Origin of the sequence: Sphingomonas sp., from assembly GCF_036269755.1 — a bacterium.
Lineage (GTDB): Bacteria > Pseudomonadota > Alphaproteobacteria > Sphingomonadales > Sphingomonadaceae > Sphingomonas.
Window position 1 is genome coordinate 337,118 of sequence record NZ_DATBDV010000004.1, and the last position, 112,066, is coordinate 449,183.

At 65.7% G+C, this 112,066-nt stretch carries 113 protein-coding genes, 1 tRNA gene and 1 pseudogene (2 of these 115 cut by a window edge); 53 read left to right on the top strand and 62 right to left on the bottom strand.

Annotation, left to right across the window (positions count from 1 at the left end; all coding sequences use genetic code 11):
* The 5 genes from rutB to rutA form a co-directional block, all read left to right on the top strand.
* Positions 1–114 carry the 3' end of a pyrimidine utilization protein B gene (gene rutB / locus VH326_RS03985; protein WP_329630495.1) on the top strand. The gene continues 603 nt to the left of window position 1, outside the view, so 114 of the gene's 717 nt are visible here — the last part of the coding sequence; the start codon falls outside the window, past its left edge; the stop codon is at positions 112–114.
* Positions 111–587 (top strand): hypothetical protein, encoded by a 477-nt coding sequence (locus VH326_RS03990; protein WP_329630496.1) that lies wholly within the window; start codon positions 111–113, stop codon positions 585–587. The genes rutB and VH326_RS03990 overlap by 4 nt, the downstream gene beginning before the upstream one ends.
* Before the next feature lie 17 nt (positions 588–604).
* The gene (gene rutC, locus VH326_RS03995) at positions 605–988 is read left to right on the top strand and encodes a pyrimidine utilization protein C (RefSeq protein WP_329630497.1); all 384 of its coding nucleotides are present in this window, start codon (positions 605–607) and stop codon (positions 986–988) included.
* 91 nt (positions 989–1,079) lie between these two features.
* Positions 1,080–1,865 (top strand): pyrimidine utilization protein D, encoded by a 786-nt coding sequence (gene rutD, locus VH326_RS04000; RefSeq protein WP_329630498.1) that lies wholly within the window; start codon positions 1,080–1,082, stop codon positions 1,863–1,865.
* Between the two features lie 4 nt (positions 1,866–1,869).
* Positions 1,870–2,931 (top strand): pyrimidine utilization protein A, encoded by a 1,062-nt coding sequence (gene rutA / locus VH326_RS04005; protein WP_329630499.1) that lies wholly within the window; start codon positions 1,870–1,872, stop codon positions 2,929–2,931.
* 292 nt (positions 2,932–3,223) lie between these two features.
* Here rutA and VH326_RS04010 read toward each other — a convergent pair whose 3' ends face one another.
* Complete coding sequence (locus VH326_RS04010) at positions 3,224–4,294, bottom strand: PA0069 family radical SAM protein (protein ID WP_329630500.1); 1,071 nt, start codon at positions 4,292–4,294, stop codon at positions 3,224–3,226.
* A 52-nt stretch (positions 4,295–4,346) separates the two neighbouring features.
* Here VH326_RS04010 and VH326_RS04015 point away from each other — a divergent pair, with 52 nt between their 5' ends.
* Together VH326_RS04015 and VH326_RS04020 are read left to right on the top strand one after the other, a co-directional pair.
* Positions 4,347–4,697: a VOC family protein gene (locus VH326_RS04015; protein ID WP_329630501.1), complete on the top strand. Its 351-nt coding sequence runs from the start codon at positions 4,347–4,349 to the stop codon at positions 4,695–4,697.
* Positions 4,698–4,763: 66 nt separating this feature from the next.
* Positions 4,764–5,261 carry a YbjN domain-containing protein gene (locus VH326_RS04020; protein ID WP_329630502.1) on the top strand — a complete coding sequence of 166 codons (498 nt, stop codon included), beginning with the start codon at positions 4,764–4,766 and terminating at the stop codon, positions 5,259–5,261.
* A 1-nt stretch (position 5,262) separates the two neighbouring features.
* Here VH326_RS04020 and moaB read toward each other — a convergent pair whose 3' ends face one another.
* From moaB to VH326_RS04035, 3 genes are all read right to left on the bottom strand, one after another.
* Positions 5,263–5,790: a molybdenum cofactor biosynthesis protein B gene (gene moaB, locus VH326_RS04025; RefSeq protein ID WP_329630503.1), complete on the bottom strand. Its 528-nt coding sequence runs from the start codon at positions 5,788–5,790 to the stop codon at positions 5,263–5,265.
* 109 nt (positions 5,791–5,899) lie between these two features.
* Positions 5,900–7,645: a lytic transglycosylase domain-containing protein gene (locus tag VH326_RS04030; RefSeq protein ID WP_329630504.1), complete on the bottom strand. Its 1,746-nt coding sequence runs from the start codon at positions 7,643–7,645 to the stop codon at positions 5,900–5,902.
* Positions 7,642–8,367 carry a uracil-DNA glycosylase gene (locus tag VH326_RS04035; RefSeq protein ID WP_329630505.1) on the bottom strand — a complete coding sequence of 242 codons (726 nt, stop codon included), beginning with the start codon at positions 8,365–8,367 and terminating at the stop codon, positions 7,642–7,644. The genes VH326_RS04030 and VH326_RS04035 overlap by 4 nt, the downstream gene beginning before the upstream one ends.
* A 106-nt stretch (positions 8,368–8,473) precedes the next feature.
* Between VH326_RS04035 and VH326_RS04040 the strand changes: the two genes are divergently transcribed.
* The 5 genes from VH326_RS04040 to VH326_RS04060 all read left to right on the top strand — a co-directional run bounded on the left by VH326_RS04040 (position 8,474) and on the right by VH326_RS04060 (position 14,063).
* Complete coding sequence (locus VH326_RS04040; RefSeq protein ID WP_329630506.1) at positions 8,474–10,132, top strand: electron transfer flavoprotein-ubiquinone oxidoreductase; 1,659 nt, start codon at positions 8,474–8,476, stop codon at positions 10,130–10,132.
* Between the two features lie 114 nt (positions 10,133–10,246).
* On the top strand, positions 10,247–11,053 hold the full coding sequence (locus tag VH326_RS04045; RefSeq protein WP_329630507.1) for a 4-(cytidine 5'-diphospho)-2-C-methyl-D-erythritol kinase: 807 nt from the start codon (positions 10,247–10,249) through the stop codon (positions 11,051–11,053).
* Positions 11,054–11,113: 60 nt separating this feature from the next.
* On the top strand, positions 11,114–11,506 hold the full coding sequence (locus VH326_RS04050; RefSeq protein ID WP_329630508.1) for a hypothetical protein: 393 nt from the start codon (positions 11,114–11,116) through the stop codon (positions 11,504–11,506).
* On the top strand, positions 11,503–12,897 hold the full coding sequence (locus tag VH326_RS04055; RefSeq protein WP_329630509.1) for an NAD(P)H-hydrate dehydratase: 1,395 nt from the start codon (positions 11,503–11,505) through the stop codon (positions 12,895–12,897). The genes VH326_RS04050 and VH326_RS04055 overlap by 4 nt, the downstream gene beginning before the upstream one ends.
* Complete coding sequence (locus VH326_RS04060; protein ID WP_329630510.1) at positions 12,894–14,063, top strand: class I SAM-dependent RNA methyltransferase; 1,170 nt, start codon at positions 12,894–12,896, stop codon at positions 14,061–14,063. The genes VH326_RS04055 and VH326_RS04060 overlap by 4 nt, the downstream gene beginning before the upstream one ends.
* Here VH326_RS04060 and truA read toward each other — a convergent pair.
* Together truA and fmt are read right to left on the bottom strand one after the other, a co-directional pair.
* Positions 14,060–14,800, bottom strand: coding sequence for a tRNA pseudouridine(38-40) synthase TruA (gene truA, locus VH326_RS04065; RefSeq protein WP_329630511.1), 741 nt, complete (start codon positions 14,798–14,800; stop codon positions 14,060–14,062). The genes VH326_RS04060 and truA overlap by 4 nt on opposite strands.
* Entirely contained in the window at positions 14,797–15,732 is a 936-nt protein-coding gene (gene fmt, locus VH326_RS04070) for a methionyl-tRNA formyltransferase (RefSeq protein WP_329630512.1), read from the bottom strand. Before fmt ends, truA begins: the two co-directional genes overlap by 4 nt.
* A gap of 161 nt (positions 15,733–15,893) precedes the next feature.
* Here fmt and recR point away from each other — a divergent pair, with 161 nt between their 5' ends.
* From recR to VH326_RS04095, 5 genes are all read left to right on the top strand, one after another.
* On the top strand, positions 15,894–16,490 hold the full coding sequence (gene recR, locus VH326_RS04075) for a recombination mediator RecR (protein WP_329630513.1): 597 nt from the start codon (positions 15,894–15,896) through the stop codon (positions 16,488–16,490).
* Between the two features lie 49 nt (positions 16,491–16,539).
* Entirely contained in the window at positions 16,540–17,064 is a 525-nt protein-coding gene (gene def / locus VH326_RS04080; protein ID WP_329630514.1) for a peptide deformylase, read from the top strand.
* Positions 17,065–17,234: 170 nt separating this feature from the next.
* Complete coding sequence (locus tag VH326_RS04085; RefSeq protein WP_329630515.1) at positions 17,235–18,587, top strand: DNA recombination protein RmuC; 1,353 nt, start codon at positions 17,235–17,237, stop codon at positions 18,585–18,587.
* Positions 18,584–19,252: a tetratricopeptide repeat protein gene (locus VH326_RS04090; RefSeq protein ID WP_329630516.1), complete on the top strand. Its 669-nt coding sequence runs from the start codon at positions 18,584–18,586 to the stop codon at positions 19,250–19,252. The genes VH326_RS04085 and VH326_RS04090 overlap by 4 nt, the downstream gene beginning before the upstream one ends.
* Before the next feature lie 62 nt (positions 19,253–19,314).
* Entirely contained in the window at positions 19,315–20,151 is an 837-nt protein-coding gene (locus tag VH326_RS04095; RefSeq protein ID WP_329630517.1) for a tetratricopeptide repeat protein, read from the top strand.
* 1 nt (position 20,152) lies between these two features.
* Here VH326_RS04095 and VH326_RS04100 read toward each other — a convergent pair whose 3' ends face one another.
* From VH326_RS04100 to VH326_RS04135, 8 genes are all read right to left on the bottom strand, one after another.
* A complete protein-coding gene (locus VH326_RS04100; RefSeq protein ID WP_329630518.1) occupies positions 20,153–20,953 on the bottom strand; it encodes an RNA methyltransferase in 801 nt (266 codons plus the stop codon).
* 17 nt (positions 20,954–20,970) lie between these two features.
* The gene (locus tag VH326_RS04105; RefSeq protein ID WP_329630519.1) at positions 20,971–21,198 is read right to left on the bottom strand and encodes a hypothetical protein; all 228 of its coding nucleotides are present in this window, start codon (positions 21,196–21,198) and stop codon (positions 20,971–20,973) included.
* Positions 21,199–21,222: 24 nt separating this feature from the next.
* Positions 21,223–21,492 carry an HPr family phosphocarrier protein gene (locus VH326_RS04110; protein WP_329630520.1) on the bottom strand — a complete coding sequence of 90 codons (270 nt, stop codon included), beginning with the start codon at positions 21,490–21,492 and terminating at the stop codon, positions 21,223–21,225.
* A gap of 270 nt (positions 21,493–21,762) precedes the next feature.
* The gene (locus VH326_RS04115) at positions 21,763–22,170 is read right to left on the bottom strand and encodes a PTS sugar transporter subunit IIA (RefSeq protein WP_329630521.1); all 408 of its coding nucleotides are present in this window, start codon (positions 22,168–22,170) and stop codon (positions 21,763–21,765) included.
* 10 nt (positions 22,171–22,180) lie between these two features.
* Positions 22,181–23,101: an RNase adapter RapZ gene (rapZ, locus tag VH326_RS04120; RefSeq protein WP_329630522.1), complete on the bottom strand. Its 921-nt coding sequence runs from the start codon at positions 23,099–23,101 to the stop codon at positions 22,181–22,183.
* Complete coding sequence (locus tag VH326_RS04125; RefSeq protein ID WP_414714250.1) at positions 23,098–23,535, bottom strand: HPr kinase/phosphorylase; 438 nt, start codon at positions 23,533–23,535, stop codon at positions 23,098–23,100. Before VH326_RS04125 ends, rapZ begins: the two co-directional genes overlap by 4 nt.
* A 2-nt stretch (positions 23,536–23,537) precedes the next feature.
* Positions 23,538–25,136 carry a sensor histidine kinase gene (locus VH326_RS04130; protein ID WP_329630524.1) on the bottom strand — a complete coding sequence of 533 codons (1,599 nt, stop codon included), beginning with the start codon at positions 25,134–25,136 and terminating at the stop codon, positions 23,538–23,540.
* A complete protein-coding gene (locus tag VH326_RS04135) occupies positions 25,105–25,809 on the bottom strand; it encodes a response regulator transcription factor (protein WP_329630525.1) in 705 nt (234 codons plus the stop codon). Before VH326_RS04135 ends, VH326_RS04130 begins: the two co-directional genes overlap by 32 nt.
* 130 nt (positions 25,810–25,939) lie before the next feature.
* On the opposite strand from VH326_RS04135, the gene VH326_RS04140 reads away from it, so the two are divergent.
* Both VH326_RS04140 and VH326_RS04145 read left to right on the top strand, forming a co-directional pair.
* Positions 25,940–27,550 carry a phosphoenolpyruvate carboxykinase gene (locus tag VH326_RS04140; protein WP_329630526.1) on the top strand — a complete coding sequence of 537 codons (1,611 nt, stop codon included), beginning with the start codon at positions 25,940–25,942 and terminating at the stop codon, positions 27,548–27,550.
* Positions 27,551–27,774: 224 nt separating this feature from the next.
* Positions 27,775–28,092: a hypothetical protein gene (locus tag VH326_RS04145; RefSeq protein WP_329630527.1), complete on the top strand. Its 318-nt coding sequence runs from the start codon at positions 27,775–27,777 to the stop codon at positions 28,090–28,092.
* On the opposite strand, the gene VH326_RS04150 is transcribed toward VH326_RS04145, so the two are convergent.
* Entirely contained in the window at positions 28,089–28,541 is a 453-nt protein-coding gene (locus tag VH326_RS04150; RefSeq protein ID WP_329630528.1) for an NfeD family protein, read from the bottom strand. The genes VH326_RS04145 and VH326_RS04150 overlap by 4 nt on opposite strands.
* Positions 28,538–29,497, bottom strand: a complete 960-nt coding sequence (locus VH326_RS04155) for an SPFH domain-containing protein (protein ID WP_329630529.1) — start codon at positions 29,495–29,497, stop codon at positions 28,538–28,540. The genes VH326_RS04150 and VH326_RS04155 overlap by 4 nt, the downstream gene beginning before the upstream one ends.
* A gap of 139 nt (positions 29,498–29,636) precedes the next feature.
* On the opposite strand from VH326_RS04155, the gene guaB reads away from it, so the two are divergent.
* The 3 genes from guaB to VH326_RS04170 are packed head-to-tail and all read left to right on the top strand — an operon-like array spanning position 29,637 to position 32,832.
* Positions 29,637–31,094, top strand: a complete 1,458-nt coding sequence (gene guaB, locus VH326_RS04160; protein ID WP_329630530.1) for an IMP dehydrogenase — start codon at positions 29,637–29,639, stop codon at positions 31,092–31,094.
* 10 nt (positions 31,095–31,104) lie between these two features.
* Positions 31,105–32,289: an RsmB/NOP family class I SAM-dependent RNA methyltransferase gene (locus VH326_RS04165; RefSeq protein ID WP_329630531.1), complete on the top strand. Its 1,185-nt coding sequence runs from the start codon at positions 31,105–31,107 to the stop codon at positions 32,287–32,289.
* A gap of 33 nt (positions 32,290–32,322) precedes the next feature.
* Entirely contained in the window at positions 32,323–32,832 is a 510-nt protein-coding gene (locus VH326_RS04170; protein WP_329630532.1) for a tetratricopeptide repeat protein, read from the top strand.
* Here the strand turns inward: VH326_RS04170 and rsmA are convergent, their stop codons facing one another.
* The 4 genes from rsmA to VH326_RS04190 all read right to left on the bottom strand — a co-directional run bounded on the left by rsmA (position 32,833) and on the right by VH326_RS04190 (position 38,298).
* Complete coding sequence (gene rsmA, locus VH326_RS04175; protein ID WP_329630533.1) at positions 32,833–33,654, bottom strand: 16S rRNA (adenine(1518)-N(6)/adenine(1519)-N(6))-dimethyltransferase RsmA; 822 nt, start codon at positions 33,652–33,654, stop codon at positions 32,833–32,835.
* Positions 33,651–34,628 (bottom strand): 4-hydroxythreonine-4-phosphate dehydrogenase PdxA, encoded by a 978-nt coding sequence (pdxA, locus tag VH326_RS04180; RefSeq protein WP_414714251.1) that lies wholly within the window; start codon positions 34,626–34,628, stop codon positions 33,651–33,653. The genes rsmA and pdxA overlap by 4 nt, the downstream gene beginning before the upstream one ends.
* Before the next feature lie 41 nt (positions 34,629–34,669).
* Positions 34,670–36,004, bottom strand: a complete 1,335-nt coding sequence (locus tag VH326_RS04185; RefSeq protein ID WP_329630535.1) for a peptidylprolyl isomerase — start codon at positions 36,002–36,004, stop codon at positions 34,670–34,672.
* Between the two features lie 89 nt (positions 36,005–36,093).
* Positions 36,094–38,298: an LPS-assembly protein LptD gene (locus VH326_RS04190; RefSeq protein WP_329630790.1), complete on the bottom strand. Its 2,205-nt coding sequence runs from the start codon at positions 38,296–38,298 to the stop codon at positions 36,094–36,096.
* 203 nt (positions 38,299–38,501) lie between these two features.
* Between VH326_RS04190 and VH326_RS04195 the strand changes: the two genes are divergently transcribed.
* The gene (locus VH326_RS04195) at positions 38,502–39,956 is read left to right on the top strand and encodes a leucyl aminopeptidase (RefSeq protein ID WP_329630536.1); all 1,455 of its coding nucleotides are present in this window, start codon (positions 38,502–38,504) and stop codon (positions 39,954–39,956) included.
* An 86-nt stretch (positions 39,957–40,042) separates the two neighbouring features.
* Positions 40,043–40,480: a DNA polymerase III subunit chi gene (locus tag VH326_RS04200; protein ID WP_329630537.1), complete on the top strand. Its 438-nt coding sequence runs from the start codon at positions 40,043–40,045 to the stop codon at positions 40,478–40,480.
* On the opposite strand, the gene VH326_RS04205 is transcribed toward VH326_RS04200, so the two are convergent.
* Complete coding sequence (locus tag VH326_RS04205; protein WP_329630538.1) at positions 40,477–41,109, bottom strand: hypothetical protein; 633 nt, start codon at positions 41,107–41,109, stop codon at positions 40,477–40,479. The two genes, VH326_RS04200 and VH326_RS04205, sit on opposite strands and share 4 nt — an antisense overlap.
* A 139-nt stretch (positions 41,110–41,248) precedes the next feature.
* Between VH326_RS04205 and ndk the strand changes: the two genes are divergently transcribed.
* Positions 41,249–41,671, top strand: a complete 423-nt coding sequence (gene ndk, locus VH326_RS04210) for a nucleoside-diphosphate kinase (RefSeq protein WP_329630539.1) — start codon at positions 41,249–41,251, stop codon at positions 41,669–41,671.
* A gap of 87 nt (positions 41,672–41,758) precedes the next feature.
* Here the strand turns inward: ndk and VH326_RS04215 are convergent, their stop codons facing one another.
* The 4 genes from VH326_RS04215 to purM all read right to left on the bottom strand — a co-directional run bounded on the left by VH326_RS04215 (position 41,759) and on the right by purM (position 44,501).
* Positions 41,759–42,385 (bottom strand): hypothetical protein, encoded by a 627-nt coding sequence (locus VH326_RS04215; RefSeq protein WP_329630540.1) that lies wholly within the window; start codon positions 42,383–42,385, stop codon positions 41,759–41,761.
* Positions 42,382–42,759, bottom strand: coding sequence for an MmcQ/YjbR family DNA-binding protein (locus VH326_RS04220; RefSeq protein ID WP_329630541.1), 378 nt, complete (start codon positions 42,757–42,759; stop codon positions 42,382–42,384). The genes VH326_RS04215 and VH326_RS04220 overlap by 4 nt, the downstream gene beginning before the upstream one ends.
* Positions 42,756–43,310, bottom strand: a complete 555-nt coding sequence (purN, locus tag VH326_RS04225) for a phosphoribosylglycinamide formyltransferase (protein ID WP_329630542.1) — start codon at positions 43,308–43,310, stop codon at positions 42,756–42,758. The genes VH326_RS04220 and purN overlap by 4 nt, the downstream gene beginning before the upstream one ends.
* Before the next feature lie 84 nt (positions 43,311–43,394).
* Positions 43,395–44,501, bottom strand: a complete 1,107-nt coding sequence (purM, locus tag VH326_RS04230) for a phosphoribosylformylglycinamidine cyclo-ligase (protein ID WP_329630543.1) — start codon at positions 44,499–44,501, stop codon at positions 43,395–43,397.
* Between the two features lie 65 nt (positions 44,502–44,566).
* On the opposite strand from purM, the gene VH326_RS04235 reads away from it, so the two are divergent.
* The 4 genes from VH326_RS04235 to VH326_RS04250 are packed head-to-tail and all read left to right on the top strand — an operon-like array spanning position 44,567 to position 50,101.
* Positions 44,567–45,808, top strand: coding sequence for a heavy-metal-associated domain-containing protein (locus tag VH326_RS04235; RefSeq protein ID WP_329630544.1), 1,242 nt, complete (start codon positions 44,567–44,569; stop codon positions 45,806–45,808).
* On the top strand, positions 45,805–46,431 hold the full coding sequence (locus tag VH326_RS04240; RefSeq protein ID WP_329630545.1) for a chromosomal replication initiator DnaA: 627 nt from the start codon (positions 45,805–45,807) through the stop codon (positions 46,429–46,431). The genes VH326_RS04235 and VH326_RS04240 overlap by 4 nt, the downstream gene beginning before the upstream one ends.
* Positions 46,428–48,599, top strand: coding sequence for an RNA degradosome polyphosphate kinase (locus VH326_RS04245; protein ID WP_329630546.1), 2,172 nt, complete (start codon positions 46,428–46,430; stop codon positions 48,597–48,599). The genes VH326_RS04240 and VH326_RS04245 overlap by 4 nt, the downstream gene beginning before the upstream one ends.
* An 8-nt stretch (positions 48,600–48,607) precedes the next feature.
* Entirely contained in the window at positions 48,608–50,101 is a 1,494-nt protein-coding gene (locus tag VH326_RS04250) for a Ppx/GppA family phosphatase (RefSeq protein ID WP_329630547.1), read from the top strand.
* Between the two features lie 10 nt (positions 50,102–50,111).
* On the opposite strand, the gene VH326_RS04255 is transcribed toward VH326_RS04250, so the two are convergent.
* From VH326_RS04255 to rnd, 3 genes are all read right to left on the bottom strand, one after another.
* Positions 50,112–51,683, bottom strand: coding sequence for a LamG-like jellyroll fold domain-containing protein (locus VH326_RS04255; RefSeq protein ID WP_329630548.1), 1,572 nt, complete (start codon positions 51,681–51,683; stop codon positions 50,112–50,114).
* Between the two features lie 117 nt (positions 51,684–51,800).
* Complete coding sequence (locus VH326_RS16035; protein ID WP_414714244.1) at positions 51,801–52,085, bottom strand: I78 family peptidase inhibitor; 285 nt, start codon at positions 52,083–52,085, stop codon at positions 51,801–51,803.
* Positions 52,086–52,096: 11 nt separating this feature from the next.
* Positions 52,097–53,272: a ribonuclease D gene (gene rnd, locus VH326_RS04260; RefSeq protein WP_329630549.1), complete on the bottom strand. Its 1,176-nt coding sequence runs from the start codon at positions 53,270–53,272 to the stop codon at positions 52,097–52,099.
* Between the two features lie 104 nt (positions 53,273–53,376).
* Here rnd and aspS point away from each other — a divergent pair, with 104 nt between their 5' ends.
* From aspS to VH326_RS04275, 3 genes are read left to right on the top strand one after another with little or no spacing between them, the layout of a single operon-like run.
* Entirely contained in the window at positions 53,377–55,212 is a 1,836-nt protein-coding gene (gene aspS, locus VH326_RS04265; RefSeq protein WP_329630550.1) for an aspartate--tRNA ligase, read from the top strand.
* Positions 55,213–55,257: 45 nt separating this feature from the next.
* Positions 55,258–55,524, top strand: coding sequence for a DUF6356 family protein (locus VH326_RS04270; RefSeq protein WP_329630551.1), 267 nt, complete (start codon positions 55,258–55,260; stop codon positions 55,522–55,524).
* A gap of 1 nt (position 55,525) precedes the next feature.
* Positions 55,526–56,878 carry an FAD/NAD(P)-binding protein gene (locus VH326_RS04275; protein WP_329630552.1) on the top strand — a complete coding sequence of 451 codons (1,353 nt, stop codon included), beginning with the start codon at positions 55,526–55,528 and terminating at the stop codon, positions 56,876–56,878.
* Between the two features lie 128 nt (positions 56,879–57,006).
* Here VH326_RS04275 and VH326_RS04280 read toward each other — a convergent pair whose 3' ends face one another.
* Positions 57,007–57,636 carry a carbonic anhydrase gene (locus VH326_RS04280; RefSeq protein WP_329630553.1) on the bottom strand — a complete coding sequence of 210 codons (630 nt, stop codon included), beginning with the start codon at positions 57,634–57,636 and terminating at the stop codon, positions 57,007–57,009.
* A gap of 65 nt (positions 57,637–57,701) precedes the next feature.
* Between VH326_RS04280 and lipA the strand changes: the two genes are divergently transcribed.
* Together lipA and VH326_RS04290 are read left to right on the top strand one after the other, a co-directional pair.
* Positions 57,702–58,652, top strand: a complete 951-nt coding sequence (gene lipA, locus VH326_RS04285) for a lipoyl synthase (protein WP_329630554.1) — start codon at positions 57,702–57,704, stop codon at positions 58,650–58,652.
* Positions 58,653–58,707: 55 nt separating this feature from the next.
* Positions 58,708–59,190 carry a type II toxin-antitoxin system RatA family toxin gene (locus VH326_RS04290; protein ID WP_329630555.1) on the top strand — a complete coding sequence of 161 codons (483 nt, stop codon included), beginning with the start codon at positions 58,708–58,710 and terminating at the stop codon, positions 59,188–59,190.
* Here the strand turns inward: VH326_RS04290 and VH326_RS04295 are convergent.
* Genes VH326_RS04295 through VH326_RS04305 form a run of 3 tightly spaced genes read right to left on the bottom strand, consistent with a single transcriptional unit; the run spans position 59,127 to position 61,327 of the window.
* Positions 59,127–59,654 (bottom strand): CinA family protein, encoded by a 528-nt coding sequence (locus VH326_RS04295; protein WP_329630556.1) that lies wholly within the window; start codon positions 59,652–59,654, stop codon positions 59,127–59,129. The genes VH326_RS04290 and VH326_RS04295 overlap by 64 nt on opposite strands.
* Entirely contained in the window at positions 59,651–60,193 is a 543-nt protein-coding gene (locus VH326_RS04300) for a hypothetical protein (protein ID WP_329630557.1), read from the bottom strand. Before VH326_RS04300 ends, VH326_RS04295 begins: the two co-directional genes overlap by 4 nt.
* Before the next feature lie 9 nt (positions 60,194–60,202).
* Complete coding sequence (locus VH326_RS04305; protein ID WP_329630558.1) at positions 60,203–61,327, bottom strand: bifunctional 2-C-methyl-D-erythritol 4-phosphate cytidylyltransferase/2-C-methyl-D-erythritol 2,4-cyclodiphosphate synthase; 1,125 nt, start codon at positions 61,325–61,327, stop codon at positions 60,203–60,205.
* 77 nt (positions 61,328–61,404) lie between these two features.
* On the opposite strand from VH326_RS04305, the gene dusB reads away from it, so the two are divergent.
* The 7 genes from dusB (at position 61,405) to hflX (ending at position 70,502) form a co-directional block, all read left to right on the top strand.
* Entirely contained in the window at positions 61,405–62,403 is a 999-nt protein-coding gene (gene dusB / locus VH326_RS04310) for a tRNA dihydrouridine synthase DusB (protein ID WP_329630559.1), read from the top strand.
* Positions 62,372–63,454, top strand: a complete 1,083-nt coding sequence (locus tag VH326_RS04315) for a two-component system sensor histidine kinase NtrB (RefSeq protein ID WP_329630560.1) — start codon at positions 62,372–62,374, stop codon at positions 63,452–63,454. Before dusB ends, VH326_RS04315 begins: the two co-directional genes overlap by 32 nt.
* Entirely contained in the window at positions 63,451–64,887 is a 1,437-nt protein-coding gene (gene ntrC, locus VH326_RS04320; RefSeq protein WP_329630561.1) for a nitrogen regulation protein NR(I), read from the top strand. The genes VH326_RS04315 and ntrC overlap by 4 nt, the downstream gene beginning before the upstream one ends.
* A 63-nt stretch (positions 64,888–64,950) precedes the next feature.
* Positions 64,951–67,227 carry a sensor histidine kinase NtrY-like gene (locus VH326_RS04325; RefSeq protein WP_329630562.1) on the top strand — a complete coding sequence of 759 codons (2,277 nt, stop codon included), beginning with the start codon at positions 64,951–64,953 and terminating at the stop codon, positions 67,225–67,227.
* Entirely contained in the window at positions 67,224–68,594 is a 1,371-nt protein-coding gene (locus VH326_RS04330; protein WP_329630563.1) for a sigma-54 dependent transcriptional regulator, read from the top strand. The genes VH326_RS04325 and VH326_RS04330 overlap by 4 nt, the downstream gene beginning before the upstream one ends.
* Positions 68,595–68,631: 37 nt before the next feature.
* Entirely contained in the window at positions 68,632–69,213 is a 582-nt protein-coding gene (hfq, locus tag VH326_RS04335) for an RNA chaperone Hfq (protein WP_329630564.1), read from the top strand.
* A complete protein-coding gene (gene hflX / locus VH326_RS04340) occupies positions 69,210–70,502 on the top strand; it encodes a GTPase HflX (RefSeq protein WP_329630565.1) in 1,293 nt (430 codons plus the stop codon). The genes hfq and hflX overlap by 4 nt, the downstream gene beginning before the upstream one ends.
* 1 nt (position 70,503) lies before the next feature.
* On the opposite strand, the gene VH326_RS04345 is transcribed toward hflX, so the two are convergent.
* From VH326_RS04345 to VH326_RS04395, 11 genes are read right to left on the bottom strand one after another with little or no spacing between them, the layout of a single operon-like run.
* Entirely contained in the window at positions 70,504–71,052 is a 549-nt protein-coding gene (locus tag VH326_RS04345; RefSeq protein WP_329630566.1) for an NAD(P)H-dependent oxidoreductase, read from the bottom strand.
* 31 nt (positions 71,053–71,083) lie between these two features.
* Complete coding sequence (mazG, locus tag VH326_RS04350) at positions 71,084–71,887, bottom strand: nucleoside triphosphate pyrophosphohydrolase (RefSeq protein ID WP_329630567.1); 804 nt, start codon at positions 71,885–71,887, stop codon at positions 71,084–71,086.
* Positions 71,888–71,926: 39 nt separating this feature from the next.
* Positions 71,927–72,526 carry a retropepsin-like aspartic protease family protein gene (locus tag VH326_RS04355; RefSeq protein WP_329630568.1) on the bottom strand — a complete coding sequence of 200 codons (600 nt, stop codon included), beginning with the start codon at positions 72,524–72,526 and terminating at the stop codon, positions 71,927–71,929.
* On the bottom strand, positions 72,523–73,293 hold the full coding sequence (locus VH326_RS04360; protein WP_329630569.1) for an MBL fold metallo-hydrolase: 771 nt from the start codon (positions 73,291–73,293) through the stop codon (positions 72,523–72,525). The genes VH326_RS04355 and VH326_RS04360 overlap by 4 nt, the downstream gene beginning before the upstream one ends.
* Entirely contained in the window at positions 73,290–74,069 is a 780-nt protein-coding gene (locus tag VH326_RS04365; RefSeq protein WP_329630570.1) for a TatD family hydrolase, read from the bottom strand. Before VH326_RS04365 ends, VH326_RS04360 begins: the two co-directional genes overlap by 4 nt.
* Entirely contained in the window at positions 74,066–75,601 is a 1,536-nt protein-coding gene (gene metG / locus VH326_RS04370; RefSeq protein WP_329630571.1) for a methionine--tRNA ligase, read from the bottom strand. Before metG ends, VH326_RS04365 begins: the two co-directional genes overlap by 4 nt.
* 38 nt (positions 75,602–75,639) lie before the next feature.
* A complete protein-coding gene (locus tag VH326_RS04375; protein ID WP_329630572.1) occupies positions 75,640–76,602 on the bottom strand; it encodes a DNA polymerase III subunit delta' in 963 nt (320 codons plus the stop codon).
* Positions 76,599–77,228 carry a dTMP kinase gene (tmk, locus tag VH326_RS04380; RefSeq protein ID WP_329630573.1) on the bottom strand — a complete coding sequence of 210 codons (630 nt, stop codon included), beginning with the start codon at positions 77,226–77,228 and terminating at the stop codon, positions 76,599–76,601. Before tmk ends, VH326_RS04375 begins: the two co-directional genes overlap by 4 nt.
* Before the next feature lie 2 nt (positions 77,229–77,230).
* On the bottom strand, positions 77,231–78,385 hold the full coding sequence (locus VH326_RS04385) for a D-alanyl-D-alanine carboxypeptidase family protein (RefSeq protein ID WP_329630574.1): 1,155 nt from the start codon (positions 78,383–78,385) through the stop codon (positions 77,231–77,233).
* Between the two features lie 31 nt (positions 78,386–78,416).
* Positions 78,417–79,253: a septal ring lytic transglycosylase RlpA family protein gene (locus VH326_RS04390; protein WP_329630575.1), complete on the bottom strand. Its 837-nt coding sequence runs from the start codon at positions 79,251–79,253 to the stop codon at positions 78,417–78,419.
* Positions 79,237–80,292, bottom strand: a complete 1,056-nt coding sequence (locus VH326_RS04395; protein WP_414714245.1) for a lytic murein transglycosylase — start codon at positions 80,290–80,292, stop codon at positions 79,237–79,239. Before VH326_RS04395 ends, VH326_RS04390 begins: the two co-directional genes overlap by 17 nt.
* Positions 80,293–80,385: 93 nt before the next feature.
* Here VH326_RS04395 and VH326_RS04400 point away from each other — a divergent pair.
* Together VH326_RS04400 and VH326_RS04405 are read left to right on the top strand one after the other, a co-directional pair.
* Positions 80,386–80,475 (top strand) — tRNA-Ser (locus VH326_RS04400).
* Between the two features lie 201 nt (positions 80,476–80,676).
* Positions 80,677–83,421 carry a putative bifunctional diguanylate cyclase/phosphodiesterase gene (locus tag VH326_RS04405; RefSeq protein ID WP_329630576.1) on the top strand — a complete coding sequence of 915 codons (2,745 nt, stop codon included), beginning with the start codon at positions 80,677–80,679 and terminating at the stop codon, positions 83,419–83,421.
* 40 nt (positions 83,422–83,461) lie between these two features.
* Here the strand turns inward: VH326_RS04405 and VH326_RS04410 are convergent, their stop codons facing one another.
* The 12 genes from VH326_RS04410 to pyrH all read right to left on the bottom strand — a co-directional run bounded on the left by VH326_RS04410 (position 83,462) and on the right by pyrH (position 94,060).
* Positions 83,462–83,797 (bottom strand): PilZ domain-containing protein, encoded by a 336-nt coding sequence (locus tag VH326_RS04410; protein WP_329630577.1) that lies wholly within the window; start codon positions 83,795–83,797, stop codon positions 83,462–83,464.
* Between the two features lie 103 nt (positions 83,798–83,900).
* On the bottom strand, positions 83,901–84,131 hold the full coding sequence (rpmE, locus tag VH326_RS04415; RefSeq protein ID WP_329630578.1) for a 50S ribosomal protein L31: 231 nt from the start codon (positions 84,129–84,131) through the stop codon (positions 83,901–83,903).
* A 107-nt stretch (positions 84,132–84,238) separates the two neighbouring features.
* The gene (locus VH326_RS04420; protein WP_329630579.1) at positions 84,239–84,934 is read right to left on the bottom strand and encodes a hypothetical protein; all 696 of its coding nucleotides are present in this window, start codon (positions 84,932–84,934) and stop codon (positions 84,239–84,241) included.
* Complete coding sequence (fabZ, locus tag VH326_RS04425) at positions 84,934–85,413, bottom strand: 3-hydroxyacyl-ACP dehydratase FabZ (protein WP_329630580.1); 480 nt, start codon at positions 85,411–85,413, stop codon at positions 84,934–84,936. The genes VH326_RS04420 and fabZ overlap by 1 nt, the downstream gene beginning before the upstream one ends.
* Positions 85,410–86,048 carry an OmpH family outer membrane protein gene (locus VH326_RS04430; protein ID WP_329630581.1) on the bottom strand — a complete coding sequence of 213 codons (639 nt, stop codon included), beginning with the start codon at positions 86,046–86,048 and terminating at the stop codon, positions 85,410–85,412. The genes fabZ and VH326_RS04430 overlap by 4 nt, the downstream gene beginning before the upstream one ends.
* Positions 86,048–88,720, bottom strand: a complete 2,673-nt coding sequence (gene bamA, locus VH326_RS04435; protein WP_329630792.1) for an outer membrane protein assembly factor BamA — start codon at positions 88,718–88,720, stop codon at positions 86,048–86,050. The genes VH326_RS04430 and bamA overlap by 1 nt, the downstream gene beginning before the upstream one ends.
* Positions 88,721–88,850: 130 nt before the next feature.
* A complete protein-coding gene (gene rseP / locus VH326_RS04440; protein ID WP_329630582.1) occupies positions 88,851–89,984 on the bottom strand; it encodes an RIP metalloprotease RseP in 1,134 nt (377 codons plus the stop codon).
* Positions 89,981–91,138 (bottom strand): 1-deoxy-D-xylulose-5-phosphate reductoisomerase, encoded by a 1,158-nt coding sequence (locus tag VH326_RS04445; protein WP_329630583.1) that lies wholly within the window; start codon positions 91,136–91,138, stop codon positions 89,981–89,983. The genes rseP and VH326_RS04445 overlap by 4 nt, the downstream gene beginning before the upstream one ends.
* Entirely contained in the window at positions 91,135–91,944 is an 810-nt protein-coding gene (locus tag VH326_RS04450; protein ID WP_329630584.1) for a phosphatidate cytidylyltransferase, read from the bottom strand. The genes VH326_RS04445 and VH326_RS04450 overlap by 4 nt, the downstream gene beginning before the upstream one ends.
* Entirely contained in the window at positions 91,941–92,609 is a 669-nt protein-coding gene (gene uppS, locus VH326_RS04455) for a polyprenyl diphosphate synthase (protein WP_414714246.1), read from the bottom strand. The genes VH326_RS04450 and uppS overlap by 4 nt, the downstream gene beginning before the upstream one ends.
* A 149-nt stretch (positions 92,610–92,758) precedes the next feature.
* A complete protein-coding gene (gene frr, locus VH326_RS04460) occupies positions 92,759–93,316 on the bottom strand; it encodes a ribosome recycling factor (RefSeq protein ID WP_329630585.1) in 558 nt (185 codons plus the stop codon).
* 15 nt (positions 93,317–93,331) lie between these two features.
* Positions 93,332–94,060 (bottom strand): UMP kinase, encoded by a 729-nt coding sequence (gene pyrH, locus VH326_RS04465; protein WP_329630586.1) that lies wholly within the window; start codon positions 94,058–94,060, stop codon positions 93,332–93,334.
* 124 nt (positions 94,061–94,184) lie between these two features.
* On the opposite strand from pyrH, the gene VH326_RS04470 reads away from it, so the two are divergent.
* Positions 94,185–95,207 (top strand): hypothetical protein, encoded by a 1,023-nt coding sequence (locus VH326_RS04470; RefSeq protein WP_329630587.1) that lies wholly within the window; start codon positions 94,185–94,187, stop codon positions 95,205–95,207.
* An 83-nt stretch (positions 95,208–95,290) separates the two neighbouring features.
* On the top strand, positions 95,291–96,076 hold the full coding sequence (locus VH326_RS04475) for an FkbM family methyltransferase (RefSeq protein WP_329630588.1): 786 nt from the start codon (positions 95,291–95,293) through the stop codon (positions 96,074–96,076).
* Positions 96,077–96,144: 68 nt separating this feature from the next.
* Here the strand turns inward: VH326_RS04475 and tsf are convergent, their stop codons facing one another.
* The 3 genes and pseudogenes from tsf to VH326_RS04490 form a co-directional block, all read right to left on the bottom strand.
* Complete coding sequence (gene tsf / locus VH326_RS04480) at positions 96,145–97,077, bottom strand: translation elongation factor Ts (RefSeq protein WP_329630589.1); 933 nt, start codon at positions 97,075–97,077, stop codon at positions 96,145–96,147.
* Between the two features lie 299 nt (positions 97,078–97,376).
* Positions 97,377–98,189, bottom strand: a pseudogene (gene rpsB / locus VH326_RS04485) (30S ribosomal protein S2); the annotation flags it as partial.
* Between the two features lie 149 nt (positions 98,190–98,338).
* On the bottom strand, positions 98,339–98,470 hold the full coding sequence (locus VH326_RS04490; protein ID WP_329630590.1) for a hypothetical protein: 132 nt from the start codon (positions 98,468–98,470) through the stop codon (positions 98,339–98,341).
* 357 nt (positions 98,471–98,827) lie between these two features.
* Between VH326_RS04490 and VH326_RS04495 the strand changes: the two genes are divergently transcribed.
* A complete protein-coding gene (locus VH326_RS04495) occupies positions 98,828–99,049 on the top strand; it encodes a hypothetical protein (RefSeq protein WP_329630591.1) in 222 nt (73 codons plus the stop codon).
* On the opposite strand, the gene VH326_RS04500 is transcribed toward VH326_RS04495, so the two are convergent.
* Together VH326_RS04500 and VH326_RS04505 are read right to left on the bottom strand one after the other, a co-directional pair.
* On the bottom strand, positions 99,000–99,806 hold the full coding sequence (locus VH326_RS04500; RefSeq protein WP_329630592.1) for a phosphatidylcholine/phosphatidylserine synthase: 807 nt from the start codon (positions 99,804–99,806) through the stop codon (positions 99,000–99,002). The two genes, VH326_RS04495 and VH326_RS04500, sit on opposite strands and share 50 nt — an antisense overlap.
* A complete protein-coding gene (locus tag VH326_RS04505; protein ID WP_329630593.1) occupies positions 99,803–100,528 on the bottom strand; it encodes a phosphatidylserine decarboxylase in 726 nt (241 codons plus the stop codon). The genes VH326_RS04500 and VH326_RS04505 overlap by 4 nt, the downstream gene beginning before the upstream one ends.
* A gap of 296 nt (positions 100,529–100,824) precedes the next feature.
* Between VH326_RS04505 and VH326_RS04510 the strand changes: the two genes are divergently transcribed.
* From VH326_RS04510 to VH326_RS04530, 5 genes are all read left to right on the top strand, one after another.
* Complete coding sequence (locus tag VH326_RS04510) at positions 100,825–102,045, top strand: NADP-dependent isocitrate dehydrogenase (RefSeq protein ID WP_329630594.1); 1,221 nt, start codon at positions 100,825–100,827, stop codon at positions 102,043–102,045.
* Between the two features lie 608 nt (positions 102,046–102,653).
* Positions 102,654–103,589: a sulfate adenylyltransferase subunit CysD gene (gene cysD / locus VH326_RS04515; protein WP_329630793.1), complete on the top strand. Its 936-nt coding sequence runs from the start codon at positions 102,654–102,656 to the stop codon at positions 103,587–103,589.
* Between the two features lie 118 nt (positions 103,590–103,707).
* Entirely contained in the window at positions 103,708–105,624 is a 1,917-nt protein-coding gene (gene cysN, locus VH326_RS04520; protein WP_329630595.1) for a sulfate adenylyltransferase subunit CysN, read from the top strand.
* A complete protein-coding gene (locus VH326_RS04525) occupies positions 105,621–106,376 on the top strand; it encodes a 3'(2'),5'-bisphosphate nucleotidase CysQ (protein ID WP_329630596.1) in 756 nt (251 codons plus the stop codon). The genes cysN and VH326_RS04525 overlap by 4 nt, the downstream gene beginning before the upstream one ends.
* A 99-nt stretch (positions 106,377–106,475) precedes the next feature.
* Positions 106,476–107,000, top strand: coding sequence for a gamma carbonic anhydrase family protein (locus tag VH326_RS04530; protein ID WP_329630597.1), 525 nt, complete (start codon positions 106,476–106,478; stop codon positions 106,998–107,000).
* 86 nt (positions 107,001–107,086) lie between these two features.
* Here the strand turns inward: VH326_RS04530 and VH326_RS04535 are convergent, their stop codons facing one another.
* The gene (locus VH326_RS04535; RefSeq protein WP_329630598.1) at positions 107,087–109,675 is read right to left on the bottom strand and encodes a M1 family metallopeptidase; all 2,589 of its coding nucleotides are present in this window, start codon (positions 109,673–109,675) and stop codon (positions 107,087–107,089) included.
* A gap of 158 nt (positions 109,676–109,833) precedes the next feature.
* On the opposite strand from VH326_RS04535, the gene VH326_RS04540 reads away from it, so the two are divergent.
* Positions 109,834–110,793 (top strand): nitronate monooxygenase family protein, encoded by a 960-nt coding sequence (locus VH326_RS04540; RefSeq protein WP_329630599.1) that lies wholly within the window; start codon positions 109,834–109,836, stop codon positions 110,791–110,793.
* A gap of 23 nt (positions 110,794–110,816) precedes the next feature.
* Entirely contained in the window at positions 110,817–111,614 is a 798-nt protein-coding gene (gene bla, locus VH326_RS04545) for a class A beta-lactamase (RefSeq protein WP_329630600.1), read from the top strand.
* Between the two features lie 170 nt (positions 111,615–111,784).
* Here bla and VH326_RS04550 read toward each other — a convergent pair whose 3' ends face one another.
* Positions 111,785–112,066 carry the 3' portion of a DUF1465 family protein gene (locus VH326_RS04550; RefSeq protein WP_329630794.1) on the bottom strand. Its footprint extends 180 nt past the window's final position, so 282 of the gene's 462 nt are visible here — the last part of the coding sequence; its start codon lies off the right edge, out of view; its stop codon occupies positions 111,785–111,787.

A 112,066-nucleotide genomic window follows, 5' to 3' on the forward strand; every position in this document is an offset into this window, starting at 1 on the left:
CATCTCGGCCCGCCAGCGATGCAGGACGCGACGGTCTACAATGTCGAAAAATTCTTCGGCTGGGTCAGCACCGTCGCCGATTTTTGCGGCAGTTTCGGCCAGATCGCGCGATGAGCGCCTTGCTCGCTTTTGCTTTTGTTGCTTCAGTGTCAGGCGAGCCCGCGGCAACGCGCTTGGATGCCGCAAAGGCGTATGTCCAGGCGATTTACCGACGCATTCCCGGCAAGTTTAATTATCGCTTGGTGCGATACGTTCCCGAACTACGGCGCTTGATCGAACGCGACGATGCAGCAGCCAAGGGAGAAATTGGGGCGATCGACGCGGTGCCATTCTGCGACTGCCAAGACACCGCGACCAACTATCGCGTCCTTAGAACAAGCGTTGAGTCGACGCCCCGCGGCGGCGCCCGAGTTACGACATTCTTGCGCAACGACAAGGTGGGTCGATTTGTCGTCGATCTCGTTTCCACGCGCGGCCGATGGGCTGTCGCCGATATCCACACGCCAGATATGCCGAGCTTTCTAGCAATGATGCGGCGTGAGGTTTCGCGCGAGGAAAACTTGGCGCGTCCTAGACGCTCGCAGTGAGAAACGGAGAGAATCAGATGCCTTTCGAGCCCATCAACCCGCCGCAATTTCCGACCCCGATCGCGCCCTATTCGGCCGGCGCGAAGGCGGGGAACACCGTCTACGTGTCGGGCGTGCTCGCGCTGGGCGAGGGCGGGGCGGTGCTCCATGTCGGTGACGCCGCGGCGCAGACTCGGCACGTGCTCGAGGTGATCAAGACGACGCTCAAGGCGGCCGGCGCGAGCATGAGCGACGTCGCGATGAACCACATCTTCCTCAAGGACCTGGGCGATTATGCTGCGTTCAACCAGGTGTACGCCGAATATTTTCCGGGCGCGAAGCCAGCCCGCTATTGCATCAAATGCGATCTGGTGAAGCCCGATTGCCTGGTCGAGATCGCCTCGGTCGCGCACATTGGCTGACGCTTCAGGTCAATACGCCCCCCCGGCGAAGGCGGGGGCCCGGCATCGGACCATTCGTAACTGGGCCCCGGCCTTCGCCGGGGAGGCGTAAATGGGACACGCCGGGGGCCTTTACTATGAAGCGCATGGCCCGGCTGACGCGCCGGCGCTAATCCTTTCGGCCGGCTTGGGCGGTTCGGGCGGATATTGGGCGCCCAATCTCTCCGCGCTCGCCGAGCGGCATCGAGTGATCGTCTACGACCATCGCGGCACCGGGAAGAGCGACTCCGCCATCCCGGACCCGATCGCCATCGACGACATGGCGCGCGACGTGATCGCATTGATGGCCAGTATCGGCCTCGATCGCGCCGACTTGATCGGACATGCGCTCGGCGGGATCGTCGGCCTTGCGCTGGCGAGGATCGCGCCCGATCGACTCGACAAGCTGGTCGTGGTCAATGGCTGGGCGAAAACCGACCCAGTGACGCTGCGCTGCTTCGACGCGCGGCTGCATATTCTCAATGACGGCGGCCCGACAGCCTATCTCGCGGCGCAACCGATCTTTCTGTTCCCGGCAAGCTGGATCGCCGAAAACGGCCAACGGCTCGACGGTGAGGCCGCGAGCCACGTCGCCCACTTCCAGCCCGTGGACACGCTCCGCGCCCGCATTGCCGCGATCGCAGCGTTCGACGCGACGCCGTGGATCGCCGATCTTACGACGCCGACGCTAGCGCTCGGCGCACGCGACGACGTCCTTGCGCCGTACACCGCGTCCGAAGCGCTGGCCGCCGCCAACGAAAATTTCGAACTGTCGCTGATGGACTGGGGCGGCCACGCCTGCAACGTCACCGATCCCGATACATTCAACCGCATCGTCCTCGATTTTCTCAGGAGCTAAGCCCATGCAAGTCGGCGTTTTCGTGCCCATCAACAATAATGGCTGGCTGATTTCGGAGAACGCGCCGCAATACATGCCGTCGTTCGACATGAACAAACAGATCGCGCAGGCGGCGGAGAAGCACGGGCTCGATTTCCTGCTGTCGATGATCAAGCTGCGCGGGTTCGGCGGCAAGACCGAGTTTTGGGAATACGGCCTGGAGAGCTTCACGCTGATGGCGGGCCTCGCCGCGGTGACCGAGAAGATCAAGATCTACGCGACGTGCCCGACCTTGGTCATCCCGCCTGCCTTCGCCGCGCGGATGTGCAACACGATCGATTCGATCAGCCACGGGCGGTTCGGGCTCAACCTGATCACCGGCTGGCAGCGGCCCGAATATAGCCAGATGGGGTTGTGGCCCGGCGACGAGCATTTCCGCAACCGCTACCAAATGTTGGATGAATATGCCCGTATCCTACGGGAATTATGGGAAACTGGGCGGAGCGACTTCAAGGGCGAGTACTACCAGATGGATGATTGCCTCGTCCGCCCCAAGCCCGAAGGCGACATGAAAATCATCTGCGCCGGCTCGTCGGACGAGGGGTTGGCGTTCTCGGCCAAATGGGCGGACTATGCCTTCTGTCTGGGCAAGGGCGTCAACACGCCGACCGCGTTCGCCTCGAACAACACCCGCCTCGCGGAAGCGACCGCCAAGACCGGGCGCGACGTGTCGGTGTTCGTCCTAATCATGATCATCGCCGCCGACACCGACGAGGAAGCGATGGCGCGGTGGAAGCACATCAACGCCGGCGTCGACCACGACGCGATCGCCTGGCTCGCCAATCAGGGCGCCGCCGACAAGGTCAATGCCACCACCAACGTCCGCCAACTCGCCGCGCCCGAGGGGGCGGTCAATATCAACATGGGGACGCTGGTCGGGAGTTATGCCAGTATCGCGCGGATGCTCGACGAAATGGCCGAGGTGCCGAATACCGGTGGCGTGCTGCTAACCTTCGACGATTTCATCCAGGGGGTCGAAGATTTCGGGACGAAGATTCAGCCGTTGATGAAGAGTCGGCAGAAGTGACTTGGAAGTTTGACCAAGTGCCGAACACCGCGTGCATTGCGTGCCAGTCGGTGTTTGAAGGGCACCCCGTGCTCATGGTAACGCACTATGAAGACGACCATTCATGGGCATTTTAGATGGTCAGCCGACCGATATGCGCAAAACGCTGGTAGTCGCGATGTCAGAAGTCATAAATTTGCACTCAGATTTAAATGAAATTGCGAACCTTTCTCCCGGTTGGTCTGCCACGCGCGCCGCAGTCGGCGGTCCGTGGTCATTACAGCGGGACGATTGGGCCCAGGAAGAACGGTAACTAAAACAACTCCCCCTGCGCGCCCCTTGGCGGCCGAAACAAGTCGCTACGCACTGCCAATCGTTCCTTGTTCAACCCATGCTTCGTCACCGCGATCTGGAAGCGCGTCCGCAACAACTCCGCCCACGGTCCGCTCCCGCGCATTCGCGTAAAGAAATCGGGGTCGTTGTCGCGGCCGCCGCGGAGCGACTGGATGATCGCCATCACCTTGCCCGCGCGGTCGGGGAAGTGCTCGTCAAGCCAAGCGCGGAACAGCGGGGCGACTTCGTGGGGCAGGCGGACGGGGAGGAAGAACACGCCGCGCGCGCCGCTCTCTGCCGCGCGCTCGACGATATGCTCGATCTCGTGATCGGTAATCGCCGGAATGACGGGGGCGATCGAGACGTGGACGGGGATGCCGGCATCGGCCAAGCGCCGCACCGCGGTCAGCCGGCGTTCGGGGTGTGGCGCGCGCGGTTCCACGGTGCGCGCCACCTTGGCGTCAAGCGAGGTGATCGACAGTGCCACCGACGCGAGTCCCTTTCGCGCCATCGGCTCGAGCAGATCGATATCGCGCACCACGCGATCCGACTTGGTGGTGATCGTCAGCGGATGGTCGGTCTCGGCCAGCACCTTTATGCACTCGCGCGTGATCCGCCACTGCGCCTCGATCGGCTGGTACGGATCGGTGTTGGTGCCGAACGCGATCGGGCGGCAGACATAGCCGCGCTTCGACAATTCCTCGCGGAGCAATTGCGGCGCGGTCGGCTTGGCGAACAGCTTGCTTTCGAAATCGAGCCCCGGCGACAGATCGTGATACGCGTGGCTCGGTCGCGCGAAGCAATAGATGCAACCGTGCTCGCAACCCCGGTAGGGGTTGATCGAGCGGTCGAAACCGATGTCGGGCGACTGGTTGCGCGTGATGATCGTGCGCGGCGTCTCGACCGTCACGGTCGTCCGCAGCGGGGGAGGGGCGCCGTCGATCCAGTCCTGCGCGTCGAGCCAATCGCCATCGGCCTCGCGCTCGGCCAGACCGAAGCGCGTGCTCTCGCGATTATGCGTCGCGCCGCGAACGGGACGGGCCTTTGCCATTGCCACGGCGTATCGTGCGCGGTAGAACATAGCAAGAACATTGGAGGTGGATATGGCGAAGCTCAATTACGTCGAACTGCCGGTGCAAAGCACCGAAACGACCAAGGCGTTCTTTTCGGCCGCGTTCGGCTGGAGCTTCACCGATTTCGGCGGCGATTATGCGGCGACGATGACCGGCGAGACCGACCTCGGGCTCAACGGCGACCGCTCGCAATGGACGTCCGCACCACTGGCGGTGATCGAGGTCGACGATCTGGAGGCGGCGGAGGCCGCAGTGACCGCGGCGGGCGGCACGATCAGCCAGCCGATCTTCGCCTTCCCCGGCGGCCGGCGCTTTCATTTTCGCGACCCCAACGGCAACGAACTGGCTGCGATGCAGCAGGTGCCGTCGAGCGCCGAATGACGTTGAACATCCGCCTCCGCTGCGGAATAACGGCGCGGCACAATGCGTTGCTACAAAGGGGGGCATATGTTGGTTAGACTTATCTTGGCCGCAGCGGCGATCTTCGCCGCGGCGCCGGCGATGGCGGCGGATCGCATCGTCGATGTCAGCAGCATTGAGAATGTCGCCGCATTGATGCGCGAGGCGGGTTACAAGGCGGAGATCAAGGTCGGCAAGAACGGCGACAGCTATATCGAGAGCGGGATCGGCGGGAACGGATTTCAGGTCAATTTTTACGGCTGCAAGGACAAGGTCGGGTGCGACTCGTTGCAGTTCTACAGCTGGTACAAGAAAGAGCCGTTTTTCACCGTCGCGATGGCGAACGAGTGGAACGCCGGCAGGCGGTTTCTCAAAGTCGCGATCGATAGCGACGGCGATCTCTCGGAATTTCTCGATGTGTCCTGTCTCGGCAAGATGACGTTCGATAACTTCAAGGACTATATCGATTGGTACGGCTCGACGGACGCTTATCTGATCAAGTTCATCGCCGAAAAGCGCGACGCGGCTACGCCGGGAAAGAAGTGATCTAGCGCTCGGTAAGCCGTGGCATCAACTCGACGAAATTGCAGGGGCGAAAACGGCTGTCGAGCTGATCGCGGAGGATTCCGTCCCACGCATCCTTCACCGCCCCGGTCGATCCGGGCAACGCGAAGATGTACGTGCCGCCGGCGACGCACGCACACGCGCGCGATTGGATCGTCGAGGTGCCGATTGTCTGGTAGCTTTGCCAGCGGAACAGTTCGCCGAACCCGGGGATCATCTTCTCGGCGACCGCTTCGATCGCTTCGGGGGTAACGTCGCGGCCGGTCACGCCGGTGCCGCCGGTGGTCAGGATCGCGTCGATCTCGGCGTCGGCGATCCAGGTCGCGAGGCGTTCGATGATGGCATCGAGGTCGTCGCGCTCGATCGCGCGGTCGGCGAGCACGTGCCCGGCCGCCGTCAGCCGCTCGACCAGCGTATCGCCCGATTTGTCGTCAGCCGGTCCGCGTGTATCGGATACCGTCAGGACGGCTGTCCGGACGGGAATGAATTGCCGCGCTTCATCGATCGGCATATCTCGGTCCTCACCCTTCCGACACTTCGCGCCACCCTCCTCTCCCGTCGGGAGAGGGAAGGGGCCCCATCGCCATTAGGCGATGGGAAGGGTGAGGACAGACAAAAAACTACTTAGCGGCAGTCAGCCGAACCACGCTCGGCCCCGGCAGCCCGGGGAATTTCGGCCACAACCCTTCTGCCAGCGCGGCTCGGCTCGGCGACTCGCGGCGGCCTTCCTTGGCTTCGTACATCCAGTAATTGCGCATCACCGTCGTCACGTAGCCGCGGGTCTCCCAATAAGGGATCGATTCGATGTAGAGCAGAGGATCGCCGCCATCCTTCACGATCGCGTTCCACTCGGCGACCGGTACCGGGCCGGCATTGTACGCCGCCATCACCTTGATCAGCGACCCGCCGGTGAAGCTTTGCGTGCTCAGCCGCTCGAGCGTGCGTTGGCCGACTGCCATGTTGACCGACGGCAAAGCGAGCTGCGTGCGCTCGACGGTGATGCCGCGTTCGCGCGCATAATCGACCGCCGCCGCCGGCATGATCTGCATCAGGCCGTACGCCCCCGCCGGGCTGATCACGTCCTTGCGGAACCGCGATTCCTGGAGCGCGTGGGCGTAGACCAAAGCCCTGTCGACCTTCCATCCGCCATCGGGCGCCCATTTCGGCGCGGGGAATCGCGCGATCGTCGGCGGCGTGGTGCCTTGCGGGCAATTGTTGCCGAGCCACATCAAAGTCTCGGGCAGGTTGAGCGTGTCGGTCAGGCGAACGAGCGCGGCATATTCGCTCGCGGGCCCGATCTTGGCCTGCTGCTTGAGAACGTCGTCGGCGAGGTCGGTCTCGCCGATTTCGACCAGAGCCGCGGCGACTCGGATATTGGGGCGGTTCTGGAGCTTGTCCCAATCGGCGAGCATCAGTTCGTCGGTCGGGCGTTGCGTTTCCTTGATGCCGAGCTGCTGACGCGCGAGCATGCCATAGAAGGTCTCGTCGAGCTGCGCCGCATTCTTGAGACGCCCCTCGACCAGTTGCGGCTTGCCGCACTTCATGTCGGCGCGCGACGCCCAGTAAAGTCCCGCCGCGCGCAACTCGATGTCGCTCGCGCGCGCCGCGACCGCGGTGAAGGCGTCGCTCGCGGCAGTGCAATCGCCCTGGCGCCACGCAGCGAGCCCGCCGACCCATTCGCCCTGGACCGCCCAGTCACCGCTGCCGATCTGTGCCTTGGCGGCCATCATCCGCGCGTTGGCGTCGTCGCCCTGCAGGAAATAGATCCACGCGACTCGCTGCTGCCATTCGATCTGCGCTTCGGGGGTGAGGTTGGGGGTCGCTTCGAGCAAAGCCTGCGCCTCGGCGCCCCTGTCGTCCTTGATCAGCGGCTGCATCTTGAGCGCGAGGTCGGCAGCGACGAGGTCGAGCTTGGTCGCCTTGGCGCGCCCGCGTGTCGAGGCACCGTTGACCCAGATGAGCCGCTGCGCCTGCGGTAGCGCCGGCGCGACGACGCCACGCGACGCCAGGATGCGGGCGAGCGCCGGCGCTTCGGGCAGTTCGGGCGCGTTGGCCAGCACTTGGAGCAACGGATCGCTGTCGACCTTTGGCGAGCCCTTGGCGAGGTAGAGTTCGGCTGCGGCGATCGAGTGAAGCGGGCCGGGTTTCATCGCGGTCAGCTGAATCTGCGCGTCGGCCCAGCGCTGCTCATGGATCGCCTTGAATACCGCGGCGTAGCCCGCGCGCTGATCCGAATCGAGTTGCGACGGGATGCCGCGAGTCATCACGGCGGCGCCGCCGGGCGGGTCGCCAGCGGCGAACGCCGGGGCGGCAAGCACCGGTGCCAGCGCCAGCGCAGTGGCGGCCAGAAAACGCGCTAATCTCACTTCAATCCCCCGATCAGCAACTTGAGGTCCCTCCAGGCGTCGGCCTTCGCCGCAGGCCGCTCCAACAGGAAGCGCGGGTGAAAGCTCGCCACGACCTCACTTGTCCCGCTATCATGATTAACGGCGCGTAAACTTCCACGGGCATTGGCGACATCCAGCCCCGTGATCGCACGGCTCGCCGCATTGCCGAGCGCGAGCACGCGCTTCGGCGCCGCAAGCGACAGATGATGACGGATCAGCGCCTCGAGCGATTGCGCCGCCTCATCGGTCACGCGGCCGGCGGGCGGACGCTTGACCGCGAGCGCGGCGAGATAGATCGATTGCCGGTCGCGGCCGATCGCGGCGAGCATGCGATCGAACAATCGTCCGGCGCTCCCCGACAGCAACGCACCCGCCGCGTCGTCCTCGCGATCGGGCATGTCGACCACGATCATCAGGCCGGTCGCCGCATCGCCTTGGGTGCCCAGCGCCTTGCCCGGCCATCCGGCCTCGGGCGCCGCCGCGCCGATCCGCCACGCGGCGAATTCGGCGAGTGTCTCGGGTAGTCTCGTCGCTTCGGCCGCGGCTTCGCGCACGGCGGCCGGAAGCTTCTCGGCCGCCGGCATCCGCGCCAGCCAGTCGCGCGGCGCTTCGTCGATCTCGCAATCGACCCCCGCGTCGCGCCACCATTCGAGCGCGCTCGCGACGCTCAAGCGCCAATCGCTGTGCTGGTCCGCCCCCATGTCGCGCCCATAGACTCGATAGTTGACGGCGGGGTCAATTCACGGGCACCGCTTTGGGGGACGAGCCGTTGTCGTCGCGCGATGACTGGCGCCGAGGAGGAGTGGGATGAGCGAACGCGAGTCGATGCCGTACGACGTGGTGATCGTCGGCGCTGGCCCGGCGGGGCTGTCGGCGGCGATCCGCCTCAAGCAAATCGCGGCCGAAAAGGGCGGGGAGATATCGGTCTGCGTGCTGGAAAAGGGCTCGGAGGTCGGCGCGCATATCCTGTCGGGCGCGGTCATCGATCCGCGCAGCCTCGACGAACTGATCCCCGACTGGCGCGACAAGGGCTGCCCTATGGCTGAGGTGCCGGTCACCGACAACCAGCATTGGGTGCTGACTAAGAAGCGCCGCTTCTCGCTACCCGACTTTATCTCGCCGGGCTTCATGCATAACAAGGGGACCTACACCGGCAGCTTGGGCAATCTGTGCCGCTGGCTGGCGGGGCAGGCCGAGGAGCTGGGCGTCGAGATTTTCCCCGGGTTCGCGGCAGCGGAAATCCTCTATGCCGACGACGGTACGGTGAAGGGCGTCGCCACCGGCGATATGGGTGTCGCGCGCGACGGCAGCCACAAGCCCGACTACCAACCGGGGCTCGAGCTCCACGCCAAGTACACCTTCTTTTCGGAAGGGGCGCGGGGGCACCTGACGCGGCAATTGGTCGACCGCTTCGACCTCCGTGCGCATTGCGAGCCGCAAGTCTATGGCCTCGGAATCAAGGAATTGTGGGACATCAAGCCGGAGAATTATGCGCCCGGCCGAGTCATCCACTCGCAGGGCTGGCCGCTCAGCGAGACCGGTTCGAATGGCGGCGGGTTCCTCTATCACCAAGCCAACGGGCAGGTCGCGTTGGGCTTTGTCACCTGGCTCAACTATTCCAACCCCTACCTCTCGCCGTTCCAAGAGATGCAGCGCTGGAAGACGCACCCAGCGATCGCGGCGATCCTGGAGGGCGGGAAGCGCGTATCCTATGGCGCGCGCGCGATTAGCGACGGCGGGTATCAATCGATCCCAAAGCTGGTGGTGCCCGGGGCGGCGCTGGTTGGCGACAGCGCTGGGTTCCTCAACGTGCCGAGGATCAAGGGCACCCATACTGCGATGAAGACGGGAATGCTGGCAGCCGAAGCCGCCTACGACGCCGTCACCGCCGGCCGCGAGGGCGACGAACTGACGAGCTACGGCACCGCATTCGATTCGAGCTGGGTCAAGGAAGAGCTCCGCGTCGTTCGCAACGTGCTCCCGCTCGTCGAGAAATATGGCGAAGGACTGGGCACGATCCTCGCCGGAATCAACATGTGGCTCGAAAGCTGGCGCATCCGCATGCCCTTCACGATGAAGCACCATCCCGACCACACGACGCTGTGGCGCAAGGACCAGGTCAAGCCGATCGCCTATCCCAAACCCGACGGCGTGCTGACCTTCGACCGGCTGGCGTCGGTGTTCATTTCGAACACCAACCACGAGGAGGACCAGCCAGTCCATCTGACGCTCAAGGACCCCGACATCCCGGTCGAATACGACCTGCCCATGTATGACGAGCCAGCGCAGCGTTACTGCCCGGCGGGGGTGTACGAGATCGTCGGCGAGGAAGAGGGTAATCCCAAGTTCGTGATCAACGCGCAGAACTGCGTCCACTGCAAGACGTGCGATATCAAGGATCCGACGCAGAACATCGTCTGGGTGGTGCCCGAGGGTGGGGGTGGACCCAATTATCCGAATATGTGACGCGCCGGGCAAGATGCAGCGAAGCTACATCGAGCCTCAAGGCGCGTCCGGCCGGCAGCGCATAGGCGCTGGCCGACGACGCGGCTTTGCCGCGGCGGGTCTTTGGAAGACCAAATGATCGCCGAACTCGCCCCCGCCAAGATCAACCTCGCGCTCCACGTCCGCGCGCGGCGGCCGGACGGCTATCACGAGATCGAGACCTTGTTTGCGTTCTGCCGCGACGGCGATAGCGTGACCGTCGCCGAAGCCGGCCACGACAGCTTCACGATCACCGGCCCGTTCGCCGATGCGCTGGCGGGGGAGAGCGGCAACCTGGTCCTCGCCGCGCGTGACGCGTTCGCCGCAGCGTTCGGCGCCCTGCCGCCGCTCACAATCACGCTCGACAAGCGGCTCCCCGTTGCATCGGGGATCGCCGGCGGGTCGGCCGATGCCGCGGCCATCCTGCGCGCGCTTGGACGGCTGCGCGGCGTCGTGCCCGAGGATATGGCGGAGATCGCGCTCGCGCTCGGTTCGGACGTGCCGGCGTGCCTGCTAGGGCGCAGCGCCTATGGCAGAGGGCGCGGCGAGCAACTGGAGCCGGTCGATGGCCTGGCCGGCCGCCCGATCCTCCTGGTCAATCCCGGCGTTGCGGTATCCACCGCGTCCGCGTTTGCAGCATGGGACGGCATCGACCGCGGCCCGCTCGTCGCCGACGCGGCAAGCCGCAACGACCTCGAAGCGCCCGCCCGCGCGATCGCGCCGGCGATCGGCGATGTGCTCGACCTGCTGTCGGCGCAGGTCGGCGCGACGCTCACGCGCATGTCTGGCTCGGGCGCGACGTGCTTCGCGCTGTTCGAGAGCGAACAAGCGCGAGCCGATGCGCACGCGAGCATCGCGCTCGCGCATCCGGATTGGTGGTGCCTCGAATCGGCGCTCGCGTGAGATCGGCTGCGGCGCTATGCCCGCCGCATCGCAAGACACCGTAATCTCGGGAAGGCGCACATGCGGATATCCAGCACGATCCTGCTTGCCCTTCCGCTGGCGGCGTGCGGCACCCAGGCCGATCGCGGCAGCTACGCCAACGCGGTCGACAACGCCCAGGCGCAAGTCACGAGCGACGAGAAGATTGACTGCGCCCCCGCCGGCACCCCCGACTTCGCGCGGAATTGCACGGTCGACCGAACGCAATCGGCGGAAGGGCTGACGCTGACCGTCCGCAACCCCGACGGCGGATTCCACCGGCTTCAAGTCGTCAACGACGGTCGCGGCGTGATCGCCGCCGATGGCGCGGAGCCGGCCAAGGTCACGGTGATCGGCGACGGTCGCATCGAGGTCGCGATCGGCGGCGACCGCTATCGCCTGCCCGCGACGGTGAAGGCCAAGGCAGCGAAGTGATCCCGATCGACGGCCAACCAATCCTGACCGCGGCGAAAATGCGTGCCGCGGAGGACCGCGCGATTGCGGCGGGCACGAGTGTGCAGGCGCTGATGGAGCGAGCCGGGGCGGCGGTCGCGGAAGCTGTGCGCCGATTAGCGGCCGGCGCGCCGGTGCTGGTGCTGTGCGGCCCGGGCAATAACGGCGGCGACGGCTATGTCGCGGCGCGCGTGCTGAAGGCCAACGGCGTATCGGTGCGCGTTGTAGCCAGCGGCGAGACCAAGAGCGACGCCGCAATCGCGGCGCGGCGTGCTTGGGACGGTCCGGTCGAATCGATCGCGGATGGCAAAGACGCGCCCATCGTGGTGGATGCTCTGTTCGGCACCGGCCTGTCGCGACCGCTCGATCCTGCGTTGCAAACCGCCCTCGGGCGGCTGACCCGAAGCGCCAACTTGTCATTGGCCGTCGATCTTCCGAGCGGTGTGACGACGGACGAAGGCGCGACGCCGGGCAACCTCCCGACGTTCGATATCACGCTTGCGCTAGGCGCGCTCAAGCCTGCGCACTTGCTCCAACCTGCCGCCGCCCAATGTGGCACCGTGCGGGTGCTCGATATCGGTCTCGGCGATATCTCGAGCCTGTGCCATGTCATCGCACGTCCCGACCTCGGCGCACCGCCGACCGACGCGCACAAATATTCGCGTGGGTTGGTGGTGGTGATCGGCGGCGCGATGCTCGGCGCTAGCGCGCTCGCGGCTGAGGCGGCGCTGCGCAGCGGTGCGGGTTACGCGTTGCTGTTCGCTGATGAGACGCCGCCCGGATCGCCGCATGCACTGGTTCGCAAGCCTTGGTCGCGCGACGCGTTGAACGAGGCGCTGGAAGCCAAGAAGGCCACCGCCATTGTCGTCGGCCCCGGCCTCGGGCGCGATGACGATGCCATCGCTAAGCTCGACGCCGCAATCGCGACCGATGGGCCGTTGGTGATCGATGGCGACGCGCTGCACTTGCTTGATGGCCCGCGCATGAAAGCGCTGACGGAACGCAAAGGCGGCACTGTATTTACGCCGCATGCCGGCGAGTTCAGGGCGCTGTTCGGCGACTACCAAGGCAGCAAGATCGAAGCGGCGCGACGCGCTGCTGCCAGCTCAGGCGCGACGGTCGTGTTCAAGGGCCCCGACACGGTGATCGCAACACCCGCCGGAGACACCCTTGTCGCGCCCGCAGCGAACAGTTGGCTGTCCACTGCGGGCACTGGCGACGTCCTCGCGGGCGCCGTCGGCGCGATGCTGGCAGCGGGCAAGGCGCCCGAGGCGGCCGTCTGGCTCCACGCCGAGGCGGCGCGGTGGCTCGGCGGCGCGTTCATCGCCGACGACCTGGTGCGCGAGTTGTCGGCGGTGCGGGGATCGCTGTGAGCGGTACGATTGTGCGAGTCGCGGCGCGTGGTGATGGCGTTACCGCCGACGGGCGCCACGCGGCGTTCGCGGCGCCTGGCGATACGCTCAATCAGAACGGCTCGGTCACGCCGGGCTCGCACCACCAGGTGCCGCCATGCCGCCACTTCCCCGAATGCGGCGGGTGTCAGCTCCAGCATCTCGACGATTCGAGCTATGCGCAGTTCATCGTCGATCGCATCGCCCGCGCGCTGGCCGCGCACGACCTCGAGGCCGACATTCGGGGGCCGATCCTGTCGCCGCCCAAAACGCGGCGGCGCGCGACGCTGCATGCCGAGCCGGGCGTGCAGATCGGGTTCAGCGCCGAGGCGAGCCATGCCGTCATCGACATGCGCGAATGCCATATCCTCGCGCCCGAACTGTTCGTCCTGGTGGCGCCGCTACGCAAACTGCTCGCGCGGCTCGGGTTGAGGCGGCGCTGCGATGTCCAGATGACGTTGTGCGATCAAGGCGTCGATCTCCTCGTCGGCATGCGAGCGGACGGGCTGACGGCGGCGGAGGCGATCATCGCCTTCTGTCAGCAGCATGAAGTGGCTCGCTTCGCAATCGACGAAGGGCTCGGCCCCGAAACGCGTTGGGAGCCCGAGCCAGTCACGGTGACACTTGGCGGCGTGCCTGTGCCGTTCCCGCATGGCGCGTTTCTCCAGGCGACCGCGGACGGCGAGGCCGCGTTGGTTGCGGCGGTGCGCCAGAGTTTGGGCGACGCCCGCACCGTTGCCGACCTGTTCGCCGGACTCGGCACCTTCGCGCTGTCGCTCGATGCCAGGGTCTACGCCGCCGAAGCAGCACGCGACGCGATCCTGTCGCTGAAGGGCGCCGCAGGCGGTGCCGGGCGGCAGGTGTTCGCCGACCACCGCGACCTCTACCGTCGGCCGCTAACCCTCGAGGAGCTCGGTCGTTTCGACGCGATCGTGCTTGACCCGCCCCGCGCCGGCGCGCGCGACCAGACGCAGGCCCTGGCTGCAGCGCGAACGCCGGTCATCGCCTATGTCTCCTGCAATCCCAGCAGTTTCTCGCGCGATGCTCTGATGTTGTGCGATGGTGGCTATCGGCTCGACTGGATCCAGCCGGTTGGCCAGTTCCGCTGGTCGACTCATGTCGAGCTGGCGGCGCGATTCAGCCGCTAAGGATAATCCGCACGGACGAAATACAGCCCGTCGGGCGGGGCGTTGAACCCCAATGCGCTCCGGTCCACCGCCTCCAGCGCCGTGTTGAGATCGGCCTTCGACCATTTCCCCTCGCCAACGAGCGCCAGACATCCGACCATCGACCGCACCTGGTGGTGGAGGAACGACCGCGCCGAGGCGAACACCGACAGCCGGTCGCCGTCGCGCGTCACGTCGAGCCGGTCGAGCGTCTTGACCGGGCTGTCCGACTGGCAATGCGCCGAGCGAAAGGTGGTGAAATCGTGCCGCCCGACCAGAACCTGCGCCGCTTCCTGCATCGCGCCGGCGTCGAGATCGTGCGGCACGCGCCACACCAGCCCCTTTTCCCAGGTCAGCGGCGCGCGGCGCATGGCGATGCGGTACTGGTAATGCCGCGCGATGCACGAAAAGCGCGCGTGCCAATCGTCGGCCACCGCTTCGCACGCCAGCACTGCAACCGGATCGGGTCGCAGCCGAGCGTTGAGCGCCTCCATCAACCGGAACCGCGCGATCGGCCGCGCAATGTCCACATGCGCGCGCATGCCGATCGCATGCACCCCGGCGTCGGTGCGCCCGGCGGCATGTGCCACCACCTCCTCGCCGGTAATGTCCTTCGCCGCGCGCTCGACCGCGGCCTGCACGCTCGGCCCATGGTCCTGCCGCTGCCAGCCCATGAAGGGGCGGCCGTCATATTCGAGCCGCAGCGCGAACCGAGTCAAAGGCGTGCACCGATAGGAATGGGGAATCCGCGGAGCAATTCCTGAGCAGTCATGACGCCACGTCCCGCCCGCTGGACGGTGTCAGGTCTGATCGCCCCGACGCCGCAACCAACCGCTAGTTGATCGTCGAGGACTAAGCCGGGCTCGGCCAGAAAGTTGATGTTTTCCGGATCATCTGGTGCGCTTTGTACTCTGGCCGTGTGGACTCTAATCCGCTCTCCGCCGTATTCGAACCAAGCGCCAGGCGCGGGATTGAAGGCGCGAATCTGTCGGTCGACTTGGCGCGCGCCTCGGTCCCAACGGACCCTAGCCTCGGCCTTGTCGACTTTTGATGCGTAGGTGACGCCGTCGTCGGGTTGAGCGACTGGCGGATATGCAGAGGGGTTATTTAGAACCCTGACCATTAGCTTAGCGCCGATCTGTGACAACCGATGGGAAAGAATACCCGCAGTGTCATAAGGGCCAATCGGCGTGCGCTCCTCGAGCAATACCGGCCCGGTATCGAGCCCCGCTTCCATTCGCATGATGCAAATTCCGGTCTCGGCGTCGCCCGCCAGGATCGCGCGCTGGATCGGCGCCGCACCGCGCCAGCGCGGCAGCAGCGATCCGTGGACGTTGAGGCAGCCGTGGGGCGGCGCATCGAGAATCGGCTGCGGGAGGATCAGGCCATAAGCGGCAACCACGGCAATATCGGCGTCGAGCGCGGTAAATTCGGCCTGCGCCTCGGCAGTTCTGAGCGACACGGGCGTCCGCACCTCGATGTTCAGCGCCTCGGCGCGTTGCTGTACCGGGGAGGCCACCAACTCGCGCCCCCGTCGCCCGCCCGGCCGCGGTGGCTGGCTGTATGCCGCCACGATGTCGTGTCCTGCGGCGACCAGCGCATCGAGCGTCGGCACCGCAAACTCCGGCGTTCCCATGAAGACGATCCGCATCGGCGTGCTTTGGGGGCGGCCGCGATCCAACTCAACCCCGCCGTCACCCGGGACTCGGTTCAGGGTCCATCTCTCCACAAGCGCTGACGTCGTTGATCGCGGTGGATGCTGAAACAAGTTCAGCATGACGGCGACGGTTTTAGACCCTATCTGTTCCCGCCATGGCATCGCAGGAAATCGAGGCGCTGACTCAGGCGCTGGCGCGACTCCCCGGCTTGGGGCCGCGATCGGCGCGGCGCGCGGTGCTGCATCTGCTCAAGAAGCGGGAGGGCGCGTTGGCGCCGTTGCTCTCGGCGCTCGAGGCGGTCGACCGGCGCCTCGCGACGTGCTCGACCTGCGGCAATATCGACACCAGCGACCCGTGCAGCGTCTGCGCCGACCCGCGCCGCGATCAGCGTAGCCTTTGCGTGGTCGAGGAAGTCGCCGATTTGTGGGCGCTCGAACGCTCGCGGCTGTTCCCGGGGCGCTACCATGTGCTGGGTGGGCGGCTGTCGGCGCTCGATGGCGTGCGGCCCGAGGATCTCGGCATCGGGCGGCTCGTCCAGCGAGTCGAGGCGGGCGGAATCGACGAGGTCGTGCTGGCGATGAACGCCACGCTCGAAGGGCAGACCACCGCGCATTACATCGCGGAGCGGGTCGAGCGCTTCCCGGTGCGCCTTACCCAACTTGCCCACGGGCTACCGGTGGGCGGCGAGCTCGATTACCTCGACGAAGGCACGCTCGCCCAGGCGATGCGCGCGCGACGGCCGATTGCTTGACGTCACCGATCGGGTTGACGCGAGGCAGGGGCTTTTCTAGCTCGCCCGCATGACGATCCTGACCATCCTCGAAGTTCCCGATCCCGGCCTGCGAGCCGTCGCCAAGCCCGTCGCCGCGGTCGACTCGGACATCCGCGCCACGCTCGCCGACATGCTCGAGACGATGTACGACGCGCGCGGTATCGGGCTTGCGGCGACTCAGGTGGGGATCGAGCAACGACTCGTCGTGATCGACCTGCAGGAGCCCGAGGAAGAAGGCGGCGACCCCGTGCGGCGTCCCGTGACGTTCATAAACCCGGAATTACTGTCGGTTAGCGACGAAACCTCGAAATACAACGAAGGCTGCCTGTCGATCCCCGAGCAATATGCCGAGGTCGAACGCCCGGCGCGCTGCCGAGTCCAATGGCTCGACGGCGACGGCGTTCGCCACGAAGAGGAAATGGACGGCCTGATGGCAACGTGCATCCAGCACGAGATCGATCATCTCAACGGCGTGCTGTTCACCGACCACATCTCGAAACTCAAGCGAGACATCCTGATGAAGAAGCTCGCCAAGCTGCGGAAGGCGGGCTGACCGCGCGCACGAAAATTCTCCTGTCCTACATCGCCTGTTCGATCTATGTTCCCCGGGGGTATGACCCAATCGCCGTTCCGCCACTATCCTGACCGCAGTCGCCATCGCGGTTTCCTCCGCGCACGCGCGCGCGTGAGTGCGAACATTGGGAACATTGGCGGACAGGCCCGATGACGATGGTGATCCTCGCGGCGGTCATCGCGCTGCTCGTCGGGCTGGCGCTGGGTTGGCTGCTCGCGTCGCGCCATGGGGTCGCCGAGCTTGCCGCGGCCAAGGTCCATGCCGACCAGCATGATTTGACGCGAAGACTGCTCATCGAAGTCACCGCCGAGCGCGATACCGCGATGCGCGCGCTCGATTCGCACCAGGCTGCGTCTCGCGAGCGCGAGGCGGGGTTCGAGGCGCGGATGGCGGAAATGGTGGCGGCCAAGGACGTGCTGGCACGGCAATTCGCCGAGGTCGGACAGAAACTGCTCGACGATGCGCAAGCGAAATTCCTCCAGCGCGCCGACGAACGCTTCAAGGAATCGGAAGCAACCAGCGGCCAGAGCCTGAAGGCGCTGCTCCAGCCGGTCCACGACCGCCTGCAACGCTACGAAGAAGGCGTCGCTAAGGTTGAATCCGAGCGGCGTGACGCATTCGGCACGCTCCACGGCCAGATCGAGGCGATGCGCACCGGCCAGGAATCGGTTCGCGCCGAGGCGTCGAAGCTGGTGAATGCGTTGCGCAACGCTCCCAAGGCGCGTGGCCGCTGGGGCGAGCAGCAGTTGCGCAACGTGCTCGAAAGCTGTGGCTTGAGCGAACATGCCGATTTCCAGACCGAAGTCAGCGTCGCGGACGGTGAGGGGGGGCGGCTGCGGCCCGATGTCATCATCCATGTGCCGGGGGGCAATTCGCTGGTGATCGACGCCAAGGTGTCGCTCAACGATTATCAGGACGCGTTCGGCGCGGACGACGACGCGGAGCGAGTCGCGGGGCTCGATCGCCACGTCGCGTCGATGCGCGCGCACATCAACGCGCTAGGCAATAAGGCCTACTGGTCGCAATTCCCGACGGCGCCCGATTACGTGATCATGTTCGTTCCCGGCGAGCATTTCCTGTCGGCCGCGCTCGAACAGGACCACAAATTGTGGGATTTCGCGTTCGAGCGGCGCGTGTTGCTGGCCACACCGACCAACCTGATCGCGATCGCGCGCACCGTCGCGGCGGTATGGCGGCAGGAGAAGCTCGCGGGTGAGGCGCGGCGGATCGGCGAACTCGGCAAGGAACTCTATGACCGCCTCGCCAAGGCGGCTTCCGACCTCAAGAAGGTCGGCGGCGGGCTGACCAGCGCGGTCAACAATTACAATGCTTTCGTATCGAGCTTCGAAAGCCGGACGCTGGTCACCGCGCGCAAGCTCAAGGACCTCAATATCGAGCCGGGCGCGCGCGAGATTGAGGATGTCGCTCCGGTCGAAACGCTGGCACGGTATGGCGATACACCACTGCTTGAAGACTCGGCCAACAAGGGGGAAAGCCAATGACGTTGCTCGCCGTGCTGTTGGCGCTCGCCGCTCCGCAGGCACAATCGATCGACGACGTACAATCGCCAAAGATCGATGCGGCGTTTCAGTCGATTACCGCGGGCCGGCCGCAGGAAGCGCTCGATGCGCTGGCTCCGGTGATTGTCGCCTATGAGGCCGACCAGGCGAAGGAGAAGCGGCACCTGTATTGCGGCATGTCGGTGGCCGAGACGATCGCCTACATGGCCTTGCCCGATCCGGACAAGAAGGGCGCGGTCGCCCTGGCTCCCGGTTATTGCACCGCGCTATATCTCAAGGGCTTCGCGCTGATCGACCTCAATCGGATCGCCGATGCGCGCGCGGTCTACCTACGCGTCGTCTCGCTGGCGCCGTTCCACGCCCATTTCCTGAGCGAACTGGGGCAAAGCTATCGCTATGACAAGAACTGGCCGATGATGCTGGACAGCTGCAAGCGCGCGGAGGGCGTGGTCGGCTTTGCCAGCGACGAGAGCAGGAAGAAGGAAACCGCGCTCGCGTGGCACTGCCAAGGCTATGCGCTGACCGAATTGGGCAAGCTCGATGAGGCAGAGAAGCTGTACCGGCAATGCCTCGAGCTCGATCCCGACGATGCTCACGCGAAGAACGAGCTCCTCTACATCGCCGAGCGGCGCAAGAAGACGACCTGACGCTTGCGCCGATTACGGAGATAGCGGATCGTTGAGCCGATCGATTCGTCGGAGTTGAGGCGATGATGGTACGAGCCGGTGCGTTGGTTTTGGCGCTTGGACTGTCGGCAATGGCGGCTTCGCCCGCGTCGGCGCAAACCGTGCGGCAACTGCCGCCGGGCCAATCGAGCGACACGCCTACGCGCGATAAGGACGCGCAGCGCGATCGCCATGTCGACACGGACTCGCGCGCCGACGCCGCACGTCGTGATGTTCCTTCGATCGCCACCCGTGGCCTGCCGCGCGGCGGATCGAGCTTCGACGCCAAGTTCGAGAGCGGGATGGCCGCGATCCGCGCGAAGGACCCCGGCAAGGCAGTCGAACTGATGCGCCCGGTGCTGGCCGATTTCGAGCAGCGATATGCCGGCGAAAAGCGCCAGATCTATTGCGCCGTCACACCGGAGCAGTCGGCCGCCTACCGCGCCGACGCTACCAAAGCGAGCCGCGAGGCAGTGACGATCGAGCCCGATTGGTGCCGCGCGCAATACGTCACCGCATTCGCGCTGATCGACCTCGAACGTTATGCCGACGCCACGGCGGCATTGCAGCGACTGGTGGGGTTCGCGCCACAAAGCTCCCGCTATCTCAACGAGTTGGGATATGGGTTGATGAAGCAGAAGAAGCTCACCGAATCGCTCGACGCCTATCGCCGGTCGGAAGCGGCGGCCGACCTGACGCCTGGACGGGTCAAGGAAGAGCGGTGCATCGCGCTCAAGGGGATGGGGTACGATCTGGTCGAGCTCGGCGACCTCAATGCCGCCGAGGCGGCGTATCGCAAATGCCTGATTGTCGACCCGGCCGACAAGGATTCGCCCGGCGAAATCGAATATATCCAGAAGCAACGCAAACTTACGGTCTAGCTTAGCCGCGAAGCTGCGCCAGCACCTCGTACGCCATCACCGCCGTCGCGACCGCGGCGTTCAGGCTGTCGGCCTTGCCCAGCATCGGCAGCTTGACCAGCACGTCGCACTCCGCCTCGTACGCCTCGGGCAGGCCCTGCGCCTCGTTCCCGGTGAGCAGGAACGTCGGCGCGGCATAGCTGGCGCCGCGATAGTCGGTGTCGGTCTGGAGGCTGAGCCCGACGAGCTGCGCCGGCCCGCTCCGCAGCCACGGCACGAATTCCTCCCAGCGCACTCGCGCGATCGGCACGGTGAACAGCGCCCCCATGCTCGCGCGCACCGCCTCGACCGAAAAGGGATCGACGCAATCGTCGATCAGGATCAGCCCGCCCGCGCCCACGGCGTCGCCGGTGCGCAGGATCGTGCCGAGGTTGCCCGGGTCGCGCAATCGCTCGGCGACGAGCCAGATCGGCGACGCATCGCGGTCGAGCTCAGCGAGCGGCGTGGTGAATTCGGGAAACACGCCGACCACCGACTGCGCATTGTCCTTGCCCGACAGCTTGGACAGGATGTCGTGGCTGGTCTCGATCGCCTCGCCGCCGGCGCCTTCGACCGCATCGATCAGCGTAACCGCCAGCGGATGCCTCGCGCCCTCGGCGGTGAAAAACAGGTAATGCGGGATTCGGCCCGCCTCGCGCGCTTCGGTGAGGATGCGCAGGCCCTCGGCGAGGAACAGCCCTTCCGCGCGTCGATGCTTCTTGTCGCGCAAGCTGCGGACGCGCTTGACCAATGTATTCGAAAAAGCGGTGATCTCGCGAGGCATCGGCGGCGTTTATCGGCTCACGACACCGCGATCCACGCGATGTTGGTCCAGGGCTGGACGTAGAATTCGCCGTCCTCGGCACCGCGCACGGCAATGCCGAGTTCGTCGGCCGCGATGATTGCGCGCTCGTTCGGGATCTTTTGCCCAGCGGTGCAGATTCGCGCCATCAGCACGTTGTTGTTGGCCGCCAGCGCATCGCGCAGCACTTCGAGCATTTGCAGTGTCTCCAGATCGTGTCGCAGCATTCGTCCTACTCGCGCCGCCCGGGTTCATTCCTCGCCGAACTTCGCCTCGACCAATTCGCACAGCGCGCCGACCGCGCCTTCGGCGCCGTCGCCGTCGGCGCTGATGGTGATCGTGTCGCCCATCGCCGCGCCGAGCATCATCAGCCCCATGATCGATGTGCCGGTGACACCGGGACCGTCCTTGACCACCGTAATTTCAACCGGCTGAGTAGAGGCGAGCGTCACGAACTTGGCGGAGGCGCGGGCGTGCAGGCCACGCTTGTTGGCGATCTGGACGCTACGGCTGACCGGCATTTAGGGTTCAAACTCAACTAGGATGGGGTCGTGACGGAGCCGATTTTGGTGTTGGGCTAGGAGTGAGGAGGGAGCGATGTTGAGACATCGTGACCGACGAAACGACAACGCCTGGCGCCAAAATCGGCCTGCCGCGAAGCGGTCGCCTGGACAAGCCCACCGAGCTTCGTCGCTTGCTGGCGCGCAGCGTCGGCTGCGCGGCTGCGCTGCGCTCCTCGTCGGTGGACTTGTCCAGGCGATCACGATCCCCATCCTAGTTGAGTTTGAACCCTACGCAGCGGCCTCGCCCAATGCTTCGGAGGCGACCGCGATATACTTGCGACCGGCTTCGCGCGCCGCGATCACGGCGTCGACCACCTTCATCGTCTTGCGCGCCGAGGCGAGGCGGATCAGCATCGGAAGGTTGATCCCGGCAATCACTTCGACTCGCCCGCGTTCGAGCAGCGAAATGGCGAGGTTGGACGGCGTGCCGCCGAACAAATCGGTCAGCAGGATCACGCCCTTGCCCGCCTCGACTTCGGCGATCGCCGCGGCGATGTCCGCGCGGCGCGCTTCCATGTCGTCGTCGGGGCCGATCGCAATCGCCGCGATCTGCGTTTGCTGGCCGACGACATGCTCCATCGCGGTCACGAACTCGGACGCCAGACGCCCGTGCGTCACCAATACCAGGCCGATCATGCTGTGCTTATTATCCCAAACCACTCCGCGGCGCACCCTCCAGCGAGTCTTGCGGCGCCGCGCCAAGATCACGATGCGCGACCGTGGGCGAAAACCCTGCGTCGTGCAACCGCCGAGCGACGCGGTCGGCGACATGGACCGATCGATGTCTCCCGCCGGTACAGCCGAACGCGATCGTCACATAGGCTTTGCCCTCGGCGCGGTAACGTGGGAGCAGCAGGATCAGCAGGTCTTCGATCTGGCGGATGGCTGCTTCATAGGCCGGGTCGGCCGCGACGTACGCCGCCACATCCGGGTCGAGCCCCGTGCCCGGCCGCAGCGCTTCGTCCCAGTGCGGGTTGCGCAGGAATCGCATGTCGAACACCAGATCGGCGTTGCGCGGCACGCCGCGTGCGAACCCGAAGGACATGACGGCAAGCGTCGGCTCGCCAAGCCCTTCGCCACCGAACGTCTCGCGAACCTGCTGCGCCAGCTCGTTTGCGGAAAGGTCGGTGGTGTCGATCAACCGGTTCGCCCAGCGCCGAAGCGGCGCGAGCAGTTCGCGTTCGCGCGCGATGCCGTCGCTGGCGGGGCGGTCGAGCGCGAGCGGGTGGCGCCGCCGTGTCTCCGAATAGCGCCGCTCGAGCTCGGCGCCGCTGCAATCGAGGAACAATGTTCCGATATCATATCCGTGATCGTCGCGCAGGCGCTTGATCCGTTTGACGATGCGCTCCGGGTCGAAGTCACGAGTCCGCGCGTCGATCCCGAGCGCGAGCGGGCGTTGGCCGTCTTCGGCGCCTTCCGCCGGCGGCGAGCCGAGCAGCCGGTCGAGCAAGCGCAGCGGCAGATTGTCGACCGTTTCCCAGCCGAGATCCTCGAGCGTGCGAAGCACCGTCGACTTCCCCGCGCCCGACAGCCCGGTGACGAGCAGGATTTCCTTGGCTTCGGTCATGCCTGCTCCGTCAATCTTGCCAGCGCCAGTTCGACCTTGATCGGCGCCGACGCCGGCTGCGGGTCGATCGCGACCATCGGCACGTCGATTCCGGCGATCCGGCGAGTTTCCCCGCGTTCCGGCATGCGCTCGACATCCCCCGACAGTTCGACGAGCAACGCTACGCGACTTTCGGCGACATGGGGAAGCGTGACGATACCCAATCCGCGCACCTCGATCTTGCCGGCGATCGTATCGGGCGGCGAAGCGACCAACGCGCCGTTCACAGCGCGGAGGCGGGTGTAGTCGTCGCTGACCAGAATCGCGCCGCGATCGATCAGCCGCAACGCGAGGTCGGACTTTCCGGCACCCGCCTCGCCCGCGATCAGCACCGCACGATCGCCGATCGCGACGGTCGACACGTGAAGCGTCTCGAATGGTGGATCGCCGGCGATGGTCAGCCTCCCGTCCGGCGAGGCGCGAGCGGCAGGCGGACCACGAAACGCGCGCCGCTCAAGCGATCCTCCCGCGATTCCGCCACGATGGTTCCCTGATGCCCCTCGACGATGGTCCGCGCAATCGCGAGACCGAGCCCCGAATGCTTGCCGAATGCTTCGCTTTCGGGGCGCGCCGACTGGAACCGGGCGAACACCGATTCGCGTGCCTCGGCGGGTACGCCCGGGCCTTCGTCCTCGACTCGCACGACCAATTCGCCGTCCTCGATCGTGGCGCCGACCACGATCAAGCCGTTGTCAGGGGAAAACGACATCGCGTTGTCGAACAGATTTTCGAACACGCGCTCCAGGCGCGCGCCTTCGCCCATCACCAACCGGTCGTGCGCGCGGTCGTCGAAGCGGAATCGCACGCCGCGCTCGACCCCCCGCGCATCGCGTTGCGCGATCAGCCCCGCGACGATCGCCGCCACGTCGACCGCATCGAACTTGGCACGGCTGAGCTGGGCATCGAGCCGCGACGCTTCGGCGATGTCGGTGATCAGCCGGTCGAGCCGGTGGACGTCGTCGCGCAGAATCGCGAGCAAGCGCTCTTGCAGCGCCGGATCCTTGACCGAACCCAGGCTTTCGAGTGCCGACCGCATCGAAGCGAGCGGGTTCTTCATCTCGTGGGCGACATCGGCGGCGAACGCTTCGGTGGCGTCGATCCGCGCGCGCAACGCCTGGCTCATGTCGCTCAGCGCGCGCGCCAGGCTGCCGATCTCGTCGCGGCGCGAGGGGAGGCGGGGCACCACCACTTCGCGCGCACGCCCCAGCCGCACGCGCACCGCGGCGCGCGCCAGCCGTCGCAACGGGCGGACGATGGTTCGCGCGAGGAACAGCGAGAGGAAGATCGAGACGAGGCTGACGATCGCCAGCACGACGCTCAGCCGAAAGCGCTCGCTGCGCACCGTTTGGGTGATGTCGCGCGCGTTGACCGTCGTCATCACCACCTCGCCGTCGCCGAGCGCGGCGGCGGCGGTGATGACCGGCGTGCGATCCGGCGCGCGCCACACCGTCGCGGGTGCTGCCTGCGTCGTCCGCGCGGTGCGGACGTCGGGCCATTCGCTGCCCGCCTGACGCTCGCGATAGAGCGGCGCACGCGGCGCGCCGACCACGGTATCGATCATCGCGTCGAGAAAGCGCGCAATCTGTTGCTGCCAATCCTGCGTGGTCGGGTCGAGCAACAGCACGTTGCGGAGGCCCATCGCGCGGGTGTCGCCGGTCAGCTTGCCGTCGGCGGCGAACAGGCGAATGCGCGTGCCCGTATCGCGCGCCAGCCGCAGCGTCAGCGCATTGCGATGATCGGGCGCGGCCGCGCCGATCGCGACCGCGATCAGCCGCGCTTCGCGGCTGGCCTGCGCGCTACGGCTGTCGAGGATTCGGCTGCGATACGAATCGAGGTAGAAGAACCCCCCGGCGAGCAGTGCCAGCGCAAAGATGTTAAGCGCCAGGATACGCGTGGTGAGTGAAATGCGCCCGGACCAGCGCAGCGACAGATCGCGGCCGGCACCGTCATCGATGCGGTCGGCGTCATTCCTCGGAGAAGCGATAGCCGGCGCCATACAGCGTTTCGATAGCGTCGAAGTCGGTATCGACTTCGCGGAATTTGCGGCGGACTCGCTTGATGTGGCTGTCGATCGTCCGATCATCGACATAGATGTCGTCGTGGTAGGCGGCATCCATCAGTTGATTGCGCGTCTTCACGACCCCCGGCCGCTGCGCCAGCGCCTCCAGGATCAGGAATTCGGTGACCGTCAGCGTGACGTTGTCGCCGCCCCAGGTCACGCGATGCCGCGCCGGGTCCATCTGCAGCCGTCCGCGGTCGATCAACGTTTCCGCGATCGTTTCGTCGCCCGGCGCTGCCTGCGCGAGATCGGTGCGGCGCAGGATCGCGCGGATGCGGGCGATCAGCAGGCGCTGGCTGAACGGCTTGGCGATGTAATCGTCAGCACCCATCGCGAGCCCCAGCGCCTCGTCGAGCTCGTCGTCCTTGCTGGTCAGGAAGATCACCGGGACCTGGTTCTTCTCGCGCAGGCGGCGGAGCAGCTCGAGGCCGTCCATCCGCGGCATCTTGACGTCGAAGATCGCGAGGTCGGGCGGATTGTCGACCAACGCCTTCAGCGCGGTCTCGCCATCCGAATAGACTCGGGTCAGGAACCCCTCCGCCTGGAGCGCGATCGACACCGAGGTCAGGATGTTGCGATCGTCGTCGACGAGCGCGATCGTTGCGGTCATGGCTTACGGGGTTAGTGCAAAGCCGCCAAGCGCTCAATGGCCGGTTTGACGCGGCACGGCCCGGCGGATATGCGCGCCGCCAATGGCCGCATTGCCATGCGCGGCAATCCTTAGGCAGAGGACTGACATAGTGAGCGAGCGTATTCCGGACGCCGGCCTCGAATCGCAGGGTATCGAGACGAGGGCCGATCTCCACTGGAACCTGGTGACCGCGCGGCTGGTGGACGCGGCGGTGCGGCGCGGCGAGGGCAAGCTTAGCGCCGACGGGCCGCTGGTCGTCGAAACGGGCCCGCACACCGGCCGCTCGGCGCAGGACAAGTTCACCGTCCGCGACGCCGAGACCGAGGACACCGTGTGGTGGGGCAAGTCGAACAAGGCGATGAGCCCGGAGCATTTCGCGGCGCTCAAGCACGACTTCATGGCCGCGCTGCGCGATCGCGAAGACCTCTATATCCAGGACCTGTTTGGTGGGTCGCAGCCGGAGTACCGCGTTCGGGTCCGCGTCGTGGCCGAGATGGCGTGGCACAATCTGTTCATCCGCACGATGCTGGTTCGCCCAGCGGCGCACGAACTCAAGGGCTTCGTTCCCGAATATACGATCATCGACCTGCCGAGCTTCCGCGCCGATCCCGCAAAACATGGCACGCGCACCGAGACCGTGATCGCAGTCAATTTCACCGAGAAGCTGATCCTGATCGGCGGCACGCGCTACGCCGGCGAGATGAAGAAGTCGGTGTTCGGGCTGCTCAACTATTTGCTCCCGCCTACCGGCGTGATGCCGATGCACTGCTCCGCGAACATGGCGCATGACGGCACCAACACCGCGGTGTTCTTCGGGCTGTCGGGCACCGGCAAGACCACACTCAGCGCCGATGCCAGCCGCACGCTGATCGGCGACGACGAGCATGGCTGGTCCGACGACGCCGTGTTCAATTTCGAAGGCGGCTGCTACGCCAAGATGATCCGCCTGTCGGAAGAAGCCGAGCCCGAAATCTTCGCCACCACCAAGCGCTTCGGCACCGTGCTCGAAAATGTCGTGATGGACCCGGTGACTCGCGTGCTCGATCTCGACGATCACACGCTCGCGGAGAATAGCCGTGGCGCCTACCCGATCGACTTCATCCCCAATTCGAGCGCCGAGAATATGGGCCCGGCGCCCAGCAACGTCGTGATGCTGACCGCCGACGCGTACGGCGTGCTCCCGCCGATTGCCAAGCTCACCCCCGACCAGGCGATGTACCATTTCCTGTCCGGCTATACGGCGAAGGTCGCAGGGACCGAGATCGGCGTGACCGAGCCCGACGCGACCTTCTCGACCTGCTTCGGCGCACCGTTCATGCCGCGGCATCCCTCGGTCTACGGCAATCTGCTCAAGGAGCGGATCGCCAAGGGCGGGGTCGATTGCTGGCTCGTCAACACGGGCTGGACCGGCGGCAAATATGGCGTCGGCAATCGCATGCCGATTAAGGCGACTCGCGCGCTGCTCAACGCCGCGCTCGACGGCAGCCTCAACAGTGCCGAGTTCCGCACAGATCCGAACTTCGGCTTCCAAGTGCCCGTCGCGGTGCCCGGCGTCGACAGCGCGATCCTCGATCCACGCGAAACCTGGACGGACAAGGCCGAGTACGACACCGCGGCGGCCCGGCTGGTCGACCTGTTCGTCGAGAATTTCGCGCAATTCGCGGACCATGTGGACGAGGGGGTGCGACAATGCGCCCCCCGCGCCGCCGCCACCGCGTAATTCACCATTGTCCCTCTCCCCGGAGGGGGAGAGGGTTGCGCAGACTTGGTCTTTGCGCAGCAAAGACTTAGTCGGAGCTGGGTGAGGGGTGAGCCGAGCGCAGCTCGGCGCGAGGCTTCGCCTCGCTCGACCCCTCACCCGACCTCCGCTAGGCAGCACCCGATCGCGCTTCCTAGCGGCGCCGGTTCGGCTTATCGTCGAACGCGCGCAACGAAAGGGAACTCATGTCGATCCTCGATGGCATTCTCGGCCAGGTCAATTCGAACCTCGATATCAAGAACATGGCCGCAAAGGTTGGGATCACGCCCGAGCAAGCCGAAGCGGCCGTCGCCGCGCTCGTCAAGGCGCATCCGGAACCGGGCAGCACCGTCGATAGCGCGGCTGCATCGACCGGACTCGATTCGGGGATTCTCGACCAGATCGTCGGTCATCTCGGTGGCGAAGGCGCGCTTGGTCATCTGTCGGGACTGCTCGGCGGAGACGCGGGCGGGATCATGGGCAAGCTGAGCGGGCTCACCGGCGGGCTGTTCGGCGGTAACTAGATCAGCGGCTCGACCAGCAACACGTTGCCCGCGGCACCAACGATCCGCACCTGCGCGCCGGCGGGCATGTCGAAGCCCTTGGCGGTCCAGGCACCGTCCCCGACGCGAACCCGGCCTTCGCCGCCGACGATCGGCTCCGACACCTCGACGATCCGCCCGATCAGCTTGGCGGTGCGGTCGTTCAGCCCGTGCGAGCCGGCAGTCGACGGGCTGCGATGATACCAGCGCCGCCCGGTCGCGACCGCGACGCCGCTAAACGCGGCAAATAGCAGCGCCTGGACGATCACGTGGAGGTCCGGCCCCGCCAGCACGACCAACCCCGTCACCGCCGCGCCCGCCGCGACGAAGATCAGGAAGAAGCCGGGGGCGATCAGCTCCATGATCGCCAGCACCAAAGCCGCAACCAGCCACAGCGCGCCGACGCTGAAGTCGATGCCGAACAGATTCATTGTTGCCCCCTAGTCGAGGGCACCGATCCGGCGCCCGACGGCCGCGCCGCATCGCCCAGCGCTTCCTTGGCGAGCTCGCCGATCCCGCCCAGCGTGCCCATTAGCTGCGTCGCTTCGACCGGGAACAGGATAGTCTTGGCATTGGGCGAGGTGGCAAACATGCCGATCGCCTCGACATATTTCTGGGCGATGAAATAGTTGATCGCCTGGGTACTACCGCCTTCGATCGCGTCGGACACCATCTTGGTCGCTGCGGCCTCCGCCTGCGCGGAACGCTCGCGCGCCTCGGCGTCGCGGAACGCGGCTTCCTTGCGGCCCTCCGCCTCGAGGATCTGCGCCTGCTTCAAGCCTTCGGCGCGATTGATCTCGTTCTGACGCGCTGCTTCCGATTCGAGGATCGTCGCGCGCTTCTCGCGCTCTGCCTTCATCTGGCGAGTCATCGCGTTGACGATGTCGGCGGGGGGCCGGATGTCCTTCAATTCGACGCGCGTGATCTTGACGCCCCACGCCTCGGTGGCGTGGTCGACGACGGACAGCAATCGCGCGTTGATCTCGTCGCGCTTCGACAGCAGTTCGTCGAGGTCCATAGACCCCATCACGGTGCGCAGATTGGTCGTCGCCAGCTGCATGATCGCAACGTACAGGTCGCTGACCTCGTACGCGGCCTTGGCGGCGTCGAGCACCTGGAAGAACACGACGCCGTCGACGGCGACCATCGCATTGTCCTTGGTAATGATCTCCTGCCCCGGAATGTCGAGCACTTGCTCCATCATGTTCACGCGCCGGCCGATGCGGTCGAAGAACGGGACGATGATGGTCAGACCGGGTTGCGCAACATTGGTGAACTTGCCGAAGCGCTCGACCGTGTATTGGTAACCCTGACGCACGACCTTCACGCTGCTGAGCAGGTAGATCAGCACGATGAACGCGACGAGCGCGGCGATGACGAGACCCATGAAAACTCCCCCGAGATATATGGGCATATCCTAGCAGAACCCGCGCGGCGTTATAGCGAAATGCGACACGAAGCTGGCGCGGTGCACAGGTGTTGGTTACATGGCTCGCCAACCTGCGATTCGAGGGATTGGCGCTTTCATGGACATCCGGCTCGGCCTGACCTTCGACGACGTTCTGCTGGTGCCGGCGGAATCCGAAGTGCTGCCGAGCGAGGCGCAGACCCACACGCGGCTGACTCGCGACATCGCGCTGTCGATCCCGATCGTGTCGTCGGCGATGGACACCGTGACCGAAGCGGACATGGCGATCGTCATGGCCCAATTGGGCGGGATCGGCGTGCTCCACCGCAATTTGTCGGTCGACGAGCAAGTCGCGGCGGTGCGCGCGGTCAAGCGCTACGAAAGCGGCATGGTGGTGAATCCCATTACGATCGCCCCGACCGCGACGCTGGCTGAAGCGCAAGCGCTAATGACGCACCACAAGATCAGCGGCATTCCGGTGACCGAGAAGAATGGGAAGCTGGTCGGCATCCTGACCAACCGCGACGTTCGCTTCGCCGGTAACCCGAAGCAGCCGGTCAGCGAACTGATGACGAGCGAGAACCTCGCCACGGCGGCCGTCGGCGTCGGCCACGAGCAGGCGCGGTTGCTGCTCCATCAGCGGCGGATCGAGAAATTGCTGGTGGTCGACGAAGACTATCGCTGCGTCGGGCTGATCACCGTCAAGGATATCGAGAAAGCGGTCAATTATCCCGACGCGACAAAGGATTCGACTGGCCGGCTTCGGGTTGCGGCGGCGACGACCGTCGGCGACAAGGGCTATGATCGCACCGCGGCGCTGGTCGATGCCGAGGTCGACCTGATCGTGATCGACACTGCGCATGGCCATAACCGCGACGTTGCGCGCGCGGTCGAGCGGGTAAAGAAGCTCAGCAATTCGGCTCAGGTGATCGCCGGCAACATCGCCACCGCCGAAGCGGCCAAGGCGCTGATCGGTGCGGGCGCCGATGGTATCAAGGTCGGAATCGGTCCGGGGTCGATCTGCACCACCCGCGTGGTGGCCGGGGTCGGCGTGCCACAGCTGACCGCGGTGATCGACTGTGCCGAAGAAGCCGCCAAATCGGGCGTGCCGGTGATCGCCGACGGCGGCATCCGCACCTCGGGCGATATGGCGAAGGCGTTGGCGGCGGGCGCTTCGACCTGCATGATCGGGTCGCTGCTCGCGGGCACCGAGGAAGCGCCTGGCGAGACGTTCCTGTATCAGGGCCGGGCGTACAAATCGTATCGCGGCATGGGGTCGGTCGGCGCAATGGGCCGCGGCTCCGCCGACCGCTATTTCCAGGGCGACATCAAGGATCAGATGAAGCTGGTGCCAGAGGGGATCGAAGGCCAGGTCGCATTCAAGGGCCCGGCGCGCGACGTCATCCACCAGCTCGTCGGCGGCATTCGCGCGGCGATGGGTTATACCGGATCGCGCACGCTCGACGATCTGCGCCAGCGCGCGCGGTTCGTTCAGATCACCGGGGCGGGGCTCAATGAGAGCCATGTTCACGACGTGACGATCACGCGCGAAGCCCCGAACTACCCCAGCCGATGACGAGCCGACGGTGACTCCAGGCGCGCGCACGCAAGCCGCGATCGAAATTCTCGACCAGGTGATCGAAGCCGCGCGCGGCGGGGGCGCTGCGGCCGATACGCTGATCGCGCGCTATTTCGCGGCGCGGCGCTATGCAGGATCGAAGGACCGTCGGGCGGTGCGCGAACTGGTCTACGCCGCCATCCGCCGCGCCGGCGAAGTGCCCGAGAGGGGGCGCGCGGCGATGGTCGGGTTAGCGCGCGACGACAGCGCGGTCGCGGCGATGTTCGATGGATCGCCGCACGGGCCGGCGCCGATCGCTGCGGACGAGCCGGCAGCGAAGGCAGGGACTGCACCCGCCTGGATCGGCAAGCGCTTCAAGGCGTCGGGCATCGATGCTGCGGAGGCCGCTGCTTTGGTCGAACGCGCGCCACTCGATCTGCGGGTGAACCTGCTCAAGTGTGCCGACCCCGCTACGCTGTTTGGCGATCTCGGCGCGGAACGCCTTGCCGATCTCCCGCAAGCCCTTCGGCTGCCGTCCGGCACTTCGATCGAAGCAAGCGAAGCGTTTCGCGATGGGCTGGTCGAGGTGCAGGACGCCGGCAGCCAGGTGGTGACGCTCGCCGCGAAGGCCGCGCCCGGCGTGACGGTGATCGATCTCTGCGCGGGCGCGGGCGGCAAGTCGCTCGCGCTGGCGGCTATGATGGCGAACGCGGGCGTCGTGCTCGCAACCGACACCGACCGCGGCCGCCTGTCGCGGCTCCCGCCGCGCGCCGAACGCGCCGGTGCCTCGATTATCGAGACCCGGCTACTCAATCCCAATGCCGAGGCCGAGGCGCTGGCGGACTGGCGCGACCGCGCCGACGTCGTGCTGATCGACGCGCCCTGCTCGGGCACCGGCACCTGGCGCCGCAATCCGGAGGCGCGCTGGCGGCTGACCCCGACGCGGATCGAACGATTGGTCGACACGCAACGCCGTCTGCTCGGCATCGCGGCGCCGCTGGTGCGCCCCGGTGGCGCGCTCGTCTATATCGTCTGTTCGCTGCTCGACGAGGAAGGGGCGGGGCAGATCGACCGCTTCCTTGTCGATCATCCCGGCTGGGGCGTCGAGGAACCGATTGCGCAAGGGCGACCCCGCGGACAGGGCAAACGGCTCACCCCGCTCCACGACGCTACCGATGGCTTTTTTGTCGCACGCCTGATCCGCGCATGCTAGCCGGCTGACACTGTGCCTCGTGTGGAGACGATCATGCGTTTTTCGCCCGCCGCTCTTGCCGTCGTGTTTGCGGGGCTGAGCATTTCGACCTCGCTGCAGGGGCAGGGTGTCGGCGCGCCCGTCGATCCGCGGTCGATGGCTTTGCTCGCGCAGGGGCGTGCCGATGCGGCGGCGGGTAACTTGCAAGGCGCGACCGACTTGATCGAGACGGCGCTTGTGGTCGATCCGCGTAACCGCGCCGCATTTCTGGAGCTTGCCGCGGTCGCGGAACGCCAGGGTCTGCCGGGCAAGGCAATTCGCCTCTATCGCGAAGCCTTGCTGATCGAACCCAACGATCCCGCCGCGTTGCGCGGGCAGGGTGAAGCGCTGGTCGCCAAGGGCGCAATCGGCCCCGCGCGCGAGAACCTCGCCAAGATCAAGACATTGTGCGGCAAGAAGCCTTGCCCGGACGCGGTGTCGCTCAGCGCGTCGATTGCCAAGGGACCGCCGCCGAGCGCAACGCCGCCGGCCACGGTTCCCGAAACCGCCGACGCGTCGAAATAATCAGGATAGCGCGCGCGCTAGCGCGACAAACTCCGCCACCGACACCGTCTCGGCACGCTGCGCCGGGTCGATCCCAACCGCGGCGAGCGCGTCGAGCGCGCCCGCTACGCCCTTCAAGCTCTGCCGCAACATCTTGCGCCGCTGCCCGAACGCGGCGCCGGTGAGCCGTTCGAGCACCGCGAACGACACGCCAATGGGGGCGGCGATCGGCGCGATATGCACCACCGCCGACATCACCTTGGGCGGTGGGGTGAAGGCCGATCGGTGGACATTCATCGCGATCTTCGCACTCGACCGCCACTGCGCGAGCACCGACAGGCGGCCATAGGCGTCATCCCCCGGCGCGGCGACGATCCGTTCGGCGACCTCGCGCTGGAACATCAAGGTCAGGCTCTGCCACCACGGCAGCCAATCGGCCGACAGCCAGCGCACTAGCAAAGCGGTGCCGACATTGTATGGCAGGTTCGCAACGATATGCGGCCGGCCGGCGAACAGCGCGGGCGCGTTGATGGCTAAAGCGTCGTCCTCGATCACCCGGAGCTTCCCCGGGTAGGCGGCGCCGAGTTCGGTGAGCGGGGCAATGCAGCGGCGGTCGCGTTCGATTGCCGTCACGCTCGCGCCCGCGGCGAGCAACGCGCGCGTCAAGCCGCCGGGGCCAGGGCCGACCTCGAGCACCTCCGCACCATCGAGATCGCCCGGAATAGCTGCGATCCGCGCGAGCAGCTGTCCGTCGAACAGGAAATTCTGCCCCAGCGCCTTCGACGCCGACAGGCCGTGCCGCGCGATGACTTCCCGGAGCGGCGGAAGGTCCTGTCCGCTCACGCCGATTGGGCGGCGTCTGCGCGACGGCGCGCCGCTTCCGCAGCAAGACGGATCGCCGCGATCATCGCCCCCGGCTCGGCACGATCTTGTCCGGCTATCCCGAATGCGGTGCCGTGATCAGGCGAGGTGCGCACGATCGGCAGCCCGAGCGTGATGTTGACCCCTTCGTCGAAATGCAGCGTCTTGAGCGGCACCAGCGCCTGGTCGTGATAGCAACAGATCGCCGCGTCATAGGTGGCGCGGGCGCGGGCATGAAACATCGTGTCGGCGGCCATCGGCCCGGTCGCGTCGATCCCCTCGGCCTGAAGCGCCTCGACCGCCGGGATGATGACGTCGATTTCCTGCCGCCCGATCGCGCCTTGCTCGCCGGCGTGCGGATTGAGCCCGGCGAACGCCAGCCGGGGACTGGCGATCCCGAAATCGCGCACCAGCGCACGCGCCGTCACCCGCGCCTTGGCGATCAACAATGCCGTGGTGAGCAGCCCCGCGACGCGTTCTAGCGGGACGTGAGTCGTCACCGGCACCACGCGCAGTGTCGGGCCAGCAAGCATCATCACCGTCGCGCTAGCTGCCACCCCAACTCGTTCGGCGACGAACTCGGTCTGGCCCGGGTAAGTGAAACCGATCTGATACATCTGCGCCTTCGACACCGGTCCTGTGACGAGCGCTCCGGCGGCGCCGGATCGCGTCAGCCCGGTCGTCAGCTCCAAAGCGTGAAGCGCGCAACGTGCGCCGTCCAGATCGGGTCGGCCGGGGACGATGGCGCCGGCATTCTCGACCGTCAGTACGGGCAGCGCTTCGTCGAAAACGGCTTCGGTGTCGCCCGGCGCCGTGATCGGCACGATCGGGCCATCCCATACCTGCTTGATCGCGCGCGCGTCTCCGGCGGCGAAAAAGGGCGACAGTCTTGCTTCCTGGCGGCGCGCCCACGCCTTGGCGATGATCTCCGGGCCGATCCCTGCGGGATCGCCCATCGCGATCGCCAGCGGAGGGAGAGTGCTCACATCAACCGCCCTCAGCGATACTGAATCACCGCGTCGCGGCGCAGGTCGCGCAGGATCTTGGCAGCCCGCAGGTTGACCCCTTGCTCCTCCATCTGATTCTGTATTTGCGCCGCAGAGGGAAGGCTTCCGCCCCTCGCCTCATCACGGCCGCACAGGACCAGCGTGCTCACGCCTTCGTTCGGCGAACCGAACGGCGGGGTGGCCTGCCCGACCTGCATGTTGAGCACCATGTCCTGCAACGCGGCCGGCAGGTCGCGGATCGTCAGCGTGTCGTTGTCGACCACCTCGGCGCCGATATCCGCCGCGATTTTGCTGACGGTCCCGCAGCCGTTGATGCCCTGCACGGTCTTGGCGAAGGCCGCCGCGCGTTCCTGCGCCTGTTCCTGCGTCGTGCCGGCGGGAAATGCGATCTTCATTTGCTTGAGGTTGAGGCGAGCGCTGCGCGGATCCGCCTCGAGCACCTTGCGCTTGTCTTCCAGGTAGAGCACCGAAAACCCGCCCGAGTTCGGGATCGGACCGGCCATCTGCCCGACCTGCATTTCGCCCGCCGCGGTGGCGAGTTCGGTCGGCAGCACGTCGGAACGGACCCAGCCGAGCTCGCCTCCCGACGCCGCGATGGTCGATTCGCCCAGCGTCTTCGAATAATAATCGAACGGCGCCTTGCCGGTCTTCATGTCTTCCATCGCCTGGCGCAACGCGGCTGCGACAGCGGCTGCGCGTTCGGGCGGCGCCGACATGTAGATTTCGCGCAGATGATATTCGTCGGTACCCTTCGACGCTTGCATCCGCGCGAGTATCGCTTTCACTTCCTCGTCGCTGACGTTGACCTCGACCGTGCGGCGCAAATAGCGCTGCCATGCCAGTTCGCCTTCGATCTGCATGCGCACCGACCGCAACGATGATCCGATCGAGCGCAGGAACGGGCCAAAATCGGCGGGCGTCTTGCCGAAATTCTGCGCGACCTTGACCATCGCCTGGTCGAGCTCGTCCGACTTGACCGTCACCTCGTGTGCCTTGGCTTCCTGGATCTCCAACGCCTCGTCGATCAGCCCGCGCAGCACGGTCAGGCGAAGCTGTTGCATCTCCTCCGGCTTGAGGTTGTACTGGTTGGCGGCGACGATCAGCGCCACGCGCTGATCGACGTCGGTGCCGGTGATCACGGTGCCGTTGACGATCGCTGTCGCCTTGCGGACGTTGGGATCGACCTTGCCGAAAATCTGCAAATTCTCGGGAATATCGAGCCCCGTCTGGGGCACCGTGGAGTCTGGAACCGTCTGTGCCAGCGCGGCCCCGGCAAGCCCCACCATCGCGGTACCGGCAAGAGCGCGAGCAATGCGCGTCGACATCGAAAAAAATGTTACCAAGTCAAAACCCCATGAACACGCGGGCACGCCCAATTCCCCGCGCGCTTGCCCAATGTCGGATGAACCTCTGCTTAGCGGCCCAAATTCTTGAACGCCAGCGTCAACAGGAAGCTGTTGCCGCGGCGTGCGTCGCCGGTGGTCTGGTAGTCGCGCCGCCAGGTCAGGCCGAGCCGCAGGCAGTCGTCTTCATATTGCACGCCGAGGCGGTGCCGGACGGGATCGAAACCGTCGGAGATCGACAGCGGATCCTCGTTCCTGTCGGTCAGGTCAACCGTCGCCGACCCGAAGATCGACCAGAACCGCGCGAACCCGACGCGCGCGCCAACCCGTGCTTCCTCACGGTCGCGCAGATCCTCCAGTGTCGTGGAGATGTTGCGGTTGAGCCTCAGGTAGCCAAGCAGGATGTAGGTGCGCTTGGTACCCACCGTCGCATCGATCTCGTTACGGCGGATCGCGAAATTGTCCTTGTCGAGCCGGTAGCGGTGCACAACCGAGACGAAGTCGCGGATCCGCACCTCGGTCCGTCCGACAATGTCCGACCAACGATCGGTCAGTCCGGTGCCGTCGGGGAAGATCGTCGGCTTGCTCGATAACCGATAGCTTTCGCCGATCGTCGCGTTGATCGCGATGCCCGGCAGGTCGAGCGCGTAATCGACGCCGATCGTGAAGCGGGTCGAATCCTCCCAGCGGTCGTAGCCCGGGAAGCGGTTGAGCGCGAACAGGTTCGAATCCTCGAGATCGACCGCGCGCGCGTCCTCGTTGGGGACGAGCAAATTGCGGGTGGGCGGGGAGGCGACGATCTGGAAGCGCGGGGTCAGCCGCTGCATCCCGCCCAGGAACTCGCCAATGAGTGGCCATTTGATGTCGAGCGCGAGCGCACCGATCGCTCGCGCGTGAACCCCGCTTTCGCCGCGATAGCTGGCGACGGTAGTCGCGACCGTGTCGCTGGCGTTATAGACATCGCCGCGCGCATAGGCGGTCAGCGTCACTTCCTGGCCCCAAGGCGTGATTCGCCGCAGATCCCATTGCGCGCTGGCGAAGGCGCGCTGCGTATCCTGTCCGCTGGTTCGAGTGATGCCGAGGGTGTTGACCTGCAACTGCAGCCGCCCCGCCAGAACATCGTCGATGCGGCGGCGATAGTCGATTTCGGGAAGCGCGATCGGCTGGAGCCCCTGACGGTCGCCGAGCCGCAGCGTCTGCACGAACCAGCCTGTCACGCCGAAATAGGTGTTCGGGTCGATCCGTTCGAGACTGACGGTGGAGCGCAGCCGGTCGTCGCTCGAAATGTCGTAGCGACGCAGGAAGGTGCGGTCGGTGGTCAACCGGATCGAGCTCGAGAGCGACCAATAGGGATCGAACTGAAATCGCGCGACGCCATCGAGATAACCGCGGAACGCGCTCTTGGTGGAAGTCGGCGTCGTCGCCAGAAAGTCGCTGCGTGGCGACACCGTGGCGTAGCCGGTCACCTTGTACGCGCCGTTCCCGGTGAGCGCCTCATACTGTGCCTGCGCCATCGGCGCGACGCTGGTATAGACGTGCGGCGTGACCGTCAGCCCGCGATTGGGCGCGAGCCGAAAGTAATAGGGCAGCGCGACCTCGAAACCGTTGGTGCGGCTGTAGCGAATATCGGGGCTGAGCAATCCACTGTCCGCGCCGTCGCCGACCGGATTCGACAATTTGGGCAGCGGGATCGTCGCAAAGCCGAACAGGTTGAACCGCGCGCCGGTATAATAGATGCGCTTGCGATCGGGGCGATAGACCACCTTTACAGCGGTGATCTTCCACGACGGGTTTTTCGGGCAGCCGCTCGAATTGGTGACCGCGCACGGCGTATAGGCCGCCTGGCGCAGCGTGATCACGCCGTCCTTGTCGCGCACGCCCTTGACCGCCGCCAACCGCCCGCCCTGGTCGAGCACGACGAGCATGTTGTCGACCACGCCGTCCTTGAGCGAATCGGTCAGCTCAATCTTGTCGCCATAGGCGACGTCGCCCTGCGGGTTGGTGACCGCGATGTTGCCGGTGGCGACGACCTTGCCCGTCTTGCGGTTCCACACCACTTGATCGGCGCGAAGCTTGTCGCCCTGGCGGTACATGCGGACGTCGCCGCTTGCGGTGACGGTGTCCGCATCCTGATCGTATTCGAGCGTAGCGGCGGAGAATTGCACCTGGTCGGGATCGGCGGGAGCTGCAGTTTCGGCCGGAGGGGGTGGGCTTGCCTGTCGATCCTGGAGATCCTGTGCCGCTGCCGGTTGGGCCTGCGCGAGCGCGAACAGCATCGCGGAGCCGGCCAAGAAAGCGGAACGCGTGAAGTTCACCAAACACCCTTTTCGTGAGTGACATGCCCGTTCGGACCGGGCCCGCAATCCGTATCGCATCGCCATCGCCAGACCGCAATCGGCGCTTTGCAGCCCGCGCAATAGCGGCCTAGAGGGATGCGTCCAGCGCCCATTTGGCGCAAATTGATTGAGGTTTGCCTTTCATGAAGATCGAATTCGCCGCCACTGCCCCCGCCGCCGATGCCCTGGCCGTCCCTGTCGCCAAGGGCGGTCTCGACGCGGCTATCAATGGCCGCGACGGCAAGGCGACGCTCGCGGCCGCTGCCGCCGCGGGAAAGTTCGATGGCGAAGCGGGCGGGATCGTCGAGGCATTCGTGGGCGGCGATTCGGTCCAACGCGTGCTACTGGTCGGGGCGGGTGAGGGCACCGAGGCCGATTGGGAAAAGGCTGGCGGCGCGGTCGCCGCGCGCCTGCTGACCAATGCCACCAGCGCCGCGGTGGATCTGTCCGGCGCGTCGCCCAGTGCGGCTGCAGCGGCGCGCTTTGCCGGCGCGATCGCGCAGCGCGGCTGGCGGATCGACACGTATCGCACCAAGCTCCCCGAGAAGCAGAAGCCGCAACTGGCGATGGTGACGATTGCCGGCGCGCCCGACGGCACGGACGCTGCCTGGGGCAAGCAGAACGCGGTGAATGCGGGCATGGACCTTACCCGCACGCTCGTGTCGGAACCGCCCAACGTCATCTACCCGGCGAGCTTCGTCAACCGCGTCACCGCCGATGTCGAGGGGCTCGGGCTCGAGATCATCGTTCTTGGTCCCAAGGAAATGAGCGAGCTCGGCATGGGGGCGCTGCTCGGCGTCGCGCAAGGATCGCGCCGCGAAGGGCGGCTGCTCGCACTCAAGTGGAGCGGGAAGGGGGTGGGTGACCCCGATGTCGCTTTGGTCGGCAAGGGCGTGACCTTCGACACCGGCGGCATCTCGTTGAAGCCCGGTGCCGGCATGGAAGACATGAAGTGGGACATGGGCGGCGCCGGCGCGGTGGTTGGCGCGATGAAGGCGCTTGCGACGCGTAAGGCCAAAGCCAACGTGATCGGCGTGTGCGGACTCGTCGAAAACATGCCCGACGGCAACGCGATCCGCCCCAGCGACATCCTGACCAGCATGTCGGGACAGACGATCGAAGTGCTCAACACCGATGCCGAGGGTCGGCTGGTGCTGTGCGATTGCGTCACCTGGGTTCAGCGGACGCACCACGTCAAGTCGATCGTCGATTTGGCGACGCTGACCGGCGCAATGATCATCGCGCTCGGCAACGAGCATGCGGGGTTGTTCTCGAACGACGACGGCCTTGCCGATCAGTTGCTCGCGGCGGGCAAGGCGTCGGGCGACTTGCTGTGGCGCTTCCCGATCTCGGATGCATACAACAAGCTGATCGACTCGCCGATCGCCGACATGAAGAACGTCGGCCCGCGCGGCGCCGGATCGATTACCGCGGCGCAGTTCATCGGACGCTTCATCGAAAGCGGCGTGAAATGGGCGCATCTCGACATCGCCGGGATGGTCTGGGCTGACAAGCCCGGAAGCACCTACGACAAGGGCGCGACCGGGTTCGGCGTGCGTCTGCTCGACCGGTTTGTTGCGGATAACTTCGAAGCGTAGCGTCACCCCGGCGAAGGCCGGGGCCGCCCTGTTTTACTGATTCACTCGGCGGCCCCCGGCCTAGCGCCGGGGCGACGAAAGGAACGATGCAGATCGACTTCTATCACCTGACCGTCACTCCGCTCGAACGCGCGCTCCCGCAGATTGCGGAGAAGGTTGTTTCGACGGGGGGGCGATTGCTGATCGTCAGCGACGACGAGGCGCAGCGCGGCGCGATCGACCGGCTGCTGTGGAGCTATTCGCCGGAAAGCTTCCTGCCTCACGCCTGCGCCGGCGGCGAAGACGATGCCGCACAGCCGGTTCTGATCGGCGCCGAAGCGGAACCGGCCGACGCCGCGGGCAACATCGCGTTGATCGACGGCCGATGGCGCGACGAAGCACTAACTTTCGACCGCGCGTTCCACTTCTTCGATGCCGAACGGATCGCTGAAGCGCGCGCGGCGTGGAAGGCGCTGGATCGCCCCGAGGTCGAGCGTCGCTATTGGAAACAGGACGACCGCGGCAAATGGGAACAGGCCGCCTAGTCGCGTTTCACATAAGGCTTGAGGTCGATCATTAGCGGTCTGCATCGTTTCGGTGTGGCGCGTGAATCGCTCGAATCGATCGGAGGCATTTGAGAGAATGCCTGGTGAATTTTGAAACTGTTCGCCTGAATCAGCAGTCGCAATTGCGCGATGGTGCTCCGCGCGGCGTCGATGCGCTCCACGGCAATGTCGCCGGGCGCGTGAATCAGCGCATCGAGTACCGTCGCCTGCCGGGCAAATTCCCATTCGGTGTCGGTCAGTTTGCCGATCGCCGCGTAGTAGCGCGCATAGCGCTCGGCATCGTCGTCGGTCATATGAGCGGCGACATTGTTGTCGATCGTCGTTTGCCACGTAGCGTCGGTCAACGCACGAAAGTCGGGTCGTTCGATAACACCAATGTCGGGAAGCCGACCGTTTTTACGGGCATCGATCAACACGGCGTCGAGATCGGTGAGCACCGCATCGGTACAATGTTGCCAGTCGACCATATCCAACAACGTCGCTTGATCTCGGATCATCTGGTTAGCGATGCGAGTCTCGGTCGTGGCGACGCGATATTTCCAGCCAATCCAATCTGCGAGCGCATTGATTAGTAATGCGATCAGCACGCCGAGGATGATGATGATCATCTCTCGGAGAAAGTCGCGCTGCTTTTGCCGCAATGCGGGCCAACGAGCCATCGCATCCCCCTGCTTGCAACATCGGGGAAGGATGATTACGGCACCGCGAACTTTCCACAATCCCCAATCAAAGGAGCGAGCGACCGCCATGGCCGCCAACCGCACGTTTTCGATCATCAAGCCCGATGCCACGCGCCGCAACCTGACCGGCGCGGTCACCAAGTTGCTGGAGGAAGCCGGCCTGCGCGTCGTCGCGTCGAAGCGGATCCAGATGACTCGCGAGCAGGCCGAGGGTTTTTACGCGGTGCACAAGGAGCGCCCGTTCTTCGGCGATCTCGTCGCGTTCATGATCTCGGGGCCCGTCGTGGTCCAGGTGCTTGAGGGCGAGGACGCGGTGAAGCGCAATCGCGACGTGATGGGCGCGACCAACCCGGCGAATGCCGAGCCCGGCACGATCCGCAAGGAACTGGCCGAATCGATCGAGGCAAACTCGGTGCACGGGTCGGATTCGGATGAGAATGCCGCGATCGAGATCGCTTACTTCTTCCAGCCCGAAGAGATCGTCGGCTAAACAATCACGTCGCCCCGGCGAAGGCCGGGGCCGCCAGTGATTAGCGACTTTAAGCCGCCAGCGATCCCGGCCTCCGCCGGGATGACGTTATGAGGCGGGTCGCCCCGCCTTCCACAGCGCATCGATCCGCGCTTGCGATCCGCCGCGTTCGTGCAAGCGCATGCCGACGATGTGCAGCGCGCGGCCGAGCAGCGGCACCCGGCCGTCGGTCTTCCACACGATATCGAACACCCCGGTGGTCGACAGCGGCTTGTCGTCGTCCATGTAATGGACCGTCAGCAGCACCGGCAGCTTGCCGGTCTGCCTGTCCGCGCCGCCGTCGGTCGCCTTCAACAGCGCGCTCTCATACCAGCGGCCCTTGATCGTCTGCGTCGCGTTGCTCTGCGGCGACACGCCGAGGTCGCTCGGGAAGGTCACTTCGATGTCGCCGAGCACGTGGCGGTCATCAGCGGTGATGACGATATCGTTGTGGCGCACCGATGAGCGGACCTCGTATCGCGCCTTGTCGCGAGTCTCGGCAGTCTTTTCAGCTTGCTTGTCGGCTTCGTCAGCCTTGCGGTCGTGCCAGGTCATCCACAGGCTGACCGCGGCGATCAGCAGCCCGGCGACCGCGACGAACTCGCCGAGGTTGATCCAGCGGCGGCGAGTCGCGGCGGCCTCGGCCTTCGCGACGGCTTCGGTCGCCGCGGTCTGGATATCGGGATCGTCGCTCATCGGCCGCCAGCCTCGAGCAAACGGCGCGGCGCGACCATTTCCCAGCTGATCGCGATCCGGTCCTCGATCCGCTGCCAGTCGGTGGCGTCGCCGTTGAGCGCCATGCCCACCCAGCCCGATGGGCCGAGATAGGGCGGGATGTGATAGAAATCGGGGTCCATTTCGACCAGCATCGCCTGTTCCTCGCGGCCCGACGTCTTGACCATCACCGCGCTGTGCCCGTCGTTATGATGGTTGTGCCAGACATAGGCATAGACCTTGCCCTGGGCGATGTAGAAGGCGGGCGAGCCGTGCGAGAGTTTCTCGGCGGCTTCGGGATAGGCCATGCAGATCGCGCGGACGCGGGCGAGGTCGGTTTGAAAATCGGGGCTCATCGCGCGGCGAATTCTGCCAGAACCCGCGGATAAAGGCGATGCTCTTCCGCCAGCACGCGCGCGGCGAGCGTGTCGGCGTCGTCTCCCGGGAGGATCGGCACGCGCGCCTGGCCAAGCACCTCGCCGGCGTCGAGCTCCTCGGTGACGATGTGAACCGAGCAGCCCGCCTCCGCATCGCCGGCGTCGATCGCGCGGTGGTGCGTGTCGAGACCTTTATAGGCGGGCAGGAGCGAAGGGTGGATGTTGACGATCCGCCCACGCCATTCGGCGACGAATTCGTTCGAGAGCAGGCGCATATACCCGGCAAGGGCGACGATCTCGGCGCCAGCTTCACGCAATGCGGCGCTGAGCGCAGCTTCGTATACGGGTTTGCCGATGCCCTTCGGCGAAAGCGCGAAGGTCGGAATGCCTCGCTCGCGCGCCCAGGCGAGACCGGGCGCTTCTGGCTTGTCGGAAGCGACCACCACGACCTCGTAGGCGTCGCCCGCAGCCTCGACGAGCGCCATCATGTTCGAGCCTCGGCCCGAAATCAGGATGCCGACCTTTTTCATTAGTACGCTTGCCCGGCGAAGGCCGGGGTACAGTATCGGGCCGGTCGCAAGTGGGCCCCGGCCTTCGCCGGGGAGGCGCTAAAGCTAGGCATCGTGAGTGGCCGACCAGTCCGCACGTGCGCTCCAAGTTTCGGTCGAGCCGAATACGGTGCAGCCGCGCTTGCCCGCCACAATCTCGCCGATCCCGAACGCGCTTTCGCCCGCCGCGTCTAGGGCGGCGGCGACCCCATCTGCATCTTCCGCCGCAACCACCACGGCCATGCCAACCCCGCAATTGAACGTCCGCGCCATTTCCTCGGGCTCGATCGCACCCTGTGCCTGGAGGAACGCCATCAGCCGCGGCTGCTCCCAGGCGTCGGCGTCGACCCGGGCATGCACGCCGTCGGGCAGCACGCGCGGAATGTTCTCGAGCAATCCGCCGCCGGTGATATGCGCGAGACCTTTGATCCGCCCCTCGGCGATCAGCGGCAGAAGGCTCTTCACGTAGATCCGCGTCGGCGCCATCAGCGCGTCGATCAGCAATGTATCCGGATCGAACAGCGCCGGACGGTCGAGCTTCCAGCCTTTATCGGTCGCCAGCCGTCGCACCAGCGAATAGCCGTTCGAATGCACCCCCGACGAGGCGAGCCCCAGGACCACGTCGCCCGGCGTGATATCCTCCCCCGTCAGCACGCGATCGCGCTCGACCGCGCCGACGCAGAACCCGGCGAGGTCGTAATCGCCCTCGGCATACATGCCCGGCATTTCCGCGGTCTCGCCGCCGATCAGCGCGCAGCCGGCGATGCTGCATCCTTCGGCGATCCCGGCGACGACGCGCGTCGCGACGGCATTGTCGAGCTTCGCGGTCGCGTAATAATCGAGGAAGAACAAAGGCTCGGCCCCTTGCACGATCAAGTCGTTGACGCACATCGCGACCAGGTCGACCCCGACCCCGTCGTGCCGCCCGCTGTCGATGGCGAGCTTGAGCTTGGTGCCGACGCCGTCGTTGGCGGCCACCAGCAACGGATCGACGAAGCCCGCCGCCTTGAGGTCGAAGAACCCCCCGAACCCGCCGAGATCGGCATCCGCGCCCGGCCGCCGCGTCGCCTTGGCGAGCGGGCCGATGGCACGCACCAGCGCGTTCCCCGCCGCGATCGAGACGCCCGCATCGGCATAGGTGTAGGGGCCGGCGCGGGGGGCATCTTCGCTCATGCCCTGGCGCGTTAGACATATCGCGCTTGGATTTCCACGGGCTCTTCGCCAAAAGGGCGCCCGACATGCGCCGCGCTCGTTTATTCCACGTCTCCGCGATCGCCGCGGCCCTGATGCTCGCAGGCGCCGCCGGTATGGTGGCGGCGCAATCGACCGATACGATCGACACCAACGAGCCGATCGACAGCTCGGGCAGCTACGAGATCGATGGCGTCGATGTCGACGTCAGCGGCGCGACCGCCGATGCGGCGCGCTTCGCCGGATGGCGGCTCGCGCAGCGCAAGGGGTATGCGATGCTGGCCAAGAAGATGGGCGCGGGCGGCGGCGTGCCGTCGGATTCGACGCTCGATTCGATGGTCACCGGGATCGTCATCCAGAACGAGCAGATCGGTCCCAACCGCTATATCGCGAAGCTCGGCGTGCTGTTCAGCCGCGCCAAGATTGGCGGCATGCTCGGCATCGGCGGGGAGGACGCACGCTCGTCGCCGATGCTGCTGATCCCGGTGCAATGGTCGGGCGGGGTCGGCGTCGCATACGAGCAGAAGACTGCCTGGGACGAGGCTTGGGGCCGCTTCCGCATCGGCGACAGCACGGTCGACTATGTCCGCCCGTCGGGTACCGGCCCCGATTCGCTATTGCTCAACGAAGGGCAGGCGGGTCGTCGCGACCGCGGCTGGTGGCGCAGCGTGCTCGACCAATATGCCGCCTCCGACATCCTGGTACCGGTGGTGACGTTGGCGCGGCAATGGCCGGGTGGGCCGATCATCGGCACCTTCGAGGCGCGGCACGGCCCCGACGACGCTCTGCTCGCGCGGTTCAGCTTGCGCGTCGAAAGCGAGGACGGGCTCGCCGCCTTGCTCGACGCGGGGGTCAAGCGGCTCGACACGATCTATCAGGAGGCGCTCAGGAACGGCGGGCTGCAGAGTGATCCGAGTCTCGCCTATATCGCGCCGCCGATGGCGACCCCGACGCCGACGCCGACCCCGACCGATGTGCCGACCGAAACCGGCGTCGTGATCAGCGATACGCCCGCGACGTCGACCGCGGCGGCGAGCGCGCTCACGATCCAGTTCGACACCCCGACCGCAGCCTCGGTGTCGTCGATCGAAGCGGCGGTGCGCGGGACGCCAGGCGTCGGCAGCGCGACCACGACGAGCATGGCGATCGGCGGTGTATCGGTGATGCGTGTGACGTATGGAGGCGATCCCGAAGTGCTACGCGCGTCGCTCCAGTCGCGCGGGTTTGCCGCCGCGCGGAGCGGCAACACGCTGCGCATCCGTCGCGCGGACGACTCGACCGGCGGATGAGCCAGCTCGGCCTGCCGCTGGCGTGGCCGCCGGGCCCCGGCGACAACGAGTTCCTGGTAACCCCGTCGAATGCGCACGCATTTCACTTGCTCGAACGCTGGGCGACTTGGCCGGTGATGACTGCGTTATTGGTGGGCCCGCGCAAATCGGGGCGCAGCGTGCTTGCGCGCGTGTTCGCCAGCCGCAGCGGCGGCAGTTTCATCGACGATGCCGACCGGCGCCCCGACAAGGAGCTGTTCCACGCCTGGAACGAGGCCCAAGCCGCGCACCGCCCGCAATTGTTCATCGCCGAGAGCGCGCCGCCCGAATGGCGCGTGTCGCTGCCCGACCTGCGCTCGCGGTTGGCGGCCAGCCCGGTTGCGCAGATCGGTGCTCCCGACGATGCGCTGATGCGATCGTTGCTCGAACGCCAGTTCCTGCGCCGCCACCTCGATGCGCGGCCCGACCTGATCGACTGGCTGATCGCTCGGCTGGAGCGCAATTTCGTCGCGGTCGAACGCGCCGTCGATGTGCTCGATCAGGACGTGCTCGAGCACCGTAAGCGCTTGTCGATCCCGCGCGCGCGGGCCACATTGGCGGCGGCGGGAATCATCGCGCTGCCGCACACCGACGAGACCGCATGACTCGCCCAGCTCACCTCGCCCGCCTGTCCGCGTCCGACGACCCGTTCGAGCGCGGCGAGCATGGCGATCGCTATTTCAACCGCGAGCTGAGTTGGCTGGCGTTCAACCGCCGCGTGCTCGAGGAAGCGTGCAACGCGGCGCATCCCTTGCTCGAACGCTTGCGCTTCCTCTCGATCTCGGGCTCGAACCTCGACGAATTCTTCATGGTCCGCGTCGCCGGGCTGATGGGCCAGCAGAAGCAGGACGTCGACCGGCGCTCGACCGACGGGATGACCACCCGCGAGCAGCTTGCCGCGATCATCGCCAGCGCCGACGCGCTGGTCGAGGACCAGCGGCGGATCTGGCAGGACTTGCGCCGCGATCTCGCCGCGGCCGGCGTGCACGTGCTCGGATCGCGCCAGATCGACGACGCAGTGACCCCCGACGAGGCGGCGTGGCTCGAAAACCATTTCCGCGAACAGATATTCCCGATCCTGACCCCGCAGGCGCTTGACCCGGCGCACCCGTTCCCGTTCATGCCCAACAAGGGGCTGGCGGTGATCTTTGACCTCGTCCGCGCGTCGGATGGCGAGGAAGTGCGCGAACTGGTGATGTTACCCGCGCCGATGGCCCGGTTCGTACGGCTGCCGGGCGAACCGGCGCGCTATGTCGCGGTCGAATCACTGGTCAAACGCTTCTCCTGGATCGTCTTTCCCGGCTACGCGGTCGCCGGCGCCGCCGAGTTTCGCGTGCTGCGCGACAGCGACATCGAGATCGAGGAAGAGGCCGAGGATCTGGTCCGCTACTTCGCCAACGCCATCAAGCGGCGGCGGCGGGGTAGGGTGATCCGGCTCGCGCTCGAATCGGGAATGCCTGAAGCGCTCGGCGCGGTGCTGCGCGACGAGCTTGCCGGCGGTGACGCTTCGGTCACCGAAAGCGGCTCGTTCCTGGGCATCCACGACCTCGAAGCGATCATCGACGAGAACCGCCCCGACTTGAAATTCGTGCCGTTTGCGCCGCGCTTTCCCGAGCGGATCCGCGAATTCGGCGGCGATTGTTTCGCTGCGATCAAGGCCAAGGACATCGTCGTCCACCACCCCTACGAGACGTTCGAAGTGGTGGTCGAATTCCTCAAGCAAGCCGCCGCCGACCCCGACGTGGTCGCAATCAAGCAGACGCTGTACCGCGCCGGCAAGCAATCGGCGGTAATCAACGCGCTGATCGCCGCGGCTGAATCGGGCAAGTCGGTGACCGCAGTGGTCGAGTTGAAGGCGCGGTTCGACGAGGAGCAGAACCTGCTCTGGGCCTCGGCGCTCGAACGGGCCGGCGTCCAGGTCGTATACGGTTTCTTCGACTGGAAGACTCACGCCAAGGTCTCGATGGTCGTCCGGCGAGAGGGCGGCGAGTACAAGGCCTACTGCCATTTCGGGACGGGGAATTATCACCCTGTCACCGCGCGCATCTACACCGACTTGAGCTTCTTCACCGCCGACCCCGACCTCGGCCGCGACGCCGCGCAGATCTTCAACTACGTCACCGGCTATGTCGAACCCGCGCTCAAATATGTGGGGATCAGCCCGCGCGACATGCGGACTCGGCTGAGCGCGCTGATCGATGCCGAGATCGCCAACGCCAACGAGGGAAAGCCAGGCGCAATCTGGGCGAAGATGAACTCGGTGGTCGATCCCGCGATCATCGAAAAGCTCTACGAAGCGTCGAATGCCGGAGTCGAGATCGACCTCATCATCCGCGGCATTTGCTGCCTTCGCCCAAGCGTGCCCGGCATGTCCGAGAACATCCGAGTCAAATCGATCATCGGCCGCTTCCTGGAGCACAGCCGCATCTGGTGCTTCGGCAACGGTAAGGCGTTGCCCAACGACGGCGCGAAGATCTTCATTTCCTCGGCCGACTGGATGCCGCGCAATTTCGACCGCCGGGTCGAATATATGCTGCCGATCCTCAACCCGACCGTCCACGACCAGATTCTCGACCAAGTGATGGTCGCCAATCTGATGGACAATGAGCAGAGCTGGGTGCTTGGTCCCGATAGTGAATATGAACGGCTCGTACCCGGCGAGCATCCGTTCAATCTGCATCGCTATTTCATGACCAACCCGTCGCTGTCGGGTCGTGGTGCGGCGCTGGAGGGCAAGGCGGTGCCCAAATTGTCGCTGGCGCGGCGGCTTTAGCCTCGGCGATGGCATCGCTCCTGCTCCGCAAACCCCGCGCCGCCGCGGATGCGCCGCCGCGCACCGCGATCATCGACATCGGCTCGAACTCGATCCGCCTCGTAGTCTATCAAGGCCCGCCGCGGCTGCCCGCGACGCTGTTCAACGAGAAAGTCATGGCCGGTCTCGGCCGTCAGCTCGCCCAGACCGGGCGGATCGCGGCCGCATCGATCGATCTCGCGATAACGACGCTCGCGCGCTTCGCCGCCTTGGCGCACGAGATGGAGGTGACGAGCCTACGCACCGTCGCCACCGCCGCGGTGCGCGATGCCGCCAATGGCCAGATGCTGCTCGACGCCGCTGCGCGGCTCGGCCTGCCGGTCGAGACGTTGACCGGAGAGGAGGAAGCGATCGTCGCGGGAATGGGCGTGCTGTCGGCGATCCCCGACGCCGACGGCATCGTCGGCGACTTGGGCGGCGGCAGCCTCGAACTGGTGCGAGTCAAGAAAGGCGAGGTGCGCGACCGCGTGTCGTTCCCGCTCGGCGCGCTGCGCATTGCCGCGCTTCGCACCAAGGGCAAGGGTGCGATCGACCGCCGAGTCGCCAAGTTGCTCAAGCAAGGCGGCTGGGCAGGGAAGGGAAAGGGGCTCCCGCTCTACCTCGTCGGCGGATCGTGGCGCAGCCTCGCGCGGCTCGACATGCACGTGCAGCGCTATCCGCTGCCGATCATCCAGCAATATCCGATGTCGCCCGCCAGCGTCGCGCGGCTGGTCCGCACCGCCAGCCATATCGGCAAGGGCGCGTTGAAGGCCGTCCCCGGCATTTCGTCGCAGCGCGCGCCGATGCTCAACGACGCCGCGGCGCTGCTCGCGTCGTTGCTGCGGCACCTCAAGTGCGACCGTACGATCGTGTCGAGCTTCGGCCTGCGCGAGGGACTGCTGTATCAGGCGCTCGATCCCGAGACTCGCGCGCAGGACCCGCTGATCGTCGCCGCGCGCGCCGACGGACAGCGGCTCGGGCGCTTTCCCCAGCATGGCGATCTGCTCGACCGCTGGATCGCGCCGTTGTTCGAGGATTCGCCGGGGATGCAGCGGTTGCGGCATGCGGCCTGCCTGCTCGCCGATGTCGGCTGGCACGCAAATCCCGAATTCCGCGCCGAGCGCGGCGTCGAGATCGCGCTGCACGGCAATTGGGTGGGGATCGACGCGCGCGGCCGGGCGATCGTCGCGCAGGCGCTATGGACCTCGCTTGGCGGCGGCGCGAGCGCACCCGCCGGCATCGAACCGCTCGCTTCGTCCGCCGACCTAAAGCGCGGGGTGCAATGGGGGCTGGCTATCCGGCTGGGACAAAGGTTGAGCGGCGGCGTCGCCGCGCCGCTCAGACGCTCGGGGCTGAGGTTGGATGGCGAAGTGCTACGGCTGCGGCTCACGGGCAACGACGTCGCGCTTTATGGCGAGGCGGTGGCAAAGCGCCACCTGGCTCTTGCGGATGCCTTCGGGAGCCGGGCGGTGCTGGACGCCTGATTCCCGGCGCCTATTTGCATTTCCCGGCGGCATGGGCGGCGAAAATCGCCGCTACCTCCGAGGTGCCGACCACGCGATCGAAGAATTCGACTTCATCGAGTTGAAGCGACGGGGTTTGGCTGTTGTCGAGCGCATTGCGGCCGAACAAGGTCGGTTTAGGATTATCGAGGTTGCCCTGGTGCGCGGTCGGGTTCTGCGGCGCTCCTGGCACGCCGTCGATGTAGAAGCGAATCCCTTGCGGATTGTCGCGATCGACGGTTACCGCGATGTGGTGCCAGCCGGGGCTCAGCGTGCGGTTGTCCAGATAATTGCCGTATGCGCCATCGGCGAGCTGCACGCCGAGCTTGCCCGAATAGAGGAAGAAGGCCCAGCCGTGGACTCCGCTCGAATTCTGAATGCGCTTGTCGAACAGCGATTTGATTCCGGCGAGTTCACCGGTGTTGACGTTGATCCAGGTATCGATCGAGAAATCGCCTAGCCCCTCGTTCAATACCGGCCCCGGCGCGACGCTCATATAGCCATTGGCGAGCCGGACGGATGCCGCGACCTCGCCCGCCGGCCAGGTATAGCCGCCGGACGCGACGGCGTTGTTGCCCAGGACGAGATCGTTGCCTGTACCGTCCATCGGATACCAGGCGTCCATATCGGGCGGCGGCGGCACGCAGGGAGGTGGCGGCGTGGACGGGCAGCTGACCAACGACGAGACGCCGCCGGGAATGTTCATCGAGCCGAGCGCGGCGGCGACGCCGGTCGAGGGATCGATCTGCCAAAGCGAATAGAGGTTATTCGAGCTCGCCGGCGGCGTGCCCGGCTCTTCGCCCTCGCCGTAATAGAGTTTACCGTTGTGGAATTCGAGGCCGCCGATCCCATGAAACCGCCTAGACAGCGTGATATCGGCGAGGATCGCGCCGGTGGCAGGATTGATCCGAAGCAAATGCGCGTGCTGCGCATTGTACCCCTGCGATTGCCCCAGGGCATACAAATTGCCGCTCGCGTCGAAAGCCAGCCCGCTAAAGTCCCAGGTGCTGTTCTGCGTAGGATAGTTCACCGTGCTTAGCCAGGTGGCGGTTGGATTAGTTGTGCCGCTGCTGGTGATCCCGTTGAAGCGATAGAGCCGGGCTCCGTTAATGCCGTAGATCAGCCCGGTTTGCGGATCGGTCGAAAGATCGCCGTCGCCCAGCCCATGCAGCCCGGTCGGACCGATCAGCGTCGTGGCGCCGGTGATCGGGTCGACACGGTAGACCGAATTGACCGGGTAGAGGAGCGAGCCAAAGGTGCTCACCCCGTAAAGACGCCCGTCCGCGCCCCAGGCAAGATCGACGAAAGGAGGCGCCGTCGTGGTGCGCGGCATGGTGCCAGCGCCGGTATTGGCGTCGACGGTGTAGAGATGGATCGGCTCGAGCAATGCCGGCGGGGAGATTTTGTAGAAGTCGGTTGCAAGGAGGCAGGGTGCCGCAGGCGTCGGGGAGCCGGCTAACCGCACGCCAGTCCGAGCGAGGTCCGGGCGGCCATGCGCCGACGTCGTCGACCACATCACGCCGATGGCGAGCAACGCCATCCCCAATTGAATGCCCCGACGCATCGTGCCCCCCTTTGCAATCGAAAGGAGATAGTATTCTTGGCCGGATCGCGAGTCCAGCTCGGATTCCCCCCAAGAATTCAAGGATTATTTGAAATTATCGTAAAACAACAGTGATCGTCAGCCGCAGCTAAGGCTAAGAATGACACCGATAGCATCTACGCGGATATCGAGCCGGTCTTGCCGATAATCCATCGTAATCATCTGTCCAGGACCGATCCAACGGACGGTTCCTGCACCCGAGCGGCGCTTAGCCTCTGCAGCGATCGCATCGGTGCGAAATTTACCGATTAGATCATCGAGCCCCTTCGCGGCACACTTACCGGAGCCGCGGACCGGGATATGGTCCGTTCGGGGTTTCCCATCGGGCGCGCACGCGACGGCTGCGAACGCGAACAGAGGCACAGCGATTCGAATTACTGGGGCTCCTCGGTCCGAGTCATGCGCAGCTTGCCGCCCTTGACCGCGAACGCCAGCCGCCCCTCGACCAGATCGAGCGCTTCATGCCCGAACTGGTCGAAGCGCCAGCCTTCGAGGATCGACAGCCCGTCGCGCTGCCCCGCGGCGAGCGCCTCGAGCTCCTCCGACCGAGCGAGCAGCCGCGACGCCACGTCGATGTCGCGCGACCGGATCTTGAGCAGCAGCTTCAACAGGTCCGCCACCAGCGCACCGTCCTTGCCGAGGCCGGGCTTGCGATCCTCGCGCGGCGGCATTTCGTCGACGGTCATCGGCCGGGAACCCTCGATGGCGTCCATCAGCCGCCCGCCGATATCGTTCCCGGCCCAGGCCGCCGACAGGCCGCGCACCCGCGCCAGGTCGCTTTGCTTCTTGGGCGGATGGCTGGCGATGTCCGCCAGCGTCTCGTCCTTGACGATCCGCCCGCGCGGCAAATTCTTGCCCCGCGCTTCCATCTCGCGCCACCGCGCCAGCGCTTTCAGCCGCCCGAGCACGTCGGGCTTGCGCCCCGCGATCCGCACGCGCTTCCACGCCAGTTCGGGGTCGTTGGCGTAATTGGCGGGATCGGCGATCCGCTCCATCTCCTGGTCGAGCCACGCGCCGCGGCCGGTCTTCTTGAGCCGCTCGAGCATCTTTGGGAAAATCTTGGCGAGGTGCGTGACGTCGCCGATCGCGTAATCGACTTGTCGATCCTCGAGCGGGCGCCGCGCCCAGTCGGTGAACCGCGCGCCCTTGTCGACCTGGATACCGAGCCAGCTGTCGACCAGATTCGAATAGCCGATCTGCTCGCCTTGCCCGAGCGCCATCGCCGCGATCTGCGTGTCGAACAGCGGATGCGGGGTCTTGCCGGTCAGATTGTAGATGATTTCGATGTCCTGCCCCCCGGCATGGAAGACCTTGAGCACCTCTTCATTGTCGACCATCAGGTTGAGCAGAGGGGTGAGATCGATCCCTGACGCCATCGGGTCGATCGCCGCCGCCTCATTCTCGTCGGCGATCTGGATCAGGCAGAGTTCCGGCCAGAACGTGCTTTCGCGCATGAATTCGGTGTCGACGCACACGAACGGCGATTGGGCGAGCCGCGTGCACAGATTGGCGAGGGCGGCGCTGTCTTCGATCAGACCATGGATATGCATCTTGATCCCATAGCGAGGGCTGGCGGGTTGACAAAGACTCATGTGACGGGAAAGCGCATCGCCTTTCCGGCGCACCGCGCCGTTCCATCGATCGAGTAGAGAAAATGCACGCCTATCGTACGCACACTTGCGCCGCGCTGACCGCCGCCGATGTCGGGCAGGAAGTCCGCCTGTCGGGCTGGGTGCACCGCAAGCGCGATCATGGCGGCGTGCTGTTCGTCGATCTGCGCGACCATTACGGGATCACGCAAGTGGTGGCCGACAGCGACAGCCCGGCGCTACCGATCCTCGAAAGCGTTCGGACGGAATCGGTCGTGACGATCGACGGCGTAGTCAAGGCGCGCGCCGAAGGGACCGCCAATCCCAATCTCGCGACCGGCGAGATCGAGGTGTTCGCGCGCAACGTCACCGTTCAGTCGGCGGCGCAGGAGCTGCCGCTCCCCGTCGCGGGGGAGGCCGACTATCCCGAGGATATCCGTCTCCGCTACCGTTTCCTCGATCTGCGCCGCGAGCGGCTCCACGCTAATATCGTGCTGCGCTCGAACGTCATTTCGTCGCTGCGCCGCCGGATGATCGACCAGGGCTTCACCGAGTTCCAGACGCCGATCCTGACCGCGTCCTCGCCCGAGGGCGCGCGCGACTATCTCGTCCCCAGCCGAGTCCATCCCGGCAAGTTCTACGCGCTCCCGCAGGCGCCGCAGATGTTCAAACAGCTGCTGATGGTCGCCGGGTTTGACCGCTATTTCCAGATCGCGCCGTGCTTCCGCGACGAGGATGCGCGCGCCGACCGTTCGCCCGGTGAGTTCTACCAGCTCGATTTCGAAATGAGCTACGTCACGCAAGACGATGTTTTTGCAGCGATAGAGCCGGTGCTTCACGGCGTGTTCGAGGAATTCGCCGACTGGCAGGGCAAAGGGCGCACCGTCTCGCCGCTGCCGTTCAAGCGAATTCCGTACAAGCAGTCGATGCTGACCTATGGGTCGGACAAGCCCGACCTGCGCAACCCGATTCTGATCACCGACGTGTCGGAGCAGTTCAAGGGCTCGGGCTTCGGCCGTTTCGCGTCGATGGTCGAGGCCGGCGACGTCGTCCGCGCGCTGCCCGCGCCCAACACGCACGAGAAGAGCCGCAAGTTCTTCGACGACATGAACTCCTGGGCGCAAGGCGAAGGCTTTCCTGGGCTCGGCTACGCGACTCAGAAGGACGGCGTGTTCGGCGGCCCGATCGCCAACAATCACGGCCAGGACAGCATGAAGGCAATCGCCGAGGCGATGGGCCTCGGCCCCAACGACGGCATCTTCTTCGCCGCGGGCAAGGGAGCGCAAGCGGCCAAGCTCGCTGGTCTCGCGCGCACGCGGGTCGCCGAGCAGCTTGGCCTGATCGACGAAAAGCGCTTCGAATTCTGTTGGATCGTCGACTTTCCGATGTTCGAATATGACGAGGACGCGAAGAAGGTCGACTTCAGCCACAACCCGTTCTCGATGCCGCAGGGCGAGCTCGAGGCGCTGGAGACCAAGAATCCGCTCGATATCCTGGCCTATCAATATGATATCGTCTGCAACGGTGTGGAGCTGTCGTCGGGCGCGATCCGCAACCACCGGCCGGAGATCATGTACAAGGCGTTCGAGATCGCCGGGTACAGCCAGGCGGATGTCGACACCAACTTCGCGGGCATGATCAACGCGTTCAAGTTCGGCGCGCCCCCGCACGGCGGGTCGGCGCCGGGCGTCGATCGCATCGTCATGCTGCTGGCGGACGAGCCCAACATCCGCGAGGTCATCGTCTTCCCGATGACTCAGAAGGCCGAGGATCTGATGATGGGCGCCCCCAATTTCGCGACCAACAAGCAATTGCGCGAGCTCAACATCCGGCTGGTTGACCAACCCGGTGCGAACAAGACGGCGCCGATCAGCGAGGCGGTCGATCCGCCTGCCGGTTGACGGCGGCGGTTCACTTCCGGCCGCTCGGGCGCTAACAGGCCGGTCATGATCGACCGTCTCTTCCTCGCGCACCCGCGCAGCGTCGGCGAAAGCTATCCGGCGCACGCCGCCACCGCGTTCGGCTTTGGCTTTCGGATGATCGGCGGCGGGCTCGCCTGTCTCGTCCATGGCCTCCTCCCGACGCTGTTCACCCGCACCGGCTCGACCACGGTCAAGGCGCTCTACGGCTCGATGAAGGCGCGTCAGCCGAATTACGCCGAACGGCCGCCCGCCTTCACCGAACCCGCCTGGCAGCTCGAATACGAAATCTGAGATGATCCGCCACGTCGCGATCATCGGCGCGGGCTTTTCGGGCACGCTCCAGGCGATCAACCTGCTGCGCCACGATGGCCCGCGCGCGACCCTGATCGAGCGAGCGCCGGAGCCGGGCAAGGGTTTGGCGTACGGCGCGGCGTACGAGGACCATGTCCTCAACGTGCGCGCCGCGAACATGAGCGCACTCCCCGACGATCCCGGCCATTTCGTGCGCTGGCTGGCGGAGAACGGACGCGGCGATTCCGGCGCGAGCTTCGTTCAACGCACCACCTACGGCGTCTACCTGCGCGACCAGCTCGACCAGGCGATCGCGAGCGCGGGCGACCGGCTGCGCGTGGTGCAGGGTGACGTTGCCGATGTGACCGAAGTTGGCGAGGGTGCGCGCGTAACGCTGGCTAGCGGGGAGACGATCGACGCCGACGCAGCGGTGCTTGCGGTCGGCAACCTCCCGCCGCACGATCCGCCGGGGCTCCGCGGCAAGCTGTCGGCCAATTGCTACAAGAGCGACCCGTGGGACCGCAGCGTGCCGCTGGACTTGAGCGACGACGATATTGTGCTGCTGATCGGCACCGGGCTGACGATGGTCGACATCGCGCTTTTGCTCGAATCGAGCGGGTTCAAGGGGCGAATCGTCGCGCTGTCGCGGCGTGGGCTGTTGCCGCATCGCCACGACGCGCCGGGGCCGACCCACGCCAGGCTCGACGAGCGACCGCTCGAATCGCCTGCCGATCTCGTCCGGCTGGTGCGCCAGCGTGGCGAGGCGATCGGCTGGCGCAGCGCGGTCGACGAATTGCGCCGCTACACGCAGGCGATGTGGGCCAACGCGAGCGATGCCGAGAAGCAGCGTTTTTTGCGCCATCTGCGTCCATGGTGGGACGTCCATCGCCATCGCTTGGCCCCGCAAGTCGCCGACCGGCTCACGGCGATGATCGAGCGCGGGCAATTGGAGGTGGTCGCCGGCAAGACGATCGCCGCCGAGGAAGGAGCCGACGGCGTCACCGTCACTTGGCGCCGCCGTGGCAGCGATTCGCCCGAGACTTTGCTCGTGCAGCGCATCGTCAATTGCACCGGACCGCAGGGCGACTTGACGCGCACCACCGAGCCTTTGCTGGCGACGCTGGCCGCGCGGGGCGTCATCCGCCCAGACCCGGCGCATCTCGGGCTCGATGTCGACGGCTGCACGCGAACGATAGCAGCCGATGGCACGCCCAACGACTGGCTCTACGCGCTCGGCCCGATGACTCGCGGCGCATTCTGGGAAATCGTCGCGGTCCCCGACATCCGCCAGCAAACCTGGAACCTCGCGCGCCGCCTGTCGAACGCGCAATGGGTCGGCGGCGAGGGACTATAGTGCTGGAAATGTTGGGTTTCGTCTAACATCGTCAGGCGATGGCCTTCGCAGATCCCGCTTGCCGCGCTGCGCCGCCGCTGATGCTGCGAAGTAGCCATGGCCACCGCGAACATTCGGAACATTCGACCTCAGGCCGGCGCGAACTCGCCCGAATCGTCCATCACGTAGAGTATGCCCTCGGCAATCGCGAAGTACGCGCCCTTGAGCTTGAGCTTGCCGGCCGCCACGCGCTTCTCGATCTGCGGAAAGGTCAGCAGGTTGCGGAGCGACACGCGCACCGTCTCGAGCTCGAGCGCATGCGCCGCCTCGGGACCGGTGCCGTGCTCGGCGACGATGCGGTCGCGCGCTTCGTCGAGCATGTCGACCCAATGGCCGATAAAGCCGCCTTCCCCAGGCGCCGCGCCTTCGAACTGCTTCGACAGCGACGCCGCGACGCCGCCGCACGATCCATGGCCGAGCACCACGATCTCGGGCACTTCGAGCTGATTGACCGCGAATTCGAGCGCCGCCGACACGCCGTGCCGCCCCCCGCCCAGCTCGAACGGCGGGACGAGGTTGGCGATATTTCGCACGGTAAAGATCTCGCCGGGCACGGTATCGAAGATCTGCGCCGGATCGACTCGACTGTCCGAGCACGCGATCACCATCACGCGCGGGCTCTGGCCCTCGCTCAATTCTTCCCAGCGGTCGCGGTGGCGGCGATATTCGCTGGTGCGGAAACGGCGATAGCCGTCGATCAGGTCGTTGAAGTCGGTCATGCTTCGTCTCTGCCAAGGCGGGGAGGGGGTGGCAAGCGGCGCGCCGGGTCGCTATCTGCCCCGGCATGAACGAGATCTCGCCAATCCCGCGCGAAGCCCGCCAGCGCAAGCCCGACTGGATCCGGGTCAAGGCGCCGACCTCGACCGGGTTCGCCGAGACCAAGGCACTGATGCGCCGGCTCGACCTCGCGACGGTGTGCGAGGAAGCGGCGTGCCCGAACATCGGCGAGTGCTGGACCAAGAAGCACGCCACGGTGATGATCCTGGGCGACACCTGCACGCGCGCCTGCGCGTTCTGCAACGTCAAGACGGGCATGCCGCGGGCGGTCGATCCTTTGGAGCCCGAACATGTCGCGGTCGCGGCGGCCGAACTGGGGCTGGAGCATATCGTGGTGACTTCGGTCGATCGCGACGACCTGCCCGATGGCGGCGCGTCGCAGTTCGTCAAGGTGATCGAGGCGCTCCGCCGCAACACCCCCTCGACCACGATCGAGATTTTGACCCCCGATTTCCGCAACAAGGCGCAGGCCGCGGTCGAATCGATCGTCGAGGCGCGGCCGGACGTCTATAACCACAACCTTGAAACGGTGCCGAGGCTCTATCCGACGATCCGGCCGGGCGCGCGTTATTACGCCTCGCTGCGCCTGCTCGAGAGCGTCAAGGTGCACGACCCCTCGATCTTCACCAAATCGGGCGTGATGCTGGGCCTGGGCGAGGAACGGCTCGAAGTGCATCAGGTGATGGACGACATGCGCTCGGCCGACGTCGATTTCCTGACGATGGGCCAGTACCTCCAGCCGACGCCGCGCCACACCAAGGTGATGGATTTCGTCACCCCGCAAGCGTTCGACGCTTATGCTGCGATCGCGCGGGCGAAAGGCTTCCTGCTGGTGGCGAGTTCGCCGCTCACTCGCTCAAGCTATCACGCCGGCGACGACTTCGCGAAGATGCGCGCCGCGCGCGAGGCCAAGCTTTCTTCCGTCACCCCAGCGAAGGCTGGGGTCTTTGGCGGTTGAGTGGTGTCGTCCTCTCAAGAAATGCCAGCTTTCGCTGGCGTGACGGCTTGAAGCGATGCCCCGTCATGGCGAAACTCGGTTCCTGCCCTACACGCCCGAGCAGATGTTCGATCTGGTCGCCGATGTCGGCCGCTATGCCGAGTTCCTGCCGTGGGTCAGCGCGGTGCGGATCCGGTCAAACTCGCCGGGCGAGATGGTCGCCGACCTGATCGTCGGGTTCAAGGGCCTGCGCGAGACCTTTACGTCGAAGGTTGAGAAGGAGCGCCCATCGCGAATCCACGTCGATTATCTCGATGGGCCGCTCAAGTATCTGACCAACGAATGGAAGTTCCGCGCCGCACCGGGCGGGTGCGAGGTCGACTTCGCGGTCGACTTCGCGTTCAAGAACCGGATGTTCGAGATGCTCGCGGGGCAGGTGTTCGGCCAGGCGCTGCGCAAGATGATCGGCGCGTTCGAAGATCGCGCGGCAAAGCTCTACGGCGTCGGTACGTCCGACTCGCGCGGCATCAGCAGTTCGAGCGCACACAGCGCCGCCTGAAGCCGCACTCCGCCGCGGCCGAGATCGCCGAATTCCTTGCGGTCGGCGACCACGTCCGACGGATCGGCATCGCGTTCGGCGCGTGCAAACACGACGGTTCCGACCGGTTTCTTCTCGCTACCCCCGGCCGGGCCCGCGATGCCGGTGATCGCCACTGCGAGATCAGCGTCGGTTGCCTCCAGCGCGCCCTGCGCCATTTGCCATGCGGTCGCGACCGACACCGCCCCGAACGTATCGAGCACGTCGTTGCTGACTTTGACCAGCGCATGCTTCGACTCGTTCGAATAGGTCACGAACCCGCCGAGCAGCACCTCCGACGAGCCGGGGATCTCGGTGACCGCCGCCGCGACCAGTCCGCCGGTGCAGCTCTCCGCCAGCGCGAACCTGCGGCCCAGCGCGCGGTTTGCTTCGACCACGCGCCGCGCGGCGTCGACCAGTTCGGCGGGAAGAATCGTATCGATCATTTGGGGATCGGCGCCCCCACGACAGCCCGCACCGGGCAGATCGTGAAGGGCGCTTTGCCGTCTTTCGCCGACGCCTTGCTGAACGCCAGGACGACCAGACCCGCGACGTTGGCCGGGGGCAGGGGCGCCAGCAGGGTAACTGCCCGATCGATCGTCGTGCAATCCTTGGGCTTCACCGCGTCGCCGGCCATCGCGCCGATCATCGGCCCCATCATCGGCTTCATCAGCGCGGGATCCATGCCCTTTGCCTCGGGACCGGCCATCTTGGCGATCGCGGGCATCGCCTGAGGCCACGCCGCCGCCGCTGCCGCGTCGTAAGGCGCGAGGAAGGCGGCGAGCCCGCCCCTCAGCGTCGCCGCCGCGGGTAGCGAAGGCTCGCATTTCTGCGCTACCGCTTTCATCACGTCCGGCGCCACCGCCAGGAACACCGCTTGCGCTTCGGCTTCGGTCAGACATGGCTTCACGGCATCCGCCGCCTGCGCGCTCGCTGCCGTAATGCCTGCGCAGAGAGCGAGAAAGCCGCCAACCATCTGTTTCATCGCACGCTCCTATAGCCTGACAGTGACGATCGCTTGCGCCGCGATTCCTTCGCCGCGGCCGGTGAAGCCGAGCCCTTCGGTTGTGGTCGCCTTGACGCTAATCTGATCGAGCGCAAGCCCCAAGAGGTCGGCAACGCGCCCACGAATCGCCTCGCGCCACGGCCCGATCTTGGGCGCCTCGCAAATGATCGTCAGGTCGACGAAATCGATAAAGCCGTCTTTGGCGGCGACCAGCGAAGCCGCGTGGCGAAGGAACTGCCCCGACTCGGCGCCGCGCCATTGCGGATCGCTGGGCGGAAAGTGCGTGCCGATATCGCCCGCCGCGATCGTGCCGAGCACGGCATCGGTGATCGCGTGGAGCGCCACGTCCGCGTCGCTATGGCCGGACAGGCCCTTGTCGTGCGGGATCAATATGCCGCCGAGCCACAGTTCTTCACCCTCGACCAGACGGTGAACGTCGAACCCCATTGCCGTGCGCACGCGCATGCCGGCCCCCAATCGCGCCTCGGCCAGCGCGAGGTCGCCGGGATAGGTGATCTTGTCGAGTAGGGGATCGCCTGGGACCACTGCCACGTCGTGGCCGGCGCGGCGCAGGATCTGCGCCTCGTCGGTGGCTTCTTCGCCATCGGGCCACGCACGGTGCGCGGCGAGGATCGCGGCGAAATCGAACGCTTGCGGTGTCTGGACGCGCACGAGCGCCGAGCGATCAACAGTGTCCAGCAGCATCGCGCCGCCGCCGCGCGCCAACGTGTCCGCCACGGGCAGCGCGGGCACCGCCCCCTTGGCACCATCCAGCGCTATCAGCAGGCGATCGACGATCCCGGCCGGGATCAGCGGGCGGGCGGCGTCGTGGATCAGCACGCGATCCGCCGCCCCGATGCCTTCGAGCCCGTTGCGCACCGACTCGCGGCGCGTTGCGCCGCCGACAACCGTCTCGCCCGCGACCAGCGCTTCCTGCCCTGCGGCGACCACCGTCACCACGCGAGCGATCGCGGGATGCGCGGCAAAGGCACGCCGCGCATGTTCGACCAGCGGTTGCCCCGCGAGCAACTGGAACTGCTTGGGCACATCGCCACCCGCGCGCGCGCCCTGTCCGGCGGCGACGATCAACGCCACGGTGTCCATCGATCCCATGCGGCGCGCCTAGCCAACCAGCGCTCGCCTTGCCAGCGGCATCGCGCTCGTGTAGGCGCTGCCCGATTTTTAGGCACATGCGCAAACTCAACCCCATCCAGGTCGGTCCGGTACGGATCGAGACCCCCGTGATCCTCGCGCCGATGACTGGCGTGAGCGATTTGCCGTTCCGTCGCCTTGTGCGTCGCTTCGGCTCGGGGCTCAACGTGACCGAGATGATCGCCAGCCAGGCCGCGATCCGGGAGACTCGTCAGTCGATCCAGAAGGCGATGTGGGACGCGATCGAGGAACCGGTGTCGATGCAGCTGGTCGGCTGCACGCCCTGGGAGATGGGCGAGGCGGCCAAGCTCGCCGAGGACAAGGGCGCGGCGATCGTCGACATCAACATGGGCTGTCCGGTGCGCAAGGTGACGAGCGGCGACGCCGGATCGGCATTGATGCGCGACTTGAAACTCGCCGCCGCAATCGTCGAAGCGTGCGTCAACGCGGTGAATGTGCCGGTCACGCTCAAGATGCGGATGGGGTGGGACCATGCGAGCCTCAACGCGCCCGAGCTCGCCCGCATCGCCGAGGATCTCGGCTGCAAGATGGTCACGGTTCACGGCCGCACGCGCAACCAGATGTACAAGGGCGAGGCTGATTGGCGCTTCGTCCGCTCAGTGAAGGACGCGGTGACGATCCCGGTGATCGTCAATGGCGACATTTGCTCGCCCGAAGATGCCGACACGGCGCTCGAACAATCGGGCGCCGACGGGGTGATGATCGGGCGCGGCTCCTATGGGCGGCCGTGGCTGCTCAACCAGGTGATGGCGCACCTGTCGTCCGGACGCATCATCGACGACCCGACGATCGGTGAGCAATATGACGTGATCGCAGGTCATTACGAGGAGATGCTTGCGCATTACGGCAGTGAAGTCGGCGTCAACATGATGCGCAAGCATATCGGCTGGTACACCAAGGGGCTCGATGGCTCGGCAGCGTTCCGCAACACCGTCAATCAGGAGCCCGACCCGGATCGGGTCAAGGCGATGCTGGCGGACTTCTATGCCCCTTGGCGAACCCGCGCCGCGGCCTGAGGCGCGCGACGCGCCAAGCTTTTCGGAGCTGTTTGCCGGCTTGCCGACCGCGATCCTGGTGACTGATCCCGAGGGACGCGTTGCCACCGCCAATGCCGAGTGCGAGTCGCTGCTCAATCTGTCGGAGCGCGCAATGTCCGGGCTGCCGCTGACGAGCGTGCTTACGCCGCCGCCTGGGGGGGGCGATAGCGAGGGCCGCGCCGTGTCGGCGTTCGATTGCGATATCGGCACCGAGCGCACGGGACGGTTGCGCGTCGATTATTACGAGACGGAGATCGCCGACCATCGAGGCTGGCGCGCGATCGCGCTGCACCCGTCGAGCGGATCGCGTCGAGTCGGGCAATCAGCCGAGCATGGCGGCGCGCGCGCGGCGATCGGCGCGGCGGCGATGCTGGCGCACGAAATCAAGAACCCGTTGTCGGGGATCCGCGGCGCCGCGCAATTGCTCGCGGCAGACGGGGCGGGGGACGAACTCACCTCGCTAATCACCACCGAGGTCGATCGCATCGCCGCTTTGATCGACCGCATGCAGGATTTTGCCGACCGCGGTCCGAGGGCGACCAAGCCCGTCAACATCTACCCATTGCTCGACCATGTCCGTCGCGTGGCCCAAGCCGGGTTCGCGCGCGATGTCACCATAGAGGAGCGTTTCGACCCGTCGCTGCCGCCGGCGCTGGTGGACAACGACGCGCTGCTTCAAATCTTGATCAACCTGTTGAAAAATGCCGCGGAAGCGCTGTGTGACGTCAAGACGCCGCGCATCCTCTTGACCACCGCGTATCGCCACGGTCTGGCGGTCGACGCCGGCGAGGGTCAGCCCCGCCGCCGCTTGCCGATCGAATTGTGCGTGATCGACAACGGCCCCGGGGCGCCCCCCGACATCGTCCCCCATTTGTTCAATCCATTCGTGTCGGGCAAGCCAGAGGGGCAGGGGCTAGGTTTGGCGATGGTCGAGAAGCTGGTCAGGGATATGGGGGGCGTCGTCCAATATGCGCGCGAAGGGGTGCCCGAAATGACCGTATTCCGCGTCCTGCTGGCGAGGGGCGAATGAGCCTCGCGGGCAACATATTGGTGCTCGACGACGATTCTGCGATCCGCACCGTTGTCGCGCATGCGCTCCGCCGCGCCGGGCACGTCGTCACCACCACGGCCAGTCTTGCCGAGTTCAACCGTGCGCTTCACGCCGCGACTCCCGATGTCGTGATCAGCGATGTCGTTCTGCCGGACGGCAACGGGTTCGAGATGGTGGCGGCGTTGGCCAAGGCACATCCGCGGCTTCCGGTAATCGTGCTGTCGGCGCAAAATACGCTGACGACTGCGGTGCGCGCGACAGAAGTCGGTGCATACGATTATCTGCCCAAGCCATTCGACCTCGACGACTTGGCCCGCGCCGTCGAGCGCGCGTTGGCGCGGCAGGAGGCGGGGGGAACGGAGCCGCTCGATCCAGAGGATCATGCGCTGCCGCTGATTGGCCGCTCGCCAGCGATGCAGGACGTCTATCGCATCATCGCGCGGGTAATCGCCAATGACCTGACTGTACTGATCTCGGGCGAATCTGGGACGGGCAAGGAACTCGTCGCGCGTGCGATCCATGATCTCGGCCCGCGTCGCGCCGCACCGTTCGTCGCGATCAACATGGCGGCGATCCCGCGCGAATTGATCGAGGCGGAGCTGTTCGGGCACGAACGCGGCGCGTTCACCGGCGCCCAAGCCCGCAACCCAGGCCGATTCGAGCAGGCGGCAGGCGGCACTCTATTCCTCGACGAGATCGGGGACATGCCCATCAAGGCGCAGACTCGGCTGCTGCGCGTCTTGCAATCGGGCGAGTTCACGCCCGTCGGCGGGGCGCGAACGATCAAGGCCGACGTGCGCATCGTTGCGGCCACCAATCACAAGCTCGATCTCTTGGTCGAGAAGGGTCAATTTCGCGAGGATCTGTTCTACCGCCTCAACGTCGTGCCGGTGACGCTTCCGGCGTTGCGCGAACGGCGCCAGGATATCGCGTTGCTCGCGCGCCACTTCCTCGATGGTGCCGCTGCCGATGGCTTGCCGCGCAAACGGCTGGACGAGGCGGCGGTTCGCACCCTCGGGACTTACGATTGGCCGGGCAACGTCCGGGAACTGGAAAACATCATGCGTCGCCTCGCGGTGCTCAGCCGCGACGAAGTGATCGGCGCGGCCGAGTTGAGCATCATGCTCGGTGCGCCGACCTCCACGTCCGGGACTGGCGACGTGAGCCTCGACGTCGCCGTGCGCTCGCGGATCGAGCGGCTGGCACGCGAGGATCCGCGCACGATCGATGATGGAACGCTTTACCAACGCATCATCGCCGAGGTGGAGCGCCCGCTGATCGAGGCGATGCTGGCGCGTCATGACGGCAACCAGCTGCGGGCGGCGCGAGCGATGGGGATCAACCGCAATACGCTCCGGAAGCGGCTCGACACCTTGGGGATTCCGATCGACGGTGCGGCGGACGGGGGCTGAGCCGGGGCAGTTGTCCTATATTATGTGTTTTCTTCGCCACGGTGGCGTTGTAATCCTGCAACGATGAGTGGTGACGCGTCCCCTGCCGATCCCCCGCGTATCGGGGATCGGCGCCTGCGGATCACCCCAGCGATCGAGCTTGGGGTGCTGGCGCTCGCGGTGGCGGTGGCGGTGGGTAGCTACTTCGTCGTGCGCGGCGGCTCCGCACCGCAGCGGCTGCTGACGCCACCACTCGTGGCATTGCTGTTGATCGTCAACCTCGCCCCTTGCGTCGCGCTAATCATGTTGTTTGGCCGGCGCATCGCGAGACGGCGCGCTATCACGTCAAGCGGGGGAAGCCAAGGCAGCCTCCACGTACGGCTTGTCGCGCTGTTTTCGGTCATCGCGACGGTTCCAACGGTGCTGGCGGTGCTCTTTGCGGCAGTGATGTTCCAGTACGGTGTCCAGTTTTGGTTGTCTGGCCGCGTCAGCGGACTGCTTCAGAATGCTACTACCCTTGCACAAGAATCATACGAAGCCACGCTGACGCGTTGGAATAGAGAAGTTGTAACTGCGGCCGGCGATATTGCCAGCCATTTTGGCGATTTAAAGAAGACATCCGATTCTGCCGTTCTACTGAAGGAGCGAGATTCAGAATTTGGCATGTCGCTTCCGCAGTATGTCGGAAATCAACTTTACTACCGTAATCTTAATGAAGGAGCAATTTTCTCAATAAAGAATGGGAGTATTGCGGAGTTTATCGCTAGGTTTGATCCTCACGGAGATGTTGCTCGTCAAATCGATCCGATCGCGCTGTCATCCCTTTTGAAAGGGGAGAGCAGTATCGTTACCGTAAGCAATAACCGAATTAAAATTCTAACAATGATTCCTGGTAGTAAAGGAATTTTTCTTTACGCCGGTGTGATCAACGATGCTTCGCTCATTGATAGACAGGCGAAGCAGATGCAGCGCGTATTTTCCGACTTTAAAGCTCTTCAGGCACGCGCCCGCGCACTCCAGCTTCAGTTCAACGCCGCCTTGTTCGTCGTTGCCCTGCTGATCGTCGGGATCGCGGTATGGATCGCTTTGGTCGTGGCAGACCGCTTGGTCCGCCCGGTCGGTGAAATGGTCGCCGCGGCGCGACGAGTTGCCGAGGGCGACCTGAGCGCGCGCGTGCCCGATCCGCGCACCGACGACGAGGTCGGAATGCTAGCCAACGCGTTCAACACGATGACGGGCCGGCTCGAGGAGCAGACCGGCGCGCTCGAAAGCCGCCGCGCGCTTATCGAGGCGGTGATGTCGGGGGTCAGCGCAGGGGTCGTTTCGGTGTCGGGAGACGGCGCGATCCGCCTTATCAACGCATCGGCCGCCGAATTGCTCAAGATTGACGAGCCCAAGGCCGTTGGTGCGCCGCTGTCGAACATAGCGCCCGAACTGGCTGATTTGCTGTCGGGCGACGTGCGCGAAGCCGTCGTGCAGCTGACCGCCGGCGGCGAGTCGCGGACGCTCGCCGTGCGGCTGACTGCCGATGAGGACGGTCGCGTGCTGACGTTCGACGATATCACGCAACAACTGCTCGACCAGCGCCGCGCCGCCTGGTCCGATGTCGCGCGGCGGATCGCCCACGAAATCAAGAACCCGCTGACCCCGATCCAGCTCGCTGCCGAGCGGCTCCAGCGGCGTTACGGCAAGACGATCGACGAGAAAGACGGCGTGTTCGCGCAGTTGACCGACACGATCGTGCGCCAGGTGGGGGACCTGCGGCGGATGGTCGACGAATTCTCGTCGTTCGCGCGGATGCCCAAGCCGGTATTCCATCAGGAGTCGCTGATCGACCTGTCGCGCCAGGCGCTGTTCCTGCACGAGGTCGCACATCCGGCGATCCGCTTCGCGCTCCACGCGCCCGACGCAGTGCCGCTGATTTGCGATCGCCGCCAGATCGGCCAGGCGATGACCAACGTCGTCAAGAACGCGGTCGAGGCGATCGAGGCGCGCGGCGAGGGCTTGGCTGGCGAGATCAACGTTACGCTTCGCCGCGAAACGCCCGATGCTTACCATTTGACCGTCGAAATCGCCGATGATGGGATCGGCCTGCCGGTCGAGCGCGACCGCATCGTCGAGCCGTACATGACCACGCGCTCGCGCGGCACGGGGCTCGGGCTCGCGATCGTCAAGAAGATCATCGAGGAACATTGCGGCACGATCGCGTTCGGCGACCGCCCGGGCGGCGGGACGATCGTCACCATAGTGTTCGACACCGCCGCCCTCGAGTCGATGCTCGACGACGCCGACGTCGCGAACGACAGCAACCCAGGCGATGGCGGCCTCGCCATCCTCACTCGAACCGGACGCAAACCATGAGCCTCGACATCCTCGTCGTCGACGACGAGCAGGATATTCGCGAACTCGTCGCCGGCGTCCTCCAGGACGAAGGGTATGAGACTCGCGCCGCGGGCGACAGCGACGCCGCGCTCGACGCGATCGCCACGCGCCGCCCGAGCCTCGTGCTGCTCGATGTCTGGCTGCAGGGCTCGCGGCTCGACGGGCTCGATCTGCTCGACGAGATCAAGCGGCGCGATCCCTCGATCCCGGTGCTGGTGATTTCCGGTCACGGCAATATCGATACCGCGGTCGCCGCGATCCGCCGTGGCGCGGTCGACTTCATCGAAAAGCCGTTCAACGCCGACCGGTTGCTGCTGATGGTGGCGCGCGCCACGGAGACCGAGCAATTGCGCCAGGAAGTGGCATCGCTGCGCGCCTCGGTCGGCCGCGATACCGATCTCACGGGCAATTCCGCCGCGATCAACACGGTGCGCGCGACGCTCAAGCGAGTCGCAGGGACCGGCAGCCGCGTGCTGATCATGGGCGCCGCCGGCGTCGGCAAGGAAGTCGCCGCGCGATTGCTCCACAGCTGGAGCCAGCGCGCGCAGGGGCCGTTCATCATCGTCAGCGCTGCGCGGATGACTCCTGAGCGAGTCGAGGAGGAGTTGTTCGGGATCGAGGAGCATGGCGACTTGGTTCGTCCCGGCCTGCTCGAACAGGCGCATGGCGGAACGTTGTTCCTCGACGAGATCGCCGACATGCCGATCGCGACGCAAGGCCGCATCCTGCGCGTGCTGACCGATCAGGCGTTCACGCGCGTGGGCGGGCAACGCATCGTCAAGGTCGACGTCCGCGTCGTCTCCGCGACCGCGCGCGACTTGACCGCCGAGATCGCCGAGGGAAGGTTCCGCGAGGATCTGTACTACCGGCTCAACGTCGTTCCCGTCCCGATTCCGCCGCTCACCGACCGCCGTGAGGACATTCCGGCGCTCGTCGAGCATTTCGTCGCGCATTACGCCTCGGAGCGCCGCGTGCCGACGCCCGAGGTCGCCAACGACGCCATGGTGGCGCTGCAGAGCTATGAATGGCCCGGCAACGTCCGCCAGCTCAGGAACGTGGTCGAGCGTACGATCATCCTCGCGCCGGGCGACCGCATCGGGCGGATCGACGTCGACCTGTTGCCCGCCGAAGTGCTCGGCGGCAACGGCGATGCGGCCGGGGCTTCGGCGATGATGGGCGCGCCCTTGCGCGAGGCACGCGAGACGTTCGAGCGCGAGTATCTACGGGTCCAGATCCGGCGTTTTTCGGGCAATATCTCGCGCACTGCGACCTTCATCGGCATGGAGCGGTCGGCGCTGCACAGAAAGCTCAAGCTGCTCGGCATCACCGACAGCCGCGAAGACTGACTTGCATCGCTAGACGCGGCGGCTGCGCCACCATACATTGCGGACGCGCGCGCCGGATGGGCGAGCGTTTCGGACGCCGGAAACCGGCGCCGCGCGGGGTACGTCCCGCCAAGACCAAGGACCGATAATGGCCGACAAGCAGACCTCGCTCCAGGACCTGTTCCTCAACGCGTTGCGCAAGGCGAAGACTCCGGTGACGATGTTCCTCGTCAAGGGCGTCAAGCTCCAGGGGATCGTCACCTGGTTCGACAATTTCAGCGTGCTGCTGCGCCGCGACGGCCAGAGCCAGCTGATCTACAAGCACGCCATCTCGACGATCATGCCGTCGAACCCGATCGACATCGCCGCGATCGTCGATGCCGTGGGCGAAGCGCAAAAGAAGCAGCCGTTGTTGCAGGAGATATTCCTCAACGCAGTGCGTAAATCCGACGACAGCGTGACGATGTTTCTCGTTAATGGCGTGATGCTTCAGGGACACATTGCGTCGTTCGATCTGTTCTGCATGCTGCTGGAGCGCGAAGGCATGGCGCAGTTGGTCTACAAGCACGCCGTCTCCACGATCCAGCCGGCACGTCCGCTAAATTTGGCTGAAGATTCAAGCGATTCGATAGAAGATTGACGACAGGATTTGAACGCGATCGCGACGACTTCGCCCGTGGGGCGAGGGCGATCGTGGTCTTGCCCGACCAGGGTAATGCGAGCCGCGATGCCGATGCCCGGCTCGCGGAAACGGCGGGGCTTGCCATGGCGATCGGCGTGGAGGTGGTCGAAAAGATCGCGTTCCGCGTACGGGCCCCCAAGCCGGCGACGCTGATCGGATCGGGACAGGTCGAGCAGCTCGCCGCGCAGGTGCGTATGGAGGAGGCGGGGCTGGTCGTGTTCGACGCCGCGCTGACTCCCGTGCAGCAGCGCAACCTTGAGACTGCGCTCGAGGCCAAGGTAATCGATCGCACCGGGCTGATTCTCGAAATCTTCGGGGAACGCGCGGCGACCGCGGAAGGGCGGTTGCAAGTCGAGCTCGCGCACCTCGATTACCAGTCCGGGCGGTTGGTGCGCAGCTGGACTCACCTCGAGCGCCAGCGCGGCGGCTTCGGCTTCCTCGGCGGCCCCGGCGAAACGCAGATCGAGGCGGATCGGCGCTTGATCCGCGACCGCATGGCGCGGTTGCGCAAGGAACTCGGCCAGGTCAGCCGCACGCGCGGACTACATCGCGACCGGCGCCAGCGTGCGCCTTGGCCGGTGATCGCGCTGGTCGGCTATACCAACGCTGGAAAGTCCACGCTTTTCAATCGCCTGACCGGTGCTGACGTCATGGCGGAAGATTTGCTGTTCGCGACGCTCGACCCGACGTTGCGGCAGATCTCCTTGCCTGGCATCGACAAGGCGATCCTGTCCGACACGGTGGGATTCGTGTCCGATCTGCCGACGCAGCTGGTCGCCGCCTTCAAGGCGACGCTCGAGGAAGTCGTATCGGCCGACCTTCTCATCCACGTCCGTGACATTGCGCACCCCGACAGCGAAGCGCAGCGCGCCGATGTCGAAGCGGTGCTGAGCGAGATCGGCGTGTCCGACACGACCCCGCGGTTCGAGGCATGGAACAAGATCGACCTCCTCGGCGGCGACTCGCGGGAGGGAGCTTTGGCCGAAGCCGAGCGCCGCGACGATGTCGTTGCGATCTCGGCGATGAGTGGGGAAGGGGTGGACGATCTGATCCGGCAGGTCGCCGCCAAGCTGACCGCGAGCCACCGCCGCTTCACGATCACGCTCGACGCGGCCGACGGCGCAGGCGCGGCGTGGCTGCATCAGCATGGGGAGGTTCTATCGCAACAGGTCGAGGGGGATTCGGCGATCTACGACGTCCGGATGGCTGCGCGGGATCACGAGCGGTTTGAGACGAGGCGCGTCTAACTTATGCATTATCCAGCAGCTCGACGGCGAGTTGTTCAACACCCAGGAGCTCGCTTGCGCTGAGAGAAGCGCCGTCGACAGCTCGGAGATAAACGGCGCGACGCCATCGCATGCCAAAATAGGCCGCGGTGCGAGCAAAGGGCTGTTCAAAGCCAGGCGGCAAGCTCTCGTCGGCGCCGGTCGCCAGCACCCATAGGTCGCGGCCGGCCAATTCCCGGCCAATGCGTCGGCTCTCCTCATCGGCAAACAGGTCGGTGAGACGATCGAAAAATGTCTTCAAGACACCGCTCATGGCGTACCAATAGACCGGCGTGGCAAACACGATGTCGCGATGGCGCAACATCAGTGAAATCAACGAACGGAAGTCGTCCCCCGTGTGGGCATGCCCATAACGGAAGGAATCGATCCGCTGCGTTGCCAAGTCTACATAGGTCGCGCGGTCGCCCAGCATCTCGCATAGGTGGCGGACAGCCTGCGCGGTGTTTCCGTCGCTACGCGCGGAGCCCGAGATGATCAGCGGGGATGTCGCTGGTTCCGGGGTGCTGGACATGCGCGGATAGGTCAGCAGACGCTCCCGATGGTCAATCCGCGGCCGAACAAGTCGGCCGCATCGGATCTGCATCGCCCTTCACGCGCTGCCAAAGCGCCTCCTGTGCCTCAAGATCAAGTGTAGGAAACGTCTGTCCGGCCGCAGCTTCCATCCCCTTGAAGCGCCGCTCGAATTTTGCGCTCGCCCCACGCAGCGCCGCCTCCGCGTCCACCTCCAATTTGCGCGCCCAATTCACCACCGCAAAAAGCAGGTCGCCAATCTCTTCCTCACGCTCAGCGTCGGTCGTCGCGGCTTCGATCTCGGCGATCTCTTCGTCCACCTTGGCGCGCGGGCCGCTGGTGTCGGGCCAGTCGAAGCCGGTACGCGCGGCACGCTTCTGAAGTTTCTCTGCCCGGAGCAAGGCGGGGAGCGCGATCGCCACGCCGTCGACCGCGCTCTCATGGCCCTTGGCACCCCGCTCTTCGGCCTTGATTTGTTCCCACAGGTGATGACCGCCTTGGGCCCCGCCGCCGAAGATGTGCGGATGGCGGCGCTCCATCTTGTCGCAGATCGCCGCGACGACGTCTGCCAGCGCGAAGTCGCCGGCTTCCTCGGCGATGCGACTGTGGAACACGACCTGGAGCAACAAATCGCCAAGTTCGTCCTTGAGGTCAGCCATGTCGTGACGCTGGCACGCGTCGGCGACCTCATAGGCTTCCTCGATCGTGTACGGCGCGATGGTCCCGAAGGTCTGAGCGGTGTCCCATTCGCAACCGCTTTCCGGATCGCGCAGCCGTGCCATGATCGCCACCAAGCGCTCGATATCGGCAGGGGGGTCCTTGGAAGGCTCGCTCATCTCGCATATCCAAGAGTGATAATATACATTATGTAAAGCTCATGTCGGTTGCGGCGTGAGGACGAGCATGCGCCCCTCCACCCGCCACGATTTGAGTTTCGACAGGAAGTTCATCCCCAACACGTCGGTTTCGCCGAACTCAGGCGCAACCACGACGCCAAGGTCGCTCGCGGTGATGCCGCCGACGCGAAGCGTCGCAACGCGTGCCGGGTATGCCTTTACCATGCCGTTCGCGGTGTCGATCACTTCGGGCAGCGATGTGTCGACCTCGAGCTTTGCGGCGGCTGCCGTCCCGTCCGACAGCGCCGTGGTGGTCGCGCCGCTGTCCACCAGCATGCGTCGCTCGACCCCGTTGATCATCGCTCGTGCGTAGAAATGACCGTCTTCCGCCATCTGAATGCGCGTTTCATTGCCGGCGACGGATTGATCGCGCCCGTAAAACAGTTCGTGCGCGCCCGAGACCAGCCATGCGTTGCGGTTGACCAACGCCACGGTCACCAGACCGGTCGCGATGATGCCGACCCAGGCCAGCGCCATCACCGCGACTCGGCCAAGCGGCATCCGCCGCGCGAACAGCGCGGACAGCGGCAGGATGAGGAGCAACGCGTAATAGATGCCGTTGCCGGTCTGGTTGCTCATCCGCCCACCTCGAATTCCAGGCCGTCATGTCCCGGCACCACACCGGGCGGCAGCTCGGCGAGCAAGCTAGCGTAATCCATCGACTGGTCGAGATGCGTCAGCGCGGTTCGGTGCGGCGCGAGCTCGGCGATCCATGGCAGCGCTTGTGCGAGGTGCGGATGGCTGGGGTGCGGATGGCGCCGCAGGACATCGACGATCCAGACGTCCACATTCTGATATAGCGCACGCATATCATCGGTCATCATGTTGAAATCGGTTGCATATCCGATTGCACCGCCCTCGGCTTCGAACCGCAATCCGGCCGAGACGATGTTGGCGTGCGGCTGATCCACGACGCTGATCGCAATGTCCCCAATCGTCAGCGCGTCGGGCAGAAGCTCGAGCGTCGCGGTCGGCGGATAACCGTCCATGCCGGCGAACACATAGTCGAAGCGCCTCTGCAGGATCCTCGCCGTCGCCGGCCTGGCCAGACCGCGCACCGGCGCGCGCATCGCATGATAAAGCTGTCTCAGGTCGTCGATGCCGTGCGTGTGATCGGCGTGGTCGTGCGTCCAGATCACCGCGTTCACGCTGCCCACATCGGCAGCGAGCAGCTGTTCGCGCACGTCGGGCCCGGTATCGACCAGGATCCGCGTCGTCGCCGTCTCGACCAGGATCGACGCGCGCGTGCGCCGGTTGCGCGGGTCGGATGGATCGCACGCGCCCCATTCATTGCCGATCCGCGGCACCCCCGACGACGTCCCGCAGCCGAGGATACGCACCTTCATGCGGCAGTCTTGCCGAACAGTTTGTGGAAATTGGCGCGTGTCGCATCGGCCAGCTCTTCCGCGTCATCGCCCCGCAGATCGGCCAGGAACCGACAGGTATCGGCGACGAACGCCGGCTCGCCGGCCCTGCCGCGGTGGGGGACGGGGGCGAGGAAGGGAGCGTCGGTCTCGATCAGCAGCCGGTCGAGCGGCAAGCGCGCGGCAGTCGCCTGCAGATCCTTGGCATTCTTGAACGTCACGATGCCCGAGATCGAGATATAAAGCCCCAGTTCCAGCGCCTTGTCTGCAAATACTCCGCTCGCGGTGAAGCAATGGATGACGCCGGGAAACGCCCCCTTCCCCATTTCGTCGGCTAGAATCTCGATCGTGTCCTCCTCGGCGTCGCGCGTGTGGACGACGATCGGCAGGCCGGTTTCTCGACAAGCGGCCAAGTGCACGCGAAAGCTCGCCCGCTGCCGCTCGCGGTCGGAATGGTCGTAGTAATAATCGAGCCCGGACTCGCCGATCCCAACGACGCGGCGGTGTGCCGCGCGCTCGACCAGCTTGGCGGTGTCGACGTCGGGGTGCTGGTCGGCCTCGTGCGGATGGATGCCGATCGTTGCCCAGACGTCGGGCTGCGCTTCGGCGACCGCGATCACGTCGTCCCATTCGCGCTCGCGAGTCGAGATGTTGAGCATCGCCACCACGCCGGCACCACGCGCGCGCGCCAGCACGTCGGCTTGCTGCTCGGCCAAGCCTTTGTAGTTGAGGTGGCAATGGCTGTCGGCGAGCTTCATGCCGCGGCCATTTCCAACCGCGGAAATACGCCGCTCGGTGCCGGAAGCGCGGTACCGCTGGAGATCGGCCGCGTCAGCGCGTCGAAATTGCGCGCCTCCGTCCCCTGACCGAGCAGATCGAGCAATTTGTCCGCGCTCTCCGGGATTGTCCAGCGCGCCATGATCGCGATGCGCCGCACTGCCTCGGCCGCGTAATAGAGGATCGTGTCGGCACGCCCCGGATAGGTCTTGCGCACGCTCCACGGCGCCTGGTCGGCGAAATACTGGTTGGCATCGCGCGCCGCCGCCCAGATTGCCTCAAGCGCATTGTGGATCGCGAGCTCGCCCATCGCCGCGTGCATCTCGACCTCGGCCGCTTTGACGCTCTCGACCAAGGCTTCCTCGGCGGCCGTGGCTTCGCCCGCCGCCGGGACCTTGCCGTCGCAATTCTTGGCGATGATCGACAGGCAGCGTTGCGCGAGGTTGCCGAGATTGTTCGCGAGATCCGCGTTGCACCGCGTGACGATCGCTTCCTCGGAATAGCTGCCGTCCTGGCCGAACGACACTTCGCGCAGCAGGAAATAGCGCAAGGGATCGACCCCGAAGCGGTCGGCGAGCTCGATCGGATCCGTCACGTTGCCGACCGACTTCGACATCTTCTCGCCGCGGTTGAGAAGGAAACCGTGGCCGAACACCTGTTTGGGCAGCGCAATCTTCGCGCTCATCAGGAAAGCCGGCCAGTAAATGGCATGGAATCGCACGATATCCTTGCCGATCAAATGCAGGTCGACCGGCCAGTATTTGCCGAGCGGGCCGGTGAGGTCGGGATAGCCGATTCCGGTCAGGTAATTGGTCAGCGCGTCGAGCCACACGTACATGACGTGCCCCTCGCTGCCCGGCACCTTCACCCCCCAGTCGAAGCTGGTGCGCGACACCGACAGGTCGTTGAGCCCACCCTCGACGAAGCGCAGCACTTCGTTGCGCCGCGCCTCGGGCTGGATGAAATCGGGGTTCGCCGCATAGAAATCGAGCAAGGGCTGCTGGTATTTGCTCAGGCGGAAGAACCACGTTTCCTCGGCGGTCCATTCGACCGGCGTACCCTGTGGCGAAAGCTTTTCGCCCCCCTCGCCCGGAACCAATTCCTTCTCGTCGTAGAAGGCCTCGTCGCGGACCGAATACCAGCCTTCGTAGCGATCGAGATACATATCGCCGGCGTCCGCCATTGCCCGCCAGATCGTCTGGCTGGCAATGTGGTGGTCGGGATCGACGGTGCGAATGAAGCGATCATATGACACGTTAAGACGGTCAGCCATCGTTTTGAAATAACCAGACATCTCGTCGGCCAATGCGCGCGTCTCGACGCCGCGTTCGCGCGCTGTCTGGACCATCTTCAACCCATGCTCGTCGGTGCCGGTCTGAAACCGCACGTCGCGCCCCGCCTGGCGGTGGTAGCGCGCGATCGCATCGGCGGCGATCGCCTCGTAGGCATGCCCGATATGCGGGCGACCGTTGGGGTACGAGATCGCAGTGGTGATGTAATAGGGTTCGGCCATCGGCTTGCCCTAGAACATCGCGGCGGGGGTTTGAAGGCTCAGCGGCGGTTCGCCAGCGAGGCGACGATCCCGCCCATTTCGAACACCGTTCCCTGTGCGTCGAGCGACAGGCCGAGCGCGCTCGCGGCGAGATTGCGCGCGGCGTCATAGGCGTCGAGTGCGGAGCGCAATGCCTCGCCGCTCCGCGTCCGTGCATGGTCGGCGATAAAGCGCGGGGCGCGGTCGAGAAACGCCTCGTAGCGCGGTTGCGCTGCCTTGAGCGCGAGCGAGCTGGCAAGTTGCGCGCGCACCGCGTTGGTGGGATCGCCCTCGGCCAACGTCGTCAGCGCTTTGTCGAGCCCGCCGATGTCGAGCCCCGCCATCGCCAGCGCCTGCGCGGGCGACCCCTGCCCCACGCGCACCAGCTCGTCGATCTCGCTCGCCGCGGCGCCGGCATCCGTGAGCGCCGCGCGCATATCGGCATCGTCGAGCGCTTCGAACCGCAACAGACGGCATCGCGACCGGATCGTCGGCAGCAATCGCCCCGGTGCGTGGCTGACCAGCAGGAACACGGTCCCCGCGGGAGGCTCTTCCAGGTTCTTGAGCAACGCATTGGCGCCGTTGCGCTCAAGGTCGTCGGCCGAATCGATCACGACGACTCGCCGATCCGAATAGGTCGGCTTGACCCCCAGGAAATGTTCGAGCGCGCGCACCTGCGCAACGGTGATGCTGCGCGCGAGACCCTGGTCGGGCTTTTTCTCGTCCTTGGGCAAGCGTTCGAGCTTCTTGAAGTCGGGATGCGATCCGGCGTCGATCAAATGCTGCGTGCGGTCGTTTTCCCGGATGGAAAAGTCATCGGGTTGACCAGCGCCGGCAAGAATCCGGCGCGCCGCTCGCATGGCGAAGCTGGCCTTGCCGACCCCCTCCGGCCCCGCGAACAACCAGGCATGGTGCAACGAGCCACCTTCGAGAGCGGCCGAAAACGCCTGTCGTGCCAGTGCATTACCGTAGAGTGACGTCATGGCAGCAGGTCGGCGATCTCGACCAGCACCGCTTCCGCCACGGCGTCGGCAGCGGCACTCGCGTCGATCAGCCGTACGCGTTCCGGTTCGGCCGTGGCGAAGCGCCGGAACGCGCTTGCGACGTCGTCATGGAACGTTCGCTCGCGCGCCGCGAAGCGATCCGCCGCCGCACCGTCGCGTACCGAAGCGCGGCCGGCGCCGATCTCCGGCGGCACTTCGAGCACCAAAGTGCGATCGGGCAGCAACCCGCGCGATCCGAAGCCGTGCAGCGCCATCACCGCCGCGTCGTCGATCCCGCCGGCCACCCCCTGATACGCGCGCGACGAATCGACATAGCGGTCCGAAATCACCCAGGTACCGACGCCGATCGCCGGCTGGATTACCTTTTCGACGTGATCCGCGCGGGCTGCCGCGAACAGCAATGCTTCGGTATGCGCGCTCCACCGGCCCACCGCCCCCGTCATCAGCAGCTCGCGGATCGCCTCCGCGCCGTCGCTGCCGCCCGGCTCGCGCGTGGTGATCACCTCGACGCCACGCGCGCGCAACGTCTCCGCCAGGCGGCGTACCTGAGTCGACTTCCCCGCGCCCTCTCCGCCCTCGATCGACAGGAAGCGGCCGCGAGTCATGCTCAGCCGAACAGCTGCATCAAGCCCGCCCAGGCGCGGCCGAAGAAACCGGCCTGGCCGACATCCTTGTCGGCGACCAGCGGGAAGCGCTGATCGGCCATGCCCGGCGTCTTGACGATCAGGTCGGCGACATGGTCGCCCGCCTTGATCGGCGCCTTGAGCGGACCGTCATAGACGACGCTTGCGGTCATGTTGGGATTGCTGCCCGACGGCACCGTCACCGCCAGATTGTCGGCGGCGACCAGCCCCACCGTGCTCGACGATCCGAGCTGGACGTCGGCGGTCGCGACTTGCTTGCCCTTGGAAACGATCGGCTTGGCGCTCCACGCCCCGAAGCCCCAGTTCATGAACTTGATCGATTCTTCCTTGCGATGATTGAAGCTGTCGAGCCCGGCGATCACCAGGATCAAGCGGCGTCCGTTTTGCATCGCCGATCCGACGAAGCTATAACCGGCCTCGTCGGTATGCCCGGTCTTGAGCCCGTCGGCACCGGCGACATTACCGAGCAGCGGATCGCGATTGGCCTGGTCGATCGCTTCGCCCTTGCCCAACGTCTTGCCCCAGGTGAAGTTCGGCAGGGCGTAATAGCGTTTGTAGAGATCGGGGAAGTTACGGATCGTCGCTTCCGCCAGCTTCTCCATGTCGCGCGCCGAGACGTAGGTAACGCCATTGTCGGGCCAGCCGTTCGACGTTCCGAAATGGCTGTTGGTCAGACCGAGCTTCTTCGCCTCGTCGTTCATCCGGTCGGTGAACGCCTGCTCCGTCCCCGAAATCCCCTCAGCGATCACCACGCAGGCGTCGTTGCCCGACAGCGTCACGATGCCCTTGAGCAAATTGTCGACGCTGACGTTCTCGTTGACCGACAGAAACATCGTCGATCCTTGGCCGTGCCATTTGGTCCAGGTTTCCGGGCGCACCGTGAATTGCTTGTCGGCGCTCAATTGGCCGTGCTTGATCATGTCGAACACGACATAGACCGTCATCATCTTGGCCAGCGAGGCCGGCGGCATGCGGCGATCGGCGTCCTTCGAATAGAGCACCGCGTTCGACGACAGATCGACCATGTAGGCGACTGGCGCGGGCGTCTGGAATTCGGGCATGGCGAAGGCAGGTACGGCGAGCGCGAGCGCGGCGGCGAAAGCGATGATCTTTTTCATGGGGTAACGCGATCCGTAACTTGGGGGTACTTCAGTCCTCGCGGACGACACGAGCATCGCCATAGCCGCGCGCGGCGGCGGCGTCACGCGCTTGCGCCGCCTTTTTGGCATCCGCGAACGGTCCGGTTCGCACGCGCCACAGCGACTTGAACGGCGATGCGGTGCCGCCCACGCCTTTGGCGACCGCAGTCGCGCGATCCTTGCTGCCGAACGCAGCGATCTGGACAAAATAATGACCGGTGATGGCTGGTGCGCTGGCCGGTGGCGGGGAGGCAGGTGGCGACTTCGGCGACAATAAGGCGCGGGGTGGCCGAGTGACCGGGCTAGTCGCCACCGCGATCTGAGGCGGGTTCGCGACACTTGGCTGCCCCGAAAGCTGAGCGCGCAGTCCGGTGAGCAGTGCCGGCGGCGTATCGAGCCGATCGGATGCCTGTTGCCCGTTCCTCAACGCATTCTGGTCCGCCGGCGTCGGCGTCACACGGCGCACCCGGACCGCAACGCGGCTGTCGAGCCCCAGCGCCTTGGCCGCAGCGGGCGACAAGCCGATCAGCAACCCGTCCTGCGTGGGTCCACGATCGGTGACCGTCACCAATATCGTCCGCCCGGTATCGAGTGACGTCACCTCGACGAACGATCCGAGCGGCAAGGTGCGGTGCGTGACGGTGAAGCCCGACGAATTGCCCCCCGCCTCGCCACTCGCATAGCCGACCTGGTCGTACCGATCGGGCGATCGATCCGATGTCCCGCTCGGCGCATTGCTCGGCGGTGGGCCCCCCGCTGCTGGATCGGACGGGCGATCCTGCGCCGCCGCGCTTCCCATCACGCACATGCCGACCACCAAGGCGATCGCCTTATTGTTCAACCGCATCCGCCAGCAACCCCACGCTTAACGCATAAAAATTGGAGCAATTGTAATCGAGAATGACTCGGTAATTTCCGGTCAGCAAGTAGGCGGTCTGCCCCGGCCCGTCGGGCTCGATCAGCGCGGCCTGGACGGTATCGGCGGGCCACGGCTTGTCGAGCGAGGCGAAACCCATCGCGCGCCATTCCCCCATGCTCCGCCACACGCTCTGCCGCGCGAACACACGGGGGCAGCGCGGCGAGATCAGCTTGGTCGCCATCGATTCGCGATCGAACCCGGCTGGCACCGCCACCGCGATCCCCCACGGCTGGCCGCGCCGCCATCCGGCGTTATAGAAATAATTGCCGATCGACGCTAAGGTATCGGCATCGCTGTTCCAGATGTCCGCGCGGCCGTCGCCATCGCCGTCGCGCGCGAGGCGCAAATAGACTGAGGGCAGGAATTGCGGCCCGCCCATCGCCCCCGCCCAGCTGCCGACCAATTGGCTCCGTGCCACGCCGCGGTCGACCATCTTCATCATCGCGATCAGCTCGCCCTCGAAAAGATCGCGGCGGCGCCCGTCATAGGCGAGCGTCGCGATTGCACGCGGCAAGTCGAAATTGCCCATCACGCGGCCGTAGCTCGTCTCATGCCCCCAGATCGCGACCATGATCGATTCGGGAACGCCGGTCTCGGCTTCGATCCGCGCGAGATGGCGGCGCTCGGCGAGATACTTGGTGCGCCCCATCGAGATTCTCGCCGAATCGACATGCCTGCGCAGATATGGCGCGAACGGTGGGCCGGCGCTGTCGGTTGGATTAGCGGGATTGCCGCCAGGCTGGCCGTGATCGAGTTCGACGACGCGCGGGTTGAAGGTCAAGCCGGCGAGCACCTGATCCGCCGTCCCCGGCCGCACGCCTTTGGCGATCGCCCGAGCGCGGACCTGCTGAAGATAGGATTGGAATCCGACCTCGTCCTGCGCGTTCGCCGCGCTCGATGACAGCCACGTCGCGGCGGTCAGCATCATCGCCGCCACCATCCCACCGATTACGCCCCGAACTCGCATCGTGCGACCGTGCCACAGTCGAGCGCCGCCGTGAATCCCCAGTCGTCGCACGACTTGCACAAATCGCCGCCCTTCCCCAAAGCGCGACGCCGAGGAGAGGTGGCCGAGTGGTTTAAGGCAGCGGTCTTGAAAACCGCCGTGGGTGGAAGCCCACCGTGGGTTCGAATCCCACCCTCTCCGCCACCGCGCAGCGCGCGAAGATTTAGGGAAGCTAAATCCACGTCGCGCCAGCACGGCCGGCGCCGCAGAGCGGCGTTCGACGACGTGGCTTTGCCGCGGCGCACGGCGAGCCGCTTTACTCGGCTTTAAGAGCGCGATGCTACGCGTGCCTGTGGGGATAGTCCGGATCCGGAATATGTCGGGGTCCGGTTGGGCAACATAACCATGCGCAAGAGTCGATTCGCGGCGATCAGTGAGCCCGCCGCGGGCGTGCGCGACCTGAACTATGTCGACGTTTTCCTGTTCGACCTGCGTCCGGCGCGACAGCCCGACGACGAGCGCATCGCCAACGAACGCATCCGCGGGCTTTCCAACACGGGTCCCTACCTGCTCGCATCGCACCTCATCTGCGCGATCGTCCTGGCCATCCATGCGTTTCGGTCGGGGAGCGACAACCCGCTGGCGGTAACGCTGCCGTTGCTCGGCGTCGTCGTCCTCGCGGCCCTGTCCACCCTGCTCAACCGCCGCCGTACCAAGCAAATGCGCCCGCATCAGGTCGTCCGGCTGTGGGGCGCGTTCACGGTATCGATCGGGGCGTTGTGGGGCATGGTCATCGCGTACGGCCTTCCGGCGGGCGCGGACGCCGTCCCGCCCATCATCAGCGCATCGTTGCTCGGCGCGTTCTGCCTTACCGTCGCAGCGTTCGTATCGGTGCCGAGCCTGTTGTTGATCAGCTACGCGGCGGCGGTCGCGTCTTTCCTGCTGTTTTCTCCCAATCCGCAGATCCTCGGCCTGCTCGCAGCTTTCGGCGGGTGCTTGCTTGGCGCAAGCATCTTCAGTGCCCGCGGCGCGCTCATCGCCGCCGGGCGCCAGCTCGCCAACGAATACCAGGCGCAGAAGGCCGCGCGCTTCGTCGCCGAATTCGAGCAGAGCGGCCGCGGCTGGTTCTGGGAGACCGACGCGAACGGCGCGCTGACCTACGTTTCGACTCAACTTGCCGACGATTTGAAGAGCAATGCCAGCGACCTGATCGGCACGCAGTTCGTCGATCTGCTCGGGGTCGATGCGGGCAGCCGCGCCGCCGACAGCGAGTGCACGCTCGGGTTCTATCTCTCGGCGCGCGTGCCCTTCGCCGATGCGACGGTGAAGGCGAAAGCGCAGGACGACATCTGGTGGTCGCTGTCGGGAACCGCGCATTTCGACGATTATGGCCGATTCCTCGGGTTCAGCGGGATCGGAACCGATTTGACCGAGCAGCGGCTCGCGGAAGCCGAGATCAATCGGCTCGCGCGGTATGACGCGCTCACCGGCCTTCCCAATCGCACGTTGATGCGCACGACGCTCGAGGATGCGCTGAACGGCATCGAGAAGCAGAAGAAGGGCTGCGCGCTCTATCTGATCGATCTCGATCGCTTCAAGAACGTCAACGATACGCTGGGTCATCCGGTCGGCGATTCGCTGCTCAAGCAAGTCGCGGGGCGGCTTACGTCCGTCGTCGGCAAGGACGGTCAGGTCGGCCGGCTCGGCGGCGACGAATTCCAGGCGATCTTCCCCGCGATCGATTCGGAACAATATCTCGGCACGCTGGCGAAGCGGCTGATCGAGCAAGTCTCGCAGCCCTATCAGATCGACGGCCACACCATCTCGATCGGTGCGTCGGTCGGCATCTCGATCGCGCGCAGCCAATATCAATGCGCCGACGCGCTGATCCGCGACGCCGACCTCGCGCTTTACGCGGCAAAGGATGACGGGCGCGGCACGTTCAAGCTGTTCTCCCCCGACATGCACAGCGACGCGCAGGAGCGGCAGGGACTCGAGCGCGATCTGCGCGTCGCGATCGAGCGTGGCGAGCTCAAATTGCTCTACCAGCCGGTCGTGAACACCGTCACCGAGGAAGTGGTCGGGTTCGAGGCTTTGGTCCGGTGGGTGCGATCCAACGGCCAGGCGATCCCGACCGAGCAGTTCATTTCGCTGGCCGAGGAATGCGGGCTGATCATCGCGATCGGTGAATGGGTGGTCCGGACCGCGTGCATGGAAGCCGCGAAATGGCCGTCGCAGATCCGCATGGCCGTGAACATCTCGCCGATCCAGTTCGCCAGCCCCGGCCTGGTCGCAACGGTGATGAGCGCGCTCGCGGCCGCCGAACTCGAGCCCGAGCGGCTCGAGCTCGAGATCACCGAAGGCGTGTTTCTGTCCGAAGAAGCCAATGTCGACGAAACCTTCCGCAGGCTCAAGGCGGCGGGCGTGCGTCTGGCACTCGACGATTTCGGGACCGGGTATTCGAGCCTCGGCTACCTCAAGCGCGCGCCGCTCAACAAGATCAAGATCGACCAGAGCTTCGTTCGCGGCGCCGCCGCCACCGGCAGCACCAGCGAGGCGATCCTGCGCTCGATCATCTCGCTGGCGCAAAGTCTCAAGATGGACACCACCGCCGAAGGCGTAGAGACGCACGACGACCTCCGGCTGATCCGCCAGCTCGGCTGTTCGCAGGTGCAGGGCTATATCTTCGGCAAGCCGATGGAGGTCGAGGAAGCGCGCGCGCTTGCCTGCTCGGTCGAGGCGGTCGCCGCGAAGGGCTTCGAAAACGCCCGTGCGCCGCGCTACAGCTTGATCCGCACCGCCAACGCCCAATGGAACGGGATGACCTTCCCGGTGCGCATCCGCAACATCGCGATTGGCGGGGCGCTGCTCGAATCGAGCCGGGAGTTGCCCGACGGCGCGCAGATCCAGCTCGACATTCTCGATTGCGCGGTGCTCGGCGCCGACGTGCGCTGGTCGCGAAACGGCAAGGTCGGCGTCCGCTTCGATCGTCCGTTCGATCTGCGCGCGCTCGGCCCGGTACAACGGGCAAAGGAGCCTGGGCGCAGCGTGTCTGCGGCGACGCCCACCACGCAACCCGGCGCCGCGTCCGCGGAGCAGACGCGTTTCACGCCGGCGGACCTGAACCGGTCGAGCGCGGGACGGCGGTAAAAATTGATTTTCGGTTCGACGGACGCCGCTTTGGCTGTCGTCAGTGTCGTCCGGCCTCCAACAGCGCCTCGAACTGCGCCTCGCCGATCGCCTCGTTGAACTGGCAGCCTGCCTGGAAATCGTCCGCCCACCGCACGGTCGCGGCAACCTGCCCTACCCCCGGCAACGTCAGCCAGATCACCGAATCCTTCTTCAGCGCCGAATACGAGCTGATCCGCGCACCTTCGCGCGACAAATCGGTCACGCGGCACGACGTGCGGTCGAGCCCGCCGCGGCCGAGCTTGGCGTCGAGCGACACCGGCGCACGCACGCTCTTGCGGCGGCCGATCACGGCGGGTTCGTATTCGGCGCGGATGTCGGTTTGCTGCGGTTCCATCGCGGAAATGCTAGGCGGCAGATGCCTAACGCCGCGTTAAGCTCGCGTAGAAACGCCGCGCTCCGGGGTGCGGAACGCGGCGTCGAAGATGTGCGCTTCGCGCTTACTTCTTGGTGAGATTGAGCCCGCCGAACCGCTTGTTGAAGCGCGCCACCTGGCCACCCGCATCGAGCATCTGGCCACGGCCGCCGGTCCAGGCCGGATGCGACAGCGGGTCGATCTCGAGCGTCATCGTGTCGCCTTCCTTGCCCCAGGTAGAGCGAGTTTCGTACACGGTACCGTCGGTCATCTGGACCTTGATCATGTGGTAGTCGGGGTGCGTATCGGCTTTCACGATTAATTCCTTGGACAAAGCCGCCGGTTTCCGACCGGCAGCGAAGGGCGCGCGCCTAACAGAGGGGGCCGCGGAGTGCAAGCGCAGGCCCGTGCCGGTCGCGACGATCAGCCAATCGGTCGCGGCCGGGTGGTCGTCGGCTTGAGCCGCACGGTCATGCCGAAGGCCGACTTGACCACTTCGGCCAGGTGACAGTCGCCGTCATATCCCATTCGGTCGATCGAGTGCAGTGCGTCGCCGCGATAGCGTCGGCGCGGCGTTACCCTGATCCCGCCCGCGCCGAAACCGAGCATCTCACCGTCGTCGATTCGCTCGACCGCCATGTCCGCGAGGTCGAGATCGGCGATCGGGGGTAAAAAGCCCGTCGCGGTCGCGGCGACGCACCGGGTCGGCGCGAACATGTCGTAGTTGAACACCCTGACGTTTGGCGGCAACGCAAGGCGTCTAACCTGTCGACCGGCACGCGTCGTGCGTGTCACGACCGCCACCGTCCCCTCGATCACCGCATGGATGTCGGTCCATGCGCCATCATCATCGATCTGCTCGGCGATATCGCGGGCGCCGGAATTGTCCCGTCTGGTCGTGATCCGATCAGTGACGCGGCGCACGGCCCTGCCTGGCATGTGGACGGCGAGCTCGCGGTAATCGGTTACGACCAGTCCGTCCAAGGTGCCGCTCGTCTCCGTGTAGCCATAGCCAATCGCCTTGCCGCTCTCGTCGGCGATCGACCAATAGAGGTTGGGATCGGCCGCGGCCGTCGTAACCAGTGCGATCGGCGCCAGCAGCAACGACCGCAGGCGCATCACTCGCTCGGTGGGTCGGCGATCATCGCGGTGAATTCGCATTCGGTCGCGACCTCACCGTCGAGCATCGCTTTGCCGGCGAACTTGCACACGCGGCTGCGTTTCTGGACGAATTCGACTTCGAGGCGGAGCAGGACGCCCGGCTCGACCGGCTTGCGGAATTTCACGCCGTCGATCGACATGAAATAGACCAGCTTGCCCGACCCCGCGAGGCCGAGACTTTCGACCGCGAGCACACCGGCTGCCTGCGCCAGTGCCTCGACTTGGAGCACGCCGGGCATGATCGGTCTTCCCGGGAAATGCCCCTGGAAGAATTCCTCGTTCATCGACACCGCCTTGATCGCGGTGATCGACCGGTCCGGAATCAACGATTCGACCCGGTCGACCAGCAGCATCGGGTAACGGTGCGGCAGCGCCGCCAGAACCCGCTTGATATCAAGCGGGCCGAGGTCGGTCGCTACCGCGGCGTCGTCGTTCACCGGCCGCGACGCGGCGTGGTCGGTGTGGGAGCCGGCACGGTCGGCGCAGGCGCGGTCGCACCTGGCGCGGGGGCCGCCTGCGGCATCGGGGTCACGCTGATCGACGGCAGCTGAGCGTTGATCTGCGCCAGCACGTCGTTGGTGATATCGACCGAATCGGCATTCGCCAGCGTCGAATTGCGCGCCATGACGATCAGCGCGCCACGCTGTCTCAGAAGCGCGTCCGTGATCGGGCCGAGCTTTTCGAGGATCTGGCGATTGATGTTCTGCTGGATCGACTGGAGACGCTGCTGGGTATTGTTGAGTTCTCCATTGGCGCTGTTTTCCTGCTGCTGGAACGCAGTGACGCGAGCCTGTAGCGCGACATCCGGCGCCTTGCCGTTTAGCGCCTTGATCGAAGCCTCGAGCGGCGCACCGGCGGTCTCCAACTGCGTGCGCAGCGTCTGCGCGCGAGTCTGCGCCTGCTGGACCATCGTCTGGAACTGGCCGCCTGCGACCTTGCACGCATTGCATTCGCTGCCGACGCGGTCGATGTCGACGACGAGCACCGAAGGCGCGGTTTGCGCCAGCGCGACGGCCGGCGCGACGAGGGCGGCGGCGGCGATCGCCGCGCCGATAAGCTTCTTGTTGGTCATCAGAATTGGGTTCCTACGTTGAAAGTGACAAGTTTGGTGTCGTCGCCCTTGGAATGGAGCAACGCTTTCGCGATATCGATGCGCAACGGCCCGAACGGCGAATTCCAGTTGACGCCGAACCCGATCGACAAGCGGGGACGCGGCGTGTCGCCGACGAAGCGCTCGAGGAACGGTTGCGTGGTATTGGACAGCGCGTTGTTCGGCGAAACGCCGTTGCAGGCGCCGCTGGCATCGGGAAGCCCGGCCGCACAGGTCGTCGTCCCAAAGGTGCCGTCGGCGAGGGCGTAGCTATAGAGCGCGTTACCCGACGAGTCGGTGATCGGCGTCACCAGCGGATCGACGATCGTCTTGCCGGTGGTCGGGTCGACATGTGTCGGAAAAGTGGCCGTGGGCAACGGTCGGGTCACACCGAACACCGCGCCGACGTCCATGAAGATCGACGGCCGCAGACCGAGTTCACGAATGCCCGCCCCCAACGGCGGCTCGAGCTCGAACCGCACCAGGTAATATGCGCGCCCGCCAAGCGCGTCGTCGACGATCTGGTTCTTGTCGGTCTGGAGGACCTGATTGCCGTTGGCGTCGTTGATGTACGCAATGCGCTGAACGCGCGGGCCGACGCCGCGGATGTCGAACCCGCGGATCTGCGGCTCGCCAAGATAGAAGCGGTCGGTGATGCGCACCTTGTCGATGCCCGCGCCGCGGCTCTTTTCCAGGCTCGCGATATAGCCGCCTTCGGCGGAAATCGAGAAGATGAAGCCCTTGGCGAAGTTCCAATATTTGCTCGCTTCGAACCGGGTGCGGATATAGCGCACATCGCCGCCCAAGCCGGCAAGATCCTGGCTCAGCACCAGACGCTGCCCAGCCGTCGGCCGCAACCGGCTGTTGAGGCTGTCATAGACCAGCGAATAGCCGATCGTGGAACTGGTGCGCTTGCCAATCGCCTCGCAGAGATAGCGTCCCGCCTTGAGCGGGTCGCAGACCCCCCCGGTGAAATAGGTCGCCTGGTCGAGCCCGACATTGTCGAAGGTTAGCCCGTACCGTCCCGACAACGACAGATATTCGGTCAGCGGAACACCGGTCCGGACCTGGAAGCCCGTGGATACCTGCGAATAAGTGGTTTGGCGCTGGTCGCCGAGATAATTGAACGAGTTGTAATCGCGACGGAACAGATCGACGCCGAGCGCGATGTTCTTGTCGAACAGATACGGTTCGGTGAAGCCGATCTGCGCGGACTTGGAATAGATCGAATAATCGATGTTCGCGCGGAATTCCTGACCCTTGCCGCGGAAATTGCGCTGGGTGAGCCCGGCCTGAATGATAAAGCGCTCGAGGCTCGAATAGCCAGCCGACAGCGACAATTCGCCGGTCGGCTTCTCCTCGACATTGGCCTCCAGCACGACCCGGTCGGGCGCCGAGCCCGGGGTCTGCTTGATCTCGAACTTGTCCTGGAAGAACCCGAGGCTGTTGATGCGGTCCTGACTGCGCTTGACTTGGAAGCTGTTGAACGCGTCGCCTTCCGCCAGCCGGATTTCGCGACGGATCACCTTGTCCTGCGTGCTGCGGTTGCCGGTCACGTCGATCCGCTCGACATAGCTCCGTTTCGCTTCGGCGATGTGGAAATTGACCGACATCGTCAGCGTGTCCGGGTCGCGCTGGTAATCGGGGCTGACGTCGGTGAACGCATAGCCGAACAGCCCGGTGGCCTGGTTCAGCGAATCAACCGAATCCTCGACCTTCTTGGCGTCGAACCACTCGCCCTTCTTGACGGGCAAAGTCGCCGCCAGCCGCGTGTTGTCGAAATCGCGGATGTCGCTGTCCACGGTCACGTCGCCGAATTTGTAGCGCGGCCCTTCCTCCACCACGTACGTGATGATGAAGTCCTTTTTGTCGGGCGTCAGCTCGGCGACCGCCGAGGTCACGCGGAAATCGGCATAGCCTTGCGTCAGGTAGAACTGGCGCAGCTTCTGCTGATCATATGCGAGCCGGTCCTGATCGTACGACGTGTTCGACGAGAAAAAGGTGGTCAGGCGCGCCTGCTTGGTCACCATCTGCCCGCGCAGCTTGGAATCGGAAAAGACGGTATTCCCGATGATGTTGATCGCGCGGACCTTGGACTTCGGCCCCTCGTTGATCTCGAATATGACATCGACGCGGTTCTGGTCGAGGCTGACCATCTTCGGGTCGATCCGCGCCGCGAAGCGTCCCTGGCGGCGATACAATTCGACGATCCGCGCGACGTCCTGACGGACGGCGGTGCGCGTGAAGATCTGCCGCGGCGCGAGCTTGATTTCCTTGGTGATCTTGTCCGATTTGAGGGTCTTGTTGCCCTCGAGCAGCACGCGATTGATGATCGGGTTCTCGCGGACTCGGATCGCGATGTCGCCGGTCTCGACGCCGGCAATCGAGACGTCGGCAAACAGGTCGGTCGCGAGCAGGTCGCGCAGCGCCTGGTCGAGCGATTCGTTGGTATAGGCCTGGCCGACCCGAAGCTTGGTGTACGACATCACCGTCTCGGGCTCGATGCGCTGCGATCCCTCGACGCGCAGCGACTTGATCACGCGCGTCGGCGCCACCGCCGGGCTGGTTGGCGCGGCTGCAGGCGCGGTCTGGGGTACCGCAGTTGCGGGCGCCGGCGCGATCTGCGCGGCCGCCAGGGGCACGCCGGACAGCATCGTCCCCGCCAATAGCGCGGTGGCGGCGCGCGTTCCGAACTTGGTTGCCTTGATTACGTTCACATTCCACCCCAGCCGGAGACAATTGCCGTCGCGTACAAACCGGCGCGCCCGCCCTGCCCTAACCCCGTCAACCGATCAACCCGGCGAGATGCTTCCACACCCCCACCGCGCCGAGATCGTTGAACGTCACCACCAAGAACAGCAGCAGGATCGCGGCCAGCCCACCGCGAAACGCCCATTCCTGGATCGCCGGGGTCACCGGCCGCCGCCTTACCGCCTCGATCGCGTAGAACAGCAAATGTCCTCCATCGAGCATCGGGATTGGCAAGAGGTTGATGAACCCCAAGTTAATCGAAACAAGCGCAACGAGGCTGATGAAGTCGGTCCAGCCCATGCTGAGCTGCTCGCCTGAAATCGCGGCCATGCCGACCGGCCCGTGCATGTCCTTCACCGACCGCTGCCCGGTAATTAACTGGCCGAGTCCGTCGCTGGTGACGCGCAGGATCGCGCCGATGCGATGCAACGCGACACCCGGTGCCTCGAGCAAGCCGACCGGAGCTACGATCGGCGCAGTCGGGCTGATCCCGAGCAGGCCGATCTTTATCTCGTTGCCGAACTTGTCTGTGAAGCGGTCGGTCTTGATCATGGTGTCGCGCGCCATCGCCACGCCGGCGCGTTCGAAATCGACATGAACCGGTTGATTGGCGCGGAGCTGGACGAAGAACACTAGGTCCTCGAACGTCGCCATCGGGCGGCCGTTGAGCGCGGTGATGCGATCGCCCGGCTGCAATCCCGCTGCCGCCGCGGCACTATTGGGCAGCACTTTGCCCACCTGCGACGGGGTCAAATCCTGGCCGTAAGCCAACGCGAACCCTAGTGCTATCAGGAACGCCAGCACGAAATTGGTGATCGGCCCGGCCGCGACGACGATCGCGCGCTGCCACACCGGCTTGGCCGGAAAGGTTCGCGCGCGCTCTTCGGGCGGTAGCGCGATCCATGCCGGATCGGCCTGACTCGACGCATCCATATCGCCCGCGAATTTAACGTACCCGCCGAGCGGCAGCACGCTGAGCTTCCACCGCGTGCCCCGCTTGTCGGTCCAGCCGGCAATTTCCCGCCCGAAGCCGATCGAGAAAACGTCGGCCTTGATCCCGAACCAACGCCCGGCGAAATAGTGGCCGAGCTCGTGAAAGAACACGAGCGGCCCCAGCATCAGCAGGAACGCACCGATGGTCATTAGGAGGCCGGGGCTGTGCATCAATTCACGCAATCCTTCACTCGCGCCCCCGCGATGCTACGCGCTTCGCCATCGATGGCCAACACGTCGTCGAGCGTTTGCGGCGCCGGCGGGTCGTAGCGATCGAGCGTATCGGCGACGATTGCGGCAATTTCGAGGAATCCGATCCGGCGGTCGAGAAACGCCGCGACCGCGACTTCGTTGGCCGCGTTGAGGATCGCCGGCCGCGCGCCGCCGGCGTCGAGCGCGCGCCGCGCAAGTCCCAAAGCGGGAAAGCGCGCCGGGTCGGGCGCCTCGAAGTCCAGTCGCCCAATCGCGAGCAGATCGAGCGGCGCCATCGGTGTTTCCATGCGGTCGGGCCAAGCGAGGCAGTGCGCGATCGGCACGCGCATGTCGGGCGGGCCGAGCTGCGCCAGCGTCGATCCGTCGGCATATTCGACCATCGAATGGATCACCGACTGGCGGTGGATGATGATCTCGATCTTGTCCGGATCGATCGGGAACAGCCGCGCCGCCTCAATCAACTCGAGTCCCTTGTTCATCAGCGTCGCCGAATCGACCGAGATCTTGGCGCCCATCGACCAATTCGGATGCGCGACCGCTTGCTCGGGAGTCGCGCGACGCATCGCGTCGAGGCTCCAGTCGCGGAACGGCCCGCCGCTCGCGGTCAGCACGACTCGGCGAACATGTCGGGCCTGACCCGGCTCGAAGCACTGGAAGATCGCATTGTGCTCCGAATCGGCGGGAAGCAACATCGCGCCGGTCCGCGCGGCGGCGGCGAGGATGACCTCGCCCGCCGAAACCAGCGGCTCCTTGTTGGCCAGCACCACAGTGCCGCCTTGCTCGACCGCCGCCATCACCGGGCCGAGCCCGGCGCAGCCGACGATCGCCGCCATCGTCAGGTCGGCATCCTGCCGCGCGGCATCGCACACCGCAGCGGCGCCGCCGGCGGTCGCGATCCCCGTCCCGCTCAACGCCGCCTCGAGCGCGGGCAAACAGCTCTCATCCGCCACCACCGCCAGTTCGGCGTTTGTCCGCTTCGCCGCCGCCGCGAGCCCCTCGACATCGGCGTTGGCGGTCAGCGCCTTGATCCGGAACGCGTCGGGCGCGCGCTCGATCAGGTCGAGCGTCGAGGTGCCGACCGATCCGGTCGCGCCCAGAATGGTGACGGTTTTCACGGCAGCAGTGCGTAGAGCTTGGGCAGCACGACGACCAGCAACGCCGCGGCCGGCGCAACCGGAACCAGCCCGTCGAGCCGGTCGAGCGCGCCGCCATGGCCGGGAAACAACGTCCCGCTGTCCTTCATCCCCGCGCGGCGCTTGAGCCAGCTTTCGAACAGATCGCCGCATTGCGCCAGCACCGCGAGCAATGGCGTCGCGAGCACCGCCGCCTTGCCCAGCCCGGCCCAATAATGCAGCGCCACCGCGAACAGGGTCGCCGCGACCATCCCGCCGAACAGCCCGGCCCAGGTCTTGTTGGGGCTGACCACCGGCGCCAGCTTCGGTCCGCCGATCAGCCGTCCGGCGAAATAGGCGCCGATGTCGCACATCCACACCAGCGCCAGCGTCCAGATCGTATAGAGCAGCCCGATATCCTTCTGCTGCCGGATCAGCAGCAGCGCGAGCACCGGCACCGCGACATAGACGATCCCGCCGGCGAGCCACCCCGATCGGGTCGTCGCCCCGACGAAGAAGAATGCGCCGCCGATCAATCCAAGCGCGAGGAACCCCGGCCCCGCTCCAAGCAACGGCGCCATGATCGCGAGCGGCACGACCAGCGCGTAGAGCGCCAGCCGCTTGGGCTGCGCACGCGCGCCGACCAGGTCGACCCACTCCGCCATCATCAGCATGCCGAGCGCGACGACGACGACCCAGAACACGATCCCGCCGAGCAGGATCGCGACCAAAGCTACCGCGATCAGCGCCGCCGCGGTCACGATCCGGGTCACCAGTTCGGGCGGCTTCTTGGTCGAAGGGCTACTCACAAACCTCCGAAGCGGCGTTGCCGTCGCCCGAAAGCGGCGACCGCTTCGCTCAACGTCGCTGCGTCGAAATCGGGCCATAACGTGTCGACGAACAGCAACTCGGCATAGGCCGCCTGCCACAGCAGGAAATTCGACAGACGTTGCTCGCCCGACGTGCGGATCAGCAAATCGAGCGGCGGCAAGTCGCGCGTTTCCAGCAGGTTTTCGATCGCGTCGGCATCGATCGCATCGATCGCCATCTCGCCGTCGCGCGCGCGACGCGCCAGCTCCTGCGCGGCGCTCGCCAGCTCTGCCTGCGACCCGTAATTGAGCGCTATCACCAGCAGCGGGCCGGTGTTGCTCGCGGTCCGCGCCATCGCATCGTCGATCAGCGCGACGGTGTCGGGCGAGAAGCGCCGGTAATCGCCGATCACGCGCAACCGCACATTCTCGCTGACCAGTTCGGCGAGGTCGCTTTTGATGAACAGCCGCAACAACCCCATCAGGTCGCCGACTTCCTCTTCCGGGCGCCGCCAATTCTCCGACGAAAACGCGTAGAGCGTCAGCGCCTCGATCCCCATCGCGCGCGCGGCGCGGGTGACCTTGCGGACCGCTTCGACCCCCATCCTGTGCCCGGCGATGCGCGGCAAATGGCGCTTCTTGGCCCATCGCCCGTTGCCGTCCATGATGATCGCGACGTGGCGGGGGAGCGCGACCTCGTCCCCCTCCCGCTTGCGAGAGGGGTTAGGGGAGGGCGTGTCAGCATCGGCCCGACCGGTGACAGGCCCTCCCCCTGCCCCTCCCGGAAGCGGGAGGGGAGAAGAGCGCGAAACGCTCACTGGCCGAGGATTTCCTTTTCCTTCGCCGCGGCCGCCGCGTCGATGTCGGCGATCGTCCCGTCGGTCAGCTTCTGCACCTCGGTCTCGTGGCGCTTGCGCTCGTCTTCGGAATAGATGCCCTTCTTCTCGTCGGTCTTGAGGCTGTCCATCCCGTCGCGGCGGACGTTGCGCGCGGCGATGCGCGCCTTTTCGGCATATTGCCCGGCGAGCTTGGCGAGCTCCTTGCGGCGTTCCTCGGTCAGATCGGGGATCGGCAGCCGCAGCGTGTTGCCGTCGTTGATCGGGTTGAGCCCGAGCCCGGCCGAGCGGATCGCCTTTTCGACCGGGCCGATGTTCGACTTGTCCCAAACCTGCACCGACAGCATGCGCGGCTCGGGCGCCGAGACCGTCGCGACCTGGTTGAGCGGCATATGCGATCCATAGACCTCCACCGTCACCGGATCGAGCAACGCGGTCGAGGCACGGCCGGTGCGCAGGCCGCCGAGATCGTGCTTCAGCGCCTCGACGCTTCCCGCCATGCGGCGTTCGAGGTCGGCCTTGTCATAAGCGGCCATCGCAGCTCTCCCTGTCTATTTCTGTACCACGGTCGAGACGCCCTCACCGCGCAATACCGAGGCAAGGTTTCCCGGTTCGCGGATGTTGAACACCACGATCGGAATGTCGTTGTCGCGGCATAGCGCGATCGCGCTCGCGTCCATCACCTTCAGATTGTCCGCTAGCACCGTATCGTAACTTACGGTTTCGTATCGTTTTGCCGACGGATTCGTCTTCGGGTCCGAATCGTAGACGCCGTCGACCGACGTGCCCTTGAGCAGCGCATCGCACTTCATCTCGGCAGCGCGCAGTGCGGCGCCGCTGTCGGTGGTGAAGAATGGCGAGCCGACGCCCGCCGCGAAGATCACCACACGCCCCTTTTCGAGGTGCCGCATCGCGCGGCGGCGGATGAACGGTTCGCACACGCTGGCCATCGGGATTGCCGACTGGACGCGCGTCTCGACGCCAAGCTGCTCGAGCGCGTTTTGCACCGCGAGTGCGTTCATGACCGTCGCCAGCATCCCCATATAGTCGCCGGTCGCGCGATCCATGCCCCGCGCCGCGCCCGCCATCCCGCGAAAGATGTTGCCGCCGCCGACCACCACGCACAGCTCATGCCCGGCATCGCGCGCGTCCTTGATCTCACCCGCGACACGCGCGGTGACCGTAGGATCGATCGCCAGTCCGCCACCATTCTCACTGGCGCCCATCAGGACTTCGCCCGAGAGCTTCAGGAGGATGCGGTTATACGAATGAAAGGTCATGGGTCCAGCGGCCGGGTGAGGAGCGCGGACCTTAGAGAGGCCATGCCGCGCTGCCAAGCATAATGGCGTCTTTCGCGCTTTGCCGGACTGGACGTGTACGGAAGGGCGCGACAAGAGTCATTCCGTGGCGAACGCTCCCGACATTCCGGCGATCATGGCCGACGCTCGCTGGCTCCCCTATCGCTATGATCGGAGCCGGGACGAGGTGCATTTCGTCTGGCTGCCGCGCAAGACGCACCGCGAGCTCGCTTTCTTGACTCGGCCCGAGGTCGCGCAAGCAATGCCCCGCCACGCGGTGCCGCGGCGGTTGATCGCGGAGCACTTGCCGTCCGCGCAGGCACCGCTCCACCTGATCATGCATTCGGGCCTCACCGGCTCGACCCAGCTGACTCATGCTCTGGACCTCGAAGACGTCGCGATGACATTGAGCGAGCCGCCGATTCTGAGCGATATCGTCAGGTACCGCCTCGCCGGCGCAACGCCGCAACAAACGGACGCGCTGATCGACGACATTCTATCGCTGTTCGCACGCCCGTTCTCGCCGGGCGAAGCGGTCATCGTCAAGATGAACAGTATCGGCAATGCGCTTGGCTCGCAGATTCTCGCGCGGCGTCCGACCTCCAAGGCGCTGTGCCTGCATGCACCGCTGCCGCTCTATCTCGCATCGATCGCGCGCAAGGGGCTGGAAGGGCGAATTTGGGGACGCAAGCTGTTCGCGACGCTGCGAACCGCCGGCCTCACCGATATCGGCTTCAGTGACGAGGAAATTTTCGAGCATACCGACCTGCAGATCGCCGCCGACGGCTGGCTGATCCTGCATCGCATGATGGGCGATGCCGGTGTGCGTTTCGGCAAGCGCGTCGTCGCGGCGGACAGCGAGGCCGCGATCGCTCGACCCGAAGCGACACTCACCGCGATCGGCACGCATTTCGGCCTCAACCTCGACGCCGCCGCGATCGCCGCCGACCCGACGCTCGCGCGTCATTCGAAAACCGGCGAGGCATTCGACGCCGAACGTCGCTCTGAGGAATTGCGACTGGCCGCCGAGGTGCATCGCGTCGAAATCGAGCGCGTGCTGGCATGGGCACGTCAGGTAGCCGATGTCCAGCGGATCCCGTGGGCATTGCCGAACCAGCTGCTCGACTAGGCGGCGCCGCGGCCAGGGACGCGCGGTTGCCATGTCTGGCAGCACCGTGCATTAGCGCCGCGCTGTTTTCCATGAGGGGGGCGATGTCCCAGATTTCAAAGCTGTTTCGCGACGCCCGGGGGATCGCGACCGTGTGTGGGCCCGGCACAACGCTGCGCTGGCTCGGCGCGGTAATGGTCGCGGCGCCGCGAGTGTTGAAGACGCGCAACCTCCTCCCCGCCGACGCGCGAATGGGCGAAGGGCCGTTCGCCGTCCGGCACCGCCTCGGCAGTGCCAAATTGGCCGGCAGGGGATCGTTCAGCGGCATGCGCGAAATCTGGGTGCGCGACTGCTACACACGCGGCACCGACATTCTCACCCTCCCAGACGACGCTCTGATCGTCGATCTTGGCTCGAATATCGGCAATTTCACGATGCTGGCGCTCGCCGCCAACCCGACCGCGCGCGTGATCGCCGTCGAGGCGGGTAGCGATCTCGCCAACACGCTCGAGAGCACCGCGACGCTCAACGGCTTCGGCGACCGCGTAACCGTGTGCCGCGCGATCATCGGCAAGATCACCAAGGTGCAGGAATCGATGCGCGCGTCGTCGCGCTATGGCGACGTCAAGATGCTGAGCGAGGCCGAATTCCTGTCGCGCTACGCGATCGAGCGGATCGACTTCCTGAAGTGCGATATCGAGGGCAGCGAGTTCGCCTTCCTCGACCCCGACAGCCGCTTGATCGACCTGGCCGACCGCATCGCGATCGAGATCCATGGCTGGGCGGGCGACGCGCACGCATTCATCGCCGCGCTGGAGGCCAAGGGCTTCACGATGGTCGACGTCGTGTGGGACGGCGACGATTGCATCGCGCTCGCTAAGCGGCACTAAAGATACAAAAAAGGGCGGCGGCACCGCATTGGTGCCGCCGCCCTTTCCTTTTGACTTCAGCTACCGGCTTACGCTGGCTGCGGCACGCCCGAGGCGGCGGCGACTTCGGCGGCGAAGTCGCTCTCTTCCTTCTCGATGCCTTCGCCGAGCTGGAAGCGGACATAGTCCACCAGCTTGATCTCGACGCCCGCTTCCTTGGCGGCGTTCGCCACCACGGTCGCGATCGGGGTCTTGCCGTCCATCACGAATAGCTGGCTGACCAGCGCGTTTTCCTTGCGGTACTTGGCAATCCCGCCCTCGACCATCTTGGCGATGATGTCGGCGGGCTTGCCGCTTTCGGATGCCTTTTCCGTCGCGATCGCGCGCTCGCGCTCGATCAGGTCCTGGTCGAGCCCGCTCTCGTCGAGCGCCAGCGGGAACGCCGCGGCAATGTGCATCGCGAGCTGCTTGCCGAGCGCCTCGAGCGCGTCGGTCGGGGCGCTGCTCTCGAGTGCGACGAGCACGCCGATCTTGCCGAGCCCCGGCGCTTGCGCGTTGTGGACATAGGGCACGACGGCGCCTTGGCTGACTTCGAGCCGCTTGGCGCGGCGCAAATTCTGGTTCTCGCCGATCGTCGCGATGTTGTTGGTCAGCACTTCCTCGACGGTCTTGCCGCCCATGCTCGCCGCCTTGATCGTCGCGATGTCGTCGCCTTCGTTGAGCGCGACCAGCGTCACGTCGCGGACGAAGGCCTGGAACTGGTCGTTCTTGGCAACGAAGTCGGTTTCCGAATTGACCTCGACCGCCGCACCCTTGGTGCCGCTGACCGCGACGCCGACAAGGCCCTCGGCCGCGGTGCGGCTCGACTTCTTGGCGGCGGCCGCGAGGCCTTTGGTGCGCAGCCAATCGATCGCGGCGTCCATGTCGCCGTTGGTCTCGTTCAGCGCCTTCTTGCAATCCATCATGCCCGCGCCGCTCTTCTCGCGCAGGTCCTTGACCATCGCTGCCGTGATATCGGCCATCTCTACATCCTTCTAGCAAAAACCGTTCGCCCTGAGCCTGTCGAAGGGCCGCCCTTCTTCCGTTCGGGAGAAAGACAGTGCTTCGACAAGCTCAGCACGAACGGTGAAAGGCTTGTCGAAGCCTCTAATTAAGCGTCGAGCTTGGGCTCGGCCGCGGCTTCCATCTCGGCGGCCGGCGCGGTCTCACCGTCGGCGACGGCTTCGACGGCTTCGACCGGAGTCGGCTCGGCAGGCGCTTCGGCGTTGGTGGCCTTAGCCTTCTTCGGCGCAGGCGTGGGAGCCGGCTCGGCAGCGACCTCGGCAGGCGCTTCGGCAACCGGCTCGGCAGCTGCTTCGGCGGGAGCCTCGGTCGCCGGCTCGACGGTCAGCGCTTCTTCGACCGGCGCCTCCACCTGCGCGCCGAGATCGACGCCCGACGCGGCCTGGCGATCCTGCCCGCCACGAGTCGCGGCGATGGCGATCGCTTCGCAATACAGGCGGATCGCGCGCGCCGCATCGTCGTTCGCCGGCACCGGGAAGGCGATGCCGTCGGGCGAGACGTTCGAATCGAGGATCGCGACGACCGGGATGCCGAGCGTGTTGGCTTCCTTGATCGCCAGCTCTTCCTTGTTGGCGTCGATCACGAACATTACGTCGGGCACGCCGCCCATGTCGCGGATGCCGCCGAGCGACATTTCGAGCTTGTCCTTCTCGCGCGTGAGCTGAAGGACTTCCTTCTTGGTCAGGCCGACCGTGTCGCCCGACAGCTGCTCCTCGAGCGTCTTGAGGCGCTTGATCGAATTGCTGATCGTCTTCCAGTTGGTGAGCATGCCGCCCAGCCAGCGATGGTTGACGAAATGCTGGCCCGAACGGCGCGCGGCGTCGGCGATCGGATCCTGCGCCTGGCGCTTGGTGCCGACGAACAGCACCTTGCCGCCGGCGGCGACCGACGAGCTGACGAAGTCGAGCGCGCGCGCGAACAGCGGCACGGTCTGCGACAGGTCGAGGATGTGGACGCCGTTGCGGTCGCCGAAAATGTAGGGTTTCATCTTCGGGTTCCAGCGGTGAGTCTGGTGTCCGAAGTGCGCACCAGTCTCGATGAGCTGCTGCATGGTGACGACAGGTGCCGCCATAGGGATAACTCCTTCCGGTTGAGCCTCTGGGAAGCGGGAACCAGACAGCTTGCCTGGCACCGGGTTATGTTGCTTCCCATGCGGGTTGAGGCGCGGCCCCTAGTCGATGTGCAGGGCGAGCGCAACCCTCGTGCGCCCGTCGCGGCACGTCAGATCGAAATCGCGCGCGCGTGATCGAGAGCGACGCGCATTGCCTTTACCGTATCGCGCTTTCCGGTCGTACAGGCAAGCCGCGCGAGGTTCACCGCGGCACGCTCGTCGGCCGTCAGCGGTCGCTGCAAGACTCGCTCCCAATGGCGAATGAATCTTCTCGGGGTCATGAGAAGGCGCGCTCCAATATCGCGCCGGCCTTCTCCTGATATAGTGATTAACGGCTATTTTGTAACCACTTGAACGGCCATTACCTGGCTCTGCTAGGATATGCGTCAGTCATCCACGGCCACATCGTTGGGATGGGCTGACTCGGCGGGTAAGCCGATCCGACGCAAGTTAATTCCTCCTTTGTTCTCATTTTTCGCTTGACGATCGGAACATCCATAGAACATATAGCGATCATCAACAGGACATGGAACCAAGTGAATCGGCAAGTCGTTGATTCTCTGTCGGGTTTCCGGATCCGGCCGAAGGGGAGTTCCGAAATGCTCACGTTTGTCGCTGTTCTGATGTTCGCCGGTGCGCTGAGCGCTGCGGGTTTCGTCCTGTACGCCACGATCGTCCCCGCGCTGCCCAAAATCCAGGCCGCGCTGTCGGGCCAAGGCGTCGCATCGAGCTTGCCGCCGCTCCCGCCGCGCCGCGCTTCGACCTTGCGCGTTACGGTGCGACCGGTGGCGCAGCCGTCATACTGGCGCGCTGCCGCCTGACTTTTCGGTAGCTCGCGATGCTGAGCGGGATCGTCGCTAGATAGGCTAGGCAGACGACGACCAGTGTGGGCCATGGCGCGGACACCAGCGCCGCCCCGATCGCGACGATCACCACCAGGGCCTCGAAACGGATTCGGCGGCGAAGACGGATCGACGACCAGCCAAACGTGGGGACGCTCGACACCATCAGCACCGCGACGAACGCGACCCACGGCGCGACCAGCCAGGGCGAGCGGAAATACCATTCGCCGGTGATGAACCACAGATACATCGGCAGCATCGCGCCGATCGCTCCCGCGGGCGCCGGAATTCCGGTCAGGTAGCCCGCGGCCTTGCGCGGTTGTTCGGACGCGTCGATCGCGGCGTTGAACCGCGCCAGCCGTAGCGCGCAGAACACCGCGAACAGCAGCGCGCAGACCCATCCGAACTTGGGCGAGCCGACCAGCGACCAGAGATAGAGGATCAGCGCCGGCGCGACGCCGAACGAGATCGCGTCCGAGAGCGAATCGAGCTCGGCGCCGAACCGGCTGGTCCCGCGCAACATTCGCGCGACTTGCCCGTCGACTCCGTCGAGCGCGCTCGCGACGAGGATCATCACCACCGCGAGCTGCCAGTTCGAGCCGTTGGCATCGCCGATCGCGAACCGCACCCCAGTGAGCCCGGAACACAGCGCCAGCGCGGTCAGCGCGTTGGGCGTCACCGCGCGCAACGGCAGCCCCTGCGGCGCCCGATCGCGCAAGCGCCGCGGCGGCCTCATTGCGTGACGCCGCTCATCGCGTCGCCGCCGACCTTGCCGAGGATCGTCTCGCCGGCGATCGAGCGTTGGCCGAGCATCACTTGCGGCACGGTGTCGGCGGGAAGGAAGACGTCGACGCGGCTGCCGAAGCGGATCAATCCAACGCGCTGGCCGGCGGCGATCATGTCGCCTTCCTTGACGAACGCGACGATCCGCCGCGCGACCAGCCCGGCGATCTGGGTGAAGCCGATCAGCCGGCCGTCTTTGCCTTCGACGACGATGTGCTGGCGTTCGTTCTCCTCGCTCGCTTTGTCGAGGTCGGCGCTAAGGAACTTACCCGAGATATAGACGACGCGGCGGATCGTGCCCGCAATCGGCGTGCGGTTCACGTGAACGTCGAACACGCTCATGAAGATCGACACGCGGGTGAGCGGCGCGGTGCCGAGGATCGCCAGCTCAGGCGGCGGCAACATCGGCTGGATCATCGTGATCAGGCCGTCGGCGGGCGCAACAACCAACCCGTCGCCCTTGGGCGTCACGCGGATCGGATCACGAAAGAACGCGGCGACGAACACCGTCAGGAACACGAGCGGCCAAAACAGGATACGCAACGCAGAGAAGATCAGCGCAATCAATGCCGCGACTGCGACGATGGCAACGTAACGCTGCCCCTCGGGATGCATGGCGGGAAACCGCCATTTTACCGTGGGCGTGCCGATTTCCGGCGGATCGATCGAAGGCATCGGCGGCGTTTACCCTCTCCCCCCGCCCCGCACAATCCGCGCTTTCCTACAGGTCATTGTTTCTGATATGTTCTGCCGGTGATCGGCATCATCCTCGACGGGAGCAGGGCTCAGCGACTTCGGACGATGCATCAATTCGTCGCATTCCCGCGTGGACGTACCGTGACCTTTGGGAACTTTCGCCGTCTCGACCCGGCTCCCGACGAGACCGAATCGGTACCGGCGCCACGCTTGACCCTCCTCCCCGCTTCCTCCTAGACGCGCGACCAAATTCCCTCCCTTCAGGAAAGCAGAGCATGGCCAAGATCAAGGTGAAGACGCCCGTGGTGGAGATCGACGGCGACGAAATGACTCGGATCATCTGGGAATGGATCCGCGAGCGCCTGATCAAGCCGTATCTGGACATCGACCTCGATTATTACGACCTCGGCATTGAGCATCGCGACGCGACCGACGACCAGGTGACGATCGACGCCGCGCACGCGACGCAGAAATATGGCGTGGCGGTCAAGTGCGCGACGATCACGCCCGACGAGGCGCGAGTCGAGGAGTTCGGGCTCAAGAAGATGTGGAAGTCGCCCAACGGCACGATCCGCAACATCCTGGGCGGCACGATCTTCCGCGAGCCGATCGTTATCTCGAATGTGCCGCGGCTTATTCCCGGTTGGACCAAGCCGATCGTCGTCGGCCGCCATGCCTTTGGCGACCAGTACCGCGCGACCGACTTCCGCGTGCCCGGGCCCGGCAAGCTGACGATGACGTGGCAGGGTGACAATGGCGAGACGCTCGATTTCGACGTGTTCGACTTCAAGAGCTCGGGCGTCGCGATGGGGATGTACAATCTCGACGATTCGATCCGCGATTTCGCGCGCGCGTCGATGCATTACGGCCTCAACCTCAAATGGCCGGTGTACCTGTCGACGAAGAACACCATCCTCAAGGCTTATGACGGCCGCTTCAAGGACCTGTTCGCCGAAGTGTTCGAGGCCGAGTTCGCCGACAAGTTCAAGGAAGCGGGCATCGTCTACGAGCACCGCTTGATCGACGACATGGTCGCCTCCGCGCTCAAGTGGAGCGGCGAGTTCGTCTGGGCGTGCAAGAATTACGACGGCGACGTCCAGTCGGATCAGGTCGCGCAAGGGTTCGGCTCGCTTGGACTGATGACGTCGGTCCTGCTCTCGCCCGACGGCAAGACCGTCGAGGCGGAGGCGGCGCACGGCACCGTCACGCGCCATTATCGCCAGCACCAGCAGGGCAAGGCGACCTCGACCAACCCGATCGCCTCGATCTTCGCCTGGACCGGCGGGCTCAAGTATCGCGGCAAGTTCGACGGCACGCCCGACGTGACTCGCTTCGCCGAGGAGCTCGAAAAAGTGTGCATCGAAACCGTCGAGAGCGGCAAGATGACCAAGGATCTCGCGCTGTTGATCGGCCCCGATCAAGCGTGGATGACAACCGAGCAGTTCTTCGAGGCGGTGCGCCAGAACCTCGAGACCAAGATGACAAGCTGGGCGTGAAGCGAAGGGGGACGCCGCGACCGGTCGCGGCGCCGCCTATCGCCGGATGCGGTACAGGCGTCGCTAAGCCCGCCTTGCATCGGATCCCCGCCACCGCGGCAGGGGTCCTGCGTTCGCGCCTAGCGAGTCCGCCATTTCTTTGTCGCGACATCATTCGACCAGCAGCACGCCGGCGTGCGGTGAGTTGGCGCTTCAAGTCCGTAGCTGCCGCTTCCGCAAGCCGCCGGGCGAGTTCGCCGACCCCAGTCGCGCGGTCGCTCGCAAGCTGCGCCAAAGCGTCACCGGCCGCGAGCGAGCAGGTCCAGGCGCGACCGCCGGCGCGAAAGGTTGCCTCCCCGGCATGTCGAGGGGGCGAACGTCGAGCTGGCGTTGTGCGGCCAGCCTGACGCGGCTCGACTCATCGGGCCCGTCGGGCGGAAGAATCGCGAGGTCGGGGAATTGCAACGCCGGGCGTGCCGGTCGGGCAACGTTCCAATGCGTCAGGAAGCGGTCCGCGGCGTCGTCGTCGTAAATCCTACGCAGCACGGCTTTGCAGCGCTAAAGAAGCGCTGGGGTGCCTTCGCGCAGGAGCCCGCTATGGAGACGGCGTGGACGGGATCACCAACAGCATGGCGGCACGGCAGCGGAGCGACGGCGCGGCACCCGCTCCGCTCACGCACCTGCAGCGGCTGGAGGCGGAGAGCGTGCGTATTCTGCGCGAGGTGGTCGCCGAAGCGGAACGTCCGGTGATGCTCTATTCGGCGGGCAAGGACTCGGCGGTGATGCTGCACCTCGCGCGCAAGGCGTTCTACCCTTCGCCCCCGCCCTTCCCGCTGCTCCATGTCGACACGACGTGGAAGTTTCGCGACATGTACGCGCTCCGCGACAAGGCGGCGCGCGAGGCGGGGATGGAGCTGATCGTCCACCACAATCCCGATGCCCTCGCGCGCGGGATCAACCCGTTCGATCACGGCGCGCTCCACACCGATCTCTGGAAGACCGAGGGGCTCAAGCAAGCGCTCGACCGGCACGGCTTCGACGTCGCGTTCGGCGGTGCGCGGCGCGACGAGGAGAAGGCGCGCGCGAAGGAACGCGTCTTCTCGTTCCGATCGGCGTCGCACCGCTGGGATCCGAAGAACCAGCGGCCCGAGCTTTGGAGCCTCTACAACGCGCGCAAGGCCAAGGGGGAAAGCATCCGGGTGTTCCCGCTGTCGAACTGGACCGAGCTCGACGTCTGGCAATATATCCAGCTCGAGCGGATCGAGATCGTCCCGCTCTATTTCGCCGCGCCGCGGCCGACGGTGGAGCGCGACGGGATGCTGTTGATGGTCGATGACGAGCGCTTTCGCTTCGCGCCGGGCGAGGTGCCGGTCGAGCGCTCGATCCGGTTCCGCACGCTCGGCTGCTATCCGCTCACGGGCGCGGTCGAGAGCGAGGCGTCGACTTTGTCCGAGGTGATCCAGGAAATGCTGCTGGCGACGACGAGCGAACGCCAGGGCCGAGCGATCGACAAGGATGCGGGTGGTGCCGGGATGGAGAAGAAGAAGCAGGAGGGGTATTTTTGACGCGCTCGCTACTTCTCCCCTCCCGCTTGCGGGAGGGTCTGGGGGTGGGCCTGTCATTTCAGCCCGCACCGCTAGAGACTGGCCCACCCCTAACCAGTTCCGCAAGCGGGAGGAGACTATGACCCCTGCCTACCGCCCCGACGCGCTGATCGCCTCGGATATCGACGCGTATCTCGCGCAGCATCAGCGCAAGACGTTGCTGCGCTTCATCACGTGCGGGTCGGTCGATGACGGCAAGTCGACGCTGATCGGGCGGCTGCTCTACGACAGCAAGATGATCTTCGACGATCAGCTCGCCGCGCTCGAAGCGGACAGCAAGCGCGTCGGCACGCAAGGCGGCGAGATCGACTTCGCCCTCCTCGTCGATGGCCTTGCGGCGGAGCGCGAGCAAGGCATCACGATCGACGTCGCCTATCGCTTCTTCGCGACCGAGAAGCGCAAGTTCATCGTCGCCGATACGCCGGGGCACGAGCAATATACCCGCAACATGGTCACCGGCGCGTCGACCGCCGACCTCGCGGTGATCCTAGTCGATGCGCGCAAGGGGGTGCTGACTCAGACGCGGCGCCATTCGTACCTCGCGCACCTGATCGGCATCCGCCGCATCGTGCTCGCGGTGAACAAGATGGACTTGGTGGGGTATGACCGGGCGACGTTCGACGCGATCGTCGCCGATTATGCCGAGTTCGCGAAGAGCATCGGGATCGAGCGATCCACGGCGATTCCGATTTCCGGATTCAAGGGGGACAACGTCGCTTCGCTATCGGCCAACACGCTTTGGTATGCCGGCCCGACGCTGATCGAGCATCTCGAAAGCGTCGCAATCGATAGCGACGCCGACCGGACCCGGCCGTTCCGCCTGCCGGTGCAATGGGTCAACCGCCCCAACCTCGATTTTCGCGGGTTCGCCGGAACGATCGCGAGCGGCACGGTCGCGCCCGGCGATGCGGTGCGCATTCTGCCGTCGGGCAAGACGACGCGAGTCGAGCGGATCGTCACGTTCGACGGCGACCTCGATCAGGCGGTCGCCGGCCAGTCGGTGACGCTGACGCTGGCCGACGAGATCGACTGCTCGCGCGGCGACGTGATCGCCGCTGCGGGCGATCCGCCGCAAGTCGCCGACCAGTTCGAAGCGACGATCGTATGGATGGCAGACGAGCCGTTGCTCCCCGGGCGCGGTTATTGGCTCAAGCTGTCGAGCCAGACCGTCACCGCGCAAGTCCAGCCGCCGAAATACCAGATCAACGTCAATACGATGGAGCAGCTCGCCGCCAAGACGCTCGACCTGAACGCGATCGGTGTTGCCAACCTCGCCACCGACAAGCCCTTGGTGTTCGAGCCCTATGTCGACAACCGCGAGCTTGGCGGGTTCATCCTGATCGACAAGGTGACCAACGCCACGGTCGCCGCGGGGATGCTGCACTTCGCGCTGCGCCGCTCTCGCGACGTGCACTGGCAAGCGATCGACATCACGCGCGAGGCGCACGCGCAGCAGAAGGGCCAACACCCCAAGCTGCTATGGTTCACCGGGCTTTCGGGATCGGGCAAATCGACGATCGCCAATCTGGTGGAACGCAAGCTCTACGCGCTCGGGCGGCACAGCTACCTGCTCGACGGCGACAATGTCCGGCATGGGCTCAACAAGGACCTGGGATTCAACGATGCCGACCGGGTCGAGAATATCCGCCGCGTGGGCGAGGTCGCGCGGCTGATGACCGATGCGGGGCTGATCGTGCTGACCGCCTTCATCTCGCCATTCCGCGCCGAACGTGACCTGGTCCGCGCGATGCTGCCCGAGGGCGAGTTCGTCGAAATCTTCGTCGACACCCCGCTCGATGTCGCCGAGGCGCGCGACGTGAAGGGCCTCTACAAAAAAGCGCGGCTGGGCGAGATCGCGCAGTTCACCGGCATCTCAAGCCCGTATGAGACCCCCGAGCGCCCCGACATCCATATCGACACCACGCGCGAGACGCCCGAAGCCGCCGCCGAGCGGATTGTCGAATACATCATGGGCGTGTGGAGTCCCGATTTGTGAACTGGACGTCGCCCGATGCGGACTTCGCCGCCGAGATCGCGGTCGCGGCGGGCAAGCTGCTGCAGGAAGTCCGCGCGTCGCGCGACTGGGACGCGAAGGAACTCGGCAAGGCTGGGGATGCGGCGGCGAACGATCTGCTGTGTCACGCGATCACGAGCGCGCGGCCCGACGACGGGTTGCTGTCGGAGGAGCGCAAGTGCGACGGCACGCGGCTCCTCAAGTCCCGGACGTGGATCATCGATCCGGTCGACGGCACGCGCGAATATGGCGAGCGGCGCGACGATTGGGCGGTACATGTCGCGCTGTGCATCGACGGTCGCCCCGAGCTCGGCGCGGTGGCGTTGCCCGACGCCGGGCTGGTGCTGCGCTCCGACGCGCCCCCTGCCCTGGCGCCGCTCAACGATCCGCCGCGCATGGTGGTGAGCCGCACGCGCCCCGCCGCCGAGGCGGTCGCGGTCGCTGAAGCGATCGGCGCCGAATTGGTGCCGATGGGATCGGCGGGCGCCAAGGCGATGGCGGTGGTGCGCGGAATTGCCGACATCTATTTGCATTCGGGTGGTCAGCATGAATGGGATTCGGCGGCGCCGGTCGCCGTGGCGTTCGCGGCAGGGCTGCACTGCGCCCGGCTCGACGGCACGCCGCTGGTCTATAATTGTGACGACACTTACGTCCACGATTTGCTGATTTGCCGGCGGGAATTGGTTGAGGCGGTGACCGACGCTCTGGCCTCTTTACCGTCGCCCCGGCCGTGAGCCGCGGTCCCGCTGTCTAGTCGAAAGAAGCGGGATGCCGGATCAAGTCCGGCATGACGAAGGGTTATGCTGGATCGTCGTTACGGCTACAAGAGCCCCATGCCCATCTACGAACTCGACGGCAAAGTCCCGCGGATCGGCCAAGGCGTGTGGATCGCGCCCGACGCGCATGTCATCGGTGAGGTCGTGCTCGGCGACAATGTCGGGGTGTGGTTCGGTACCGTCATCCGCGGCGATACATCGCAAATCGCCGTCGGCACCGGCACCAACGTCCAGGATGGATCGATGCTGCATTCCGACTACGGCGTGCCGCTGACAATCGGCGCGGACTGCACGATCGGACACCACGCGATCCTGCATGGCTGTACGGTGGGCGACCGCGTGCTGGTCGGAATGGGCGCGACATTGCTCAACCAGGCAGTGATCGGCGACGAATGCGTGATCGGCGCCAACGCGCTCGTCACCGAGGGCAAGAGCTTCGCGCCGGGCAGCTTGATCATTGGGAGCCCGGCTCGCGCGATTCGGACGCTCGACGCCGACAAGCGCGCGTTTCTCAAGGCGTCGGCGGAGCATTACATCGCCAATGCCCGCCGCTTCGCCAACACAGTGAAGCGGATCGACTAAGACACTCGCCCTTGCGAGCGCAGCGAAGCAATCCAGCGGCGCGCTGGACGATACATTGCTTCGCTACGCTCGCAAAAGCGGGTCGGTTACTGCCCAGCCCAGCTCGTCACACCCGGGCGCAGCCGATCCGCCACCGCTTTGCGCACCGCGATCGACGACAGCGCGCGCTTGGCGCCGCCGCGGGCCGCTTCGGGCAGGTTCTTCTCGGCGTATGCAGTGATCTTGCCCGGCATCGCCGGATCGTTCGACCCGGCGCCGAGGCTGACGATGAAGCCGGCGCGGGTGCTCGCCTCAAGCACGCTATTGACCAGCTCGGCATTGGCGACCGCGAAGTCGAACGCCATATCGGGGTGGCCGCCCGCCACCGCGCGCAGGATTGTCGGCTTCTGTTGCGCGGTCAGCACGTCGCCCTTGATCAACTCGAGCGCGCGCGCCGCAAGCGCCGGATCGCGCGCCGCACCGAGCAGGCGGATATAGCCGTTCTTGACCACCGGATTCGTCTCCACCTTCGTCAGCGCGAGCAGATCCTCCCATTCGGCCGAGGTCGCGTTGACCGCGAACGTGCCGAGGATCGGCTGGCGGATTGCCGGCGGGATCGCCTGGGGGTCGGTCTTGAGCTTGGCGAAATAGGCGCGCGCTCGCGTGAGCACGTCGGGATCGCCCGCCGCGCCCAATCGCCCGACCAATCCTTCGCGCAGATTGGTGACGAGGGGCGATTCACCCTCGCGCTGCTCGTAGCCGATCTTTGCGAGCACGGGCCCAAGCTTGGCGATCGCCAGCGCCTCGATCCGCTGCTGGAGTGGCGTATCGCGATAGAGGCCGGCGAGCGAGCCGAGCTCGCCCGACACCATCGACCATTCGAGCGGGTTGGCATCGCCGCCCACCGCATCGAGCGTCGCCGCATAGGTCGAGAAGTCCTGGTCCCCCGACAGCGCCAGCGCGAAATCGTCGCCGAGCGTACCGAGCTGGTCGGCGAGCGAAAGCTTGCCGAACGCGCGCACCAATGCCGCATGCGCTGGCGCGCCGTAGCGAATGCGCGCATAGCTGCCCTTGCCGAGGTTGACGACGACCGGTTCGCACCCCGCGACCGCGACCGCATATGGCTTGGCGTTCTTGACCTCGGTCGTAGTCACCGCGCCGCCGATCGTCGCGATCCGCAGCGGGACTTGCCACAGCTGCAGCTTCTTCGAGGCGGCGTCGAGCCCGAACCGCCCCTGGTCGAGCATCACCGTCGTTTGCCCGCCGCTGCAAGTCGCGTCGGTGACCGTGATCATCGGCACCCCGCCCTGGAGGGTGAAGTCGTGTGCGAAGCCCTTGACCGGCATCCCCGACGCGGACTCGAGCTCGCTCCACAGCATGTCCGTCTCGGTGTTGCCGTACTTGTACTTGGCCATGTAGCGGCGGATGCCCGCGCGGAACTTGTCGGGGCCGAGCGTCGATTCAATCATTCGGATCACGGCTTCGCCCTTCTGGTAGGTAATTGAATCGAACGCCTGGCCGATCTGGTCGACGGTCTCGACGTGGCGGATGATTGGATGAGTCGCCGCGGTCGCGTCGGCGCCGATCGCGGCTTCACGGTCGAACGCCACCGCCGATTCGCGCGCGAACCAGTCGGGGTTCAGGTCCTCCGACGACTTGTTCTCCATCCACGACGCGAAGCCTTCGTTGAGCCAGAGGTCATCCCACCAGCTCATCGTGACGAGGTCGCCGAACCATTGATGCGCCATTTCGTGCGCGACGACGACGAAGATCCGCTGCTTGTCGCTCTCGGTCGAGCGCTTCTTGTCGAACAGCAATTCGGGCTCGAAATAGAAGATCGCGCCCCAATTCTCCATCGCGCCGAAGAACTGGCTGGTGCCAGGTCCTGCGATCATATCGAGCTTGGGCAGCGGATAAGGCTGGCCGAAATAGTCGTTATAATAGGCCAGCAAGCGCTTGGCCGAGGCGAGCGCATAGTCGCCCTGGTCGGACACGCCCTTGCGGGTGATGACGCCGATCTCGGTCTTGCCCGACATCACCGTCTTGCGCTCCATGTCGCCCATGCCGAGGAACAGCAGGTAGCTCGACATCACTGGCGACTGACGGAAATTGTAGAGCTGGGTGCCGTCGGTGCGCTTCGTCACCAGCGCAGGCATGTTCGAGAAAGCGAGCTGGCCCTTTGGCGCGACCGCGTGGAGCGTGAACTTGGCCTTGAAGCTCGGCTCGTCCCACATCGGCGCGAACCGGCGCGCATCTGGGGCCTCGAACTGAGTCGCGAGCATCCGCGCCTTCGAACCATCGTCATTGGTGTAGTCGATCGCGAAGAAGCCGGCCGCGGACTCGTTGATCTTGCCGGTCCAGGCGAAGGCGATCGTGTGGAGGCCGGCCTTGGCCGCCGCAGGTAGCGTCAGCGTCAGTTGCTGCGCCGCGTTGTCGAGCTTGAACGTCACCGCACGGCCATCGATCGTAGCGCGGCTGATCTGGAGGTCGGCGGCGTTGAGCACGATCGTCCGCGTCGCCTTGCGGACGTTTACCGTCACCGTCTCGCTGCCGGTAAAGCTCATCGCCTGCGCATTCGGATCGATCGTGATGTCGTACGCGATCGGCGCGACGTCGGTCGGCAGCCGCGCGCCGGCAGCGAGCGCCGGGACGGCGGTGGTGAGCGTCAGGGCGACGGCGGCGGCGGCAAGCTTCATCAAGGGGAGCCTCGTGTGGCGGTGTATTGTCGCGCCATAACGCCTCCGACGTGAATGGCAAATGGATGGCGCGCCCCTCAGCGAGGGATTCCGTACCGTCATTTCGAAACGGCGCGCCGAGCGCTGGACAGTCGTTGCGGTTGCGCTATCAAACCGACATGAGCCTGCCGCCTTTGTTCGATCGCTTGCGCCTGCCCGTGATCGGGTCGCCGCTGTTCATCATCTCGGGGCCGGAGCTGGTCATCGCGCAGTGCAAGGCCGGAATCGTCGGCTCGTTTCCCGCGCTAAACGCGCGGCCGCAGGCGCAGCTCGACGAATGGCTGCACCGCATCACTGAGGAGCTGGCGGCGCACAATCGCGACCATCCCGAACGCCCCGCCGCGCCGTTCGCAGTCAATCAGATCGTGCACAAGTCGAACGACCGGCTCGAAGCCGACTTGATGACGTGCGCCAAGTGGCAAGTGCCGATCGTGATCACGTCGCTCGGCGCGCGCGAGGAGCTCAACACCGCGGTACATGGCTGGGGCGGGATCACGCTCCACGACATCATCGACGACCGGTTCGCGCGCAAAGCGATCGAAAAAGGCGCCGACGGGCTGATCGCGGTTGCGGCGGGCGCCGGGGGGCACGCCGGGCGGCTGTCGCCGTTCGCGATCGTCCAGGAAATCCGCTTATGGTTCAACGGGCCGCTCGCCTTGTCGGGGTCGATCGCGACCGGCGGCGCAGTGCTCGGGTGCCAAGCGATTGGCGCCGACCTCGCCTATATCGGCTCGCCGTTCATCGCCACGGATGAGGCGAACGCCGTCGATGCCTACAAGCAGGAAATCGTCGGCAGCAAGGCGTCCGACATCGTCTATTCGAACCTGTTCACCGGCGTGCACGGCAACTACCTGCGCGGATCGATCATCGCTGCGGGAATGGACCCCGATCACCTGCCCGAAGGCGACCTCAGCACGATGAACTTCGGCGGCGGCAATTCGAGCAAGGCCAAGGCATGGAAGGATATCTGGGGATCGGGCCAGGGGATCGGCGTGGTCGACAAGATCGAATCCGTCGCGGTGCGCGTCGACCGGCTGGAGGTGGAATACAAGGCTGCGCGCGCGAGGCTGGCGCTGTGACCTTCACGCGGCGAGCGGTCGTCATGACCGGCTCGGCCGCGCTGTTGCTGCCTGCGGCTACCCGCCGCGATCCTCGCGCTCGCTTCCTCGCCGGCGCCCGCAAGCTCGAAGTAGGGATCGGCCCCGGCGCGCGGATCGGGCTGCAACTGATCGATCCCGTCACCGGTCGAAACGCCGCATGGCGCGCGGCCGAACGCTTCCCGATGTGCAGTACGTTCAAGGTGCTGCTCACTGGGATGATCCTGAGCCGAGTCGATCATGGGCGCGAGCGGCTCGAACGCGTGCTGCCGATCCCGGCGACCGGCATCCTGCCCAATTCGCCGACCACGCGCGATCATGCCGGCGGCAAGTTGCGAATCCGCGACCTATGCGAAGCGGCCATGATCCTGAGCGACAACACCGCCGCCAACCTGTTGCTCGATACGATGGGCGGGCCGGCCGCGCTGACGCGCTGGCTGCGCTCAACCGGCGACGCCGTCACGCGGCTCGACCGCACGGAAACGGCGCTCAACGAAGGCACGCCCGGCGACCCGCGCGACACGACGATGCCGGCTGCGATGCTCGACACGCTGCGGCGGCTGACCTTCGGTTCGGTGTTAAGCCCAGAGTCGCGCAAGCTACTGCTGTTCTGGCTCGCCAACAACACCACAGGGACCGAAAAGCTCCTCAAGGGCCTGCCCGCGACCTGGGCGATCGGCGACAAGACCGGGGCCGGTGGGCATAACAGCAACAACGAAGTCGCATTGATCTGGCCGGCGGGAGGTGACCCGAGCAAGCCGATGTTCGTCACCGTGTTCGTTACCGGCGGGCCCCGGGGATGATGCGATGGCGCGCAATCCGGTGCATGCACGGATTGGGGAGCTGATCGTGGAGTTGCTGGGGGATGGCTGAGAGAAAGTCCCGCGAAGTGAATTCGCGTCGTCGGACCTCGCTGCGCGAGGCCGGCCGGGCTTGCGCCAGTCGGGCCGGCTGACGCCGCCCGGCGCTTCGCCTAAAACGCCATCGCCAGCCGCGCCTGCATATGCTGCACCGGACTATCGGACGGATGCGGTTCGGCCTGCGCCTCGTCGAGCTTGGCGACTCGGCGGTGGAGATCGATGCTCGATTCGATCAGCGCGCGCGCCTCGGCCGGCATTTGCGCCAGCACGGCATCCTCGGTCACCGGCGCATCGCCCAGCCGCCTTGCTGGATCGAGCGCATCGCGCGGAGTCAGCTCGCCCGAATCCACCGCGCGTTGAGTCAACAGCCAGGCGATGATGTGCATCAGCCGAGT

Bases quoted from the DNA above. Each gene is read 5' to 3' on its own strand.
- VH326_RS03990 (WP_329630496.1), top strand. From the start codon at position 111: ATGAGCGCCTTGCTCGCTTTTGCTTTTGTTGCTTCAGTGTCAGGCGAG.
- rutC (WP_329630497.1), top strand. From the start codon at position 605: ATGCCTTTCGAGCCCATCAACCCGCCGCAATTTCCGACCCCGATCGCG.
- rutD (WP_329630498.1), top strand. From the start codon at position 1,080: ATGGGACACGCCGGGGGCCTTTACTATGAAGCGCATGGCCCGGCTGAC.
- rutA (WP_329630499.1), top strand. From the start codon at position 1,870: ATGCAAGTCGGCGTTTTCGTGCCCATCAACAATAATGGCTGGCTGATT.
- VH326_RS04010 (WP_329630500.1), bottom strand. From the start codon at position 4,294: ATGGCAAAGGCCCGTCCCGTTCGCGGCGCGACGCATAATCGCGAGAGC.
- VH326_RS04015 (WP_329630501.1), top strand. From the start codon at position 4,347: ATGGCGAAGCTCAATTACGTCGAACTGCCGGTGCAAAGCACCGAAACG.
- VH326_RS04020 (WP_329630502.1), top strand. From the start codon at position 4,764: ATGTTGGTTAGACTTATCTTGGCCGCAGCGGCGATCTTCGCCGCGGCG.
- moaB (WP_329630503.1), bottom strand. From the start codon at position 5,790: ATGCCGATCGATGAAGCGCGGCAATTCATTCCCGTCCGGACAGCCGTC.
- VH326_RS04035 (WP_329630505.1), bottom strand. From the start codon at position 8,367: ATGGGGGCGGACCAGCACAGCGATTGGCGCTTGAGCGTCGCGAGCGCG.
- VH326_RS04040 (WP_329630506.1), top strand. From the start codon at position 8,474: ATGAGCGAACGCGAGTCGATGCCGTACGACGTGGTGATCGTCGGCGCT.
- VH326_RS04045 (WP_329630507.1), top strand. From the start codon at position 10,247: ATGATCGCCGAACTCGCCCCCGCCAAGATCAACCTCGCGCTCCACGTC.
- VH326_RS04050 (WP_329630508.1), top strand. From the start codon at position 11,114: ATGCGGATATCCAGCACGATCCTGCTTGCCCTTCCGCTGGCGGCGTGC.
- fmt (WP_329630512.1), bottom strand. From the start codon at position 15,732: ATGCGGATCGTCTTCATGGGAACGCCGGAGTTTGCGGTGCCGACGCTC.
- recR (WP_329630513.1), top strand. From the start codon at position 15,894: ATGGCATCGCAGGAAATCGAGGCGCTGACTCAGGCGCTGGCGCGACTC.
- def (WP_329630514.1), top strand. From the start codon at position 16,540: ATGACGATCCTGACCATCCTCGAAGTTCCCGATCCCGGCCTGCGAGCC.
- VH326_RS04085 (WP_329630515.1), top strand. From the start codon at position 17,235: ATGACGATGGTGATCCTCGCGGCGGTCATCGCGCTGCTCGTCGGGCTG.
- VH326_RS04090 (WP_329630516.1), top strand. From the start codon at position 18,584: ATGACGTTGCTCGCCGTGCTGTTGGCGCTCGCCGCTCCGCAGGCACAA.
- VH326_RS04095 (WP_329630517.1), top strand. From the start codon at position 19,315: ATGATGGTACGAGCCGGTGCGTTGGTTTTGGCGCTTGGACTGTCGGCA.
- VH326_RS04100 (WP_329630518.1), bottom strand. From the start codon at position 20,953: ATGCCTCGCGAGATCACCGCTTTTTCGAATACATTGGTCAAGCGCGTC.
- VH326_RS04105 (WP_329630519.1), bottom strand. From the start codon at position 21,198: ATGCTGCGACACGATCTGGAGACACTGCAAATGCTCGAAGTGCTGCGC.
- VH326_RS04110 (WP_329630520.1), bottom strand. From the start codon at position 21,492: ATGCCGGTCAGCCGTAGCGTCCAGATCGCCAACAAGCGTGGCCTGCAC.
- VH326_RS04115 (WP_329630521.1), bottom strand. From the start codon at position 22,170: ATGATCGGCCTGGTATTGGTGACGCACGGGCGTCTGGCGTCCGAGTTC.
- rapZ (WP_329630522.1), bottom strand. From the start codon at position 23,101: ATGACCGAAGCCAAGGAAATCCTGCTCGTCACCGGGCTGTCGGGCGCG.
- VH326_RS04130 (WP_329630524.1), bottom strand. From the start codon at position 25,136: ATGGCGCCGGCTATCGCTTCTCCGAGGAATGACGCCGACCGCATCGAT.
- VH326_RS04135 (WP_329630525.1), bottom strand. From the start codon at position 25,809: ATGACCGCAACGATCGCGCTCGTCGACGACGATCGCAACATCCTGACC.
- VH326_RS04145 (WP_329630527.1), top strand. From the start codon at position 27,775: ATGTCGATCCTCGATGGCATTCTCGGCCAGGTCAATTCGAACCTCGAT.
- VH326_RS04150 (WP_329630528.1), bottom strand. From the start codon at position 28,541: ATGAATCTGTTCGGCATCGACTTCAGCGTCGGCGCGCTGTGGCTGGTT.
- VH326_RS04155 (WP_329630529.1), bottom strand. From the start codon at position 29,497: ATGGGTCTCGTCATCGCCGCGCTCGTCGCGTTCATCGTGCTGATCTAC.
- guaB (WP_329630530.1), top strand. From the start codon at position 29,637: ATGGACATCCGGCTCGGCCTGACCTTCGACGACGTTCTGCTGGTGCCG.
- VH326_RS04170 (WP_329630532.1), top strand. From the start codon at position 32,323: ATGCGTTTTTCGCCCGCCGCTCTTGCCGTCGTGTTTGCGGGGCTGAGC.
- pdxA (WP_414714251.1), bottom strand. From the start codon at position 34,628: ATGGGCGATCCCGCAGGGATCGGCCCGGAGATCATCGCCAAGGCGTGG.
- VH326_RS04185 (WP_329630535.1), bottom strand. From the start codon at position 36,004: ATGTCGACGCGCATTGCTCGCGCTCTTGCCGGTACCGCGATGGTGGGG.
- VH326_RS04190 (WP_329630790.1), bottom strand. From the start codon at position 38,298: ATGCTGTTCGCGCTCGCGCAGGCCCAACCGGCAGCGGCACAGGATCTC.
- VH326_RS04195 (WP_329630536.1), top strand. From the start codon at position 38,502: ATGAAGATCGAATTCGCCGCCACTGCCCCCGCCGCCGATGCCCTGGCC.
- VH326_RS04200 (WP_329630537.1), top strand. From the start codon at position 40,043: ATGCAGATCGACTTCTATCACCTGACCGTCACTCCGCTCGAACGCGCG.
- VH326_RS04205 (WP_329630538.1), bottom strand. From the start codon at position 41,109: ATGATCATCATCATCCTCGGCGTGCTGATCGCATTACTAATCAATGCG.
- ndk (WP_329630539.1), top strand. From the start codon at position 41,249: ATGGCCGCCAACCGCACGTTTTCGATCATCAAGCCCGATGCCACGCGC.
- VH326_RS04215 (WP_329630540.1), bottom strand. From the start codon at position 42,385: ATGAGCGACGATCCCGATATCCAGACCGCGGCGACCGAAGCCGTCGCG.
- VH326_RS04220 (WP_329630541.1), bottom strand. From the start codon at position 42,759: ATGAGCCCCGATTTTCAAACCGACCTCGCCCGCGTCCGCGCGATCTGC.
- purN (WP_329630542.1), bottom strand. From the start codon at position 43,310: ATGAAAAAGGTCGGCATCCTGATTTCGGGCCGAGGCTCGAACATGATG.
- purM (WP_329630543.1), bottom strand. From the start codon at position 44,501: ATGAGCGAAGATGCCCCCCGCGCCGGCCCCTACACCTATGCCGATGCG.
- VH326_RS04235 (WP_329630544.1), top strand. From the start codon at position 44,567: ATGCGCCGCGCTCGTTTATTCCACGTCTCCGCGATCGCCGCGGCCCTG.
- VH326_RS04240 (WP_329630545.1), top strand. From the start codon at position 45,805: ATGAGCCAGCTCGGCCTGCCGCTGGCGTGGCCGCCGGGCCCCGGCGAC.
- VH326_RS04245 (WP_329630546.1), top strand. From the start codon at position 46,428: ATGACTCGCCCAGCTCACCTCGCCCGCCTGTCCGCGTCCGACGACCCG.
- VH326_RS04250 (WP_329630547.1), top strand. From the start codon at position 48,608: ATGGCATCGCTCCTGCTCCGCAAACCCCGCGCCGCCGCGGATGCGCCG.
- VH326_RS04255 (WP_329630548.1), bottom strand. From the start codon at position 51,683: ATGCGTCGGGGCATTCAATTGGGGATGGCGTTGCTCGCCATCGGCGTG.
- rnd (WP_329630549.1), bottom strand. From the start codon at position 53,272: ATGCATATCCATGGTCTGATCGAAGACAGCGCCGCCCTCGCCAATCTG.
- aspS (WP_329630550.1), top strand. From the start codon at position 53,377: ATGCACGCCTATCGTACGCACACTTGCGCCGCGCTGACCGCCGCCGAT.
- VH326_RS04270 (WP_329630551.1), top strand. From the start codon at position 55,258: ATGATCGACCGTCTCTTCCTCGCGCACCCGCGCAGCGTCGGCGAAAGC.
- VH326_RS04275 (WP_329630552.1), top strand. From the start codon at position 55,526: ATGATCCGCCACGTCGCGATCATCGGCGCGGGCTTTTCGGGCACGCTC.
- VH326_RS04280 (WP_329630553.1), bottom strand. From the start codon at position 57,636: ATGACCGACTTCAACGACCTGATCGACGGCTATCGCCGTTTCCGCACC.
- lipA (WP_329630554.1), top strand. From the start codon at position 57,702: ATGAACGAGATCTCGCCAATCCCGCGCGAAGCCCGCCAGCGCAAGCCC.
- VH326_RS04290 (WP_329630555.1), top strand. From the start codon at position 58,708: ATGCCCCGTCATGGCGAAACTCGGTTCCTGCCCTACACGCCCGAGCAG.
- VH326_RS04295 (WP_329630556.1), bottom strand. From the start codon at position 59,654: ATGATCGATACGATTCTTCCCGCCGAACTGGTCGACGCCGCGCGGCGC.
- VH326_RS04300 (WP_329630557.1), bottom strand. From the start codon at position 60,193: ATGAAACAGATGGTTGGCGGCTTTCTCGCTCTCTGCGCAGGCATTACG.
- VH326_RS04305 (WP_329630558.1), bottom strand. From the start codon at position 61,327: ATGGGATCGATGGACACCGTGGCGTTGATCGTCGCCGCCGGACAGGGC.
- dusB (WP_329630559.1), top strand. From the start codon at position 61,405: ATGCGCAAACTCAACCCCATCCAGGTCGGTCCGGTACGGATCGAGACC.
- VH326_RS04315 (WP_329630560.1), top strand. From the start codon at position 62,372: ATGCCCCTTGGCGAACCCGCGCCGCGGCCTGAGGCGCGCGACGCGCCA.
- ntrC (WP_329630561.1), top strand. From the start codon at position 63,451: ATGAGCCTCGCGGGCAACATATTGGTGCTCGACGACGATTCTGCGATC.
- VH326_RS04325 (WP_329630562.1), top strand. From the start codon at position 64,951: ATGAGTGGTGACGCGTCCCCTGCCGATCCCCCGCGTATCGGGGATCGG.
- VH326_RS04330 (WP_329630563.1), top strand. From the start codon at position 67,224: ATGAGCCTCGACATCCTCGTCGTCGACGACGAGCAGGATATTCGCGAA.
- VH326_RS04345 (WP_329630566.1), bottom strand. From the start codon at position 71,052: ATGTCCAGCACCCCGGAACCAGCGACATCCCCGCTGATCATCTCGGGC.
- mazG (WP_329630567.1), bottom strand. From the start codon at position 71,887: ATGAGCGAGCCTTCCAAGGACCCCCCTGCCGATATCGAGCGCTTGGTG.
- VH326_RS04355 (WP_329630568.1), bottom strand. From the start codon at position 72,526: ATGAGCAACCAGACCGGCAACGGCATCTATTACGCGTTGCTCCTCATC.
- VH326_RS04360 (WP_329630569.1), bottom strand. From the start codon at position 73,293: ATGAAGGTGCGTATCCTCGGCTGCGGGACGTCGTCGGGGGTGCCGCGG.
- VH326_RS04365 (WP_329630570.1), bottom strand. From the start codon at position 74,069: ATGAAGCTCGCCGACAGCCATTGCCACCTCAACTACAAAGGCTTGGCC.
- metG (WP_329630571.1), bottom strand. From the start codon at position 75,601: ATGGCCGAACCCTATTACATCACCACTGCGATCTCGTACCCCAACGGT.
- VH326_RS04375 (WP_329630572.1), bottom strand. From the start codon at position 76,602: ATGACGTCACTCTACGGTAATGCACTGGCACGACAGGCGTTTTCGGCC.
- tmk (WP_329630573.1), bottom strand. From the start codon at position 77,228: ATGACTCGCGGCCGCTTCCTGTCGATCGAGGGCGGAGAGGGCGCGGGG.
- VH326_RS04385 (WP_329630574.1), bottom strand. From the start codon at position 78,385: ATGAAAAAGATCATCGCTTTCGCCGCCGCGCTCGCGCTCGCCGTACCT.
- VH326_RS04390 (WP_329630575.1), bottom strand. From the start codon at position 79,253: ATGCGGTTGAACAATAAGGCGATCGCCTTGGTGGTCGGCATGTGCGTG.
- VH326_RS04395 (WP_414714245.1), bottom strand. From the start codon at position 80,292: ATGCGAGTTCGGGGCGTAATCGGTGGGATGGTGGCGGCGATGATGCTG.
- VH326_RS04405 (WP_329630576.1), top strand. From the start codon at position 80,677: ATGCGCAAGAGTCGATTCGCGGCGATCAGTGAGCCCGCCGCGGGCGTG.
- VH326_RS04410 (WP_329630577.1), bottom strand. From the start codon at position 83,797: ATGGAACCGCAGCAAACCGACATCCGCGCCGAATACGAACCCGCCGTG.
- VH326_RS04420 (WP_329630579.1), bottom strand. From the start codon at position 84,934: ATGCGCCTGCGGTCGTTGCTGCTGGCGCCGATCGCACTGGTTACGACG.
- VH326_RS04430 (WP_329630581.1), bottom strand. From the start codon at position 86,048: ATGACCAACAAGAAGCTTATCGGCGCGGCGATCGCCGCCGCCGCCCTC.
- bamA (WP_329630792.1), bottom strand. From the start codon at position 88,720: ATGCTGTCCGGCGTGCCCCTGGCGGCCGCGCAGATCGCGCCGGCGCCC.
- uppS (WP_414714246.1), bottom strand. From the start codon at position 92,609: ATGGACGGCAACGGGCGATGGGCCAAGAAGCGCCATTTGCCGCGCATC.
- frr (WP_329630585.1), bottom strand. From the start codon at position 93,316: ATGGCCGCTTATGACAAGGCCGACCTCGAACGCCGCATGGCGGGAAGC.
- pyrH (WP_329630586.1), bottom strand. From the start codon at position 94,060: ATGACCTTTCATTCGTATAACCGCATCCTCCTGAAGCTCTCGGGCGAA.
- VH326_RS04475 (WP_329630588.1), top strand. From the start codon at position 95,291: ATGTCCCAGATTTCAAAGCTGTTTCGCGACGCCCGGGGGATCGCGACC.
- tsf (WP_329630589.1), bottom strand. From the start codon at position 97,077: ATGGCCGATATCACGGCAGCGATGGTCAAGGACCTGCGCGAGAAGAGC.
- VH326_RS04495 (WP_329630591.1), top strand. From the start codon at position 98,828: ATGCTCACGTTTGTCGCTGTTCTGATGTTCGCCGGTGCGCTGAGCGCT.
- VH326_RS04500 (WP_329630592.1), bottom strand. From the start codon at position 99,806: ATGAGGCCGCCGCGGCGCTTGCGCGATCGGGCGCCGCAGGGGCTGCCG.
- VH326_RS04505 (WP_329630593.1), bottom strand. From the start codon at position 100,528: ATGCCTTCGATCGATCCGCCGGAAATCGGCACGCCCACGGTAAAATGG.
- VH326_RS04510 (WP_329630594.1), top strand. From the start codon at position 100,825: ATGGCCAAGATCAAGGTGAAGACGCCCGTGGTGGAGATCGACGGCGAC.
- cysD (WP_329630793.1), top strand. From the start codon at position 102,654: ATGGCGGCACGGCAGCGGAGCGACGGCGCGGCACCCGCTCCGCTCACG.
- cysN (WP_329630595.1), top strand. From the start codon at position 103,708: ATGACCCCTGCCTACCGCCCCGACGCGCTGATCGCCTCGGATATCGAC.
- VH326_RS04530 (WP_329630597.1), top strand. From the start codon at position 106,476: ATGCCCATCTACGAACTCGACGGCAAAGTCCCGCGGATCGGCCAAGGC.
- VH326_RS04535 (WP_329630598.1), bottom strand. From the start codon at position 109,675: ATGAAGCTTGCCGCCGCCGCCGTCGCCCTGACGCTCACCACCGCCGTC.
- VH326_RS04540 (WP_329630599.1), top strand. From the start codon at position 109,834: ATGAGCCTGCCGCCTTTGTTCGATCGCTTGCGCCTGCCCGTGATCGGG.
- bla (WP_329630600.1), top strand. From the start codon at position 110,817: ATGACCGGCTCGGCCGCGCTGTTGCTGCCTGCGGCTACCCGCCGCGAT.